This window comes from Kineothrix sp. MSJ-39 (assembly GCF_018917935.1).
Classification (GTDB): Bacteria; Bacillota; Clostridia; order Lachnospirales; family Lachnospiraceae; genus CAG-194.
This window is the reverse complement of record NZ_JAHLPN010000007.1, coordinates 1-115,343: the sequence shown is the minus strand read 5'-3', so window position 1 is coordinate 115,343 and position 115,343 is coordinate 1. Positions and strand designations below refer to the sequence as shown.

Sequence of the window (115,343 nt, the reverse complement as noted above, 5' to 3'; positions counted from 1 at the left end):
TCACGTAAATATCCAGTCCCATCATGACGATCAGCATAGAAACAAACATACCGAAGATCACAGCAAATGCGGAACGCATCTCACGCAGCATCTGACGGATACGGAATCTTGCTATAAATCCCATATTACCGAGGTTCAGATCCCGGATCCTGCTTGCTTTCTGCTCTTTGCGCAGCATGGAAAGCACCGGTCTGGAAAGTTTCTTGCGGATCACCAGACAGTTGACGATCGCTGCGGTAAGTGCAGGCATAACAAAGGTGTAAACGATCAGGTATGGTGTATACTCAAACGCAGGCACCTGCAGGGAAAAGTAGCCGAAGCAATCCTGCATCTGCAGCCCAATCCCCCATTTACTGAAACCAATCAGCCCGCCGATCACGGAAGATACGGCTGAAACAACAACCGGAAGTGTAATATAATGCAGCATCAGATCACCCGCCGTTACACCAAGCGCATACAACGCACCGATGACGCTGCTTTCCTGCTCAATGCCATGCACCACGAAAACAGAGATAACGTAAGTAAACAGCACCATTAAGATCACACCTGCAATCAGTCCGCCGATCTTATTGATCTCCTGATCACCTGCTGCACCAAGCACTCTCGGGTTATCCCCTGCTACCAGGAAATACGTCATATTGCTGACATCCACATCGAAAATATCATCGATGATATCATCTGTATGATCTTTTAACTCCCGTACACCGTCCGCCAGTTCTTCACTTCCGTCTGCGGCTTCTCCTACGCCATCCGTGTATTCCTTTGTACCGTCCACGTAGCTTTTCAGCTCCTGAAGCTGCATTCTGGCGCCTCTTGCCACCATTCTTGCGCCCGGGTTGTTTGACTGGTTTACATAATTATTCAAAACTGTTTCAAAGTTGTCTGCCGTTACCTCCTGAATGCCATATGCCTTCAATGCTTTGTTTGCCTCATCCAGATAGGCATCGAAAATTTCATCTGCGCCGTCATTCAGGTCGTCACTATAATCCCGCAGCTCACTAAGTCCGTCGCGCAGCTCATTTGCACCGTCCACCAGATCATTTATGCCATTCTCCAGATCATCCTTTTTCCCCATTGTCTGATCCCAATATTCCCGGAAATATGTATCTTTGACATCCTCTGCCGTAAATTCCAGTTTTTTCAGTTCTTCTTTTAACTGTGCATTGGTCAGATTTCCGGTCAGTCTGTAAGCATAGACATACTCTTCCGTTTTTTCACTCTTTCCGCTCTTTCGAAGCATATCATAAGTATCTGCCGTTACAAAAGCAGTTCCGAAAATACTGCTGTCCGCATTGGTATCACTTGTCTGCTTCAGCGGTGCATCATAATCGGGCGTAGACCCGATACCGACAATTTTGTAGGTCGCATCTGCCAGCGTAATGCTGTCTCCGACGTGCAGATCCTTTTCTTCACAGTACCGCTTTTCCAGCACGATCTCATCTTCCGCTTGTGCCAGCTTTCCTTCTTCGAGTGCGATCAGATCGATCTCTTCACGATTCTGATACACACGGAGTGTACTGTGATCTTCCATGCCAAAGTCCAGATAAAACTGTTTCTCCAGCTTGACACCCTTTTTTTCCAGCTTTTCCGTTTCTGTATCTGTCAGCGGGACAAATACACCGAATTGTCCGTCTTCCAACTGATTTTTTCTTGCCTGCTTTTTAGATCCGATGATGATCGTATCCGCTGCACCCACGATACTGACGACCAGATACATAACAAAGATGATCAGTGCAGAAAGTGCCAGATAACGAAACAGATTTTCTTTCAGATCCCGCAGGATTCTTTTCCGTAATACTTTCTGCATCTTATAAGTCCTCCAATTCTCTTGCCGGTACTCTTACTTCGTTTTCATAACTCTTATGGATCAGCCCGTCTTTGATGATCAGCACCTTATGTACCATATTTTTGATGGAATTATTATGCGTAACAATCAGCATTGTCGTTCCGTATTTTGCATTGATCTCTTCCAGCAGGATCAAAATGTCACGGCTTGTTTTGGAATCCAGCGCACCGGTCGGCTCATCACAGAGTAACAGTTTAGGATTTTTGATCAGTGCTCTTGCTATGGCACAACGCTGCTGCTGTCCACCGGAAAGCTGTGACGGAAATTTATTCTGGTGCTCCGTCAGTCCCAGTGTCTGCATCAGATCATTGATATCCAGCGGATGCTCTGTCAGATATTCACAAACCTGGATATTTTCCTTTACGGTCAGATTCGGAACCAGATTGTAAAACTGGAAGATAAAGCCAAGCTGATCTCTTCTGTATTCGGACAACATATCCTGCTTCATTCCCACGATCTCTGTTCCGTCTACCACGATGGAGCCTGATTCTGCAGTATCCAGTCCACCGATACAGTTTAATAGTGTGGATTTACCGGAGCCGCTCGTTCCCTGGATGACACACATCTGTCCTTTTTCCACTTCTGTATTGATTCCCTTCAATACCTGTACATAGCTTCCGTTTTCCCCATAGCTCTTTTTTAAGTCCCTGACCTCTAAATACATTTTTTCTCCTCCTGCCTGAAAATTGGTTATTTGCTTATTGAGAATTTTTTCTCATTACATAACAGTGTTATGTTGTATTGCAAAAAAAAATACATGCGCTGCGGCGTACCATATCGATATCGCAAGCGGCCGTCGCAGGCACAAGAATGTGCCCAGGCGCATTCTTTGTTCTTTATTTTCTTCCTCACTTCACAAAGAGTGACATCCAGCCCGCGACCAGGTAGTTTACAATCTTTGCGATATACTGCTGTGCTCTTTCCTCCGAAGGCTCATGCTGCAGCATATGTACAAAAACATCAATCTGCATATGAGCGATCCAGTGGATCGTATAATCATCGATCCGTTCCATCCCGGCCCTTGCCGCCATTCCGTCTGCCAGAAAACGGTAATGCTGTTCAGCGATTGCTACAAACTCATCCACACAGTACTCATATTTCGATCCCTGTGATCTTGTAATGGCAAGCAGCAGAATATCATAATTCTGATACATGGCATGCAGGATCTGACGGGTCATCTTGATGTCATCCGCATCCTCGGTTTCATCCGGGACGCCGCTTTTGATCTCCTCCTGCTCTGCCTGAAAATGCTGCTGGATATACTCACGCAGTTTCTGCAGGGTCGGTTCCACAAGCTGCGTGAACAGATCTTCTTTATCCTGAAAGAAGAAGTAAAGTGCTCCCGTGGTCACGCCTGCATTTTTACAAATGCTGCGGAGGCTCGCCTGCATATATCCTTTTTCTAAGAACTCCTGTCTGGCACTGGCAAGGAGCTTTTCCCTGGTTTCTTTTTCGTCTTTCATATTTAAGCTCCTTCGCTCCACTCGGAGGCTGCACGGTGCAATAAAATGCAGATAACACTGTTATGTTATTGTAATTTACGAGAATTGTCAAGCAGGAATTATTATTTTCTATACTGTGGGATCAGGATATTTGATCAGTTCGTATAATTTACTGCCGTTTTTGCAGGTGCGGACACCTGCCAGCTCCATGCCAAGATGTCTGTATTTATCGCTTTTCAGTTTTGCATCAGTATCCAGTACAACCGGGAGTCCCAGTCTGTTGCCCTCGGCAAATGCAAGCTCCAGTGCTTTCCGCATGTAGCCCTGTCCCTGATATTCTTCCCGCACACATACCAGCCCGACAAACAGATATTTTTGTTTTTTCTTTTTTAATGCCTTTTCAACAGAAGAAGAGCCGCCGCTTCCGAGAATGCTGAGCATCCGTACCACTTCTCCAAAAGTAGAACCGGCAAATGTTCCTTTTATCAGTTTTTTGGCTGCCTTCATGCTTATTTTTTCATCACTCCGCTTATAGGCGATAAACGCTTCCTGCTTCGGGCCTGTTGTATAGAGCATCCCTGCCTGCAGTACCATTTCCACATAGCCGTTGATATAACTGACGACCGCGTCTTTGCTGCTGTATGCGGAAACAAGCCCCTTCTCGTTCTCCGCATATTCATAATAACCGAATGCATGCCCGATCGCATTGATATCTTTTTCCGTTAATGTTTCAACCTTCATGATTTCCCTCACATATATAATTTTCTATGGTACACAGCACAATGGAGATTGTATCATCCAGTGCCGATTCCACCATTGTTGCCCTCGACTCACGCATAGCGTAAATACTTTTGATCAGATTGGCCATAACACCGCGATCCACGTCTTTTCGGGCATCTGACATCAAAGACAGCCATCTTTCCAGCTCTGCCATCTGATTTTTTGCCTTGAAATAATCAGGATCGACCAGATGCTTCTGCACCCAGAGAAAATCTTCTATCGTAACAAACCGAAGCAGATCATAATCACTGTACAGATAGGCATGAAAAAACTGAAAAAACTCGTGGGTTGTCATCTGCTTCCTGCCAGCCAGCGCAGCCTGCAGCATTTCTTCTACCTTCTGTCCCGCATAAGCCATAAGTGCCCGCAGGTAACTTTCCTTGGAATCGTAGAAGTGATAAAAACTGCCTTTTGCGATCTGACACCGCTTCGTCAACTTATCCACAGTCATGCGCTGCACGCCATATTCCTTCAAAAGCTGCAGCCCTTCCGTAAACATGTTTTCTCTGATTTTTTCCTGTTCCTGTACTGAAAAATGCATTATTTCTCCTCTTTTTTACGCAGGAGCGTTTCATCCCTTCTCTGCAATCCTTCCAGCCAGAGCAATATCGTATCCATTGCCACCTGCTGGTTTCCTACATTGCAGTGATCCGCGCCCTGTTCCTTCTCTGTGATTTCGCGTGCTGCGATCGATCTGGCGTTTTTCAGTAATAACATCTGTCTGCCAATGGACGCTCTTGCATTCATGGTATCCTTACTTCCGCCGATGATCAGATAGTCTTTTGTCAGTTTATCTGCCAGCGGTCTGAGATCGATCCTGTGCAGATAACGAAGCAGTGCATAAACGCCCTTTGCTCCTGTTCTGTGGTAATAGGTATCAAAAAACTGCATCCCATTGCCCTTTTTCAGCTTATAGATCAGATCGATCAACCAGCCAAATAAGAACAGGATCAGATTCAGGATTCCCCATGCGAGTGCTCCCACAACTCTGGAATCATGGAAGTTCAGCGCAAGTGCCGGGAACTGTGCTACACTGACACAACGTGTGATACGCTCGTCAAATGCCGATGCGCGCGGTGCATAAAAACCACCATAGGACTGCCCGACCAATGTCACATCAGAAAGCTTCATATAGTCAAGCACTGCCTTTACCGGCTTCTCCCATTCGATCGGAAGCGTTGCTCCATGCAAACGGATCGTTGCCCCCTGCCCCGGTCCTTCAAACAGATACACCGTATAACCATGCTGCCTTACATACATACACTGCGGGAAAAATTCCTCATAGTTGGAATCAAAACCACCATGTACCACGATATCACCTTTGGATACACCGTCCGGATTCATTTTCAGAAGTGGCAGCGTATATGTTTCATACGGTACTTCTACCTTTTCTACGATCGGATGCTCTCCCACAAAGAAATCTTCAAAATAAGCAAAGAACAACTCCCTTGCCTTTTTCCAGCATTTCAGTGCATCCGGATCCTTCCAGTCCATATAAAACTCCGCCATCCGGTAAAATCCCATTGCGCTTCTGAGGTTACCCTTCGCATACTCCTCATCCGCCACACGCATCAGAACTGTTTTCCAGCTTTTGATATCCTTGATCTGACTACCAACCGTCCGTACCTCGTCGAGGTCTCCCATATCCATATTGACTAACCGGTTCAACTGAAAATTGATGCTGGCATTGTCATTCAGATGATACATGCCTACCGGCAGTACAATCGGCTTCGTGATATCGTATTTTTCCCTTTCGTTCATGATCTCTCTCCTTATATGACTGCATATGTTTGTTTTGGTCACTTGTATGTTAGTCTCTTCTAACTTACTTGTCAACCGCAAACTTTCAGTCTAAGATCATGCACGCATCACAAACTTCTTTTACCCAGCGATCCGCATCCAGCAAAAGCTCCTCATGCTGCAGATCAAATTCACGGATATCAGGATCTGCAAAATGCAATTTATAGCGATCCAGATATTTTTCTCCCATCTTTTTGGCATAGAAAACATGGATCACTGTGCCCGGCACATTGATATGTTCTCCAACCTTTGTATACAGATCGGTGCAGAACTGGTTTTTCATGGACGCTTTGGAAATAAAGGACATATCCAGACTGCCATCGCCTTTCATGATCTCCGTAAAACGTTTCATGTAGTCGGAGCTGTCATTTCCATCATTCATTTTCTTTTCAAACATCTTTTGAAACAGAGAACTGCCTTTTCCTGTAATAAGTGGATAAAACATTGGCATCATGATCGCCGTTTCCAGCTTTGCCAGCCACTTCGGTGCCTGATCCATATCACTTGAGCCGATGATCGCATGCTCAATATGGATCTTGCGGCGGCTGACCAGAAGTGATACAAAAGAACCGCCAAGCGAACAACCATAAGCCGCATAAAGTTTGCCATCCAGCTTTTCCCTGATGTACTGCTCGATCTTTTCTGTTTCATCCAGCTCTGAAATAAACGTGGAATGCTCTGTTTCATCAAATCCGCTATAGCTGACAACCAGCGTGCGGAAATGCTCCGAAAGCCCGGGGATCACATGCCCGAAATTCGATTTCCAATAGCAGCAGGTTCCGGGGAACAGCATGATAACCGGTTTATCTGACTCTCCAAATTCATATACTTTCATATGTATCCACCTCGTATTAGTTAGTCTTTTCTAATCACGGTTATTCTAGCATACCTCTGCATTTTTTTCTACTGTCTGTATTCTTTTCTGTGTATTATTTTCGATTTCCGACTCGCAGTGTGAATTATGTAAACTAATCAACTGCTTCTTTGCACACATCAACCCAGGAAGCCCCTGTGATCTGTGCAAGCTCTGAAACAGAAAGTCTGACTGCACTGTGGTCATCTCCCGCTGCCGGATACACGGTTTCAAACTGCTTCAGGCTTTCATCCAGATAAACAGTGATGCCTTCCTTGATCCCAAACGGACAGACCCCTCCCGGTGCATGTCCGACCGCAGCCTCCACTTCTTCAAAGGGGATCATCTTTGCCTTTATATGAAAGGTGTCTTTGTATTTCCGATTATCAATCCTTGCAGTCCCTTCCGTCAGGATCAGTACTACCTGCTCTCCCTGATAAAAGGACATGGTCTTTGCGATCATCCCCGGCTCTACTCCAAGTGCCGCCGCTGCCAGATCAACCGTTGCCGTTGACTGCTCCAGTTTTATGATCCTGTCCGCAAATCCTGCCTGCTTCAAATATGCTTCTGCTTTTTCAAGTGCCATCTGTCTTTCTCCTTCCTGTTGCCTGTTCTTTCTCTACTTTATATCTATGATCTTGTCATCCGGCAGATATTTCCTGATCATATCTCCGATTATTTTTTCGTCGATCGGCTTTACAATATAATCATTCATTCCTGTTTCAAGCAGTTTTTCTCTTACGCCGGCGATCGCATCTGCGGTAATTGCAATGATCGGCGTTGTCCTGTTTTTTCCATCCTGTCCGCTACGGATCTGTATGGTCGCTTCTTCTCCGTTCATAACCGGCATATGACTGTCCATAAAGATCAGATCATATGTCACCCGCCATGCACTGTCTACCGCTTCTTTTCCATCCTTTGCTTCATCGATCGTGGCTGCCAGCGGCTCCAGCAGATCCTTAACTACTTCTCTGTTGATCCTATTATCATCCACCAGAAGGATTCTTGTGTTTCTTGTACGATATCCGAAAATTTCCTCTGTTTCTGTCCGGATATTTTCCTTTGCCTGCGGTTTCTCCGTTACTACAGCCGGATCCGCAATTTTCTGGGGAATCTGAAAAGAAAATGTACTTCCTTCTCCGTAAACACTGTCAACACCGACAGTACCACCCATGCAGTCTACAAAAGATTTACTGATTGCAAGCCCGATACCGGTTCCTTCTTTTCCGTGATTTTCTTCCTGATTAAACTGGCTGTACATCGTAAAAAGTTTCCCGATATCTTCCTGTCTGACGCCCTGTCCGGTATCCTTTACCCGGTAACCTAAAAGGACTGTATCTGCATCCTGCTTCCGGCAATCTACATAAATATCAATTCTGCCCTGTTCTGTATATTTGATGGCATTAGATGCATAATTGAGCATTACCTGTCTGATCCTGACCGCATCACCGGTCAGATAGGCCGGCATTTTCTGTACATGGTAATAAATCGGTACTTTCTTTTCCATATTTCGTGCATCTATAACAGCCTTCATCTCATCCAACAATCCATCCGTCGAATATATATCCTCTATGATATTAAATTTACCTGCTTCTATCTTAGAAAGATCCAGTATGTCATTAATAATCTCCAACAGACCGGCCGAGGATGAGCGGATGATCGTCAGGCATTTCCTGATATCTTCCGTCATATCCTTACGCAGTGCCACATCAGCCATCCCAATGATCGCATTCATGGGCGTTCTGATCTCATGTGACATACTGGACAGAAAACGGCTCTTTTTCCGGTTTTCTTCTTCTGCACTGAATCTCTCTTCCATCATCCTTTTAGCCCGCTTTACAATATCATATAAAACTACGCTGACTATCAGGTATTCAATCGTATAACCAAGTGCGTATGCAACGAAAATAGACAACCGGTCCATATGCTCATAAACAACCTCATATTTGGTTGCCGTACTGACATAAATCGATAAAAGCATGATCACATAAGAGATCAATTCCATTCTGATCACAACTTTTGGTTCAAAATACAGGCAGCTGAATATCGGAACCAGAATATATGTAATGTATACCCCTACATGGTTACTTGTACCGATAATACCGATAAAAACTGCCATGATTGTCAACATATAATATTTCATCACATGATCCGGCAGAATACGGATCAACAGACCCGGACTTATTGTAATAAAGAGTCCCGCAATCAATGTAATCTTTGTATAAGTCTGTCCAAATTCAAAAACACCGAGAGCTGATCCGATCACCATAGCCAGGATCGCAACCGTACAGATTCCCAGTATTCTTGCAATCATGTAATTGACTTGTTTTGTATTTTTTTCAAACATATTTTCCCTTTTCTCTTTCCCCGCATCCCACGGCCGCCATTTAATGTGTAAATTATAGCATGTTTTATTCCTGTTTGATATAATTACCCAAAAAGAAACATCAAAGATCCAGTCTGAAAACTGATCTGTCAGGGAGCTGTTATGTATCCATATCCACTTGAAAACGAAGTAAACGATGTTACATTACAATATAAAAATCCACTACGGGAAGAGTCGCATCCGGAGCTTGCGCCGGATTTTCCCTACAAGCAGATTGACCGTGATTTTTCCGAGAAGCAGATGGGAGCTCCGTGGCACTGGCACACACAGCTTGAAATCTTTTATATGGAGAAAGGAGATCTGCTCTACCGTACCCCGGGGAAAAGTGTGCTTTTCTCGCAAGGCACAGGCGGTCTGATCAATGCAAACGTACTGCACCGCACCAGGATCCATACCGGCTGCTCTGCCGTTTCGCAGAAGATCCATATTTTCAGTCCTTCCTTTCTTGGTGAAAAAGAAAGCCGGATCTATCAGCGTTATATGTTACCCGTGCTGCAATCCACACAGACTATTTTCCCGTTTTCCGATACCGGAAATGCTCTTGTCCGCAGTTCCTTTCTGCTGACAGAAGATGTCCCCGGCTATGAACTAAAGCTCCGGGAAGTCTTAAGTCAGCTTGTGCTTACCTGCTGTGAATCACTCTCGCAGCAGCAGAATGTTCCGGTCAGACAGACGGATCATAAGCTGCTTGGTATGATCGCTTTTATAGAGGAGCATCTGAATGAAAAACTGTCCGTTCAGGATATCGCCGGTTCTGTTTATATCAGTGAACGTGACTGCTATCGCAGATTCCGCAGTATGCTTGACGAAACACCGCAGCACTTTTTACAGAGTATGCGTCTGGAAAAAGCCTGTCAGCTTTTAACAGAAACCGATCTGCCCGTCCATGAGATTGCAGCACGCTGTGGTATGGACAGCAGCTATTTCACCGCAGTATTTTCCCGTTCGTTCGGGCAAAGTCCCAGTACCTATCGTTTGGCAGGATTTTTATAGTATTTTGGCAGTTTTTCCTCTATAAAGTCCGTTTTATTGGCAGTATTATGATAAATAAGAAATGATTGATAAGCGGATACGGAGGCAGATTATGAAGCGAAAACAGAAACAATTCTTATTTATGATACTCGGAAATGTCCTTTGTGGTTTCAGCGTTGGTATGTTCCAGTTTGCTGACTTTGGAATTGACCCTTTTAATCTGGGTGTGATGGGACTCTGGCATATGCTGCGCCTGTTAGATTATGGTACTTTTTATCTGCTTTTATGCCTGCTTCTTCTTGCGATCGACTTTTTCTTTCTCGACAGGAAAAAGCTCGGACTTGGCACTGTTGCCAATATGTTTCTGGTCGGCTATGTCATCGAATTTTCTTACCGGATGTGGCAGGAGATTTTTCCGTCTCCGGCTCTTTTGTTCCGTTTTGTCTTTTTAGGGATCGCCCTTGTGCTGTTATGTTTCAGCTCCGCACTGTATTACATTTCTGCACTTGGAGTATCTCCTTACGATGCGATTCCGCTGACGATCTCGGAGCGTAGCAGACTTTCTTTTAAATTTGTCAGAGTTACCGCAGACTTCCTATGGGTCATCATCGGTCTTTTAGGCAGTCAAAAACCGGGCATTGCAACGCTGCTCATCGCTTTCTGCCTCGGTCCTTTTATCGAAGCCTTTCATCCACTTTGTCAGTATCTGTTAGAGGGCGGTAACAGACATACCGAGGAAACATTTTAGGCAGAGACGAGATACGCTCTGCGAATCTCGCTCTGATTAGCGGTCGTCAAATGCACCGCATAAATGCGTGCATTTTCCTCGTCGCCATAACAAAAAAGAGAAAGACTGGATGATCCAGTCTTTCTCACTCTTACTCTTAGTTTCCGTATTTCTCCATCTGTTCCTTGATCAACGCTTTGTCTTCAAAGTAATTGATCTTCATGGAACGTCTTACCTCGGCAAGTGTCTCGGCAGCAACCTTTTCTGCCTTTTCACTGCCTGCTTTTAAGATATCAAATACAGTCGGGATATCCTTTTCCCACTGTGCACGTCTTTCACGGATCGGTGCCAGCTCAGCCTGCATTACATTGTTCAGGAATTTCTTTACCTTCACATCGCCAAGTCCGCCTCTAGTATAATGTGCTTTCAGTTCATCCAGATTTGCATAATCCGGTAAAAATTCAGCAAAGTACTCGTCCTTACAGAATGCATCCAGATAAATGAATACCGGATTGCCCTCTACCTTACCCGGATCCTCTACACGCAAATGGTTCGGATCGGTAAACATGGACATAACCTTTTTCTTGACATCTGCCTCTGTATCGGAAAGATAGATGCAGTTGCCAAGCGACTTACTCATCTTTGCCTTACCGTCAATACCCGGCAGTCTCATACATGCCTGATTGTCCGGCAGCATGATCTTCGGCTCTACCAGTGTTTCCCCGTACACCGTATTAAACTTATGTACGATCTCTTTTGTCTGCTCCAGCATCGGCATCTGATCTTCTCCGACCGGAACAACCGTTGCTTTAAATGCTGTAATATCTGCTGCCTGACTGATTGGATACGTAAAGAATCCGACCGGAATGCTGGCTTCAAAATTACGCATCTGGATCTCTGCCTTTACAGTAGGATTTCTCTGCAGTCTGGAAACGGTAACCAGATTCATATAGTAGAAGGATAACTCCGTCAGCTCCGGAACCATAGACTGGATAAATAAAGTGGAAACCTTCGGATCCAGCCCACACGCAAGATAATCAAGCGCAACTTCTACGATATTCTGTCTGACCTTCTCCGGGTTGTCCGCATTATCGGTCAGCGCCTGGGCATCCGCGATCATAATATAAATATCATCATAGTTTCCTGTATTCTGCAGCTCAACACGTCTGCGCAGTGAGCCGACATAATGTCCGACATGCAGCTTTCCTGTTGGTCTGTCACCTGTTAAAATTACATTTCTCATTGTTTTTTACTGTCCCTTTCAAGCTTTTCTTCAATATCTTTATTATAACAGAGCATATTGATAAATCAACAACTATCTCTCTGTATAAAAAAGCTGGTCAAAAGCAACGATCCTGCTCTTTCCGTTTATCACTTCCACCGTTGTCACCGCACAATTTTTCGGAACACCTCCACGCCAGATATCCGTTTTGTCTGCAAAGAAGTTGCATAAAAAGCAGCGTCCCGCTGCTCCGTGTGTGGAGATCAGAATATGCTTGTCCTGATACGCCGGATCAGTCAGAAGCGCCTGATAAAAGTCTGCCGTCCTTTCGATTACCTGCGGAACAGACTCCCCATGCGGCGGCACCTCGCAGTATAACGGATTCTCATAAAACTGCTTCTTGTAATCCCCCGGCAGAATGGTACTGTCGATCAGCGACTCCCCCTCCCAGTCCCCAAATGAGATTTCCTGGATCCTTTCATCTGTCAGCAGCGGAATATTTCTGCCTTCTGTAATACAGTCAGCCGTCTGCACCGCTCTTTTCAGAGGGCTTGAGATCACCAGATCGATCGGCAGGTTTTTCATACCGATCCCTGTTTCCTTTGCCAGCCGGATCCCCTCCTCTGCCAGCGGGATATCCGTCTGTCCCTGCAGCCGTCTTACTTTATTCCATGCGGTTTCTCCATGCCTTATCACATATAAGATCATTTTTCTGCTTCCTCGTATGCTTTATATTTTTTCAGCTCTGCAATATACTTTTCGCCGAGCACGGTCAGTGGCATATTTTTCTTTTTAATATACCCGATTTCCATTTTTTCATCGGTATCAAACGGAACTGCCACATACTCATCCCCGTTTAATTCATTACAGATAATACCGGAGCATAGGGTATATCCATTCAGTCCGATCATCAGATTCAGCATCGTTGCACGGTCATCCGCTTTAATACTCTGTCTGTACTCATGCGTGGAAAATACTTCTTCCGCCAGATAAAAGGAATTGTTATCTCCCTGCCCGAATGCCAGATTCGGATAGGGGCGCAGATCCTCAAATGTGATCTTCTCCTTTCCTGCCAGCGGATGCGAACTTGCCATAAATACATAAATGTCACAGGAAAACAGCGGCTTAAACTCCAGTGCATTTTCCCGGAAGATCTTGGAAAGTGCTTCACGATTAAATTCATTCCGGTACAGGACACCGATCTCACTGTGCTGCTTTTTGACGTTTTCAATCACTTCATAGGTCTTTGTTTCATGCACGGAAAATTCATAGTCATCCATTTCCAGTTCCTTTGCCACCTTGATAAAAGCCTGCACTGCAAAGGTATAATGCTGCATGGAAACGCTGAATTTCTGTTTCTGCATTTTCTTTTCGATAAATTTTTCTTCCATCAGACGATACTGTTCGATCATCTGCCTGGCATATCCTAAGAAATCCTCTCCTTCTGCAGTGATCACAATACCGCGGCTGGAACGCTGGAACAGCGGAAAACCAATCTCCTCTTCCAGATCACGGATTGTTACGGACAGACTCGGCTGTGAAATAAAAAGCTCTGCTGCCGCCTTATTCATGGATTTATTTTTTGCAATGCAAACTGCATAGCGAAGCTGTTGAAGTGTCATATGCTTGCTTCCTTTGTATGATATAAACTATTATAAATTACCCAAGTGCAACATCCAATGCCATCATCAGCGTAAAACCGACTGCAAATACAACGGTTCCGATGTTAGAATGGTTACCTTCGGACATTTCCGGGATCAGTTCCTCTACGACAACATACATCATCGCGCCTGCCGCAAAGCTGAGCAGGTAAGGAAGCACCGGTAAAATAAAGGATGCTGCCAGGATCGTAAGCAGCGCACCGATCGGTTCTACCAGACCGGATAATGAGCCGTAAATAAATGCTTTTGTTTTGCTCATGCCCTGTCCACGCAGTGGCATGGAAATGATCGCGCCCTCCGGGAAGTTCTGGATCGCAATACCGATTGCAAGTGCCAGTGCACCTGCTGCGGTGATCGTGCTGTTGCCTGCCATATAACCTGCAAATACAACACCGACCGCCATACCTTCCGGGATGTTGTGCAGCGTTACCGCCAGAAGCAGCATGGTCGATTTCTGCCATGACTTCTTCGGGCCCTCTGCCTCCTCACTCTTCATGTGCAGATGCGGGATCACATGATCGAGCAGAAGCAGGAATAAAATGCCGATCCAGAAACCGGCTACTGCCGGGACAAAAGACCATCTTCCCATTGCCGCCGACTGTTCCATGGCGGGGATCAGCAGACTCCAGATGCTTGCTGCCACCATGACTCCTGCTGCAAAGCCCGTCAGGGCTCTCTGCACAAGATCTCCGATATTTTTTCGTAAAAAGAAAACACAGGCAGAACCAAGTACCGTTCCAAGAAACGGTATCAGGATGCCTCTTATGATCTCAATATTCATCTTTCCTCCTGCTAACTGCCAATCTCCATTGCAATCTCACCACCAATAGAAACCGCACCATCTATGGAAGCTGCTGTGATCTTTCCCTGAGAGAAAGTAACGGATGCTGTAATACAGCCGCCGGGCTGCTGTATGTCATAGGTGCACGTTTCCTGTTCTGCCCCGGTCTGTTCACACTGCTTTAGTGCCAGATAGGAAGCTGCTGCCACACTGCCCGAACCGCAGCTGTTTTCATAAACAAGACTGTCTGTAGCACGGACGTGTACCGCAGGTGTCATCCTGTATTCTTCTGCAGTCTTTTCCAGATGCATGATGCCCGCTGCTTCCGCATCATATTTCTGATACAAAAGAGAAAGCAGCTTTTTCAGATCGTCCGGCTCCGGCATTTTCTTTTCCGTGATCAGATGCACAATTCCTTCAAATACAACGACCGGATAACTGCCAAGTCCGACAGAAAGTTCATCGATCTTAAGCGGACATGGCATCTGTGCCTTTGCACTGCCCCTTGCCGGATCCGTTTCGATCCGCATCGGTGTGCTGTTTCCGCTGATCTCGATCACAGCCTCCTGTTTCCGCGTTTTTTGTGCTATATACTTTCCAAAGCTGCGTGCTGCGTTTCCGCAGAACTCGCCGCCCATCATCTGAAGACGTGCCTCGCCGCCCAGTTTTGGCTTCGTTATAAAGCCTACCTGTTCTACCTTCCACTGCTGATCCTGCATGATCGCTGCAGCCACCGATCGATAGTCATCATCTGCCACACCATCTTTTACGATCGCTGTGATATTTCCAGCCGGATCCGCAATCACAAAATGAATTTCCATTTTTTCTCCTAACCTTCAAACATCATGACGAAAAAGAGAGAGCAGACTTCTGCTCTCTCCGGGTTTTATTACTTATTTACCAAGGCAAACCATTGCCGGCAGATTGTAGTCTTCGTAATTTGCTACGATCTTGTCAAATGTACCGTCAGAAACCATTTCATTCAGTGTATTCTGTACCTGATCGCGAAGCTCTGTATTACCCTTCTTAAAGCCGATCGCATACTGCTCTGTAGAAATTGGTGTATCAAGCTGGCGGAACATATCGCCTCTTGAGCTGATCTGATACTGTGCTACACCGATATCAACAGCGATGGCATCGATAGAACCTGCTTCCAGATTCATGAATGCGCTGTTGTAGTCAGCTACCTGCTGCAGATCTGCAAAAGTTGCTGCCAGTGCAATGTTGTCTTTGTTATCTTCACTGTCATCTGTCAGTGCTGTCAGTGCGGAAGAATCAGCCTGTGTTGCCACTACCTTACCAGCCAGATCTTCTAAAGACTGGATATCGGAATCTGCTGCAACAACTACAACGATACTGTTGTCTACATATGGCTCACTGAATGTATAATCATCCTCTCTGCCTGTCATGGTAAAACCATTCCAGATACAGTCGATAGAACCTGAATTCAGTTCCATATCCTTTGCATCCCAGTCGATTGGCTGCTTTACAAGCTCCCAACCGTTACGGTCGCAGACTTCCTGTGCCAGATCAAGGTCAAATCCGACATATTCACCGTTTTCATCCATATAACCATATGGCGGGTATTCTGCATCAAATCCGACAATAAGCTGTGTTCTGTCGCCTGCTGCCTGTGCATCTGCTGTCTCGTCTGCTGCATCTGTTGCTTCATCGCTTGCTGCTGCATCTGTAACGGCGTCTGTTGCTGCTGCATCATTTGTTGTGTCCTCTGCGCTGCTGCCACATCCGATCATGCTCATGGCAAGAACGGCTGACAGGATCACTGCTGTCACCTTACTGTTTTTTTTCATTTTTTCTCCTCCTCCGGTATGTTCCATACCTGTTAGCTATCTACAGATTTTACTCCGTAACATCGTATAACAAGCCACATTATACCATTGAGGCGTCGTTTTTTCAACTCTTATGGAACAGAGAAAAGCCCTTTTTCTCTTCTGCTTCTCCGGTTGTGATGCCAAGCACCTTGTATCCGGTTGCTTCAATGGCTGCTTTTACCTTCTCTTCATCAACCGGCTGCTCTGTCAAAATCTCCGTTGTTCCTTTCTTATGAGAGGAAGATACTTTCTTTACCTCGATCGCATTTCTGACTGCGTCATTGACATGGCTTTCACACATGCCACACATCATACCATCTACTTTTACTGTTGTTTTGATCATATTCTCGTCTCCTTCTAATGTTTCATCCTGCACAGATTCCATGTCTGTCTGTGCTTCTTTTCCCTGCGCTCCGGTCTTTTGGACAGACGCTGATTTATGAGTTACTTTTTTATCTTTAGACGCATCATACATCCGAAACAGGTTCAGACGAAGTGCGTTAGATACAACACAAAAACTTGACAGGCTCATCGCAAGCGCGCCAAACATCGGATTTAATTTCCAGCCAAACAATGGAATCCAGACACCTGCTGCCAGCGGAATACCGATCACATTGTAGAAAAATGCCCAGAACAGATTTTCATGGATATTTTTCAGGGTTGCACGGCTTAAACGGATCGCTGCCGGAATATCGGACAGCCGGCTCTTCATCAGCACGATATCCGCTGCATCCATCGCGATATCCGTGCCTGCGCCAATGGCAATACCGATATCCGCGCTGGTCAGCGCCGGTGCATCATTGATACCGTCACCTACCATGATCGTCTTGCCCTGCTGCTTCAAGGAGCTGATCACCTGCTCTTTTCCATCCGGCAGAACACCGGCGATCACTTCATCCACACCTGCCTGCTTACCGATCGCACGGGCTGTCTGCTCGTTATCTCCGGTTAACATAACAACTTTTATACCCATATTCTGCAGTTCAGCGATCGCCTGCGGACTGTCTTCTTTGATAACGTCTGCCACTGCGATCGTTCCGAGAAGTTTTTCATCTCTGGCAAATAAAAGTGGTGTCTTTCCCTGCTTTGCAAGCTGCTCTGCCTGCTTTTGCTGATTTTCTCCGTTCTCAGTGATCTTTTCTTTGATAAATGTATAACTGCCGCCCAGCAGACTGCCGGCTTCTGTCTTACCACTCAGCCCGTTACCCGGAAGTGCGGTAAAATCTGTGATCGTCTGCGGCTTAAGCTGTCTGTTTTGTGCTTCCTCCAGCACAGCTTTGGCAAGCGGATGCTCACTTTTCTGCTCCAATGTATATGCCATGGTAAGCAGTTCTTCTTCTGTAATACCTTCTGCCGGAAGCACATCTGTTACCTTTGGCTCACCGCGTGTGATCGTACCTGTTTTATCCAGTGCGACGATCTGCGTTTTTCCTGTTTCTTCCAGTGATACGGCTGTTTTAAATAAAATACCGTTTTTCGCTCCCATACCATTGCCGACCATGATTGCAACCGGCGTTGCCAGTCCGAGTGCACATGGGCAACTGATTACCAGAACGGAAATACCTCTTGCCAGTGCATAGGCAAAATTCTGTCCTGCCAGAAGCCATACCAGCGTGGTGATCACTGCGATCGCGATAACAACCGGTACAAAAACACCGGATACTTTATCAGCCACCTTCGCGATCGGTGCTTTGGTTGCGGATGCATCCTCTACCAGCTTAATAATCTGAGAAAGTGTGGTATCCTCACCGACTCTCGTTGCTTTGCAGCGCAGAAAGCCTGACTGGTTGATCGTAGCAGACCGTACCATATCTCCTTCTGCCTTATCGACCGGAATACTTTCGCCTGTAATGGCAGCTTCGTTGACTGCACTGTTTCCTTCTATGACCTGTCCGTCCACCGGAATGTTTTCCCCCGGTCTGACAACAAAAATATCACCTTTTTGTACTTCATCGATGGATACGGTAACTTCTTTTCCGTCTCTTTCCAGCACTGCTGTTTTTGGGGCAAGTGAGATCAGCGATTTTAAGGCATCTGTTGTCCTGCCCTTCGATCTTGCCTCCAGCATTTTCCCGACCGTGATCAGCGTCAGGATCATCGCAGCCGATTCAAAGTAAAACTCCATCATATATTCCATAACAAGCTCTGCATTACCGTCTGTCTGTGCCCTTGTCATGGCAAGCAGTGCATAGACACTCCAGACAAACGATGCCATGGAACCCATGGCTACCAGTGTATCCATATTCGGAGATCTGTGCCACAGTGCTTTAAACCCGCTGATAAAAAATTGCTGGTTGATCACCATGATAATGGCTGCCAGAATCATTTGTACCAGACCCATTCCCACGTGGTTATCCGTAAACCAGGCAGGCAACGGCCAGCCCCACATCATATGTCCCATGGAAAAATACATCAGCACGATCAAAAATACAATTGATGCGATCAGACGCTTTTTTAACAGTGGTGTCTGTGTATCTTCCAGTCCTGTTTCTGCTTCCTTTTTGTCTTCCTTTGCATTCTTTAACGATGCACCATAGCCTGCTGCTTTGACTGCCTCTATGACCGCACTGCTTGCAGCCGTTCCTTCCACGCCCATGGAATTGGTGAGCAGACTGACTGAGCAGGATGTTACACCCGGCACTTTGGAAACTGCTTTTTCCACCCTGGCACTGCAGGCTGCGCAGTTCATACCGGTTACATGATATTGTTCCATCTTTCTTTCACCCTTTCTGTATCTTTTTACTTCATAAGCTTTTGCAGCGTATTCATCAGTTCGTCTACGACCTCTGTCTTTCCTTCCTGAATATCCCTTATCACACAGGAATGGATATGGCTCGATAAAAGTTCTTTATTAAAAGCATTCATGGCTGCACTGACTGCTGAGGACTGCACCAGAATATCGTTGCAGTACGCATCGTTTTCCAGCATTTTCTGAATTCCCCTGATCTGTCCTTCAATGCGGTTTAAACGGTTCATCAGTTTTTTCTTTTCTTCTGCTTCCCGTTCGGTCTTCCGCTGGCAGCAGCATGGCATTTCTTTACATTCCGGTTCTTTTTTAGTATCTTTCATCTGCTTTTTTCTATTCCCTTTCTTTGTCAGGTGTTCCTGTTTCCTTCCCATATATACTCAGAAATCATGCTGCTGTCGCAGCATCCGCATCGCTATCGCGCTGCTTTCCGATTTCTTCGTTATACGTTCGGGTGAAACCAAATGCCAGCTTCGCTGTCGCTTGGTTTCCTTCCCTCACTTTATATACCCCCATAGGGTATTTTGTCAAGAGAATTTTTTCTCAATAAAATAAGAGCCTTTTCCCGGCTCTTATCCATACCTGCTGATACAGCATACTTTTTTATCTCTTTTTATACAAAACCAGCTCAGGATTTTCTCCCTCTGCTTCATACGTGCTGATCATGATAAAATCCATATTTGCAAGGACACCAAAGCATCGTTCTCCGCCAAATTCAGATTCCAGCTGGTTTCCTAAATAAGTTGTCTGATCATCTAAAAATTTCACTTTTCTGCCATTGGGCAATCTATACTCCAGATTGACATATTTCCCGACAAGTGCATGTAATTTTTTTACTTCAGGTAATCCCTCTATATGAAGATCATTGATCTCCTGTATCACCTGTTTCTTAAATGCCTCAAACTGTCCGTTATCACCCAGCTCCTCATATCGTTTCCAGTAATCCAGCGTTGGGAGTAATTCCTGCATATAAGAACGTGCCTGTTCTTCCGTAAATTGATCATTTACCATATTTTTAACACAGACATCGATCAGATCGTCCATATCATTATACGTATATATACCATCCGCATAGCACCACTTGCAATATGCCTCATTCAGACTGCCGTCTTTGTTATGGCTGATCAGTTCGTCATCTTCCAGAGGCATCCCACAGCACTGACAGATCAGCTTTCTGGGTTCACCCAGCAGAGTATTGATCGATATGTCAAATTCTTTTGATAGCAGTTTTAAAGTTTCTGTGTTCGGAACTGTTTCACCATTTTCCCACCGGGATACTGCCTGCCTTGTCACCATAACCTTCTCAGCCAGCTCATCTTGTGATAACCCTCTTTTGGTACGAAGTTCTAAAATAACATCCTTAGTTTCCATCGCATTTACCTCCCTGAACCATATCATAACAGAAATGGTTGTTACAGGAAAGCAACCTGCTGTTTCCTTATCTGCAATTGCTTTCTTATGGCAGGCTTTCCGATGTACAAAGTGCCCCCCATCCCACCTGATCATTGGGCCATAAGTCATAACCGGGCAGTTGTCTGGCACCCGCAAGCAGATAGGCTTTGACTTTTTCCCCATATAAAAAAGGGTCATTGCCCTGCACAATCCCATATTCCATCAAAAGTGCCGCCGCGGCTGTCACGAAAGGCGTTGCATAGGAAGTACCGCTCACAAGCGCGCCACTTTCTCCTTCTCCGATCCTGATATTGACGCCGGGGGCTGCCAGATCAGGCTTGTTGTTCTCCGCACGCCTGCTGCCTGCTTCTCCCCTCCCGGAAAATGCCGCATAGGATCTGACATAGGCATTGTAGGCACCTACCGTGATCACCTTTTGCGCTGTCGAGGGGATCGTCAGCGTCAGCACCGGAGACGGCAGAAGAAACCGTGTGTTTTCCGAACGCACCACTGCTGATGGCATATACAGGCGCAGTTCGCCGTTCACAACACGCCGCGGCGTGATCTCAATCGTCCAGATCCCGGTATTCAGATATGTTTCTACCGGGATAAAGTCTATATAAACTTCTTCGCGCATCCGGTAAGGCTGTGGTCTTCCACTGAAGATCAACAGCCTAGTCTGTTCCATGACAGTCTGCTGCGCTTCCCCTTCCGCTGCCTGATTCCGGATCAGATAACACTCTCCTGCCGGCGATACGATGGAAATATCCATCTGATCCGCATACCATTTCCATACCTGCAGAGAAAAACTTCGTTCGTATGCACCCATGGCAAATGAGATCCGCTGTATTTCATTTTCGGTAAGCAGTCCGGCAAAATGTCCGGCGGAAGCACCTTCATTCCCGGCGCCGATGCAGATCACATTTCTGCCGACCTCTGTGATGTTGTCGATAAACCGTTCCAGCAGGGAGGATCCGTCATGTGCCCCATAGGTGTTACCGTAGCTTAAATTGATCGCCACAGGCATGTTTTCCGCCTGCGATTTCTTTGCCGTATAAGTAAAGGCGCGGAGCAGCGACGCCGTAGACGGATATGTGCCACGCGCCGTATCCAGCTTCACAACAATCAGTTCACTTCCCGGCGCTCCCTGCACGGCGATCTTTGCCACATTCGTTCCATGTCCTGTCACATCCAGTGTCAGCCGCTCCCCGTCTTCCTGCATATTTGCGTTGATCATCTCCCTGCTGTATTCCACTCCGGTAAAAAATCCCTGCGGCGGTCTTTCTCCTTTTTCTGCATCCGCCTGCTTTCCCTGATCCCACAGCCATGCGATCTTTGTCGTTCCGTCCGCATAACGGAACAAAGGATCCGTATAATCAATACCGGAATCCAAAATCGCAATATATACCCCCCTGCCCGATAGCGCAGTCCCCGAAACAGGCTGTAAAAGAGAATAAAAACAAGAAGCTCTGAGTCCTGCAGTTACCTGCGGAAAGAGCTTCTTTGGTTTTTCGATAAATTCAATTTCTTCCATCCTGGAAAACGCACCTATCAGATTTTCAGGGATCGTCACGATCGCATACCCTGCGATCAACGGTTCCACCCGGATATTGCCTGTCAGCCTGTCAAGATTGCCGTTATATTTCACGATCAGTTCCCATGTGTTTTCCTCCGGTACATAACCGGTATCCAGATTGCCTGACCTTTCCCGCATCTGCACCGGTGTATCCAGCGCAAGGGAAAGCTGATCCTCCAGTTTCTGATTTGCCATGTTTTCCTCAGCTTTTTATCATTACTATATGCATTTTTCTATGAAATTCTACTCTATATCCCCTGCATAGATTCCGGTCCGTTTGCTATCCAGTTTTGCTTTGGCGCCGCTTACAAAGGCACCACCCGCAGGCTGAAAATATATTTCAATCCGGTCAATCCTGCCCGCATACTGCCAGTCGGATACTTTGACTGCCAGATTAACGTATTCCTCTGCCGGTATCACCTTCTCTGCCTCCAGTACATTTTCGCCGCTGTGAAACCGCAGCTTGACCGTTACCTGTCTGTTGGTACTGCCTGATACCTGCAATCTTGTCACAAAGTATGGCTGCATTGTAAAACTGACCGGCACATCGTAATTTTTTGAAAATCCCCAGGAAACATTTTTATTCAGCCCCGATCCTCTACAGGAAAGTGTCTGGCTCTCAGAACCCTGCAGACTGATCGGCTGCACATACTTCGCCGTTATTTTTTCCTGCTGCAATACCTCTGCCGAAGCCATATTTCGCATTGCCAGAAAACGACTTTGTGAAAATCCCGGAATCAGACTCTCCCAACTTGCCGCCCTGATATAATTCAGTGCAAAATCCGTCCACTCACTGCTTTTTGTCGTATCCATATACTTAAAAATGTACCATGCATACTTTTTCCGGTCTGCCCATTCGTTCGGATGCAGACTGTCCCCGTAGGTTGTCCACAGACCGGTCCGGATATTCTGCCTGATCTCCACTTCGTTATCCACATGACGTGAAATGATCAGTGCATCTACCATATCATTGCTTTCCGCAATGTAATACGCATAAGCAATTGCCGCCGCCTGGATCTGCTCTGACTGACCGGAAGAAAAGCCTGTCTCTGACAGCAGGATACGCGTATTTTTTCCGTAAGTTCTTTTCACATAATTTGTCATAACGGAGAGATTTGCCATCGTAATGACCTTAGCTTTCGAACCCTTTCCTGCCAGTCCGCTCGTATCATTCCAGAAATCCGCCGTTGTCAGCGGATAAGAATAAGGATGGTAAGCAATATGAAATCCGATCTTTCCTTCCTTTTCCAGTTCCTGTGCAAACTGATTCAGGAATTTTTTGCCCGCATATACCCCTGATGTCGTCCTTGTCCAGTTATTATCCAATGAAATATATACTCTTGCATTCTGGTACATGCTCTTCATGCAGGTTGCTACCAGTCTGTATTCATCAGCGTAAGCCGACGCATACTCCTGTATATTTTTCAGTCCCGCATAGTTCCAGTCCTGATAAGCATTCACTTCGTTTCCCACAACCCAGTTTGTCACATAGGCATTTCCGCTGTAACGCTCTGCCAGAAAGCTGCAGGCTGCTTCCAGCTGCAGCCTTGCTTTCTTTGACTTTGTGTTGAACATATAATATTGATGTCCCTGACTTCTGCCTTTGGGTGCGATCAGATACGTCAGATCGCTTCTGTAACCTAAGAGCAGAATACCCGTCACAACCATATTTTCCGCTCTTGTTTTTAAAAACAGAGAATCATATCCCTGTACCGCAGCCTTGGAAAACCAGTAGGTCTTTCCATTATAAACATAGGAAATTCCTTCCTGTGCATTGTGCTGCCCGGCTGTTGCGATGATATCCGACAGAATGATATTGTAAGCCGTATTTTTGACTCCCAATTCCTCCACATCGGGCATCATATCCGCATTGATCTGCAGTCCCTTCTTAGATGGTGCTGTCGGAAACGGATAAGAAAAATAAGCCGTCTTTTCCGGATTGGTAATATACATGGCATCACTGAGCATTATATATTTTCTGCCCTTTTTAACCGCTACCACAAACTTCTTCTGTAAAACGGAATTCTTTGTCTCCTTCTGCAACGGTAAGATAAAGGTAACACTTTTTTTCTTTGCCGCTTTTGCAACAGGTTTCAGTCCGCTTACCTTACTCTGGTAAGAGTCCAGCGCAAACAGATAATAAAACTCATCACTGCTCTTTACCCTTTTCTTTACCTTTGCAACCGCTTTTACCGTAGAAACATCTGCCAGCTTTACACTGCTCAGCTTTGCCGCTCCCATTTTCGCTTCAATCTCTGCTAAACCCTTTTTGATGGTGAGTTTCTTCTTGCTACTGTATTTTCCGTAAATCTTTTTCCCGTTTTCATCGGTTTTATAAGCACGGACCTTCACATAATACGTTTTTCCCTGTGGCAGATCTGTGATATCCGTCTTTGTCTTTTTTACATCCAATACGATCTTTGACGCTGTCAACGAACGGTTTGTCGCATAAACGATCTCATAGCCTTTTGCCCCCGTTACCTTCTGATAACGGATCCGCAGTTTTCCCTTTGCAGGATTTGTCAGTGTCAGCTTTTTAACCTGTGCAGGCTTTTTAACACTTTTCGTAAAAACCGCCGCTACCGTTTGTCCGATATCTTTTATCACGGTTGTTGCAGTCTGCAGGGGAAAAACAGCCGCCTGTTCTGCCGCCAGATCATCGCCCGGTGCCTCCGTATTCTGGTCGACTGTATTATCACTGACAGAATCACCGCTGACCGTATTATCACTCATTGTATTATCGCTGATGGAATCGCCGCTGACCGTGTTATCGCTGATTGTATTATCACTAACTGAATCGCCACTGATTGTATTATCAGTTAATGAATCATCACTGACTGAAACTGCTTCTGTATCAACCTCGTATGTATCATACACAGCACTATATAACGAATTCCGGGCATATCCTTCTTTTACCGGAATTGCTGCCACCGATTCTGTCATCAACATTATAGTTAACATAAAACATATTATGGAAATCATTCTTTTATGCATACAAAAGACTCCTTCTTTGGTAAAGAATTTCAACATCATTTTGACCCTGACATTTTTTTATGATACCATAGTAAGAAGTGGAATGAAAGTGTATTAGGGAGCAAACAAATGGAAAAAGATAACAAAGGAACAATACAGGTTCGCGAAGATCTGTATGAAATGAAACAGCATGGCAGTCTTGACTACCCTGTTGCAGTATACCGTATTGATCTGAGCATGATGTATCTGAATCTGATCCACTGGCACTGGCACAGTGAGATTGAGTTGATTGTAATAAAGGAAGGAACTGCCGAATTTTCGGTTGGTGATAATATGTATGTATTATCACCGGGAGATACACTTTTTATCAACCGTAATGTAATGCATTCCGTGCATCCGTATAATGAACAGAATTGTATCTTCCATTCGATCGTATTCAGTCCTGATTATATATTTGGCTATGGACATTCTGTTTTTTCATCTGCCTATCTTCTGCCAGTTGTCAACACACCCGGTCTGCGTTCTTATGTCATGAACGATAAGAAAGAGGATGACCACTCTATATCCATGCTGACCAGCGAGATCATCAAGATCAATCTGCAGAAATCTTTTGGATATGAGCTCCTGACCAAAAGCTATCTGATTCAGATCTGGCTGCTTCTTTTGAATCATATTCAGGATCTGCCGCATGATCATATCCCGACTTATGATCCGCAGGTTGCACTGGACGAATCCAGAACAAAAGCGGCTATCACTTATATTATGGAACATTATGAAGAGCCGATCACCCTGCAGGATATCGCAGACAGTATCCATATCAGTAAAAGCGAATGTTGTCGCTGCTTTAAACGTTGCCTGCAGCTGACTCCGTTTGACTATCTGCTGAAATACAGGATTTATTCCGCTGTCGATCTGCTCGCTCAGGATAACAGCACTCTTTCCATCTCGGATATTGCACTGAAGGTCGGCTTTAATTCCAGCAGCTATTTCAACAAGCTTTTCAAGAAATATATCGGCTATACGCCTTCTGCCTACAAAAAAATACTGGCACAAAACACCGAACATATTGCAGTCGAAGCAAAGGACTCGCTCTATTATTCCGGTCTTCTGTCCCAGTAAACAGGCTACAGCTTATCTATTTTACATTTCGGCAATACAGACTGTGTTGCGTCCGGCTTCTTTTGCCCGCTGTAATGCAGTCTCTACATGTGCCAGATTCTCATCGGATGATTTTTCATAATCCAGTTCACAGACACCAAACGACATTGTCACATGGATCTCATGCCCTCTGTGTGTAAAGACGGTTTCTTCGATCGTTTTTCTCAGATCGTCCATTTCCTGCTTTGCCTGCTGCGCATTCTTCCCTGACAGCAGCAATACAAACCGGTCGTTTTCCCACCGGATCACTTCATCATCGATCTCCACATGATACAGCATCAGATCCGCAATACTTCGAAGCACTTCATCGCCGCCTGCGGAACCGTAGATCTGGTTGGTAATGTCAAAGAAATCAATATCCCCCATTGCAACCGATACCGGATGTGCGATCAGATAAGGCAGCACTCTTTTATTGTAGTATTCATAAAATCCCTTACGGTTGCGCAGCTTTGTTGTGAGGTCCGTCTGATTCTCGGAAAGAAGCAGATATGATTCCAGCGTCTTGCCGCAATACACCGCTGCCAGTGCCAGTCTCTTTTCATCTTCTTTTGTAAACACACCGACAGAACCGTCCTCGTTCAGCTTATTGATCGCCTGATAGGCTCCGATCACCTGTCCGCGCGAATCCGTCACAGGCATACACAGCACCGATCTCGTATCGTAGCCGCTGCTTCTGTCAACAGAGCTGTCAAAACGAGGATCTGCACCCGCATCTGCGATCAGGATCGTTTCTCCCGTAGTGATGCTGGCACCTACGATGCCCCGCCCTTCGGGAACAGTGATCCGTGCATGATCGAGTGCTACGATCGTCCAGTGTTCTCCCTTTCTCTTATCCCAGAACCAGAAAGAAGCACGATCTGCATTGACAAGCGTTTTCCCCATCTCGGTCAGTGTCTGAATGGTGGCTGAAAATTCTTTTTCCTCCACAAGACAGTTCATATAGTAAAATATTTTTTCCAGCAGCAGTTCCGCGCCATGTTCATTTTCAGCCATATCCATTATCCTATCTGATGAAATTCGTTTTGTTCGTATACTCATTTACCGGAACAGCAACACCGGTATTTTTTCCTGCCTCAATGCACTTCAGAAGCCATGCCATATTTCTGCCCAGATTACGCATGACCTGTAGTCCTTCCGCATCCTGCAGCACTTCTTCCGGCTTGTTGCCATGCACCATATTCCAATAAGAGGATGATACGACCGGCATTTCCGCGATCGTAAAATATTTATTCAGTGCATCGATAGAAGCCGTTGTACCGGCTCTTCTTGCAGAAGCGATCGCTGCGCCCGGCTTATGCATAAAATACTTTTTGCCAGCATAGAACATCCGGTCCAGTGCAGATAACACTCTGCCGCTCGGATGGGCGTAATAAACCGGCGTGCCAAAAATAAAGCCGTCACAGGTCTTTGCCTTTTCCAGGATCTCATTGATGCAATCATCGTTAAATACACACTGTCCGTCGAGCTTTGTGCAGCCCAGACAACCGATGCAGTCACGCAGCGGGTCACCGCCCAAGCACACGATCTCACTATCGATCCCTTCTTCTTTCAATACCTTTGCGATCTCCTGCAAAGCTGTTGCCGTACAGCCGTTTGGCTTCGGGCTTCCGTTTACCATTAAAACCTTCATTGTGATTCCTTCTTTTCTTCTTTTTCTATCATTTGCCGTATCCTTTTATCCTGCGATCCGGCAGAACCTGTCATGCAACCGGTACAACTGCATAAAATGTCAGATCTGCATCACTGTCGTTGATCAGGGAATGTGCATGTCCCTTTGGGCAGTAATGGCAGTCACCGGCTTTTAAACGGATCTCCTCTTCGTCATATAATACCTTGCCTTCTCCTGCTGTGATAAAGATCACTTCATAATCTTCAGTATGCTTATGATAACCAATGGATGCGCCCGGGATCAGTCTGCCGCTCATGATCTTGCAGGCTTCGTCTCCAAAGCGTTTGGCTCTGTATTCCTTCTCGCCGTCTTTAAATGCCGGCAGTACTTCTTCTTCCATATCTGTAAATGCAATTTTCATTTTCGTGCCTCCTGCTTGTTATTTACAACCTTTTTCTTCAGTGTTGCATCTATTTATCATTATATCTGCTTTCCCTTTATATTTCAATGCCGGGCGCACTTTTCCCGGCTCTTTTCACCGATTATTTTCATTGCTTTCTTACTTCTTTTTCGCTATAATAGAAGTGTTGCGCTAATGAAGCATTTTCCTTACGGATATGCCCGCGCAGCTTTATTTCACTAGGAGGATTTATATTCATGGAAAGAGAAAAATTTGGATCCCGGCTGGGATTCATCCTTGTATCCGCAGGCTGTGCGGTCGGACTTGGAAATGTGTGGAAGTTTCCTTATATGTGCGGACAGTATGGCGGTGCTGCATTTATTGCAATTTATCTGGTATTTTTAGCGATTCTGGGCTATCCGATCATCGTCTGCGAGTTTGCAGTCGGCAGAGGCAGCCAGAAAAGCTGCGCCACTTCCTTCCGTAAGTTAGAGCCAAAGGGCAGACGCTGGCACTATAATGGCTATATCGGAATGGCAGGCTGCTACTTACTGATGATGTATTACACAATGGTAACCGGTTGGATGCTGTATTATTTTGTTCGCTATCTGACAGGCTCCCTGACAAGTCAGTCTATGACAACCGAGCAGGTTTCTGCTTACTTCGGCAATATGCTGGCTTCTCCGGGCACAATGATCCTTTTTATGATCATTGCAGTTGTCTTATCGTTTGCGATCTGTTCCCTTGGTCTGAAAAACGGTGTGGAACGTATCACAAAGGTGATGATGATCTGTCTGCTTGGACTGATCCTCGTCCTTGCAGTTCACTCCTGCTTACTGCCGGGCTCCGGTGCAGGTATCAGATTCTACCTTGTACCTGATTTTGCCACCATGCAGGCAAAAGGCATCGGTAATGTCATCTTTGCTGCCATGTCACAGGCATTCTTCACCCTCAGCATCGGTATTGGTGCCATGGCGATCTTTGGCAGTTATCTGGATAAGAAACGTTCGTTATCCGGTGAAGCACTCAGCATCACACTGCTTGATACTTTTGTAGCACTGATGGCAGGTCTTATCATCATTCCCGCCTGCTTCTCCTTTGGTATCGAACCGGATGCAGGCCCATCCCTGATCTTCATCACCCTTCCGAACATCTTTAACCAGATGGCAGGCGGACGGATCTGGGGTACGCTGTTCTTCCTGTTCCTTTCCTTTGCCGCACTTTCTACAGTGATCGCGGTATTTGAAAATATTATTTCCTTTGCCATTGATCTGTGGGGTGTTTCCAGAAAGAAGGCTGTCATTTGTAATATAGTAGCTGTTATCCTGCTTTCCATCCCGTGTATTCTCGGCTTTAATGTCCTTTCCGGGCTGCAGCCGCTCGGACCGGGCTCGAACATCATGGATCTGGAGGATTTCCTTGTTTCCAGCAATCTTCTGCCGCTTGGTTCTCTGTGCTATGTCCTGTTCTGTACATCAAAGCATGGCTGGGGCTGGGATAATTTCATCCACGAAGCAAATGCAGGAAACGGACTTCCATTCCCTGCAAAGATGCGTTACTACATAACATGGGGACTTCCCCTTATTATTGTTATTATCTATTTAAAAGGCTATTATGATCTATTTGCACCAAAAGGACTTCGTTATCTGATCCCATGGATGTGTATTGCAGTTGCATTCCTCGCTTTTATCTTCTGGATCACAGCAAGCCACAGCAAAAAGCAGCATACAGATCATTAATGTACCGTATTGCATACCAGTTCATCCCCGCTCAGGATTTTCGTATCTCCGTTCGGTATGATCGTCTGGTCGCCTCTCCGGACTAAAATGATCAGACTGTTTTTCGGCAGTCGGATCTCGCAGAGGCATTTATCCCGCCATGCATGGGTATCATCGATATGGATCTGGGTCAGATGGATATCATCTTTTCCCGCATAGGCGGTTGCACCCAGAACAAGAACATCACCTTCCCGAAGCACTGTATCACCGTTTGGTACAGTGCTTTTTTCACCCGGATGGTTCAAAAAGACAAGCAGTGTTCCCGGCGGCAGATTCAGATCCTTTACCGTCAGCCCGATCCACGGGTGTCCTTCGCTAACCGGAATATCAATAAAATGCACGTCCGTTTCTTCACTGTAATCCGTGAAGGTTGTCAGAATATCCCTGCTTTCATCGATCATATGCAGCTTTTTCGCGCAGAAAGGCAACAGACTGCCCTGGAACAGTATAGATACCAGTACCACACAAAATACAATATGGAACAGATCATGGGAAAGCAATGCGCCGCTTCTTGTTGCCATGATCGCAAATACAATGGACGCTGCACCGCGCAGTCCCGCCCATGCAGTCAGAAGCTGTTGCTGCGGTTTTGCACGAAGCGGTGTCAGAATGACAGCAACAGCTAACGGTCTGGCAACAAAGGTCAGGAAAAGTGCGATCAGAATGCCCGGAATACAGACCGCCAGTATCTTGGAGGGAAAAGACAAAAGTCCCAGCATAAAGAAGATAAACATCTGCATAAGGCTCGTCAGTCCGTCAAAGAAATTGACAAGTACTTTTTTATGGCTGACATTGCGATTTCCGAGTATAATACCCATCAGATACGCACTCAGATACCCGTTTCCGCCGATCGCAGACGGCAGTGCATAAGATAAAAGTGCTGCTGCCAGTACAAATGCCGTATCGAATCCGCTCACGCCAAAATCGATCCGTTCCAGCATAAAACCGGTCAGAAGTGCCAGTACGATACCGATCACTGCACCAAACAGCACCTGTGCAAATACCATGCCCAGAATATCAAACGCCATGCCCTCCGCATTGCCCTGCATCATAGTCAAAATGATGATGGTCAGCATATAGGCAAAGGGATCGTTGGAACCGCTTTCCACCTCCAGTAAGGAGTCTGTATTGTTTTTCAGGGATAATTTTTTACTACGCAGCACGGAAAATACACTTGCCGCATCTGTGGAGCCGAGAACCGCTCCTACAAGAAGACCTTCCAGAAAGTCAAAGCCCAATGCGAAGTGGCAGAACAGTCCGGTCAGAACCGCTGTCAGAACCGTACCCACACTGGATAAAAGAAGTGCCTTGCCGGCAACCGGCTTTGCCGCCTTCCATCTGGTACCGAAGCCACCGTAAAACATAATGAAGATCAGGGCTATGGTACACATATTTTCGGCAAAAGCAAAGTTGTCGAACGGAATATGTAAAATACCCTCCGAACCAAACAGCATACCTAGCAGAATAAATGCAAACAGCATCGGAACACCGATCCTGCTTGTCAGACGGTTACAGAGAATACATGTTAAGATCACGCAGGAACCAAGTAATAATAGTTTGATCATAATTCGCCTTTCTTTTTCCTTTTTCCACCATTATAACACAGGCAGACTTCTACCCCAAGTTAAAATTCCCTAAACATTTGGCACTACTGTCTGTTCCGGCAAAAAACCGATACATGCCCGGATAGTAAGCCATGAGCAGCGCCCCTGTCTGTCCGATCCAGTCTTCCATCGTAAAGGAGCTGCCACCAACAAGCACCACTATTGCATCCTGTCTGATCTGTGCCACAGCGGACAGGATTTCCCTGTCATGCGCCGGAAGTGTGATTCCCTGTGTCCTGTCACCGCCCATGCTTTTAACATACAGCTCTTCCATATCCGCATAGACATATTCGCCTTCCTCCGCTGCACTGTTTCCCGCTACAACGATCACTGCATCCGCTTCTTTTGCCAGTCTTTTACAGTGGGAAAGACTTTCTCCCCTGTAATAGATCACTTCCTGCCCTGCCTGTTCTAAGATGCCCTGCAGGATCGTCACCTGATAAGGCGGATACACCTGACTGGAGCCGCGATCCCCCGTTACATCCTCATCCGCCAGTCTGCCGATCACAACGATCTTGTGACATCTGCCGGAAAGCGGCAGAATTCCATTCTGATTCCGCAGAAGCGTGATACCGGCCAGCGCACTTTTTTTCGCAAGCTGTCTGTCATCCCAAAGCTGCCTTTCCGCATCGATCTTTCCGTACTGCCTTATCTTCTCTTCTGAAACTTGATACAGTAGTATAAGTAGTATCTGCCATCCGGTCCTTTTACAACATCCGGTGCATACAGTGGCAGGGCATCTTGATTGTACGGATCCTGTTCTTTTTTATAGATCACACCGTCACAGCGCCAGTCCGACAGATCCGTTACCGGAGCCGACCAGCAGACGTAATCCTGTTCGCAGAACTCATTGCCGTTTTCCAGATCATGGCTGCCAAAGACATACAATCTGTCTCCGAATACATGGGGTTCGCCGTCCGGTACATGTTCCCAAAGCGGCATGTAAGGGTTATGACATTGCTTTCTCATCTTCCTCCTCCTTTCCTTCTCAATTAACTGCTCGCAATTTATGTTCTGATTATAACAAGGAGGGAGGATTTGTTCTGTCAAAGTGCTCTTGGTTTACTGTCAAAATTGGACATTTTTGTGCAGTATTGTGATTTTGTACAATGTAACAGGACACGTTTTGTGCAGAATTGCCATAGTTGATATTTGTTTATAGTAATCCATATTTTATTTAGAGAGAGAAAGACAGCATCTTTCCATGCTCAAATAACAGACATAAAGAAGCTCTAAGTGTTTTGATCTCATTATATGAATGCCCCGCAACCGGCACATATTCGCCATCCAGGCTCAGATGTGCCTTTCCCGTACATCCATGTACGGGAATTGCTGGGTATCTTCAAAACACTAAGAGCTTCTAATATGTCTGTTACATTCGCATGGTCAGATACGGTCTTTCTCTCCATTTTTCTTATAGTCTGCCTATGCTGCAGCATTGGCATTAATTGTATCAATTACTTTTTTAATACCCATCCACAGTGACATATCAGAAAAGATTTCTGCTACACTTCCCTGATCTGTAAATGGAGACTCTTGAAGCACTGAAAAATCCGTCAGCATTCCATTATGAATAATATATTCCACAATCTGATTCACAAAGTAAATCTGCCTGCTGTCAAGACTTGTATCAGTCAGATATTCGGAAAAAGCCTCCTTAGCAGCATTCATATCAAGTCCCACAATTTCTCGGACAAATTCACCCAATGGTTTTGTACCGATTTCATTTTCGTAGTCTTGTTTTGTACCAACTTCTTTCCAAAGAATTTCTTCCAGACTGGCAACATCACTGCTCGTTAAAGGTTTATTTGTTTTTAATTTTGCAATTACAATATTATCCTGATGTTGTCTGATATAATATTCAGCTTTTGCTTTGTAATTTTTCAGTTCATCATTCTCAAGCTCTGACTCTTTCCATTCTATTGATAAAAGCTCATCTGTAAAATTTGTCACATACTTGATCGTTCCTGTCTGAATATATTTCATCAAATTTCGCAGTTTTTCTCTGATTTCTTCAAATTCATCAATTCCGGCTTGATCCACATAATCTGTATGCAATATTTTATTGATCATCTCTGATTGTGCCTGAATCTCCGGAATATTGGCTACTCCAGCTACTCCTTTTACTTTTTTATAGAGATCGCTTCTGGCTCTTGTATCTTTCTTTCCTATCAGATAGGCAAGTTCGATCCGATACATAAGTGCATCAAATCTTGCAGCACTTGCATCTTCTCCTCCCGGTAATATAAGAGGTGCTACTTCCTCACGTACCAGCAATGTGTCCTCATAAGTTAATGATTGATAATTTGACTCTGCAGAATATAATTCCACATATTTCAAATGCTGTTTTACCGAGAAGTTATCTCTAGGCAGCTCCCGTACCTGTTCGCTTACCTGCGAAACTAATGCTTTTCGATATGCGATCAATCTGTCTTCTTGATATGCAATATCCTGTAACTTATAAATTATCTCAAACTTATAATTAAAAATTGCCCCCTGTAATGCAATTTCACTTGCTGATGCCTTTCCTTTATTTAATCTGAAAAACTCAAAGTTTCCGCAAAAATCGAAAATATAGAACTTTTGCTTGTCCTCTCCATCCAAAAGCCTCGGACACAATCTTGTTCCACGACCGATCATCTGCCAAAACTTTGCCTTACTCATAACCTTTTTAAAAAATACAAGATTCAAAACCTGCGGAACATCTATACCGGTATCTAACATATCTACAGAAATTGCTATCTGTGGCATTTTCTTTGGATCAGAGAATTCATCAATTGCGCTTTGTGCATAAGTCATGTAATTATCAATTACTTTCGCATAGTCTGGAAGATGTGGATATTCTTTACAGAACACTTCCCATATTTTTTCTGCATGATCGTGATTCTTTGCAAAAATAATGGTCTTTCCGATTTTCTGACCGTATTCAATTTTAAGTCCCTCTGTCATCAAAACATTTAAAACCTGCTTGATCGTATCCTCGTTAAAAATCCATGTATTTAGTCTTGATGATTCAATCGCTTCAGGAATGTTTCCATTCTCATCCTCAAATGTGTCTTCATATATTTCTTTATCTTCCTCTGATAATTCATCGTATACGATCCCTTCCTCAATAAATTTCAGCTTTGATTCCACTGAAACATAGTCTACAAGATATCCATCTTTGACTGCTTGCGCCAAATCATATCCATACGTGGGAACACCATTTTCCAATTCAAAAATTTCATAGGTATTCTTATCAATTTCATCTTTCGGTGTTGCTGTAAGCCCTACCAATGGTGCATCAAAATATGTGAATATATCTCTGTACTTATTATAAATTGATCTATGCGCTTCATCACATATTACAAGATCAAAATGCCCACAGGTGAATAGCTTTCCATCATCGTCATTTACTGTATCGATACAATGCATCATTGTCTGATAAGTGGAAAATACGCAATGTGCATTATAGTTTTCCTTCTCTTCTACTAAATTTGTACAGGAAAGATTTGGCAATAAATTTACAAAACTTCGTTTCGCCTGTGTAACCAATGAGTTACGATCTGCCAAAAATAAAATATTTTTTATCCATCCGGCTTTTAACAGTACATCACACAGTGCTATTACTGTTCGCGTTTTTCCCGATCCTGTCGCCATGACCAAAAGTGCTTTTCTTCTGTTCTTTTCATCCATATTTGAACAGACTGCCTTAATTGCTGCTTCCTGATAGTAACGTCCTGCTATATTTTTGTCTACAACAACATGTCGCAGACTTGTTCGCATGGATAACAGATTAAACCACTTTTCCAGATCACGCTTTGAATAAATGGCTGCACATTTTCTTTCCGGATATCTTCCATCGATAATATGTGTTTCAAACCCATTGGTCAGGAAAATAACAGGTCTTCTTCCACATTGCTTTTCCAATAAATCCGCATATAATTTTGCCTGCTGTCGCCCTTTGGATACATCTACACACGTTCTTTTCGCTTCAATCAGTGCCAGCGGTCGGTGCATATCATCATAGAGCACATAATCTGCATATCCTACCTTTGATTTATTAGGCATTCCCTGGAGCTCTACTTCATTCATCCAGTCTTTTCCCTGTATCCACCCCGCATCCATAAGCATTACATCAATGTAAAGCTTCCGCGTTTTATATTCAGATAAATCAAGTGGTTTGGGGACATAGGTCTGCTGTTGTTCCTGTCTGCGGGCAGAAAGTTCTTCTTTTAAGGATGCATTTTCCTTTATCAGTTTTTTCAGATCCAGCTCCTGCTGTGCTGTTCTTTCCTGCGCTCTGACAAGCTGCTCCTTTGTAGCATCCGCTAACTTTTTAGATTCCTTTGCTTTTTCAATACGCTCTGTCAAAACTGATCTGTCAAAAGTTCGTTCTTCATAATTACCAGAATAACAGCATGCCACAAAATCCAGATAAATAAAAAGATTTTCGAGACACAGCATCGCAATATCTTTTCCCAGTTTCTTATTGCTGTGTGCAGCATTGTTTCCACATCGACGGATATAATCCATACGCTTCCAGATATCCGGTCCTACAATGTCTCTGAAGTCTTCATTATTCATCAGGCTCTGTAAATTATCCTGATATGGCATTTCCAGCTCTTCATCTACGGAATACATCCATTTGACAGCAAATTCCATTGCCCTGCGGCAATTAATAATACTTGCCTGCGGATCAATTAAAATAATCTTTTCAGCAGAAATTGCAACCTCTGCAAAATCAGAGAATCTCGATTCATTTTTCAGGTAATCAAAATTAGTAACCATACTTTATCCCCTTTTATAATGCAGGAACCATACTTGCAATGATATTAGTAGTATTTTTTATACTACTAATATCATCAATGTCCCCTTGCTGTGTTTTTTCTTCCATCAATTTTTTTTCAATATTGAATATATTTCGTCCACATGGAATATGTATTTGATCCAACAATTCTTCATTTGTTACTCCCCACTCTGCAAGAAGTTTTTCCTTCTCATCATCTTCTTTATCCATTTTTTCATCTGCAGTTCTAAATATTATACTTGATAATTTATATTGATACAAAAACAGATGATGATCAATGTTCTCATTCAGCCAATTTATAATCTCATTTCTCCATGTCAGATCCGACTCTCCCATTGACAATCCAAAGCAACATATAGTGCTACTATTCGCTATTTGAAACTTTGCTCTTCTTACCCTTTCACTATCGTAATTCTCATTAAAAACAGGTTTTAAAAAACTTCTTTTTCCTCTTTTAGAAAGCGGAAAAGTTGTATTCAATTGATTCTCATTATCAATACCTAAAACAGGATCATCAGATAATACTCCATGCAAATGAATAATTTCATTTGCATTCATTTCTATATTTTTGTATATATCAGAAAAAAAGAGATCAAATGCCCTCGTATAGTTGAATGAAATCGCACTCGTTCGAAGCACATTAGCAATTTCTCGTTCTTTCATGATATTATCTACATTATGTGATACACCCTTATAAAATCCAGTTAATGACCTCAAAAATTCTGTTCTTAGCTTGTCTTTATTTAAATTATAAATATTCTGAAATTTTTCCATTTCACCATTTAAATATTTACTCATGTACACATTAAAATCTCTACAACACTCTAACAGTTCGTTTTCATCCCTGAATTTTCCTGCATATTTTGCAAGTGCCATTTCAAAATCACTCCAATTATCAATATCAGCACTAATATCCTTTTTAAACTGATTAATCAAATTGGAATCAGACTTTTCTTTAACATAGCCCCTATATACATCTTTATAGCTTGTCTTCATTCCACAATTAAGATCAAATCCATTTCCTATCATAAACAATGTGCTCATATACTTTCCCCTTTTTTCTATTGTTTTTTATATATTTTTCTCTACAACTTTTGATTTGTCGACCTGATGGACGAAGTCGGCAAATCGGTTCTGTATCTCTATTGGTGGTAAAGGCAATGTAAATCCTTCCACCTGACTCTTATTAACCTTTGGTAAATTAGTACGATTGCTAAAAGTCAATATGTAGTCTAAGAAATACTGGCTTCTCAATATATATCCAAAGTATTCTCTATTGCAAATACCTTCTTTAACTAATATTGGATAAGCATCTGCTGAACACAAACCATCAAAATCTGGCATAGCCACTTTATTAAGATTAGGACGTATCTTGCTATAAATAATGTGTGCCGGCGTAAATAAGTACTTACCACTTATAACTCCGTCCTCAGCAATTGTTCTATACCCAACCAATCTTCCTGTTTCTTTTTCTATACTGTCTATGCCAATATGCGGATAGTCTTCATATCCTTTAAAATCATGAATCATATTAGTATCAATATCTGCACACTCATTAAATCCTACAATTTTCCAACTTTTACTATTTGATTTCAAATCACCAAACATCTCGACAAATCGGGCTTTGATGAGGTCGTCTAAATCTCTTAATTCTTTTTTTCTTAGCGCAATGATTTCACTTATTTTTTCTAATGTAGAAACTACTTCCTCTTGCTTTTCAATGTTAGGAACATTTATTTCAATCTCAGATACAATTCTCTTTGAAATCTCCTTAAATGTAGCTCCTCTGCCCAAAGAATTAAGATATGCTGTGTTTCCTTTTAAGAACCAATACAAATATTTGCTATTAATCTTATCTGAACAAATAAGATTCTTAAATCCCTGATTGCAATACATCTCACAACCAGCAATAGCTACTTTTCCAATAGGTGCTCTCGAAGATAAAATTACTGTACCTTTAGGAAATGATGATAATCCTGTTTTCATTACCGCTAATTCTGTAATCTTTCGCACACTATCATTAATAATATACGTGTCATCATTAAGTTCAGCAGGAGTAATCCACTTTATATTTCCATCCCAGTATTCGTCTATTCCTGTTTTAGGCGTACTACCTGATACTATTTCACAAATATCGCCAAGTTTATATTTTGCCATCTACATCATCCCTACAAATCCGAATTGAGGAATTACATATTTTAAGACCTAGTCCTAATTTTTCAATGATTGGGGAAAGATTTCTCCTTCTTTGTCATAGTTTCCACCATCTACGGCAATCATGCTATATACTTTCTATGCGCTGATTTCACATTATTTTGATTTACAATAGCATACTGCATCGTTGTATCAATTTGTGAATGTCCAAGGATTTTTTGCACCTGTTCTATGGGCATCCCTTTGTCTATCGCTCTGGTTGCCATCGTTCTTCTAAATTTGTGAGGATGTATCTTATCCATATTTAATTTTCTTCCCAACTCACGAACACGAATTTCAACCCCACTGATTTTTAATCGTTCATATGGTGCATCCAATGTTACAAAAAGTGCCGGGTTGTCGTCTACACGTTCTTTTAAGTAATCTTGCAAATGCAGCTTAGATTTTGCATCAAAGTACACACGCCGTTCTTTATCTCCTTTACCATAAACGACACATTCTCTTTCTTCAAAATTGATATCTGCACGATTTAATCCAACCAGTTCACCCACTCTTATTCCCGTAGAATATAGTAAATCTATCATTGCCAAATCTCTTTTACATTTACAATGATCTCTTAATTGCTCTATCATTTCATCCGATATGACCTCTTTCACAGCCTGTTTCGTTTTTATCTTATGAATTCGCCTCATAGGGCTCTTTAAAATATAGTCCTCCTCTTCCAACCATGAAAAAAAACTGGATAAATTGCGTCGAACATTGTCTACTGTAACTTTTCCACAAGAATTCATTTTCTGATATTCTGCTAGATATTCCCGGATATCATCTGTAGTTATTTTTCTAATCTCTAACGGAATCCTTCTGATCATATGTTCAACTGTAACCTTATAATACTGAATTGTCCGAGCTGAACATCCCTCAATTTGCTTTGCCGCAAGAAACATCGAAAGATACTCTTCATTAGAAATATTTTTTTTGACAACCTCATTTTCAGCAAACGCTTTTACAATGACTTCTTGCAATTTCTTCATTTGCGCAATGGATAAGTATGCCGCCATTTCATTTAATACGATAACAATTTTTTCTTCCATGTTGATACATTCCTCCTATATACCAACATCCTGCAACCATTCATTTTAATTTTTCAATTTATAACCTTCGTTATATACTTCTAAATTTACGCTTATAAACATCTTCCGATCATTATTCTTGTATTCTTCTTCCGTATACAACCTTTCCGCAGTATCTATTAATTTTAACTTCTTTGCACCTGCCTCTGTGAGAGCATAATTTGCTATAAACTCACCTGCAAGTGTAACAACCGAACTCCCTCCAGATACTTCAATTGGTTCATAACACGAACAGTACCTAAATCCATTAGGATTTTTCTGAAAAAGCAAATCAGCTATTTTATTTGTAATATCATATAAATCTCTATGTAAAAACTTATAAATGTAAAATACTGAATTTAGATCACCAATAAAATTTGAAATACTACCATCTTCACATTTACATTTTTGTAGTTCCATTTTTTCATCTTCTGTCATCTTTTCCACACTTTCTACAGCCATTGCAATTTTATGTAATAGGCATGTAATCCTGTTATGTGATTCTAAAAGTGATCCAACCCGAATATCCTCTTTACATTCATACTTTGCAAGATAGTATTTTTCATTTACATTTAATTCAATTTCTCTCGGTAAAATGAAATCCGTTATACTAACATATAATACCGGTTTTTTAGGATAATTAAATCTTCCCTTTTTTACTTTATCGGCTGGAGGCAACCACCAATCATTTTCGTGTGTTAATGGTATGCCTTCATATTTTCTGGCTCTATACAACCTAGTCCCTTTAGGGATTCGAATTTCATCACCTAAAACTGACATTTGCTGTTGTTTACTCAATCCAAAGAACATCGTTACAAATTCATCTAAAGATTTACATTGCAGTAATTGTTTTTCAAGTCGTCTTTCCATTTATCCCTTCCTTAGCTGCGCTTACCCAAAATATTGCTGCATTAAACTATCAAATAATAGCTGAGTCTCATCCAATGCTTTTTGCACTGCAACTTTTGATTTGTCGACTTGGTTACAGAACCTCATAAACTCATTCTGCAACTCAACTGGAGGCATAATTATCTGTAAGCTTTCTACCTGCTGTTTTGTTATAGCCTCTCTTGTTGCACCTGCTCCCGCAACGCTCCATAGTAAGTCTTGATAATTATCATCTATCAAAAGCTTATTTAAAAATACCGGATTAATATATTCCTTGCATCTTATAATACAAACATGCTGATTTACTCTTGCCGGCAAAATTTTGTTTGGAACTACACATGAACGAGCCACCGAGGCTCCAGTAATATTTAATAATACATCATTTTCTTCTATAGCTACATTATCAAGTTTTGCTGCCTGCTCATCTGATATATGTGCCAATTCTCTATATTCAAACAAGCCATTATGTACATTCATGCTTCGAATAAGTGTAATACCTTCTTCTTGATACGCACCTTTACCGCCTTTAGGGGTTGCTCCCGAACCAATTTTAGTAGTAATCTCACCTAGTGATTTCTGTCTCCATCTTTTTTCATTAATTACTGGATTTCCAAACATCTCGACAAATCGGGCCTTGATGAGTTCATCTAAAGCTATAAGTTCTTGATTTCTTCTATTTATAATATTTGTTATTTTATCTAGAATATCAACAACAATCCTCTGTTCTTTAATCAATAAAAGTTCCATTTCAACTTTTTTCAAATATCCAGCTGAAATATTGGGTTGTGCTCCACCAACTCCATCTTTAACAAACTTCTCCTTCTGACTTTTCAGAAAATAATATAGGTATTCCGGAATAACCTTATCGTTTCTTCTGAAAGCAGCACATGCCTGATTAGTGCAAGCTGAAATTTTCAAAATAGATGTTGCGCCTATTGTTGCTCCATACATTGCCATCAAAACAGTATCTTCTTCATACATTTTTGCTGAAGAATTCCTCAATCCATCTTCTGTAATAAAATCTGCAACCCCATAAATGTATTCTGATTTCAAATCGCCTGTTTTTACCCAAGGTACATCTCCTCCATAATATTCAGGACAAGATTTTGATGGTGTTCCACCAGAACTAATTTCAAATATATCTCCAAGTTTTACTTTCATCTACATCATCCCTACAAATCTTTCTTTATTTCTATTGAAGGCTTGAAACCAGAACATATGTTTGCTATAATATGTTTAGTGCTACCCTATTCGGTAGGCGGTTAGCCTTCTCCACAGGAGATATAGCCTGTGTTTACATAGAAATCCACTTCTGGAAATCTTTTGAGGAGGTTTGTGCTTATGCTTACAACGGAGCTATTTATAGCCATTATCAGCTTATGTATTACTTGCTTTGCTCTTGGTTATACCGTTGGGTCTAAGAGCAATGATAAGACACAAAAATAACCGCCCTGGTCTGGTAAACTTTGGCGGTTATTTTTATAACTAACAATATATCAGGGCTAACCGTCTATCGGTAGCACTTTCTTTACTAGTATACTAGCATTTAACCGCATCTATGTCAAACATATATTCTATTTTTCAAGTACGCCTACAAATCTTTCTTTAACGGCTTACTCGGTACATTCGCAGTGCCACATTCGCTACGACTTCGTCTTCGCTCATGCGTGCTATCGCACTATTGTCTGTTCGCAATATGTGCCGATCAGTGAGCAAGCTCACATCGTCCCAATTGCTCCATCCAGCACTGCTCATTACCTCGACAAATCCGAATTTGTTTCTCCCTTTCCAAAATATTTTTAAATATATTATAATTTTAACAATTTCTCCAATTCATCCATCTCATTTCCAATTTCAATCTCTATTTCACGGATATTTGCCATAATCTCAGATGTGGGTGGATATTCGACTGCAACATATTCAACCTCTTTATATTTATTAATACTGAGATCATAATCGTTGTCTACAATCTCCTGTTTTGGAACCATGAATGATTTTTCTGTACGTTTTCGATCTGTCTCTTTGTCCAGATTTTTAAAACGCTCTATGATATCTGGAATGTCATTGTCTGTTACCGGCGTTCTCTTATCATCTAAACTGAATCCATCTGCAGTCATATCATAAAACCATACCTGATCTGTTCCACCATGCTCCGTCTTTGTGAAAATCAAAATTGCTGTTGAGACACCTGCATATGGTTTAAACACACCGGAAGGCATAGAAATAACTGCTTCCAATCTCTGATTCTCCACAATTTCCTTTCGAATTGATTTGTGTGCTGTAGAGGATCCAAACAAAACACCATCCGGTACGATACAAGCACACCGTCCACCTATTTTCAAAATACGAAGAAAGAGTGTCAAAAACAGAAGTTCTGTTTTCTTTGTTTTACATACTTTCAGTAGATCAGGCGATACAGATTCTGCGTCAAGGCTTCCCTTAAAAGGTGGATTTGCTAAAACAAGTGAATACATGTCCTTGTCTGTATTTTGATCAGATAAACTATCTCTATACTCAATAAATGGATTATCTATTCCATGTGTCATCATATTCATGGCACCTATACGAAGCATTGTTCGATCCATATCGTATCCATGAAACATATGATTCATATAATGATCTTTTTTTTGCTTATCAAAGAAAATCTCTTCTTTTTTGTTTTCCTTCAAATATTCTCCTGCTGCAACCAAAAATCCTGATGTACCACAGGCAGGATCACAAATTACTTCATCACTTGAAGGATCCATCAGCTCTACCATCATACGAATGATATGTCTGGGAGTTCTAAACTGTCCGTTTCTGCCAGATTGTGCTATTTTTGAAAGCAAATATTCATATACATCTCCTCTTACATCTGATGTCTGTTGTTCATTCATCAATTCGTAAATTTCATCTAATGAATCCACAACCTTTGACAATACAAGCGGTGTAGGTAATTTGAAAATGGCATCATCCATATATTTGGAATATGCACTGTTTTTATCACTATGCAACGTCTTGATAAATGGGAATACCCACTCCTGCATAACAGAATACATTTTGTCTGCAGGGAAATCATGAAACACAGACCATTTAAGTTGTAAGCCATCAATAGCCCTATCCCCTATTTTTACCTCCTCCGCAAAAATGCTTTGATATGGTAATCCAAGCATAGCACTTTCTTTTGCTCTTCTATTATCTGAATCATCCAGATCATGAATAAACATTAAATATGTGATCTGTTCAATTACTTCCAGTGGATTTACTAATCCTCCAGCCGCAAAAATATCCCCTAATCCATCTATTTTATTTTTTAACTCTCCTGTAATCATTTACCTGTCTCCCATCTTTTCGCGATTCCACGTATATTTTGTATATCTGCCGCCGCCAATTTTTATTACCTGTCCATTTTCCACTAATTCTGCCAGTGTTCTTTGCACCGTTATCTGACTGATATCCGGACATCTTTCCAAAATCTCACTCTTCGTTATGGAGCCCCATGTTCCTTTAATCAATTCCCGTATTCGATCCGGCTTTGACCTGCCTTCTACTGTAAGCAATGCCACTCTTGCCGAAAAATCTCTATATGCAGCTACCACAACGCTGAGCATATATTTTACAAATGGCTCATAATCATTTTCATCTTCATGCCACCTTAATGAACTCTGTTGTAATGCTTCATAATAGGACTCCTTAGTCTTTTCAATTAGTTTTTCTATACTGATATATTTTCCGACAATATACCCCGCTCTATATAGCAGTAATAATGTAAGCAACCTGCTCATTCGTCCATTTCCATCATTAAATGGATGTATACACAAAAAATCAAGTACAAACATCGGAATCAAAATAAGCGGATCAATTTGTTTCTCTTCAAGAGCTTCTTCAAATGCCTCGCATAAACAATCCACAGCTTCTGGCGTCTGCCATGCAGCTACAGGTTTAAATCTTACAAATTTATTTCCAAGAGAATCCTCTTCTTCTATAATGTTATCCGAGCTTTTATAATTTCCGCCAATATCAGATCCCTCAAATTTATACAAATCTCTATGCAACTGCAAAATAATGGATGGCTTCGGCGGAATGTAATCATGATTCTCGTGAATTGTATTGAGCACATCCCTATATCCTGCTATCTCACGCTCATTTCTTGTTTTAGGTCTTGTTGTATCCTTCACTAAAGCTTTTAGCCGTTCATCAGACGTATATATTCCCTCTATTTTGTTGGATGCCTCAGTGCTTTGAATTCTTGCAATTTCTACAAGTTGTGTCAGCATATCTGCCTTTGCTTCTATAAATAGAGTCTGTTCCCCTTTAAATTCATGAATCAAAGATAAATAAGAAACTATTTCCGGCGTCAATAACTTTTTCCATTTTTCACGATAATCATATTGTCGCATCTTTTTCTCCATAATAAGCTTTTTTATCAAAATTTCATGTTTAAATTATATTCTTCAATTTTATCATTGTCAATTCAATTTTATCATTTTTTCAAAAATGATAAAATTGAAGTTATAATGATTAAATTAAAAAAGCCTGAAAACCTTCAAGACATTTTCTTGATAGATTTATTCAGACTTTTTAAATCTCTATATGATCACATGCTTCGCAAATCGTTCTGCTGACAACACGGATCTGTAATGCTGCTCATACAGTTTTCGCATTTCATCCTCTGTATGGATATTCTTTCCCATCTCGATCAGGATGAAGGGAACGCCGAAGCAGGTCACGCGGACACCACTGTCACGAAATCCGTTCCGCATATAAAAGCCATATCGTCTTGTCTGCAGCTTCCGGTCTGCTTCCTCTTCTGCAAATTCCGGGTTTTCCACTTCGCCGATAATACTGTCTGCCTGCACCAGATATTCTCCCAAAAGCCGAAGCATTTCACTGCCAAGTCCCGCATTTCTGCGATCCGGGCAGACTGCCAGATAATCGATCAGATAGTCATCTCCCTTTCTGATCAGATAAGCATATCCCACGATATCCGTTCCGTCCATAAGTCCCAGACATTCATAAATTCCCTGCTCTATTGCGTCATAGATCATGGACAGCGGCTTTAATTCGTTTGGCGGAAAATCAATTTTCATCCGCTCCCGATAGATTGTTTCTATTTGCTTTTTGTTTAAACTACTTAATTTCATCAGATCATCCTTTTTTACATGATAATTTCTTTTGTCAAATGAATCTTCTCAGTTTTGATCCCTGCTGCATTTCTCCGCATCGATAGCAAGCACAAACATCAGGACATGCAAGGCATCTTCTATCCGTGCAATATCCAAAACGTAAGTATCTGTCATACGGAAAAGCTGCTTGGATATCGTTGCGATCCGCTCACCGTTTGCCCCTGTAATGGTATAATCCCATTCCATAAAGCTGCCTTCAATATGCCAGCCGTTAAAATCGATATCATAACGCGGACGGAAAGAAAATGCTTCCCGGCTGATGCAGCCAATATACTGCTCCTTTTCGTATATTTCATACTTGGGCATCCATGTCAGCAGCTTCTGTCTGACCGTACCAAGCTGGTCTCCTGCCGCATCAAAAATATTGAGGCAGTGTCCAATGGCAAGTTGTCCTTTCACAACATAAACTGTCTGTTCATTTTCATCATATATATCATAGCTGTCCAGCCATGAAAACAGGCGTTGTTTGAATAATAATTTCATACCGTTCCTTCTTCCATTCTTACACATTCTCATATACTTTTTGAACAACTGCTAAAGTTTATATTGCATAAAATTCTCATTGTGCACGAATCCAAAATCTGTATACAATTTAACACCCATATCGGATGCAGTGATCTGGATAGTGCCACATCCATACTCTCTTGCCTCGTTTACAACACGTGATAACAATTCCTTTGCAATGCCTTTTCTTCTGTAGTCCGGGTTTGTGAACATACTGGACAGTAGACCTATCTTTCCACTCGGGCATCCAAAATACGGCGGCTTCTCCACAAATGACATACCACTTGTCCCAATGATCTTGTTTCCGTCAAAAGCAAGCCATGATACAAATGTTCCATCCGCCATATGACGCATATAATATTGTTTTAACGCCGGAGCCAAATCAATTTCTTCTTTGGCACCTTCCTCCCTGAGCTGATCGATCCTCATTTCAATAAATGTATTCAGTTCTTTTTCTGTAAGTCTTTTATAGGTAATATTCATTTACTTGATCTCCTTTTTCCAGAACCAATCATTTTCATAATTTCTGTTTCATGATCTCTGGTAAATTCACTGAGTTCATAAGACCGGATTCTCTCTTTGACCAATATAGGAATAACAAATCCATTTTTTACCAGAACCGCCAGTCTGTTGATAATCGTCTTATTTGTTACCGACAATTCTCTGCTGACTTCGATTGGTGTAAACTCTCCCCGATAGTTTTTCATTAAAAATTGCAGGAGTTCCTTTTCCTTCCCCTTCAAAAACGAGAGACTTCCGGCAATATCTTCCTCTTCGGAAGCCAACTGCAAATCACAGACTTTACCGGAATATAGTTTTACCATCCGCAGGAAATAATGGATCCAGATCTCGGGATGTGGCGGATTCTCCCTCCCGGAATAATACAAGGCAGGGAGTCCCATCTGGATAGATTCATAATATTCGTCAATATCGTATGCAAAATATTCCTCCAACGATCCGACTCCATTAAATCCATACCCATTCAGATCCATAATATAACCGGATAACAATCTTGCTGTCCTGCCATTGCCATCTTCAAACGGATGTATCGTCACTAATTGATAATGCACAACTGCTGCTACAATCAACGGATGATCATCTGTGGTATTGACATACTCTATCAACTCATCCAGCAGCCCCGGGATATCACAATATTCCGGTGGAATATAATCGGGATTTCCTGTCTTAGAATCATATACAGCAAATAACACCCCCGGCGGCATAGGTCCCCTGAGTCCGATTTTTTCCTTAGAAGCACCCTTTTCCACCAATTTCTGAACATCCAAAATAAGTTTCTTGGAAAATTTTTCTTTTTTATTTACCTTTTCTTCCAGATAATTCAATGCCAGAAAATAATTTCACTATTTTTACACTATTTTCCACTATATAGTCCCTGTGTACGGATAATACAACGGTAATACGAAAATTGCAAAGGAGTTTTTGCAGGTACATGGGATAGAAGTGCTCTAGTACACCGTTTTTCCACTCACATATGTAACAAAGTTGTAGGCTGATACTACTTTGCGCAGTGCAAAGATTACCCCTTTGTCTATCCTTTATTTATATATGTCCGTCTGGATATTTCGGCAAACCTGAAACCGATCAATACCCCCAATTGATTATTTCCCAACTCTTTTTATCTGCCGTCTTCACTAAATGCCATTGCCAGTCGGCATATGTATCATTAGGATTGAACCCACCATCTCCACCTTTTTCGTCTGTATCAAAAGCTGATAATACTACAATAAGCTCCTGGTTGTTTTCTTTGTGATATTTCTCAATTTCTTCCGCAAATCTGTTTTCAACATCCTCATCATAGCGAAGCTCAGTAAGTGTGCAGCCTTCAAAGTCTTTCGCGAATTTTTTCTCTATGACATCACATGCTTCATTGATTGAAGTTTCATCATAGAGTGCAGAATAACCAACAATACGATTAACATTTGATACATTTCCTCTGTTTCCGGTCAATACAAAGACTGTTGCCACACCTAAAATTACGAATATGGCACATATCGCAATTCTGCTTTTCTTCGTCATACAATCACACTCCTTTGTCGTACTGTACCTATTTCCACATAACCTTTATCTACATAAGATAATATCGAATAGATCACTCCGAATACAACTGCAGATAACAGGTTTCTAAATATTTGATTTTCAAGTATTCTTTTCATAACTTCTCCCCAAATCAGCTCTTAATATTATCATTTTTTCATATGGTTTCCGGCTTTACATTCCACCGGTATTACATGACTGTCTTTTTGTATCAGGAAATCTACTTCCGCAGTATTCTCAGACTCCCAATAATGAAGAATTTGTTTTCTTTTTCTGCTATGAAAATCAATTGTTCTCCAGATAACAAATCATCAATTGATACAGAAAAATAACTGGATATTTCTTTTAATGAATCTATGCTTGAGTTTATGGTGTCAGGCACCAATGGCAGCCCAGGCACCAATGGTAATAAACTTGAATTTTTGCTTTATAGAAATCACTTATGCTGAAAAAAATTATAAACTCTTTGATTGAAATCCTTAGCTTCTTCGTAAGCAGCATGTCCTAAATCATCATACATAAAGATTTCACAACCAAGTTTTTTTGCAATTTCCAAAGAAGCCTCTCCACTTACCACTTTATCCTGCATACCTCCAATTACAAACACCGGACATTGTATTTTATCTAATTCGTCATATGCTTCACAACTAAGGCAAGCTTTTGCCAAGGTGATAAATCTTGATACATTCTTTGGTTTCTGCAAAACTGCTAATAAAGACATAAACGGTTTGTATCGTTTCACATAAATGTCAGAATACATCTTTTCAGCCATATCTGTAATCAGCCTTTTCATATTATTCTGTTCCGTAATATGAATCCAATCATTGACTGTCCTTTCGACGGTTTCATTATTTTTCGAAAGTGTTACTGCGAGAACTAACTGATTTACTAAATCTGGTCTGTCTATTGCAAGATATTGAGCAATCATACCGCCTTGTGATACACCAAAGATATCAGCATTTGTAATCTTTAATGTATCCATCGCCATTGCTATATCTGCTGCTAAGTCTCTTACTGTTATGCCATCACTAATATTTTCCCTGCGATCAAACAGATAAACTTTATAATCTCTTGCAAACATTCGATACATATAAGCCACTGAAAATGCTACACCTTTTATGCTACGGGTACTAAGACCTTGAATCAAAATCAAAGACTTCTCACCTTTTCCAAAAGTAATATAATTCATCTGTATGTCCTGTATTTCTAACAGTTTTTCTTTTGCATTATAAAACATAGAATATTTACCTCAAAATTCCAATCTATTTACTTTTTGTTCCACTGATAAAACTCTTTCAAATCAGCTTTCACTTCATCTGACAACATTGTTTTCTTTACACCTTCAATAGCACCCTCCAGTGCCATTAAACGATTGATACAAGCCGACTCATCAATTTCTTGTATTTTTAACCAAGCTGCTTTAGCACCCACTTTCTTTAACTCATCAACAGAATTTATGCCAACCTGAATAAGCTGTTCTTCAACTTTTTTCCTATATTCGGTAATTTTGATAATTCTCCCATAAAACACTTCCCCTTCTTTGTCAGTCTGTTTCGTCTTTTTTATAAATTTCGCCGCCCCATGCATGATATCCAGCAATATATTTATAATCAGGATATTCGTTTATTTCATATAATTTTATTCCTGTATCAGTTTTACAAATCAGAACATTAGAAATAGTATATTCATTCAAATCAGATGACGGTATCGGAGAATACTTTATTTCATTTAAATATATTGCATCTCCGCGTTCTATTGCCTGATTTTTATAACTTTTATTATGCAAAAATAAGTATCTACCACTGATTATTATAAGTAGTACAGCTATTGCAACTGAAACAATTATAAGTATTCCTCTTCGACTTCTGTTTTCCATCATATTATCCTACTCCTATGGTGTTAATCCCAACCTCTCTGTTTTCGTCCCTTTTTAATCAGAAATACTATAGCCGTTAAAATTTATATTTCTTTTATGATTTTTCCACCTCCGATCGTGATGATTCGGTTCGCTTGCAGTGCTATTTTTCGTCATGTGTGACAAGAAGAATCGTCTGCTTATATTTCTGATTGGTGAACTTCAAAATATCCAGGATCTCTCTGCTTGTCTTACTATCAAGATTTCCGGTCGGCTCATCTGCAAGAATAAATGCCGGCTCGTTTATAAGTGCCCTTCCTATGGATACTCTTTGCTGCTGACCTCCTGACATTTGTCCTGGCAGATGTTTTTCCCTTTTCTCAAGACTCAGCATCTTCACAATCTCACATAGATTTTGGGTTCACTGAGTCCAAAATCTTTAAGAAAATTTTTACTATGTATTATCCTTCAACCCATAACACTGGTATAGCATTTCTGTCATTTTCTTCTTATCTGTTCCCCTTATACCCAAGGACTTTAAATCCACTGTTTCATCAGCTATTTCAGATAAGAACTTTTTCATATCCTCTGCTATTTCCGGACTGAGAACTTGCCTTGTATTGGCTGTGATTAACTGTGCTAATCGGAACACATCGTTTTTATGTTTCTTTATGTTTTTGCTATCGACCTGCTCTCCATTCAACTTGCGTTCCTTTAAATCCAGCCATGCTTTCGCCTTAAATGGAATCAGGCAAGTCAGACTTAATACCGGAATGCCATCAACCATCATTTGTCCGGTTTTTAACAATTCATAATATGCTTCATTTAAAAGGATTGCCGACAAACTGGATATTTCATCATCTATCGGAAGTGGAGTGAGAACTGCATCATCTTCCAATATAATAAAATCCGGATTTCTGGAAAATATTTCTATCATATATGGATATTCTTTACTTTTCGGAGATGTGAAACGATAAAACTGTGCATTTCCAGTGCTTTTATTCAAAACCTTGAAATCTTTCCTTAAATTTTGTAAATCCACTGACCATTACTCATGCAACCTTCTTTCCTGCAATTCATCTACTGCTTCTTCAATTCTTTCATCATTTGTATCTGTAAAAGATAAAACAAGTGAAATATCATCAGCACTATTATCCTCTGAAAATTGTTTTGGGTTGTATGCCCATAATTCAAGTCTGACCTGTTTATCCGGGTCTATCAATTCATCAGTCAGCAAGGCTTTATCATAATCTTTCTCACTAATTGCATAGGTAACAACTCGGCTTGGATTTAGCATTGTTTTTTCAGAAAGTGCCGTTTCCCCTGCAAAGACCATATTTTCTGTAACTTGCGTCTTATCTATATATCCTGTTTTTCGAACAGGAGTCGTCAAATATACTTTTGCTTTTTCAAATAATTCATCTCGCTTATATTTTGACGCAATAAACTTATTGACACCGTCTTTTGCTACAAGAAACAAATCTGTCGTTTCCAACTGCTTCACTGCTCTGGTCAAGGTCATTGCTGTAAACGGAAGCACTTTTCCGGCTTCTGAAGCATACAATCGTTTTTTCTTACTGTACAGATAAAATAAAAACAACTGCTGCGTGGAGTAAACAAACTTACCCGTCAGCTTTTGGGGTTCTTTTTCATCAGAAAGCATTGTCCCAATGAAAGGAAGAAAGACCTGTTTATCAGTAATAAACGGTATATTATTTTCTATAAGGCTTTTTCTTCGATAATTTGATACCGTTGTAAGTTCAAATACGACTGGCACATTATCAATCTGCTGTATTTTTACAATTTGTTTTTTCAATGCCGGAAGTGTGGCAAGTTCTTCTGTTGGAGCAAGCATTATACAGCGTCTGTTTCCAATATATGCTGTATGAAAATCATAACTCCCTGCAATATAAACAGGCAAAGAATCCTGATGATTCCATGCTTCATTTTTTATAGAAACCCCGAATACGCTTGTAAGCATATTTCTTATTCTCCTTTTAACTTAATTTGTTTTATTTTAACTTAGTCAATGTTAAAATTCAAATTTTTGAGTTATTTTGAATTTATATTTCCTTTTTCCGTGACCTGCTAAAGTAGCTATCATCAGAAATAAAGTCTTAGTGAATGACTTATTCCATTTTCAAGCGAGTGGATTTATGGTGTCAGGCACCAATGGCTTGCCATCAATATATCGGGCATACTCTCTGCTACGTGACAGGGAGACGTCCCGCAACCACTCTTCCGCCCTCTCTGTACCATGCTGAATTCTGAAAACCATGCAAAAATAATTACATCATCCCTATAAACTTGAAATTACTTAACAATATGTGCTGTAATGATTGTATAGCTATATGAATTGATAGTAATTTTGATATTTTCAACCTCGCAATACCAATTTTTACCCTGTTTGTATATATTGCAATTTTTATCTAATACCTTATTTTTGCAATACTCAACAACATCTGCTGTATCTATTTTTAGGTTTCTTTTAATTCTATCAATTCCCATTTCGGTTGTATGAATTTTATCAATATTATCAAGCAATATCTTTTTATCTTCCATTCTTTCTTTTCCTCAACTTCCGATTTGTAAACCATAAACTCAAATTACAGATTCCTACAATTTGCAAATCATTATATACTCTTCGTCATTCTCATCGACAATTTCAAATCCTACTTTTAGATACATATGAACTGCATAATTCATCTTCTGAACAGATAATGACACTTGCTTATATCCTTGCATTTTCAGTTTTTTTAGCATCTGCTCCATTAGATTAGTTCCAATACCATAGTTTCTATACTGTTTTAAAAGTGAAATTGCAAATGATGGTGTTTCAGCATCAATATGTCCATAATCATTCATAATACGACACCATACTGCACCAACAATTTCATTATTGGCTTCAGCAACCAAACACAAGTCTCCTTTATTCTTACCAAAATCTTTAACATACACCTGTAATTCTGGTTGATTTATAATCTCTTTTGGTGGTATAGGAACCCCTTCTGGAATAAAAATTGCTTCGTATAAAAAAGTATTTAGCACCTTGGACTCGTTTTGTCTTAATTCTCTTATTGAATAATCCATATAAACCTCCGATTTATTTTTTATAAATCAGTTGCTATTCCACACATCCAAACACCTCCACAAACAACGATTTGTTAATTTGTTTTATTATAGCACATGTAACCCCCTTCACAATAAAAAAAGAGCAACCGCATTTTCTCGATTACTCTCTGTTCATTACTTCCATGATAATAATGATATTTCTTATTTCTCATCAACGACTTGAAAAACAAAAAATTTCAAATAATAACTCTCCGGTACATTCGCCGAATTTGCCCACAGGATCGGATGGTCCGGTGCCTGGGTGCGGAACTCTACCTGACGGAGCTGCTTGTGCGTTGCCTTTGCTGCTTCCTTGACCGTTTTTGCAAGAAGCTCCTGCGTCATGAAATGAGAGCAGGAACAGGTTGCAAGATAGCCACCGTCTTTGACAAGTTTTAACCCTTTCATATTGATTTCACGATAACCCTTAATGGCATTCTTGGTCGCCTCGCGTGACTTTGTGAAAGCCGGTGGATCCAGAATGACCACATCATACTTCTCCCCGACTGCTGCAAGGCGCGGCAGTTCATCCAGCACATTTGCGCAGCGAAAATGCACCGTATCCTCCAGACCATTCCGACGGGCATTTTCTGTTGCCTGCGAAACGGCGTACTCTGAAATATCCAGCCCGGTCACATCCAACGCCCCTGCGATTCCCGCGTTGAGTGCAAAGGTGCCCATATGGGTAAAGCAGTCCAGCACTCTCTTTCCCTTGCAGATACGCTGCATGGCAAGGCGGTTGTATTTCTGATCGAGGAAAAATCCCGTCTTCTGTCCGTTTACCACATCTACCATATAATGGACACCATTTTCCACAATCTCTACATTCGTATCAAACGGCTCACCGATAAAATCCTTTACCTTCGGCAAACCTTCTTTTTTCCGTTCACTGGCATCACTGCGTTCGTATACGCCGCGGACATGGATCCCATCCTCTGCCAGAACTTCCTTTAAAAGCTCCACGATAGTTTCCTTAAACTGTTCCATGCCAAGTGCCAGACATTCCACAACAAGCACATCTTCATATTTGTCCACAACAAGCCCCGGCAGAAAATCTGCCTCTCCGAAGATAACGCGACAGGAGGAGGTGTCTACAGTTGTCTTACGGTACTCCCATGCATTTTTCACACGCATCCGTAAAAAATCCCTGTCGATCTCCTGCTCTGTTTTTCTCGTCATAAGACGGATCCTGATCTTGGAATTCTGGTTGATGAATCCTCTGCCCATCGGATACCCGTCAAAATCATGTACCGTCACAACATCCCCGTTATGAAAACTGCCGGTGATCGTATCTATTTCGTTATCGAAGATCCACATACCACCTGCTTTGATGGTTCTGCCCTCTCCTTTTTTCAGCGTTACGATTGTATGGTTCTGCATCTGTCTTTCCTCTTTTCCGCAGATCTGTTTATACAGGATTTTTGTTTATTTGCACAGATCCTTTACGACCTCGCCTGCTATGATCAGCCCTGCTACCGATGGTACAAACGCTGTACTGCCCGGAATATCTCTTCTTTCCGTGCATTTGCGCGCAGCCCCTGGTGGGCAGATACAATGCGTTCTGCAGCTGATCGACATATCTTCAAGCGGTCTTACCGGCTGTTCCTCGGAATAGACCACCTTCAGCTTTTTCACGCCTCTTTTTTTGAGCTCCCGCCGCATGACCTTCGCCAGCGGACAGACCTTTGTTTTATAAATATCCGCCACACGGAATGCAGATGCATCCAGCTTATTGCCTGCTCCCATGCTGCTGATGATCGGTACACCCGCTTCCTGCGACTTCATGACAAGTGCGATCTTGGCAGTAACCGTATCTACCGCATCTACCACATAGTCATATTCTTCAAATGGGAATGTATCTGCATTTTCCGGCAGGAAAAAGCATTTGTGTACTGTCACCTCCGCATCCGGATTGATCTCCAGGATACGTTCCTTCATCACATCCGTTTTATATTTGCCGACTGTCTTTCTTGTGGCAATGATCTGTCTGTTTAAATTGGTCAGACAGACCTTGTCATCATCCACAAGATCAAAAGCACCGACGCCGCTTCTGACAAGTGCTTCACAGACATAACCACCGACACCGCCGATCCCAAATACGGCGACTCTCGCATTTTTTAATTTTTCCATTGCTTCCGGTCCCAGCAGAAGCTGCGTCCTTGAAAACTGATTCAGCATGATAGTTCCTTTCCGTCAGGCAGCTTATTGTGGATAGATCAGATGCGCATCATCGATCCCATACAATGTTTTTTCCAGATAACGGTCTGCCAGATAATTCGCCATGCCAAGATTCATATCCAGATAGTTGCCACAGTCCTTCGGACTTGCGCCCGGTACCTCTCCGCGGTAATCTCTGATAAATTCAAACATTTCCGTTACAAGTGCTACAATATCTTTAGAAGCATAGTCACCTGCCAGCAGCAGATAAAATCCTGTTCTGCAGCCCATCGGTCCGAAATAGATCACTTTATCCCTGATCTCTTCTTTATTTCTGAGATAAGTTGCGCCCAGATGTTCTATCGTGTGCACCTCAGCAGTATTCATGACAGGCTCCTCATTCGGTGAAGTCATACGCAGGTCAAATGTCGTAACGACCTCCTGCCCGATCTGATCCTTTCTGGATACATAAATACCCGGCTGTAATTTGATATGATCTATTGTAAAACTTGCTATTTTTTCCATCGTGATATCCTCCTTCACATGACATGCATTCGAGCATGACAGACTTCGCTTGACGTATGCATTATACGAAAAAAAAGGATGTTATGCAAGAGCGTATCCGACAGCAGATCACAGATTGACAAGTCTCCGCCGTTTCTTTATGATAAAAATACAGTTTACCATAACAACAAGCACGATACCCCCAAAAAACAATCATCATCGAATGGAGTTACTTATGTCTGATCAATGTTTTGCTGCAATTGTCCCGGATAACTATAAAAATGCAATCTTAATACAGGGTGCCATGGATTGTGAGATCTGTGATCTGCTCTCCCACATGGAAGATGTCCAAAAAACAGAGCTGATGCAGTTCCCTTTTTATATGGGCAGACTCTGCGGGCAGAAGGTGATCGTTTCCAAAACCTTTCAGGGAATGGTCAATGCCGGTGCTGCCACTGTCCTTGCCATTTCACACTTTATGCCCCGCTGTATCATTAATCAGGGTGTCTGTGGCGGACACGATCCCGCTCTGCACCGCGGAGACATGATCCTTGGCGAGACGATCTTCAATCATTCCAATCTGCGTTTTTCGGATTCCCCGGATGAAAATCCGCTGCATGGCTGTATACAGATCGGCTGTGAATCATTGCGCGTGGAAGATGCAGGCAAAAAATATACCTTCTATCACAGCGATAAAATGCTGCTCACAACCGCACAAAAACTTTCAGCCACACATCAGATTTCTGCGCTGTCCGGTATTTCCATAAAAACCGGAACGATCGCAAGCTGTGATGCATGGCTGAACCGTCTTGATTATATTCATTTTATGCATACGACATTTCACAGCTGTGGGGAGGACATGGAAACTGCTGCGGTTGCACAGCTCTGCCATTCTTATGATATCCCACTGCTGAGTCTGCGCAGCTTATCCAATACACTCGTTCATCAGGAAGATTATGATGAGTCTGCTGCCGCTAACTGCCAGCACTTCGTATGCGCACTTTTACCGTTGCTTTAAGCCTATGGCAGCAGTGCTGCGATCTCTTCTTCGGAGATCACACCGACAGATTTCCGGTATACCTCGCCTTTTTGGAATACGATCAGGGTCGGAATGCTCATAACTTTGTATTTTGCAGCCAGAGCTGCCTGCTCATCCACATTGATCTTGCCGACCTTTACCTCGTCATGCTTCTGCGCAAATGCATCCACAACCGGTGAAAGCATTCTGCACGGTGCACACCAGGATGCCCAGAAGTCTACCAGTACCGGCTTATCTGCCTGTAATACTTCTGTATCAAAATTTTCCGTTGTAATTTCTACTACGCTCATTTTTATACCACCTTTCTTTTCTTTAGGATTTCCTGCTATTTGTCTTTTATTCCCATGCAATATCTGTTTTACAAAGTCTCTCTGCAGAAATAGCAGTTATAACGCTTTGGATTATCACGCTCCGGAATCAGATTTTCTGCATTGCAATAGCCGCAGCAAACCAGTCGTCTGCCCTGCGGTATCATATCTCCCGGCAGATAACGTTCCGCATAACGCAGCTGCCCATGAATGCGGCGTTCCTCTGCAAGCTGCCTTCTTTTCTCTTCCTGATGCTCCATCGCATCCTGTCTTGCTTTTTCTTCCAACATCTCCGTTGTAGACTTTGCCTGCCGGCTGACTGTCGTCTTCTTTTCAACTGTTCTGCTGACTGAAGAGCCCTTTCCCGATGTCATACTTCCTGCTGCCCCGGCTGTTCTGACAGCGGCCTGTCTACCCTGTATATTACTTCTCTGCATACTGCTCTGTGTGCTATTTACCGGTCTGCTCTGTGTCTGCGGGCGATAGTCTGTCACCGGTCTGTTTTGCACCGGTGTCTCTTTTTTTCCCACCTTCTGGCTTTTCTTTTTCTGACTGGAAAATAAAAAGCATAACACGATCATAAATATAATCACTTCCATTTGGCTTATGCCTCCTTCCTCTGGCTCTTTTTACTGCTGAACTGTACGATCAAAAGCTCTACGCTCAGATTGTCCGCCATCTTGCCTGTTTTTACATTTTCTTCCGCTTCCACGCACTGTTCCAGACTTTTTCTGAGTGTTTCCTTTTCAAATCTGGATGCCTGTGTCACGTATTTACCCGCAATAAACGGGGATAACCCCAGCTTTGATGCGATCGACTTATTATCATAGCCTTTTCCCTTTAACAGCTTTGTCTGATACAGCAGGTTATACTGTCTGGCGATCAGAAAAAGGATACGCATCGGTGGTTCCTTCAGTGCCAGCAGATCATAATACAGCTCCAGTGCCGCCTCCTGCCGCTTTGAAGCCACTGCTTCGATCATATCAAAAATACGGTTGTTGATCTGCCTGGTACAGATTGCATCCACATCTGCCTCTGTGATATCCGGCTTTTCCAGCGTATAACAGAGCAGCTTTTCCAGCTCCGATGCGATATTTTCCATGTCGCTTCCCGTACGCTCCATAAATATGGCAAGTGCACGTTCCGTGATCAGCTTCTGCTCTTTATTCAGCCTGCCAAGTATCCATCTGCGTAGCGTCTGCTCATCCTGCACATTGAACTCTGCTATATACCCGACATCCTTACACGCTTTATACAGCTTACCGCGCTTATCGACCTGCGGCTCCACAAAGATGAAAAACGATGTCTCGGGAAGCTGCTTTAAATAATCCGCCAGCTTATCCTGGGCTGATTTGAAAAAGCCGCTGTTCTCCACCACGATCACACGGCGCTCTGCCAGAAAGGGCATCGTCTCCGCCAGATCTATAAGTTTCTCCGGTATGGTGTTTTTGCCTTCAAAATAATGATAGTTCATCGTGTCATGCACATCTGCCATGGCTCCTGCCAGTCTGTCCCGGTACTGCTTACGCAGATAATCCTCTTCGCCTGTCAGAAGATATACATTTTTAAAATCCCGTTCCTTAATGTCTCTTGCTAATTTCTGCATTCTTTCCTTTTACCGCCGTCTTTTAAAAGCCTTCTTTTCTGCGCACCATACGCATTTCTCTTCGTTTCTGACCGGCCTGCCATTCTGCCTTCTCTGCCTCTGTCTCTATGATCAGCCCCGGTACCTCACATGGTTTTCCGTTTTCATCCACCGCAACAATCGTCAGGTATGCCCTGTTGATCGGTCTCCGCATGCCATCCATTGATTCTACATACGTATCTACACGCACTTCCATGGAAGTATGCCCCACATATGTCATCTTTGCGATCATCACGATCAGTTCATTTACATAAGCACCACGGATAAACCGTAGGTTATCCACAGAAGCTGTGATCACATTCGCCTGTGAATGTCTGTTGCCGACCAGGCACGCCACCTCATCGATCCAGGACATGAGCTGTCCGCCAAACAACCGTCCCATACCGTTCATATGCGTCGGTCTTAACTTATGCACCTGTTCGATCATGGAATCCTCTACTCTTTTTTCTTTGACTGCTGCCATTCTATTCGCTTCCTTTTTTAATAAATTTATCCATTCCTATTATCCTGTTCTGCCTCTATACACCGATCGTTTTTTGTAAATACCGCAGAATAACCATACACGTATTTAGCATACCGCCCCTGCTGTTTTATGGTGCTGTGCAGTTATATTCAGTATAACAATATTCCGGGAAAATGGAAAGCTGTACTTTCTTTTTTCCGATATGTAGGACAATTTCGCCCGCTTCATCTGTTCGGACTATGTGACTGCCACAGTCAGCCAGTCTGTCCAGCGTTTCCCTGTGCGGATGTCCGTAAGAGTTATCTCTGCCGCAGGAGATCAGGGCAAGCTTGGGGCTGATGTAGGTCAGCAGACTGGCAGAGCTTGACGTCTTTGCACCGTGATGGGCAACCTTCAGACAATCCACCTCTCTCATTCCATTCTGCTTCATTGCCTGCACGACCGCTGCATCACAGGTTTCGGTACTGTCTCCGGTCAGCAGCATAGTATAGCCCCGGAGCGTGGCATATAAAACCATGGAAGCCTCATTTTCGTCCGTTACCGTCAGCTTACCGGATGGATACAGACAGAAAAGCGAAAGATCTCCTGCCCGGATTCTGTCTCTCTGCCGGATATAGGTAATCCTGCTGCCCGACCTGTAAGCAGCCTTCCGCAGCACATCATATGCTTCATTTTCCTCCGCCATTTCACTGAAAAATACCGTTCCGACCGAAATCCCACATGAGCTTTGCAGCAGCTCCAGACTTGCAGAATAATGATCCTCATGTGCGTGTGAGATAAAAATCCCGTCTATATACCGGATCCCATGATATTTCAGGTACGGGATCAGTCTGTACTTGCCCGCCTCCTTTACATCACTGCTGCCACCGTCTACCAGAAAAACGTGTCCGCCCTTCTCCTGCAGCAAGATACAGTCCCCCTGCCCGATCGACAGCATTGTGATCCTGTTTTCTGTATGCGGGGGCAATATTAGTAAGCATATGCTAACTATAATCAGAATGATTCCGGTTCTTTTACTATCTCTTTTGTTCTTTCTTATCCTGTTCTTTCCATTCTTTCCGGTCTTTCTTCTATCTTGTTCCGCATTCTCTCCTGTTATCTGACACTCTCTGTTTTCTTGCTGTTTTTCCCTTTGCTTCTCCTGCTTGTTTCTGTTTTTGCTATGATATAAAAGCACCAGCGAAAAAAACAGAAACAGATAATAAACAATCATCTGCCAGATACGTGGTCTTCCGAAAATCTGTATACTGCCTGGCAGACCTTCCGCCTTTATGCACAGCCATCTGTAAAATGTCAGAATGTATTCCGGAATCTGCAAAAGCAGGGGAAACCGCAGCAGATAGGCAAAAATTGCAACCGGCAGCAGAACAGACATCAGCGGGATCACGAGCAGATTCAGCAGCATGGCATAGACAGGAAGCTCATAAAAGAACCAGAGCTGCACCGGCAGTGTCACTAACAATATCCCGATACCGGGCAGCAGCTTTTCCTGCAGTATTTTCTGTATCCGGTATTCCGTTTCTGTCTGAAAGACCGGCAGAAAAAGCGTCAAGCCAAGCACTGCCCCATAAGAGAGAAGAAAACCTGCCTGCTGCACACTGTCAGGCTTTTGCAAGACCAGAAGGAGCGCCGTCACTGCCATGGCAGTCAACAGATCATAGCTTCTGCCAAGCAGCTGAGCGAAAAGCAATATCATACACATCCCGCAGGCACGGAACACAGAGCTGCCCACACCGACCATTTTACCATACAGAAGCAGCATTCCCACGCCTGCACCGCAACAGACCCAGATGGGCAGAAAGCATTTACGCAGCAGCCTGTAAAATCCCATACCAAGCAACGAGATATGCAGCCCGGAGATTGCCAGAATATGTGCGATCCCATTCCGCTGAAACAGCATACGGATATCACCATCCAGCGCACTTTTCTCTCCCAGCACCATGGCTGATAAGATCCCCGCATTTTCTTCCTGCATATATGCCTTAAAAAATGCCTTCGCATCCTCCCGCAACCGAAAAAATCCTTCCGCCAGCCTGTCCGCTTCCCGGGAAACTTTTAAAATTTCTGCATTTGTCAGCTGGATGTCATACCCGAGCGATGCATAATATGCTCTTGCATCAAACTGTCCTTCATTTTCCGCATGTGCAAAATACCTGACCTTACCACAAACGATCAGTCTGCTTCCCAGTGAAGGCATCTGCGCAAGGCTTCCCTCCTGCAGATAACAGACAGCTCCCATTTTTCTATTTGAATTTTTGTTGTTTGTATTGGAATCATCCGCTGCGACCGCACCGGATAAGATCCGCACCTGCTGCAGATATAACAGCAGGTGTCCGTTTTTTTCTTCTTTTTGCATCAGTCTGCCGCCAAGAGAAATCTGTTCTTTCTCCTTGGGAAGTGCTTCTGCCATTTTCTGCCCTGTCAGCTGCACCAGAAACAAGCCGGTACACAACAGCAGGACTGCCACACAAAGTGGTCTTTTCAGCTGCATGTCATTTTACTATACTCCAGACAGCATATACTACTGCTCTACCAACTCCAGATTCCGCTCAAACACTGTTGCAAGCGGAATACTTTCTTTGTAAGAAAGATCTGTCTCCCCATTGATAGAGATCTGTACTCTGTTGACATCCGACAGCTCTACAAGTGAATTAACGATCGAATAGATCGTCACACCGGCATCTACCTTATAGATCTGCGTCAGGAACTCTTTATCCAGATTGACATAGCATGTACCGTCACTGACAGTTACCGATACTACTTTTGTCGCCGGATTAATTGTCGGATACGCTTCTTCCCCATCCTGCACGCCTGTGATCAGCTGCTCCATGACAAGCTTATCGAGTGAAATGTTACTGCTATATACTACCTCACGCGTTACCGTTTTCAGCTTATCGCCATTTTCGTTGGCAAAATAAAGCACCAATGATACTTTTTCTTCCGTATTGATCTCATTACCGGAATTATCAATGAACTGATCTGCTGTCATAACACCGACCGGAGCCCCCTGATTGTTCAGCAGTGCAGAACCGTCTACCAGAAATGATACATAATTGACATCCGGTATCTGTGTCAGCGTTCTGACAATCGCTGCTCTGGTCAGAATCTCTCCCGTCAGAGACTGTGCATAGTAGCCCACGCCAAAATTCAGATTTGCACTTTCATCCGCCACTGTACTGCTCTGCAGCTGGATTGCTTCCGTGATCGCAGCCCTGTTTTCCGTATCTTCCGGTGTTTTTTCCAGTTCCTCTATCAAAACTCCGAGCAGTTTTTCGGTATCTGTCTCCGTAGTTGTGATCTCACGGCTTGCTACTTTTGTTTCTTCCTTATTCACTTCATATATCTGATATACTGTCTCATCTGTTGCTTTCTGCTCTTTTCCGCATGCGGTAAGCACCAACATAAACATGATGCACAGCCAGATCCCATATTTCTTCATATGCCTTTCCTGCCTCTTTGTGTCATCAGAAGTCATTGTTACTTGGATACATAAATGATCGGTATCTTGACGGTGAAAACAGTTCCCTGTCCTTCTTCACTGTCTATCTTAATAGAACCTCTGTGCAGAAGAATCGCATTTCTTGCAATCGCAAGTCCCAGACCGGTTCCGCCGATCTCTCTGGAATGAGATTTATCCACACGGTAAAAGCGCTCAAAAATGTGCTCCTGCGCCTCCTCCGGGATACCGATTCCATTATCCTCTACCATGATCGTTGCAAACTGATGATCCGCATCCAGCGAAACCTTGACATATCCATACTCTTTATTGTATTTGATCGCATTCTCCACCAGATTGGAGATTGCAAGCGTCAGCTTCACTTCATCGATCTCTGCAAAGACCTCCCGTGCGCTTTCATACAAAACATCGATATTACGCTGCTTTGCGATCGGACGCAGACGTTTTAAGATCAGCTCGATCAGTTCATTCAGATTCCGATTTTCAATATTCAGATTTGCAGATGTCTTATCCATTTTCACTAGAGAAAGCAGATCTGTAATGATCTTATTTTCTCTTTCAATCTCTTCTGCAATATCGGTCATAAATTCCTTATACAGTTCAATCGGAACATCCTCCTGTGAAATCAGTGAATCTGCAAGAACCTTCATTGATGTGATCGGTGTTTTCAGTTCATGGGACACATTAGATACAAATTCCTGTCTGGATTCGTCCAATGTACGCATTCTGCCAAGCAGTTCATTAAATGCATTCACGATATGTTCTGTTTCCACATAATCCGACACGCTGATCTGCTCCGTATTAAATCCGTCATTGATCTCCCGGATTGCCGAAGTGACACGATCAAACGGTCTGACCAGAATATGTGACAGAAGCCACGCAATACCAATCAGAAGAATCATCGCCGTAAACTGCAGGATCGTTGCCTGATTCCGCAATAGCTCCACATTCGTTGCAATATTGTCTGTGGAAACACTTGTCAGCATAACACCCTTTACCTGACTTTTCTGCTGCCCACCGTCCACTGTCTTCTGCTCGCCTGCTGTTTCCTGCGTGGTATTATCCACGATCGGTGTCGTTACTTCTATATATTTATTTTTTGCATCATAATTGGAAGATGTCTGCCCTTTCATGCAAAGCATGACCTCTTCTGAAACGATCGTCTTTCCTTCACTGATTCCATAGGTATCTTTTATGATATTACAGTTTTGATCGATAATAATGACACGCCCGTCATACAGATCGGACAGCATAGACAGCTCCGCATTTACAACCTCTGAGCTTGTATCACTCAGATAGTTATATGTGATCAGGTGATTTGCCAGGATCTTAAACTGATTCTGGACATCTGTAGTCCGGACACTGACTGCCCGCTTTTCGTAATTTTGTAAAATAGCGTTTCTCAGTACCATAGTCGGTATGATACCGACTGCCAGAATAATGATAAAGATCCGTACTTTCAGGCTCCGCAAGAACTGGAGCCTGTCCTTTACTTTAGAAAACAACAGTTTCAATGTTCATTCCTCATCCTTTAAAATAGTAGCCAACACCCCATTTGGTATGCACATATTTCGGTTCGCTGGAATTTGTCTCTACTTTCTCACGCAGACGACGGATATGTACATCCACCGTTCTTGCATCGCCCGGATAATCTGCCCCCCAGACCATTGTGAGCAGCTTCTCCCTGCTGTATACCTGATTTGGGTGAGTTGCCAGAAGCTCCAGTACGTCAAACTCCTTGGCTGTCAGATTGATTTCTCTTCCCTCTATATACACTCTTCTGTTGTCGCGCTCAATAGTCATATCGCCTGCCTGGATCCTGCCGGCTGTATCGGCTTTCTTTTCCTGTTTGGCAGTTCTGCGGATGATGGCTTTGATCCTTGCCTTGACCTCAAGAATATTGAACGGCTTTGTAATATAGTCATCTGCACCATATTCCAGTCCCAGAATCTTATCCATATCATCGCCCTTGGCAGTCAGCATGATGATCGGTACATTGGAAAATTCCCTGATCTGCTGACAGACCTCAAAGCCGGAAAGCTTCGGAAGCATGATATCCAGCAGAATTATATCAAACTGCTGCTCTCTGGCAAAGGTAAGTGCTTCTTCCCCATCATAAGCACAGGTCACTTCCATGCCATCCTGCTCTAAACTGAACCGGATTCCTTTTACGATCAGTTTTTCATCATCCACAACTAACACTCTGTTTGCCATCATATTCTCCCATTCACACACTATTGCGTTATTTTAATTTTATCTTTTATCTTCGTGTATAAGCCATCCTTGATCCCGGATACCTGCTTGATCTCCTCCACAGTCTGAAAGCTGCCATGCTCCTGTCTGTATGCAAGGATACTTTCCGCTCTTGCCTGTCCTACACCCGGCAGCGTACATAATTCCGCCACATCAGCCGTATTGATATCCACAAGTTCATCATCTGCCTGCTCAGCAGACGTCTCCGTTTCCTCTGCCTGGGCGAGTTCCCATTCCTCCTGCGTACAGATCCTGATCATCTGTCCGTCCTCTACGGGAAGTGCCTGATTGACTGCCTCCGGCTCTGCATCCTCTGTCATACCGCCTGCCAGCTCCACCACATCAAAAATACGGGCATCGTCCTGCACCTTGTAAACACCGGGATATTTTACCGCACCATTGATCTGGACATAAATCTCTTTTCCGGTATCAGCTGCTTTCTCCGTCCGGTCAGCTGTGGCATCCGCCGGTTCTTCTGCCTGCACCAGGGACTCCTTCGCGGATTGATCTGCTCCGCCCTGTCCATCACCTGACTCCTGCATGACCTTTGTCTGCTCCCCGCCTTCCAGTTCATATGTATACCGCCCATTGGAACAGGCAGAAAGAAAGAAGGCTGTAAACAGGCAGCCCAGCATGATCATGGTACATTTCATTCTTTTTGTATGCATAACATAGTCTCCTTTATCTGATAAAGAAGCCCCTCTATGTCAATCGCACTTTCATTGTATGCTAAAAAAACGCGGATAGCAAGCAGATTTTATATCACATTTTAAAAACAATAACGCCGATGACCGCCACTGCCATTCCCACCAGTTTTCTGACAGAAAACGGCTCCTTTTCGACACCGAACATCCCCAGAAGTTCGATCAGATAGGCACTGATCAGCTGCGCGATCACAATAAACATGACCGCCTTTGCAGGTCCCAGCTTTCCCATGCTGACAACGACCGTATAGGTGATAAACGCACCGATCACGCCGCCGAGCAGCAGGTAAGAAGGCTTTGCCGCAAGTACCTTCAGCGGATTGCTCCGATCCGTAAAAAGCCATGCCAGAACACAGACCAAGAGTGCTGTAAGCTGTACAAAAGCGGATGTTGTCCACAAAGAAGACTGTTTTGTCACCTGTGTGTTGAAAACACCCTGTACACTCATCAGAATTCCCGATAATACTGCAATAAAAAAACCAACCACCGTATAAGACCTCCTGTTTATCTATATCTTATCCCGTTGATCGGTTTTTATTCCTTCTTTTATTATTTCTGCAGCTGTACATCCATCTGTTCCTGCAAAGACTGCAATGCCTGATCCGCATCTTCACCTTCCCAGATACCTGTCAGTGTCCGTTCCAGCTGTACCCAGAAATTGCTCACCTGCATGATCTTTGGCAGGCTGACACTTTTTTCGTATGCCTGCATGGCAAGCGCCGGCTTATCGTTTTCATAGCTGACATTTTTATGGGCGGTCAGTTTTCCTGTTCTGTCATAAAAATCCGCACCGATCGTCCCGGTCAGATAAGATGCAAAAGCATTGGCATCTTCCTTGTAATGCCCGTAGCCGTTGACGATCACACCGTTTGTCACGGAAAGTCCACGGCTTTTCAAGTCTGTGGAAACATCAGGCAGCATTGCCATTCCGTATTCTCCCTGCAGACTGCCATCTGCCTTTGCCGCTTCCAGTCTTGCAATCGCATCTGTGGTCACAACCGTAAATAATGTCCTGCCGTCTATAAATTCCTGCAATACCGTATTATAATCTGCTTCCTTTGCCTCAATGGAAAAGAACTGGTTCAGACTCTGATACATCTGCAGGCAGGCTGTTGTATTCTCATTATGAATATTGCAGATGGATGCATCATCCCCATCTTCTCCGCCGATATCCATATAATTGCCGGCAAAAAAATAATTATAGAAAATATCCGATACATCCCATTTTAAAATAGATTCCACGCCATCCGGTGCATCGTAAGCATCCGCAAGGTTCAAAATGTCATCTACCGTTTTAGGAATCAGGTCGCTTCCGCCGGTAATCTCGATCCCAACCTCTTCTCCCGCTTCCTGCTGGGACTTAAGTGCTTCGATTTTATTTGCCGCCATCTCGTCCAGATAAGTCTGATTATACAACAAGAGAGAAGTTTCATAGTAAAAAGGATAAGCAAGCAGCTTGTCCTGATAAGTTACTGCATGCAGTGCTGCCTGCGGGAAGTTTTCCTCTGTCACGATCTGCTCCGGATCTGTGATCTCATCTGCCAGTCCTGCCAGATATACCTTTTCCAGACTGTCATTACTGATCAGACACAGATCGGGCATTGCCTGCTCCTGCATCGTTGCCTGATTGATGCTCTCCACATATTCGACTGCGGATACGAGCGTTGGCACGATCCTGATATTGTCATGCGCTTCCATGTAAGAAAGTGCCATACTGTTCATATAATCTGTCAGTGCTTCATCCGTATACCAGACATAAAGCGTCTCCTTCTGCATCCCTGTGCCAATCGACGGCTGATTGCTGCCCTGAGACGGCTGCAGATCCTGCACGCCCCTCAGCCAGACGAAAAACACCAGCAGAAGAACCAGTATCACAGAATAGATTCTACCTCTGATTTTCATGCGTTACTCCAATTCCTTCAGACATGTATCCAGTATCTGTATCATGTCATCTACATCTTTTTCCGAAATAACAAGAGGTGGTACAAAACGGATGATCTGTGTTCCTGCATTGATCAGGACAAGTCCCATTTCCAGTGCTTTGTTGATCACCGGTGCAACCGGCTTGTCAAATACAAGTCCCTGCATCAGTCCGACACCTCTGTGCGCTATAATACTATCATACTTTTCTGTCAGTTTGTCCAGTTCTTTCCATAAATAAGCACCGACCTTCCGGACATTATCAAGTACCTTTTCCTCTTCAAACAGATCGATCACCTTGCTGATCGCCGCACAGGCAAACGGATTACCGCCATAGGTTGTACCGTGATCGCCCGCTACAAGAGATGCGGCGCCGACCTTTTCCGTCATCAGAAAGGCGCCAACCGGAACACCGCAGCCCAGTGCTTTTGCTGTTGTCATGACATCCGGCTTCACACCGTATCTCTGCCATGCAAACATTTCACCTGTTCTGCCCATGCCACACTGGATCTCATCCAAAATAAGCAGGATATCTTTTTCATCGCAAAGTGCACGTACCTGCTTCATAAATTCTTCTGTAGCAGGGAAGATACCACCCTCGCCCTGTACGGTTTCAAACAGGATCGCACAGGTTTTGTCCGTTACCTGCGCAAGCACACTGTTAAAATCATTCAGCTCGGCAAACCTGATATTGCCAATCATCGGTTCAAATGCTTCTCTGTAATGCGGATTACCCGTCACGGAAAGTGCCCCCATCGTTCTGCCATGGAATGAATGATTCATGGCAATGATCTCATGATCTGTCTTCCCATCTTTCAGATACGCATATTTTCTGGCTGTCTTAATGGCACCTTCAATGGATTCCGCACCGCTGTTTGTAAAGAAAACACGATCCATACTGGAAATCTTTTTCAGCTTTCTGGCTGCTTCTATTGCCGGTACATTATAATAGTAGTTGGAAGTATGCAGGATCTTGTCGATCTGTGCCTTTAAAGCATCATTATATGCCTTATTATTATATCCAAGGGCAAACACGGCAATTCCTGCCACGAAATCCAGATATTCTTTTCCTTCGATATCATACAATTTTACGCCGTCTCCATGATCGAATACGACCTGATACCGGTTATAAGTATGCAGCAGATCCTTCTCTGCTTCTTCAATATATTCCTGCATATTCATATTATAATTCTCCTTCATCCTTTACGATCGCTGTACCAATACCTTCATTGGTGAAGATTTCCAGAAGCAGACAATGTGCGATTCTGCCGTCCAGGATATGGACACGGCCTACACCGTTCTTTACCGCATCTGTACAGTTGTGCAGCTTCGGTAACATACCGCCGCCGATACAGCCTTCCTCGATCAGCTCATCTGCCTGTGTTGCAGTCAGTCTGGAAATAAAGCTGCTCTTATCATTGATGTCTCTGTAAAGTCCCTCAATATCTGTTAAGAATGCCAGTTTTTCAGCACCGACCGCCTTTGCGATCGCGCAGGCTGCATCATCTGCATTGATATTGTAGGATTCAAATTCATCACCGAGACCGATCGGTGCGATGATCGGCAGAAAGTCATTATCCAGAAGATCGAACAGGATCTGTGGATCTACTTTCTTGACATCACCGACAAAACCGATATCTTCGCCGCCCGCATATTTTTTATCCACATGTAACAGACCTCCGTCTTTTCCACTGATACCGACAGCCTTGACACCAAGCTCCTCCACCATCGTAACAAGCTGCTTATTAACTTTGGATAACACCATTTCGGCAATTTCCATAGTCTCTGCATCCGTTACACGCAGTCCGTTGATAAATTTTGCTTCTTTACCAACCTTACCGACCCAGCGGCTGATCTCCTTACCTCCGCCATGTACAATGATCGGCTTAAATCCTACCAGCTTCAAAAGTGTCACATCTTTGATGACATTTCGCTGCAGCTCCGGATTTGCCATTGCACTTCCGCCGTATTTAACCACGATGATACGGCGGTTAAACTTTTGAATATAAGGAAGCGCTTCAATGAGCACTTCTGCTTTTTCCATTATCTGTTTCATGTCTTTGTTATCCATTGTTGTTCTCCATTCTCATATGCTTTTCAGATCTGTTTCTATGGCATATCTGTTCTATCGGTTGAAACGTATAATATTATTTTTATTGAGCACAAAATCATAATAGTTCAGATCCTCACGCTTTGTCCAGCCGATCTCTTTCCAGAAAGCGTTTCCGATATCATTTTGTGTAAAAGCGATCAATGATACCTTATTGATCCCTTCCTTATGTAAGGCGTTCATACAGTGAACAACCATGTCCTTACCGATTCCACGTCGTCTGTACGCCGGATCCACACAGACATGATACAGGCAGCCTCGTCTGCCGTCATGCCCGCAAAGGATCGCACCAACGATCTTGCCATCTTCTTCCGCTACCACGCTGATCCCCGGATTTCTCTGCAGAAACCTTGCCACGCCCTCTTTGGAATCATCCACGCTGCGGATCGCAAAGCCGCTGATCGTCAGCCAGAGTGCATATACCTGATCATAATCCTCTATTTTCATTGCACGTATCATTTTTATCTACCTTATGGGAACATTGGTACCAGTTCCAGTCCTTCCTTTTCATCCAGTCCAAACATCAGGTTCATATTCTGTATTGCCTGTCCGGCCGCGCCTTTTACGATATTATCCAGCGCACCCATCATGATGATCCTGCCTGTTCTCTCGTCAATCTTAAAGTTCACATCCACGAAGTTGCTGCCCTCTACCCATTTTGTCTCCGGGCATACATTCTTTTCCAGAACACGGACAAAATACTCATCTGCATAGTATTTATCATATACTGCCTTGATCTCTTCATAAGTTGGAAGAGAGCCATCTGCCTTTTTGGTCAGTGTTGCATATTCTGTCACTAAAATGCCTCTGTTCATCGGAACAAGATGCGGTGTAAAGTTTACAAGGATCTCTTTTCCTGCTGCATAGCCAAGCTGCTCCTCGATCTCCGGGGTATGTCTGTGTGTGGCAACACCGTAGGCTTTGATATTTTCATTGACTTCACAGTACAGGTTGTTTACCTTTGCACCTCTGCCCGCTCCGGATGTACCGCTCTTTGCATCGATGATCAGTGTCTGCGGATCGATCAGTCCTTCCTTGACCAGCGGATATGCTGTCAGGATCGAACAGGTTGTATAACAGCCCGGATTAGCGACCAGTCTTGCCCCCTTCGTCTTTTCCCTGTTGATCTCACAAAGTCCGTAAACAGCTTCCTTAATATACTGTGGTGCCTTATGGGTAATGCCATACCACTTTTCATATACGGAAACATCTTTGATACGGAAGTCCGCGCTCAGATCGATGATCTTTGTCTGGCTTAAGATCGAATCATTAATCACGGAAGCACAAAAGCCCTGCGGTGTAGCGGTAAAGATCACATCCACCTGCTTTGCCAGTTCTTCCATATTATCATCAAGGCATGTATCCTCCACAAGCTGGAACATATTGCCGTATACACTTGCATATTTCTGATCGATATAGCTGCGTGAGCCATACCATTTGATTTCTACCTCTTTATGCTGCAAAAGCAGTCTGACGAGCTCACCTCCCGCATAGCCGGTTGCGCCGATAATTCCTGCTTTGATCATATCTCATTTCTCCCTTCTAAATACATATCTTCTATATCTTACTTCAATTCTTTCATTCCTTCAATCCGTTTTTTGTCCTGACATCGTATAATTATACGTCTGCAATGTATAATATGCAATAGTTTTTTCATAATATGCACTATTTTACGCATTATTCATCGTTTTATGCATATTTTCATACTTGCATTATGCACTTTTATGTTGTATATTAGTTGCAGAACTTACAATACATACCTATGGAGGCATATTTATTATGAGAGAAAAAGTTGTTTTAGCGTACTCAGGCGGGCTTGATACAACAGCCATTATTCCCTGGTTAAAAGAAAATTACGATTACGATGTTGTCTGCTGCTGTATCGACTGCGGACAGGGCAATGAGCTGGATGGTCTTGACGAAAGAGCAAAACTTGCCGGTGCTGAGAAATTATACATTGAAGATCTGACAGATGAATTCTGTGATCACTATATCGTACCTTGCGTACAGGCACATGCTGTATATGAAAACAAATATTTACTTGGTACTTCCATGGCACGTCCTGCTATTGCAAAGAAGCTTGTAGAGATCGCCCGGAAAGAAAACGCCGTTGCGATCTGCCACGGTGCAACAGGAAAAGGAAATGACCAGATCCGTTTTGAGCTTGGTATCAAAGCACTGGCTCCTGATCTGAAGATCATTGCTCCTTGGAGAAATGACAAATGGAAATTACAGTCCCGTGAAGACGAGATCGAATACTGCAAGCAGCATGGCATTCATCTTCCGTTCTCAGAGGATAACTCTTACAGCCGTGACCGTAACATCTGGCATATCAGCCATGAAGGTCTGGAACTGGAAGATCCTGCAAATGAGCCAAATTACGAGCATCTGCTTGTACTTGGCACCACACCTGAAAAAGCACCTGATGAAGGCGAATATGTAACAATGACATTTGAAGCCGGTGTACCGAAGAGTGTCAACGGAAAGGAAATGAAGGTTTCCGATATCATCCGTACTCTGAACGCATTAGGCGGCAAGCATGGTATCGGTATCGTAGATATCGTTGAAAACCGTGTTGTTGGTATGAAGAGCCGTGGTGTATACGAGACTCCTGGCGGAACGATCCTGTACGAAGCACATCAGCAGCTTGAAGAGCTGATCCTTGACCGTGATGTTTACCGTGCAAAGAAAGATATGGGAGCTCTGTTCTCTCAGGTTGTTTACGAAGGGAAATGGTTCTCACCGCTTCGTGAAGCAGCACAGGCATTTATCGAGAGCACACAGAAGTATGTGACCGGCGAAGTAAAATTCAAACTTTACAAAGGCAACATCATCAAAGCAGGTACAACTTCTCCATATTCTTTATATAATGAAAGCATTGCAAGCTTTACAACCGGCGATATGTATGACCATCATGATGCAGAAGGCTTCATCAATCTGTTTGGTCTTTCTACAAAGGTTCGTGCTATGAAGATGCTGGAAGTACAGAACAAGAAGAACGATAAATAATTTTCTGAGGTCAGTATGAGTGTATACACAATCATCATTACCTATGTTATTATGATCAATCTGATCGCCTTTTTTCTGATGGGGCTCGACAAATGGAAAGCGCGGAAAAGGGCATGGCGGATTCCGGAAGTTACCCTGTTTCTGTTTGCCATCTTTGGTGGCAGCATCGGCAGTATCCTCGGTATGTTTCTCTTCCATCATAAGACCCGCCACTGGTACTTCTTATATGGATTGCCACTGATTTTATGTGTGCAGCTTCTGCTCATTTATCTGATCTGGCATTCCCCTATTGAGATTGGGATTTTATAATGACACGGAGTCATGCGATGCATGGCTCCGCCTGTTATTCGCCAATACGATGAGGCTGCATAATGCTTTGCTAGGCAAAGCATTACATTTAGGAGGGTTACATATGCATATTGCAGTTTTAGCGGACAATGTTGCAGACCGCAAGCAGACGGAACGTCTTTTAGACCGTGCCAACAGCGCGCTTGCGCCTGAGATCGGAACACTTTATGTGGATTCCTTCGGAGATGAATCATCCTTTCTGCCCGTCTGCATGAAATATGACCTTTTCCTTTTGGATATCGATCATGACATGGCACATTGCATGGAGATCGTTGCCAAACTGCAGGAGCTTTCTGCGCCCGGTATGATCGTAGTCTGCAAAGACACTGCAGAACCGTATCTCCGTGAAACTGCTATCCAGCATCTCTATACGCTCGATAAACCCATCCTGACCGCACCTCTTCACAAGCTGCTGCGTGATATGCAGCAGGAAATCGAATCAAAGAAACAAAATCTGACGCTGATCGAGATTCGTGATATCGAACATACCCATTTCGTATCCAAAGACGACATTATTTATGCCCAGTGCTTTGAAAAGGAGCACAGGGTTCATTATGTATTTGATCATCAGGACGCCATTGATATCATCGGCAATATGGATGATATTTACCGTTGTCTGGGCGATCACGCAGAGTTCCAGATGTTCGGCAAAGACTACGTCGTCAATCAGAATCATATCCGCAGCCATACAAAAAAGAGCATCCAGCTCTCAAACGGTGAGACGCTGACCTACTCTTCTCTTCAAAATCTTCCTTTGCTCGGAAAACTGTTATTCTCTTAGTTTATTTTAGGATCTGCTTCCCTGTGTACTGTTATGTCCTTTAAACAGTCACAATGATCCCTCCGTCATTGGCATACATACTGCTGACGCCTGCTGTATCCATGATCAGGATCTTTCGGAAATTTGCCTTTTTACAGATGATCTCCTTAAACTTTTCTGCTCTGTCCGGGCAGTTGCAATGTGTGATCATCAGTGTCTTTTTCTGAAGCTCTGTTTTATCTCCCAGAACAATATCCGCCATCTTGGCAAGTGCTTTTTTCATACCGATCGCCTGACCGCGCTGCACAATATTTCCATCATCCGTGGAGCCCATGACTGGTTTTACCGCAAGCGTAGATGCTACAAAAGCCTTTACCTTGGAAAGTCTGCCGTTCTTTCTGAGTGTATCCAGATTGTCCAGTACAAAATATGTGGTCAGCTCATCTCTGAACTGCTCGGCAAGCGGTACGATCTCCTCAAAGGATTTTCCTTCTTCTGCCAGAGAAGCGATATAAAAGGCGATCTGTGTTTCCCCACAGGAAGCGGAGCAGGAATCAAATACATGGATCTTTTTATCCGGCTCTTTTTCCAGATACATGCTTCTTGCCAGATAAGCACTGTTATAGCTGCCACTCAGATTCCCGGACAGTGTTATGACATAGATCTCTTCCGCTTCACAGTCAAATGCCTGCATATAACGCTCCGGTGACGGACAGGCAGACTTCGGACAGGTCGGACAGGCTGCTACCTTCTGCAGAAATGTCTTCTGGTCAAAAGTCTCATCATCCCACATTCTTTCTTCCCCCACCTGTAATTCCAGTGGTACGATCTCATATCTGTTATCCGTTTTTAATTGCTCCGGTAATTCTCCGCAACTATCCAGCACGATTTTGTAGCTCATCATTTTCCTCCGATTGCCATGTAGTTTTCATTACTACATAATATAGCACATATTACGTTATTTGCAAAGACCTAATATCACATTTGCCCGTTTTCTTAACGCAATAAAATTTTTGACCATCACAATATTTTATATTACAATACTAATGAAATATTCGTTTTGGAGTCAAATCAGAAAGGATTTTTTATGATCGCATTACAGATTCAAGATAAAAAAAAGATGCTGCAGGTGCTTTTGGAAAGCACATCCTTTGATACGTTTCCGATGCAGGAAGTATCCGTGATCCGGGATAGTTCTCTCTTTTTAGAAGGCAGGATCCATCCGGAATACCAAGCGCAGCAGGATCCTGTGCAGACGGAGGGTGCGGACTTTGTTCCGTGGCACAGTGTCAGAATGCTTCTGGCATCCTACATCGGCAAAGACTTTCCGCTTTCCTTTAAGTTTGTTCTGCAAGCACCTGCTGCCTATACACAGAACCTGCTTAAAAATGCAGCCTTTACCGGTGATCCGTCTACTGTCAAGGGACTGATTCTGACCTTCCGCTACGAGCAGGAGCACCTGACATGCCTTACCGGTATTTCCCTGACTACCTTTTCCATGGACAAGTCCATTGAAACGCTCTGGGATCAGGGCATCAAAAAAGCGCTCGCCAATATGCAGATCGGTTTTGAAGAATGATGCAGCAACTGCATCATTTTTTGATCTTGGAATGAAATACAAGGCTTGCCAGATAACTTAAGATCAGTGCTGCGCTGCAGCCGACCGCGCCTGCTTTAAAGCCGCCCATGAAAATACCGAGAAATCCATATTCATCAACCGCTTCTTTCACGCCTTTCATCAGCACATTGCCGAAGCCCAGAAGTGGCACACTCGCTCCTGCGCCCGCGTATTCCGCAAATGGCTCATAAATACCGAAAAAGCTCAGTATAGCACCGAGACAGACGATCAGCACCATGATCCTGCCCGGCATCAGCTTTGTTTTTTCCAACAGGATCTGCGCAAGTGCACAGATCAGTCCCCCTACCCAGAATGCATTGATATATGACATAAGATACCTCCTTTTTCATGCATCATAGATGCAAGACATTAATAAAGAATGTGTCTCGACACATTCTTGCGCCGAGCGCGGTCGCTTGCGACATATTTCTTCTTCGCGCGAGTGCGCATCCTTGCGGAGCATTTTCATGTGATAGGAACTCCTATCACATGAAAAAAGATGAGACATTTCTGTCTCATCTTTAGGATTTCCATAAATGCATGGATTATTCGCCAAGGTATGCGATCACTTCTACCTCACATAACACATTCTTTGGCAATGTCTTGACTGCTACACAGCTTCTTGCCGGTTTTGAAGTAAAGTATTTTGCATAAATTTCATTAAATGCACCAAAATCTCCCATATCAGCGAGGAAGCAGCTTGTCTTTACGACTTTGCTGTAATCAACGCCTGCTGCTGCGAGGAGGTTTCCGATATTTTTCATAACCTGCTCTGTCTGTGCTTCGATCGTTGCTTCTGCGATCTCACCTGTCTCCGGAATGATCGCGATCTGTCCGGATGCAAAGAAGAAATCTCCTGCGACGATGCCCTGTGAATATGGTCCGATTGCTGCCGGTGCTTTTTCTGTACTGATAACTTTCATGTCACTCTTCCTTTCCTACTGCAAAATTTATGTGTGATAAGCACTGTGGTGCTTATACGTGCTGCGTCTGTTACGGCTCTATAAAACTGACAACTACATAGAAACCGCGTTCATTTTCCTCTATGGATACGACAGTTCCTTCTTTTGTTTTCAGCCGTTCCCTGAATGGGATATTGGCTGACATTGCCAGCGAAGGATCGATCGTGTAATAGTAACTGCTCGGCAGAACGCCTTCTGTCACAGTCACCTTCTGTCCGGTTTCAAGCAGTCCCGGACGCTCCATTTTAAACTCCAGTTCTCTCATCTGTATCTGCCTCCGTATAAGATGCTGCCAGTGCTTCCATTTCCTGCTGCGGCAGATCTTCACGCTCCAGCATCTTTGTAAATACTTCCACGACATGTGGATCAAACTGCGTACCGGAACATCTGCGCAGTTCGGCGATCGCGTCTTTTTCCGGCATTGCTTTGTGATACGGTCTGTCATTGACCATAACATCGTGGGAATCCACCGCTGAGATCACGCGCGCGATCAGTGGGATCTCTTCTCCCTTCAGACCGTTTGGATAACCGGTTCCGTCCCACTTTTCATGATGGCACAAAATACCGTCCGCAATATCGCCAAGCTCCGGTGAGCTTTTCGCAATACGATAACCTTTTACCGTATGCTGTTCTATGATCGCACGCTCTTCCGGCGTCAGTTTTCCTTTTTTCTTAATAATATCCTGCGGGATCGCTACCTTACCGATATCATGCAGTGCTGCCAAAAGCTCCAGCTTACCGATCTCTGCATCAGGCAGTCCCATTTCTTTGCCGAGGCGTGCTGCCATCTTTCTTGTACGCTCTACATGTTCCTCTGTCTGGTAATCACTTTCACAAAGCGTCTGTTTCAGTGAATTGACGATCGAACTGCTGGCGGATTTTTCTTTCAGCATCTTCTTATTCATCATATTCGATCTGGCATCCTGCATCAGCTTCTCCACAGAAGTATCTGCATCTTCCTTTGTTGCAATACCATATTCGATCGTAACAGGCATCTTATCATAGAAATCCATGATCTCTGCCTTGATTGCCTCCATGATATCCCCTGCGTCCAGATTGTTTGTCTGCTCCAGAACCACAACCAGATCACCATTATCGAGCTTTGCACAGAACGTATCTTTTCCGACTCTTCTGCGGATATAACGGGCGATCTGGCGCATAACGCCATCTCCGTAAACCGTTCCATACGCCTCATTCATGGCACGCAGGCCGTCTACATTACAAACAGCAAAGGAAACCGGGAAAAATTCCGGATTTCTCCACTGTGGGATCTGTGTATAAAAGCTCTCTTTATTGTAAAATCCCGTCACGGCATCAAACAGCATGGAATTTTCCAATTCAAAATACGTCTGTCTGCTTGCCGTCACATCATGGAACACAAACAGCTTACCGATCAGCTTGCCCTTGCTGTCCTTCATACAGCAGAACTGACACTGGTATGTCTTTGGCTTGCCGTTTTCAACCGTCTGCCAGTCAAATTCCTGATTGATGTCTGTTCCGTTCATTCCCATGAATTTCTGCTTCTGCATAAATTCTTCTATCGTCAGGGAACCATTTTTAAATTCCATGCCCGGCATCAGCTCGTCCAGTCCCGCACTATGGTCTGCCAGTCTGCCTTCGTAGTCAAATAAAATGATCGGATCCTTCAGATATTCCAGGATCATGTTACGTGTGATCGTCAGCGTAACGGACGGCAGATAATTGAACGTGTAGAAATAAAGCAGAAAACCGACAAATACATACAGCAGGATCGTCGGATCCATATCAAACGGAATAATGCCTGCCAGATATACGAAATTGATCACAACCGCCAGCAGCATACCAATGATCGGACCATAATACCGCTTTCTGTACACGCGCGGCGTTTCCCCGCATTTCAGGGATAACAGAATGATCGTTGCTGCGATCATCATCATATCAAATGCCGTATGGATGTGAAATGGGATCTGCGGTACATAGGTCAGGATATAACCGTCGCCAAATGATTCATGCATATAGGAAACTGCCACCTGATCAAACGGATTGATCATCATAAAGATACCGTCAATAAAAATATACGCACCAAACGCGATCTTGATCCATTTCGGCGTACGGTTTTCCCAGCCTACAAATGCCATGGCATAATCATAGTAGAAAAACAGCATCAGATCCATGAGCGTAAAGGTCAGAGAACAACCGATCGATTTGATGATCAGATAGCCCGATGTCAGATTGAGCGTGTAAGTACCGATCATCAGGAAATTCATCAGCATGGCAATGCCAAGCTTTTTGGCACTCTCTGTTCCTTTTCGATATGATTTTAATACAAGTATTGCTACAACCAGCGCAAATATGTAATAAATGGCAACAATGATCTCTTCCACCTGAACTCCCCACCTCTTTTATCCACTCTTTACTGTTTCAACGCACTTGCTCTGTCCTGTAAGAATGCTGCGATCTTTCCGGTCTCTTCCACAATCTGTGCATTCTTTTCACTGCTCTCATAAGTTTCATTGGAATGTGCGGAAACTTCTTCCGTAATTGCTGAAATATTCTGCACGCTTTCCACGATAGAATGATTTGCCTCTGTCAGGCTGCTGATCGCAGATGCCATCTGGCTGACCTGCTGCTCGATCTGCGTTGTGTCCTTCTCAATCTGTCCAAAGCTCTGCACCGTTTCCTGTGCTACGGTATATTGCTGCTTTGTACCATCTGCAAAGGATCTGACAGCTTCGCTGACATCCTGCAGTTTATCTGTGATGTCACTGATCAGTGCATCGATATTCTTGGTTGCTTCCTGTGTCTGGCTTGCCAGTGTGGAGATCTCGGAAGCCACAACCGCAAAGCCGCGTCCTGCTTCGCCTGCTCTTGCCGCCTCAATGCTGGCATTTAAAGATAACAGCCCTGTCTGATCCGCAACGGAATTGATCAGCTCTGTGATAGACTGCATCTGCTTTGTATACTCATCCAGTTCATCCAGTCTCTGCAGGGCACGTCCGCCTGCCTGTTCAAGCTGTTCTACCTGTTTTTCCAGATTTTCCATATTATCCGCACCTTTTCCGACTGCGGATTTTGTTTTGGCAACACTGTTTCCGATCATCGTACTTGTCTGGGAAACTTCTTCAATCCTGCTCTGGATCTTTTCTGTCATGATAAGCTGGGACTGAATGGACTCTGCTGTTTCATTACTGCCCTGTCTGACCTCATCCATGGCTCCACAGGTCTGTACAACAGATTCCCCAAGCTGCTGCATCTTTTCATTCAGGCTGCCAATGCCTTCTGTCATTTCTGTGGAAACGGAAAGCACCTGTGCAAGCAGATCTGTTGCATGCTGCTTTTCCTGATCCAGAAGGGACATCTTCTCTTTGGAAATGATCATGCCTGTCTTGGATACTACGATATTGAAGTAACCGCAGATCATCATTAACAGGATCTGGATCTCTGTTGTCACGATATAGTCGTTTGTTGTTCCTGCTGTCGCAATATGGTAAATAACTGTCAGGATATTTACAATGTTATAAGAAATTGCCATCGTCAGGGCAAATTTCCGGTCTTCAAAAATATTACATACAACCAGCACAAGGATCGCATAAGTAAATACCAGTGCATTGTTGGCTGTCAGCATCAGAAAAGCCTGTGGGATCAGAAAACCGAAGCCATACAGATAACGGACTGCTTTTGTATTTTTATTTTTCAGATAAACAAGTATCGTTGCGATCGCCGGGAGCCACAAGAGCAGACATACCAGCACAATATAGCCGGCTGACCGATTTCCTTTCACTACCTCGATCAGGTAGGCGATCGTGATGACCGCGATCTCTATCAAATAGCACCGGAGTGCACCGGCATTTTTCTTTTTATTTTCTGTTTGGTTTTCCATGTTTGGCTCCTTTATAGGCTGTTTGTGTTTTTCGGGATGGCATACTCGCAAACCCGCAACTACGTTGCTCTATCGCCTGCTTCGCAGGCAGTTTGCTCGTTAACGACCACTGAAAAACAAATAGTTGCTTCGCAACTGCTTGTTTTTCTATGTGCTCATTATATTATATCATAAATCCACCCGTATAGAAAGCGCGTTTTGGGAAAGACTATAGAAAAAGGAGGTGCTATCCATGAAAGCTTTAGACTATATTGCTTTAACGCTTGTCATTATCGGTGCAGTCAACTGGGGACTGATCGGCTTTTTCGACTGGAACCTTGTTGCAGCACTCTTTGGCAGCATGAGCTGGTTATCCCGTATCATCTATGCAATCGTTGGTCTTTGCGGTCTCTACTTAATTTCCATGTATATGAAGATCGGAACCGTAGACGATGCAGCATAATATATTGCTGGATGAAAACGGACTTTTTGTATCTGCAAAAAAGAAGAGCTTGCGCTCTTCTTTTTTCATGCGGTTCTATATCTTTCAGCCTTTTATGCACGATCTTATACGTGTTCCAGCACCAGACCGTGCGAAATGCCCGGAACGGAATTGCCTTCGTTAAAGCTCGTCTTGCTCAAAAGTGCTCCCGTCGGTGCAAACAATACCCGTTTCCACTCCCCGCTCTGCAGCTTTGGCAGAATATAAGAAGCCAGTGTTACCGCACTGCAGCCACAGCCGGAGCCGCCGGATCCCACATCCTGCTCATTTGTGTCAAACAACGTCGTTCCGCAGTCCATATGATTGCCCGCAATGTCAACATCCTTCTCCCGCAAAAGATCGATCAGCGCCTGACTTCCCACTTCGCCCAGATCTCCTGTGATGATCCGGTCGTAATCTTCCGGCTTCCGGTCAAAATCCTGCAGATGCTGCCAGATCAGATCCGCCGCCGCAGGTGCCATGGCACATCCCATGTTCATGCTGTCTTTGACACCCATGTCCACGACTTTTCCGGTCGTGATCCCTGTGATCTGTGCCATTGGATCACTTACATCGGTTGCCAGCAGAAAAGCGCCGCTTCCCGTTACTGTCCAGGTAGAAGATTTTGGTCTTTGTCCGCCATATTCCAAGGGGAAACGGAACTCTTTTTCTGCACTTGCAAAATGACTGGACGTCACACAGACAACCTGCGTGGCAAACCCACCCCCAATCGTCATTGCACCAAGGCTCAGGCTTTCCCCACAGGTCGAGCAGGCACCGTACACACCGAAATACGGAATCTCATAGGAAGCCAGTCCAAAGGAGCTTGCCATGGACTGTCCGAGCAGATCTCCCGCAAACAGATAACGGATCTCCTTCTCTGAAACTTCTGTCTTTTTCAGCAGGATCGCTACCGCTTCTTTCTGCAGCTTACATTCCGCTGCTTCCCAGCTATCCGTTCCAAACTGGTCGTCTGTCAGCACATGATCGATGCAGTTCCCCAGCGGTCCCTGACCTTCTTTTGTTCCGGCGATCGACGCCCCATTCACAATATAAACAGGCATTGGCAGCTTCACACTGCTCTCGCCCATTTCAAAAATCGCTTTTTTCATCCTACACCTTCCTTTTTCTCTGTCTTTCCTCTATGCCATTTCTGCAACGCATTTTTTATACCCAGCCAAGCAGCTTCCCAATCCAGTAGAAGAAGCCCAGAACCCCACTTGTAAAGACACCGTATAAAATGACTGGTCCTGCAATGGAAAAGATCTTAACCCCAATTCCGTAAACCTGACCTTCTGCCTTATATTCAATGGCAGGTGCTGCCACGGAATTGGCAAATCCTGTGATCGGAACAAGTGCTCCTGCACCGCCCCACGCAGCAATTACCTGATACACACTAAAGCCCGTCAGCAAAACGCTGAGCAGGATCAACAAAAGGGAACACCAGCTACCTGCGATGTCCTTCTCCATACCAAGTGACTGACAATAATTTAAGATCACCTGCCCGATGATGCAGATCACGCCGCCTGTCAGAAAGGCTTTCAGCATCTGCAAAGCCAGATTTTTCTCCGGCGTGATCTCCTTCATATACTCCTGATATGCCTGCTTTTCCTGTTCCTTTTTTTCATCTGCCGTTTTTTCCGGATAAGCACTGCCTTCCGCTTCCTCCGCTGTTGTGCCGTTCGTATCTGCTTCCAGCTTCCGGTTTTCCTGCATGCCCGCAGCCGTATACACATTTCTGATCTGTGAATTATGATCCATTGTTTTCTCTCCTTTCCTGCTCTTCTGCTTATTTTTACATCTGTTTTCCATCTGTATTTTCCTGTTTTGTGATCTTGTTCCTTTGTAGTATGTGCGCTTCTAGGCAGTTTCAAACAATGCGTGAAAATAATAATACAAAGAACCTGCCAGCTTGCCTGCTGCCAGAGCCAAAAGTGCGATCCCGATTCCTCTTTTCATGGAAAACCGTCTCGCCATAATAGGCAGTGCATCCGCTATCTCAGCAATGGATAGCGCCAGACAACCAACATAATTTCCCGTGAAGAATCCGTATAAGATCAAAATGCAGTATTGCAAAATTGTCAAAAATAAGCCAAGGCTAACTTTTCCATATGCGATACTGTTCTGTACCGGTGCAGCTATAGCATCATAATACACGGTTGTAATTAGTCCTGCCAAAGTGCCCAGAATCAGCATATTTTCATACAGCAGAATATGATTTGCACTGTCAGTCCGCTCCGCAAACCGCGGGATCAGCCCGACTGCCGTAAATACCGTAAAAACACCGCCTGCCACAACACCGCCGCCTGCCAGTCCAAACAGAACGAGCAAAACTTCCTTAATCCACGTCAATCGTTTTCTCCTCCCGTCCCCAGGCAGAAGTCATCGCTTCTGTCAGATCCTTTTCGTAACTGCGCATAGATACTTCAATCGGTGTCGGATCCTGTGTGATCCGCCGTTTTCCGATATGATTGTAAAAAAGGATAATGCCAACCATTAGCCCGATGGAATAAGCCAGCTCCAGCATCGTACAGCCGGAGGATTTCTCCCCCATGACAAGCTCATATAGCTGCCTGAACAGATCTGTAATGGAAATATCATTGTGAAATGCCATGATGGAAAACGCACCGCCCGCAAAACATAAAAGTGCCACAAAGACAATTTTAAGTGCCTGCCAGATCCTGTGCCACTTCGGTGCTTTTTCTTCCTGCACCCATTCCACCAGACAATCCGTTTCTCCCAGCAGATGTACACAACAGTCCGGGCAAGCCTTTTCGATGCATTCCAGTACATAAAGTGCTCCGATCACTTCCCGCTGCTTTCCCCGGCTCTTTTTCTTTTGCCGTAACTGATAGACAAACACTTCTTTCAGTCTTGCTTTTAATGCATCTTTCCGGGTATAAATTTGTGCCACATCGTCCACGCGGACAATCTCTGCTTTCACCTGCACACTTTCCTTCAGTACCACATAGACATCTGTCACCTTTTCTGCCTTCTTTCCATTCCATAGATACTTTAGTTTGTGCAGATAGCTGTGACTGTATACTTGAAATCACAGATGTATGACAGCAAAAAGCGCGATGCAAAAATGCATCGCGCTATCTTTTTCTTTATTTTCTTTCTTAAAAACTAATACCAAGTGCTTTTACAAGACATCCTACCAAAAATCCGATCGCCCACAAAAGTCCGATCACCTTCACATTTTCTAACGGACGCTTATTGACACGCAGCAGGATCAAAATACCAACACCTGCACCGACCAGAAGCCCTGCCAGAAGTGCTCCTTCCCCCAGCATTCCGCCAAGATAAAGCTGTGTCAGTGCGACAGAAACCGCACAGTTTGGGATCAGTCCCAGCAGTGATGCAAGCAGGATCACGCCATAGGATTCCCCGATCGTCACATATTCAATACCTGCCTGCCCGATATATGCCATAAAATAATTGATCACAAATGTGATAATGATGATAAATAACAGGATCTGCAGACTGTGACGGAGCGCTGACCGAAGCACGCCCTCTTCACAGTGACAATGCTCATGTTCACAAAGCTCATGAATGTGATAGTCTTTATCTTTGTCTTTCTTGAGCCAGTGTGCGATCGTATCAATCAAAATACCTGCCACAATACCTGTAATGAGCTTTGCTCCCAAAATGGACAGAATCACATGCACCGGTACTTTTTCTGAAATCAGGATCGGAAGCATTTCATCCGATGTTGATAAATAAACCGCGATCAGCGTACCCATCGAAATGACCCGGCCTGCAAACAAATTGGAAGCTGCCGCTGAAAATCCACATTGTGGGAACAGTCCCGTTACCGCGCCGATCACCGGTCCCAGCTTTCCTGACTTTTTCAGCCATGCCACTGACTTATCGCCTGCATGATGCTCCAAAAGCTCCATCGCAATATAAGTCAGCAGTAAAAACGGAAATAACTTTGCTGCATCGAGCAAAGTATCCAAAATCACATCTATTAACATTTCCATACAATATTACTCCATTCAATACCCGGCACAATCGCCATACGAAGCAATAATAGCATAAAGTATTCCTTTTGAACAGATGGTATATTGGCAGATTTTAAGCCAATTTTGCCCTGTTTTATGTCAGATTTTACCATTAGACATCCCACAGCTTCTGCTGCAGCTCTCCGATCAGATAGGAAACGCCTTTGTCGATCTGGTCATAGGTCAGCCCAAATTTCCCGCTGTACCATGGATCCGCAATATCGCCCGGCTCATCCGTAAAATCCAGCAGCCGGTATACTTTATGATCCGGGTCGGAGCCCAGAATCCGCATCATATTACGGATATTCATCTGTTCCATACCGATCAGATAGTCGTATTTCTCATAATCTTCCTTCACAAGCTGCACTGCCCGCTTTTGCCCACAGCTAATGCCATGCTTCGCAAGCTCAGCCCGCGCCGGTGGATACACCGGATTGCCTACGCCATCCCAGATCTCCTCCGAACTCGTTGCGGCAGAAGCCACATAAAACTCTTCTTCCAGCCCCAACTTGCGGAGCTGCTCCTTCATAATAAATTCTGCCATTGGTGAACGGCAGATGTTGCCGTGGCAAATAAATAAAATCTTGATTTTTCTCATATTTCCAGTATTTTCGGGCTTTTCAAGCCTTTTTACCTTTCTTCATTTTTCACTTATTCTGGCATATTTTGGCATATCTTTGCATATTTTTGTCATCAATTTTGGTAAAAACTTTGGTAAATTTCAAGTCTGTACCAAAGGCAAATCTGCCATTGGGTATCGACAGGTAAGAAATTGGGGATTAAGATAAATACTGGCATTCAGCCATTTTTCTCTCATTTTCATCAGGTCATTATGAATTGATTGCTTTTTGAAAATCTTCCTGTGCATCCTGAAATTTAACATGAGTATAGGTATTCATCGTAACACTGATATCCGAGTGTCCCATAATATATTGAAGCATCTTCGGATTCATTCCCGACTTAGCCATATTAGAACAAAATGTATGACGACACACATGCGGTGTGATTGGCGGCATCTGAACCTTATATATGCTATTGTACTTTTCCCGAATATGCTGGAAATACTTTTCCCAATGTAATGCCACCATAGGCATATCATTCTTATCAAGGAATAAAAATCCTGTCATTCCATCAACCATCGGTTCAACTTTGGGATTGACCCTGTCCTTAAGTATTCTCTTGAAACAAGCCACCACCTCATCAGACATTGGAACATATCTCTCGCCACTTTCTGTCTTAGGCTTTTCAATGATATACTGCATCTGACTTGTTCTCTGTAATTGATGATTTACCCGTATTCTTTTGTTTTTAAAATCCAAATCTGATTTTGTAAGTCCACAGAACTCTGATATACGAAGTCCTGTGTTAAAGAGGATAAATATTGCATCATAGTACTTGCAAAAATGCGCATCCTCTTTTATGAATCTTAGAAATTCCCGCTCCTGCTTTCTTGTGACAGCTTCTCTTCTCACACTATCATTCACAATCACATTGACTAATTCAAATCCAAATGGATTTTTGCGAATCAAGTCATCTTCTTCCGCCATCTGAAATGCCGGTCTTAATACACCACGGATAGTATGAATTGAACTATAACCTTTTCCATCTACCCTCTGAAGCTTGATCAACCAGGCTTTCGCATCCGATAATTTCACTTTGTCGATTCTTTTTTTGCCAAAATCATCTTTTTTCAGCAGATTAATTACCGTCTTATAACCAGCATAAGTACTCTGTCTGACCCCTATTTTAAGGCTCACATATTTCTCCACTAATTCAAGAACTGTAAGCCCTCCACCTCCTGGAACAAGTCCATTAAACATATCCTGTTCCAGCTGTTTTTCCTTTTCTCTTAAAGAAAGCTCCATTTTCTTTCCTTTAGGTATTGGATCATTATGGTCCAAACGCCAACTATATAAATTTCCTTCATTTCCATGAATATCTACATATCTAAAACGATAACGTCCATCTGCTCTCTGGTACTCTCCTTCGTGAAGAATTCTATTGCGATTATCTCGTCTTTTCTCACTCATAGCTTTGTCTCCTTTCAAAAAAGAGAGCCCTAGCATGGTTATTGTACCACATTTGTGCCCCCTTTTCTACTACTTTACATATTAAATTGCAGTTGACTCTGCCAGAAATTGCTCAAATTGCTCTTTCTTAAATAAAACTTTGTTTCCTACTAACAGATAAAACTCCCCATTTGGATGGATATCTACAATTTGTCTAAGCCTCTTTTCACCAATGTGATAAAACTGTGCCGCTTCAGTTACAGAAAGCAAATATCGCTTCCATATAGGAATATCTATACTCTGATTCTCTAATTCATTTTCATCATCCATCATATTCTCCAATCTGCAGCTGCCTGATCAACATCGCATCAACCCTCTTTATTGCATCTGTGCTGACAATCATCCCGGCAGTCTGTATTATCTGTTCCTCATTAATTGTGACCAGCTGCTCCGGTAAAAACATTGTTGTATGTCTTAAAAATCCTCTAATTTCTGAAGGCTCAATATTGAAATGTACTGGAATATAATCCTTTTTCAACTTAGTTGTCCCCGGAACAACTGTGTATACAGGTGATTTTCCGTTTGCTTTGTCGCAGCTTATTACAATACATGGTCTCCTTCCAGCTTGTATATGCCTGAGTCCACTTTTTAATTCAGCCCACACAATCATATTTCTCTTTATCTTCACTGCAGATCACCTCTCTTTGGTGGAATATACAAGTCAACCTTGCTTCGTATGAGCAGATAGATAACTGCCCGAAAAAAGGACATAAAAAAATCCCTCCAAATTTAAAAACAAATTCAGAGGGTAATTTAGGGTATAACAAAATAACCCACCCGAATATCGTTTTTTTTATTTGGTGAGTTTGTTCTTTCAAATACGAAACAAAAAGAGCCGATGATTCGTGAATTGTTCCACAATTTCATCGGCTCTGCGTCTTAAGCGTCTGGCTCTTTGATGACAGTTATCTTCAAGTTGTCAACTTTAATCAATCTTTCTTGTCTGCATTTTGGACAATAAAGGGGATAATTCTCCAAAACAGTGTCCTTCCTAATTTTATTACGGGTTTTGCTCCCACAAACAGGACACAATATCCATTCGCATTTCATCATAATTAGTCTCTAATCCTTTCAAATCTCATTTTATATGACTTTTGCAAGCTGTTAAGCTAACTTGTGGAACATATGCCGAACCTTATCTATACGGCTATTCGGGCGGCGGGGTTGGCAAATAAATTTACCAATAGCTGGCTGGTATCCTTTTAACTCTGTCAAGCAGACTCCCTGCCCATTTGTGAAATAAGTTAAATCGTTCCTGTATTCTTGAATACATCTAGCAGGGATTTCTCCTTTCAGAATGACCTCGTCATTCTTTATCTGAGTACTTACAATATCTGCACAATACCTTGGAGCATCATGATACGCCCGTGAGAGATATTCCTGCGGTGCATAAATTTCAAAGTGGAGATATGGCTCTAATAGTTCTGTCCCTGCTTTTTTTAAAGCCTGCTCCAATACGATAGGGGAAAGCAGCCGAAAGTCTGCGGGGGTACTTACAGGACTATAATACAATCCATATTCAAAACAGATTTTACAGTCTGTCACTTTCCATCCATACAGCCCCTGCTCGCAGCCATAAAGAACCCCCTCCATAACCGCATTTTGGAACGATTGATTTAAATATCCAAGTGAAACTCTGCTTTCATACTGCACTCCGCTTCCAATAGGGAGCGGCTCTATGGACAACCCGACAGAAGCCCAGAAAGGATTTGGCGGGACTTCTATGTGGATGGTATATTCTGCTTTTCTAAGCGGTCTTTCCATATATATAACAGTAGGCTCTTTTATTTCTGCCTCCACATGATATTTTTCCTCAAGGATGGCACAAATGACTTCCATCTGCACATTCCCCAAAAAAGAAAGTATAATCTCATGCGTTGTAGTATCCACATAATATTTTAAAAGAGGGTCGCCATCTGAAATTTCTGTAAGTGCCCCAAGCAATATTTCCCGCTGTTCAGGTTTCTTTACTGCAATCGTTGTTTGGAGCATAGGGAGAGGATTTTCAATAAATTTTCTCTGCGGCAACAGCATTTCGTTCCCCAAAATACTGTTTAGCTGCAAAACATCATTTGGTAAAATTACAATATCACCAGAGCAGGCTGTATCGGATGGATATAATTCACCGTTTGTCGGAACACACATCTCTGTGATTTTTATTTTCTCTTTTTCAGATATTCTAATAACATCCCTCAAATGCAATGTTCCGCTATATATACGCACATAAACAAAACGCCGCCTTTTCTCTGAATATTCAATCTTAAAAACCTGCCCGCATAATTCAGATTGACCTTCAGGCGTTGATGAATAAAATTTACTGGCAATCACTTCTATAAGCTGCCGAATCCCCAGATTGTTTTTAGCGCTTCCGTGATAAACGGGAAATAACGTTCCGTTTTGGAATCTCCTGTTTTCTTCCTGTTCCAGTTCTGACATTTTAAACGGTTTCCCTGACATATATTTCTCTAATAGTTCATCGTTTCCCATAATTACCGCATCCCACTGTTCCATATCGTCATTGTCCGTTACATTTATATGGGGATGCTGCCCAACCTTTTGCTTCACTATAATTTCCGAAGAAAGCTTTGCTTTCATTTCCCGATATACCATTGGCAAATCAATCCCCTCTTGGTCAATTTTATTGATGAAAAAGATTGTCGGAATCTTCATTGTCTGTAGTGCATGAAACAGTATACGGGTCTGTGCCTGTATGCCATCCTTTGCAGAAACTAATAATACTGCTCCGTCTAATACGGATAAAGAACGGTATACTTCCGCCAAAAAATCCATATGGCCTGGCGTATCTATAATGTTGACTTTTACATCCTCCCACTGAAAAGATGTCACTGCTGTCTGGATAGTGATTCCCCTTTGACGCTCCAAATTCATTGTATCTGTCCTTGTTGTGCCTTCATCTACGCTCCCTAGTTCTGCAATTGCACCACTGGTATACAATAAACTTTCCGTTAATGTTGTCTTTCCTGCGTCAACGTGAGCCAGAATGCCTAAGTTAATTATTTTCATGTGATTTTCCTCCTATCAACACCCAAAAAAGGGCATAAAAATACCCAGTGATAAATACTCCTATCACTGGGTAAATAACTCCAATAGCCCCAAAACACTTATATGTTTTCGGGCATATAAAATTACATGATAAAAGTATTCTTAAACTGGGTACAAAAAACTAAGCCCCATATTAAAAGTGAAACGGGACTGCTACTTTTTGTTCCCACTATCAAATTGACAGTTTATTTAAGAATACCTTGCCGCATATTTATTAACTCCTTGTATAATACTGAATCTAATTATATTCCTTAACCCTTTATTTGTCAAGCTGACAAACTAAAGCAGAAAAAGCGGCAGGATTTCCCCCTGCCACTAATCATCTGTTTATGCAAAAATAATTTCCTTTTCCACAATCTCCCTCGCACAAGCCCTTATGTTATTGAGGCATCCTGTCCATTCTAAGGCGTTTTCTGCCTTTAGCTGTTCCGTTATGCCCTGTGCCTGTTTCATACCCTCTATGAGCCTTTCAAAGCGTTCCTGTGCCTGTCTGTTGATGTCGGCAAGGTAGGCGTTTAGCCTGCCGCTTGTAAGAAGATTGGTGTATGTAACTTTACGGTACTGTTTTAGATAATCTAAATGCCGTTGCCCCCAGATGCCTATTGCCTGTTCTTCTTCGGCGGGTACAGTTAAGCACGGTATCAAATAATCCCCTTGCCTTTCGTATTTGCCGCCCAGTTCCTCAAATAATGATTTTGCCATTGTCTGTTACCTCCACATTCTTTTTTATTTTGAATGTCCGCAAAATCCGTCCTACATCGGTCCTACAGTATGTATCACATAATCACATGGCAGATTATAGGCTTTTGTTATCTTTGCTTCTCCAGTCTCACATCCGTGAAGTGTCCTGCACTCCGCCAGAAGCTCCGGTCCTGCTGCTCTGTGAATTGCACCATCTACACCACCTCCGCCAAGAAGAGAGTTGTTTGCTGCATTCACAATTGCCTGCACATCTGTTACTTTTGTTATATCTCCCATTAAAGTCTTAATTAAGTACATTTAGTTCCATCCTTTCCAAATATCCGGCTGATAACCAAGTGTTGATTGCTTTCCGTTTCTTACTACTGGTATTTTAATTACTTGTGGATTCTCAAGTACCTTTTCGAGCTTATCTTCATCTGCGATATACTTAATAAGAGCAAGTAAATCCTTGTCCTTGCCATCCCAGTTAACCATATTTTCTAATCCACCATTTGCCTGAGCTACCGAATTAAATTCTCCTTTGCTCATACCTTTTTCTTTCATATCAATGAACTGATACTTTATGCCCCGCTCCTTGAAAAAACGCTCCGCCTTCTTAGTATCATTGCATTTCTTCGTTCCAAATATCTGTATATTCATATCAGTATTCCTTCTCTATCTCTCCATCTATTCCATACATTTTCTTGAATACATCAAGATCTGCTTGATTCTTAATCAACATAACCTCTTCTATCTTCCCTGTATGAAGGTCCTTAAAGCCTGCAACCTGCTCACCATTACAAATGCTCGCCTTGATTACTGGTTTCTTATTTCCCTTATCATATGTCTTTGTAACTGTCTTTTTCTTAAATATTCCCACTCTGAGCACCTTCTTTTGATCTTGCCATCAGTATAAGTTTTTCAAAGGACTGTGCAAAGCGTACGTCATCTTCTTCTGTACGCTTTCTCGGTCCTTTCATATGATTCTTGTGAGAGCTGCGTCTTGCCTTCTTGTTAAGATGCCGCTCCATAAGCATCTGATCTATGTTCTCATTCGTATACCACTTGCCGGATTGGTGAATAGCATATGCACCCTTCCCAAGTGCCATAGCAGCGACGCCATAATCCTGCGATACTACCACATCCCCTTTATGGCAAATGCTGATCAGTTTATAATCTACTGCATCTGCTCCTGCACCTACTACAATCACCTCGCTGTAATCAGAATACAAAATATGATTCGTATCACATAACAAGGTGGCTGAAATGTTGTATTTCTCTGCTATTGTCTCTACAATGTCCACTACTGGACACGCATCTGCATCTACAAATATCTGCATTTTCCTCAAATCCACTTTCTTCAGTTGTAATTAACTGGTGTGCGTACTTCTATAAGATTTCCTGACGGATCATAGAATCTTACAAGTTTCTGTCCACCTTCAAGTTCCGTTAATTCCGTAACATAACTTACAACATACTTGCCAGACTCCAGTTTTTCAATAATACCTTCTATATCATTATCTTCAAAATAAAGTTCCGTCATATTGTTATGTGGAGTTGTATGTATTTTTGTACTATCATACCATACATCTACATCCTGCAACACAAGCCCCTCAGACATTATCACATTACCTTCCATCCTTGTAATCACACGCAATCCAAACAATTCTTCATAAAAATCAATTGATTCGTCAATGTTATCAACAATAATCAATACATTTTTTAAACTCATGATTTATGTTCCTGCCTCCCCATTTCTTTTTGAATCCATGTCATAATTACATCTACAAGATAATCCTGCTGCACCTGACTCAATTCCTTGCCGGGTTGCATTTTATGCCACTTTCGGATGCACTCCCTGCAGCATGTTGCTGTTGCGTGCTGAGCAATAAATACTGGATGTCCACGCATAGGTGTCTGCTTGCCATCATTTGCTATATATGCCGGAGCTTCTCTCTTTGCTATAAAATCCTTTGCATGTTGTCTTATTGTATCAAGACCTTTTTCATTTATGTAATCAATATCTTTCTGCTTCAGATGGAAACTGCTTCTGAACTTGGAATTATCCAGTCGCTCAAATAACTGCCTGTACCATTCATCCTTAGTCATATCATCACCACAAATCGTATAGTTTCATAGTTTCTACATTTCGATATTCATGTTTCTCATAATATCCTATCAGCTTACCCTCATCTCTGAGTGCCACCATGTAAACATCTTTATTCTGTTTCTCATTATGAAAAGTATAGACGATATTATGGCTTTCATTTGCTGCAAACCATTCCACTACCTGCTGTATTTTATCTCTGGATTCCGGATTATGACAATCTAACAGACTTCTTCCAATAAGTTTATCGCCACCTCGCTTTGCATAGCTGATAACAGCTGCCGGATTCATGTAGATAATCTCATGCTTGAGATTGCATATAACAACGGATGCCCTGTCCTGATCAACAATGCTCTTATAAAAACTGACATAGGATTTAAACTTAATCACCTTTTCATTATCTAGCCTCTTTTGAAGTTGTGGCTTCTTTCTTCGATAATAATCGTATATCTCTCCATCAGGTATCCAGATTTGTGCCTCATTTATCTTATCAAGTACAGCTTCAACAATCTGTTCATCTGCCAGTAAATCAGGTGCTTTATCATGCTCTGTAACATATCTTTTGTATTCATCAAACACCCAGCCTGTAATCTTATCCTTCTGTTTCATCTTGAGATTACTAAATGTTTTATTCATCTGAAAAAGCTGACCATCTACCTTTTTATGTATTTTTGTCTTTTTACTTTTTGTCAAATTTCTCCCACCTTTATGTAATTAACAACTTTTGCTAGTATAGCACATGTTTCGCACTTATCTTTTCACATTATAACATCTATCATATTTATCCGCATTAAAAAAGGACGCAGAATCTCTCCCACGTCCTCACATCTATCTGGCTTTATCTTCTCTTACCTTCGATACTTCCTTATGTGCCGCTTCCTGCTTCACCTCATCCACACCTCTAGCCTCAAATGCATCTGCATTATACTGATACTCTTGCGGTTCAGCGACCATTGGTGAATATACAATCTCTGCTTCCACTCGCTCAGTTTCTGCCCTCTCCGGCTCTGTCTGTTCCTGCTCCTTCACATTCTCCATATGCTCTTCCTTATCAAGCTGCACATTCATAGCCAGATTGCTGTGTAATTCTGCAACAGATCGACTACATTCTGCGTGATACCGGTACAAAGACCTCCCTGCTTTCTTACCTTCTTCCAGAGCTGCTGCAAGTATTTTGCAGAATACTCGGAATTAAGCAGGACATGGAACTCATCAATATAGAGCCATGTTGCCTTGCCTCTCTTGCCATTCTCAACAATCCTGTTCTGAATGGATTCCATCATAACAAGCATTGTGATAGGACTAAGTTCTGTACCCAAGTCCCTGATGCCATATACTGTAAATCTGTTATCCACATCCACATTTGTCTGGTGATTGAAGATGTTAAGTGAACCATTTACGAAAAGCTCTAGTGACAATGCAATGTCCTTTGCCTCGTCCTCCGGCTGCGCCATAAGGATATCGTAGAAATCACTCATTACAGGGATATACTTCTCTTTACTCCTTGCAATGTCGATATAGAGCTTTCTCACACAGCGGTCGATGATTGACTTCTGTCTTGAATTTAAACTGTCACCGATGCACTGCTCACAAAGTCCAAGCATAAACTCGCCCTTTTCTCTTACCATTCCCTTTGAATCATTCGGATCAAGGCTCCATACATCCATCTCCAGCGGATTCACATAGTTATCCGTGTAGGTAGACATATTTACTACAGTTCCGCCATAAGTCTCGGCAATATCAAAGTATTCGTTCATTGGATCTATGACGATTATCTCATCATCGGATAATACTACCTGTCCGTCAGTTCCTGTTGTAAGGCTTTCTGCCACAACATCGCCTGCACTATATACCTTTGTACCATCTGCCTTATAGATATCTGCTCCGGCAGTCACTTTGAATGTTGCTCCCTGAAGCTTCTTTTTCTCATAAGTGAAATTGCTTCCGTTCCAAGAGCTTAACACTTCACCCTCTTTATAGATTGTGATTGCTCCAAGCTGTTCCTTATCAGTTGCAGAGATTCCCGTTGTCTGTCCTGCTTTTACATTAAGTGTATGAACCTTACCGGAAAGGACATATCCCTTTGGTGCGGTAATCTCTTTTACATAATAAGTGCCTGCAACAAGTGCAGCTGCTTTCTCATTTCTGGCTACAATCTTTCGGTAACGCTTTTTCAAATAAGAAACATCATATAAATCCTGCTTGATTTCATTCATGGCATTTTGCTTCATTATCGCTGTATTCAGTGAATTAATGTAGCTGACGAACTTTTCCTCAGTGCTTATATCCACACCTTTAAAAGTTAATTCCATTCACTACTTACCTGCTTTCTACACGGCTCATGCCATGTAGGTGTGCTTTTTTCCCATTTGCCTGCACACATAGGAATTACAGATAAGCCGCATCTGCGTTTACGACGCATTAAGTTAAATTAAATAATGCTATCCTCTCTACCGCCTTTTCGAGAGCCAGGAAGTTCCCTTTGAACACCTTCATAGTTTATTATCCTTCCGCAACAGTATTGACTACCCTTACTCGCTCCACTTTCATTTCTCAATCCTTCAGCACTCTTCGCAAGTATATTTGATTTCCATCAGGTATCTGAACCGGAATTATCACTATATCTGTAATTGTTATTCAATTGTATGAGCTGCTTTGCAACTCGCAGGATTATGATATAGCAAAATTTTGAATCCTTGAACTTCGCCAAAAGAAGTATTTTCAACATATCTATTCTTTTTATGTTAGTCCTCATTTGTGGTCTGTTCGTATTTTTATTATATAGTCCACATTTGTGGTTGTCAATATATTTTCAAAATAATGTACCACTTTTGTGAACTCTGTGTTAAAATATTCATATCAATTTGTTTGAGGTGATTATTAATGGATAATAGACATTCAATTGGAAGTAAAATTCAAAAATATAGAAAATTAAAAGATATGACACAGGACGAATTATCAAAACAGTCCGGTATTTATTTATCTACCATAAAGAAATATGAAAGCGGTGAACGAAATCCAAAACCAGATCAGCTTCAAAAAATAGCAGAAGCTCTTGGCATTAGCGTAACTGTATTTCTTGATTACGATATTAATACTGTTAGTGATGTTCTTTCTTTAGTTATGAAGCTTAACGAACAATCCCCATTGAAAATATCTGCTGATAAGGATAAAGATGGCAACTACATCCCCAGCAGCATACACATGATATTTGAAGATTCACAAATAAATGAAGCTATTTGTTCTTATCTAAATTGTAAACAACAGATGGATTTAATTGCCTATGAGGATAATGATAAAGCTGTGATTGAACAGCAAAAAGAATTTTATGATGATAAGATTAACAGATTGCTTTTATTTAACGAATGTATTAAAAAAATCCGCTAAATTGCGGATTTTTCTTTGCTAGGACTCTATTATAATACTTCTCTTTACATATCCTGAGTAGTTTATCCTCTACTCAAATAGCTTTGGTAAATCGTTGGTAAAAATCTACTGTAACATCCCTAAAACACTGTAAAATCAAGTATTTTTAATCAAGGTTAGTATGTTGCCGTGGCAGATGAATAGGATTTTTATCATAGTTTTGTTTCTCCTTAATTTGTCCAGAAATACCCTGTCTTGCAAGGGTTTCTGGAAATTTTGTGAAATGCTCTGAAATTACAGATTGTGGTGAATTAGAGTAGAACCTTGCAAGTTGTTACTACCTGTTAGTAGTAAAATTGGTAGTAAAATGGAAAGGGTTACTACTAAGCCATTTTTAACACACCACAAGTTACTTCAGAAATTTGCTTTGAAGAAATCTCATACGAAATAGTATCTGGATCATTCCTAAATACTAACACTGAAGGAAGTGCCATTTTAGTATTATGTTTCAAATAGTCCATATGAATCACCAGAATATCTTCATCGTCTTACATGATAGCTTCTTATAAGTCGAACTTATCGGAAGTTGTATCTAAAAAATATTACTCTGATATAAAGCCAACAAGCTTCCGGTATCCTGATTTTAAATTTTGATGCTAAATTTATTTAATTCGTTTTTGAATATCCTCAACAGATGGCAGTTGCTTTTCCAGATCATCTGGCAGACTGCTGGTTATTTTGTATTCGCTTACACCAATCGGCTTTGAAATATCCTTGAGCGAATATTCTGCAACCACATTATTCTTGCTTTTGCACAGAAGCAAACCAATGGACGGATTGTCCTGCTCTTTTTTCAAAATACCGTCCACAGCTGACAGATAAAAGTTTAACTGACCTGCATATTCAGGCTTGAAGTCACCGGTTTTCAATTCAACAACCACATAACAGCGAAGATTCAGGTTATAAAATAGCAAATCAATATAAAAATCATCACCACCTACATTCAGGTGATATTGATTACCCAAAAATGCAAATCCCGTTCCAAGCTCCAGAAGAAGCTTTGTAACATCCCGAACCAGAGCCTGCTCAATATCCCGTTCAAGCATATCTTCCCTGAAAGGAATAAAATCAAAGACATACGGATCTTTCATGGTCTGCACCGCAAGCTCGCTTTGAGGAGACGGTAGACGGTTCTCAAAATTTGTAACCTTATCTGCCAGAACCTGCCGCTGATACAAGTTGCTTTCTATCTGATGGACAAGAACATTTCGAGACCATCCGTTCTTTACAGTTGCATTTGCATACCAGATATGTTCTTCCGCAGTTTTAACCTTATCCATCAAAGCAATATTATGATACCATGTAATTTGTGCAAGCACCTCTTGCACAATTTTTCTATCAGAAAAACGAGCGGCAAACTTTGCCATATACTTCAGGTTTCGGACGGAATACCCCTTTCTCTCTGGAAAAGCTATCTGAATATCATAAGAAAGATTATCAATAAATTTATTTCCCCAAGTTTTGTATTCGTTAATAACCATTCCAATATCATAATAGAGAAGTAGCAAATCCGTATTTGCATGAATCGTTGCACGGTATTGTGCATCTTTGATTTCTTGCTTGATGTTTTCAATAACAGAAAGATACTCCTGTGTATTCATCAGCACATTCATCGCCTCGCTTTCACATAATTCTTATCGTTGATTTTTTCCCTTATTAGTCATTTTAATATTCTTCACTCACTTTTGTCACGTATATTTCATCCATCAACTCTACCACCACATCACAAGCATCTTCAAATGCAATGTCTGTTGCATACTCAAAATCTTTCTGATAGTTCTTCCACTGCTTCCGCATTACTTCACTATTCTTAACTATATCCATAGTGCTACGATACTCCTTAATAACTGTTGCGGATCCTCTCTTCTCTGTAGTGGCGTTTAGTGCAGCTTTCAGCGCATCCGGCTCTATATTTGCATATTGCAGTTTTGCAAGTATGTAGATATCATAGTAATCTCTTGGTCTAGTATTCTGGTCACCTCTGGATATAACCGTTTCCAATTTTTCTGCCATAATTGTTTCCAGATTATACGCAAACACCGAAATACTTCTATCCTCCAAGAGAAGTTTAAATTGATACTCTATCTCTTTGGGTGTAATCTTGTCTCCTGTCGTAATATCCAATTTCAACGGAACAGCCATTGGCGGATAATTTGCCGACAAAGAAACCCGATATCCAGTATATACATCACCCTCTCGAATCTCTCCGATGCTACGGAAACTAAAGGTCACATCATCCTCCAATTCTATTTTGCAAATTTCTTCAAACATTTTCCAAACAGTCTGTTCATTGACAGGCAATCCTTTTATGGTTGCATCCATATCCATCGTTGCTCTGGTATCAAGTCCCACCATTGCTGCTATTAGGAAGCCACCTTTCAAAATAAAATTATGCCGATATTTTGAAATGGATATTCGTTCCAGCAATCTCTCCAACATAAAATTCTGCATCACTAATTGTGCAGATATATATTTTTCCTTTGCAAGATTTTTAATAATCGCTTTTAGCTGCATCGCATTTTTCATAACAGCACCTCCAGATATGCTCTGAGCCTCTGCTCTACCTTCAACTTTTTTGCATACTCTGACAAGGCAGGAATATTTTTTCCCATTTTAGTTGTATACCTCTTATAAGCCTCCGTCACTACCTGAATATCTACATGACTACATGAGCGCAAAATATCACAAAGCGTACGCTCCACACTATATGCCCTTACAGTATTTTTTCCCGGCGTAAGCACTTCTACCACACCCAAATCATACCATTCTTCCTTGCATTGCACGCATCGGATGTTTTCTTCCTTAGGCTTTGTCAAATTATAATTCGCCGGAAACGTCATGTGATATCTGTTCGGAGTTCTATCCGTTAAATCCCAAAGGAATAACGCTGTTTCATGAGAATAGATTCCTCGTTTAAAACGACTCTGCAAATTAAAAATTTCATCATCCCACATCCCCGGCAAAATATAAACACCTCTTGCCGACTTTTCAATCATGCCTTTGTCAACAAGGTATTTGATATTTCCACGAGAAATCCCTGCTGCAACCACCATTGCAGTAGTAACTGTGCCATTATTCTCTTTTGCCATCTTGATAATTTCTTCAGTTGCTCCCACAAGAGTTTCCTTTCTTTTTATTGACTTTTATGCTTATAATTATATTTTTACATAGCGTAAAAGTCAATAACAACCTCTTTCTTTTTCTCCGTCTTTATTACTTTTCTTGCATTCGAGCCTCATTCTCACCTAATTTTTTGCTACTAAAAAATGATTTTTATCTACTAAAAATCCTGCTGCATTATTAACCCCATTTACATTGTTGTATCCCGTTCCAACCTTAAGGGTTATTTTATATGCATAAACGCACAAAAAAACAATCGTAAATTTTTACGATTGTTTTTTTTATTTATTTACCTTTCTGTATTATGATTTTAAAACAAATAAGCCGAACATTTTACATTAAAATCAATGTTTGCAATGGTTCTCCGGATTAATATTTACTTATAACAGGCTTAATATCTCCATATACCTCGCGATAATTCGAATACTTACTACGCAAAGCATTATGTACATCGCACATAAATTTTTCACTACCATATAGGGAAGTTACAACCTTTGCAACTTCATTTATAACCCTCGATTCATATTTTTTTCTGCTTAATGCCTGTTGTACCTGTCGATTCAACTCTGTTTTCTTGACTGGATTTACTTTAGCTACTGTTGTTTTCTTTTCTGTATTTTGTTTCACTTCTTTATTCTGTGTAATCTTTTTCACCGCAATAGTGCTTCTTCTTGAAACAGATATGCCTTTTTCACATTCTTGCAGAAGCCTGTTCACATTATCATATCCCTTATCTGAAGATATGATCACATATTCTACTTTTTTATTGGAGTTTTTCCCAACCAAATAGCCCAAGTATGCAATTAAATGTTTATCTAAAGACTGATCTCCGGCTGGGACCTTTTTTGTCTCCAAAGACGCTTTACCATAATTTTCAAATATATCAAGTGTTACTTTTTTCGAATTATCCGTATAAAATATATGAATATGGTCTGTACTAGATAAATTTTCACATCCCTTAAGACTATTTCCCCCACCATTTTCATAATCTACCAAATAATGCGTTTCCACCATAATCACCCTCTCCTAAAATAATTATTTACAATCATACTACCATATACACTTGTTTATTTCCACAAAGGACTTCCCACCTAAACCAAACACAAAAAATCAACACATTCCCTCACGAAATCCTCCCATTCTCCATTTCATATACCACATCTGCCACGTTCATCGTGGATACTCTGTGGGATACCAGAACAATAGTTTTCTTCCGGGCGGATTCCTTTAATGACTTCAGGATGATGCCCTCATTCAAGGAGTCTAAATTTGAGGTTGGCTCGTCCATCAGGATCATTGGTGCGTCATGCAAAAATGCCCTCGCGATTCCGATTCTCTGTTTTTCGCCGCCGGACAGGGTATCACCCAGTTCGCCGACCTCCGTATCATATCCTTTTGGGAGCGTCATAATGAAATCGTGGATAGAGGCTTTCTTTGCTGCTTCCATAATTTCTTCTCGGGAAGCTCCCGGTTTTGCAAGGGCAATATTGTTTGCAATCGAATCATGGAATAAATGTGTTTCCTGCGTGACATAGCTTTCCATATCCCGCAAATGTCTGGTTGGTATTTCTCTGACATCTGCGCCATCCACAGCTACACTTCCATCCTGTACATCCCAGAACCGCATCAACAACTTCAAAAGGGTAGACTTTCCCGAGCCGCTTGCGCCGTGAATACCTGTAATTTTTCCCGGCTGCAGTTTTAATGAATAATGATCTAAAATGGTTTCATTTTCATAAGCAAACGTTACGTTCTTCGCCTCTGCTCCGGTAAACGACCAGTTGACGCTCTCTTCTTCTGCAGTTTCCACATCGCCCGGAATTTCTTCCACAAGTGGTTTTTCCTCCAAAAGAGTAAGCACACGCTCACCGCTTGCCAGTGTCTGGTTCAAATTATTTGACAGGCTGGAAAGGGCAACCACTGGACCAAAAGAGCCCATCATGGCAATTGTGCAGGTCAATATGCCCTCGAACCCCATCTCACTCTTTCCATATAAAGAAATCGTCAGTGCCAGCATGCCAAACGATGCCAGCAGGATCACCATATTAGTAAGAGAACGCTGCGCACCTTCCATTTTGCTCAATAACTCCTGCATTTTAGCAAGATTTCGCGAACGCTCTGACATCTGTTCCTTCCGCTGCTCTCCCTGCCCATACTGGATCGTTTCATCCAGTCCGCGAAGCGAGTCAAGTACAAAACTGTTTAACTCTCCAAAATTGGTACGGAATTCCATTCCTTTCTGACTGCCGCGCTTTCCGTTCCACATCGGGATCACAACTCCCACGATCAGATAAGCTGCCAGTGCAAACAAGCCTGCTGCCCAGTGATAACTTCCAATAAAGAAGACCATGATCAGTGACGTCAGCGTTGCGATCGCGATCGGAGAAATCGTATGCGCATAAAACACTTCCAATAACTCAATATCTGTTGTAATAATGGAGATCAGATTTCCCTTATCCCGTCCTTCCAGCTTAGCAGGGCAGAGCTTTCTGAGGGCTGCAAATACTTTATGGCGAATGATCGCCAGCAGCTTAAATGCAATAAAATGGTTGCAATACTGCTCCACATAATGCAGGATTCCGCGAAGCACTGCGATAACGATCATCACTGTGATGATTGTTTTTACCGGTGTTTCTATCAGCCACATATTTTGGATCGGGACACCCAGTTTGACGGCTCCTGTCAAAATACCATGCATGATGACCTGTCCGGCAAGAATTGTCAGAAAAATTGCACATAAGTAACCCAGCGTGCCAAGGAGGATCGCTGCCAGCATAATGTGAAGCAGCGGTTTTACCAGACCGATCAGGCTCCCCATGATCTTAAGGGCACTTCTGCGTTTTGTAACCTTTGTTTCTTCTTTCATGATGCATTGCCCTCCTTTCCATAATTCTCCAACGCCATCTGGCTGTCATATAAATGTCTGTATGCCCCGTTTTGCTGCATCAAGTCTTCGTGTTTTCCACTTTCTGTGATCTCGCCGTCTTTCAGGAAATAAATCTGATCGGAGTCCACAACATTGGCAAGTCTGTGTGAGATCAGCAGCACGGTCTTTGTCTTTGCGATCTCATGGATCACCTGCATGATCAGTTCTTCGCTTTCTACATCAATATTCGAAGTCGCCTCGTCAAAAATATAGACTTCTGCATCCTTGAGTAGTGCCCTTGCGATCACCAGTCTCTGACACTGCCCGCCAGAAAGGTTACTTGCTCTTTCCTGCAGTTTCGTCTGTAATCCATCCTGTGTCTGTAAAAATCCCAGCAGATTGACCTTTTCCAAAACAGCTTCCATCTCCGCCTTTGTGGCATCCGGTTTTGCCATCTTTAGGTTTTCTTCTACTGTTCCTTTGAAAACATAGCTGTTATGTCGTACCAGTACGACATGCTTCATCAGATCTGCCTCATTCACTTCTGCAAGCGGGCATCCACCGATCGTAATCTCACCGGTAAAGCCATGATTTTTTGCCGATAAGATTCCTGCGATCGTACTCTTGCCACAACCTGATTCACCGACCAGGGATACAAAACTTCCTGCCGGTAGTTCCAGATCGATCCCTTTTAAGATTTCTCTGTCTTTCTCATACGAAAAATGCACATGTTTCAAAGAGATATCTAACGCACCATCCGGTAATGTTTTCTCCCCAGTCTGTGGCTCCGGCAAGTCTAAGATCTTAAAAATCTTATCACTTGCAGCCATTCCGTTCATTGCAATATGGAAAAAAGATCCAAGCAGACGAAGCGGCAGGAAAAACTCGCTGGCAAGCAGCACGATACATAAGGTTCCTGCCACATCGATATTGCCTTTCAAAAATTCCGATACAGCCACAGCCATTCCGATCGCAGCACCACCATATGCCACAATATCCATTACACTGGTAGAATTTAGCTGCATTGTCAGGACTTTCATTGTGATCCTGCGGAAGTTCTGTGACTCTACATCCATCTCATCTGCTTTCTGCTGATCTGCCTGATAAATCTTCAATGTGGTCAGTCCCTGCAGATTTTCAAGGAAAGAATCTCCCAGTCCTGTATAGATGCTCCAATATTTATTTAACAGCTTCTTGGCGATCTTCTGTACCCCAACAATAGAAATGGGAATTAACGGTACACAGATCAGAAGAATGATACTTGCCTTCAGACTGACCCTGCATAGAATGACAAATAACGTCAGTGGTGCGATCAGGCTGTAAAATAGCTGTGGCAGATATTTTCCAAAATACGTTTCAAGCTGCTCCACACCTTCTGTCGAAACCTGTACGACCTCCGAAGAGGATACCTGTTCACTGTAGGAAGTGCCAAGCCTCAACATTTTCTCGTATATCTTTTCACGCAGGATCCGTTTCACGTCCACACATGCCAGATAAGAGGATCTTGTTCCCATCCGCTCACAGATAAACCGCATGACTACAACCAGAAGCAGGATAACGATTGTCCGTTCCAGAACCGGTACTGTCACAGTCCCGTATACTACCCGCTCCAGCAATGCTGCAATCGAAAAAACTGCCAACACCTGCGACAGAAGTGCTGCCCATTGCCACAGTATCGTATATACAATGTACTTTTTTGCGTGGGATAAAAGCCCCACAAGTCTAGTCTTGATCATAAGTAGCTCCTATTTTTTGTTCTTCTCTTTCCTGCTGCACACCAGATGCCATATAGCAAGCAGTGGATGATACAGCAGCATTCTCGGCCCCGAAAACCGCATGACTTGTCTGATCTTCTCCCGCATTTCCGGCTTATAACAGTGCACCTTACAGTTTGCACAAAATGTCTTCTCCTTCATAAAAGGGCATTTTTCACTGCGAAGCTTCGCATACTCTGCCAGTTCCCGACAGGATGGACACATCTGTCCTGCCTGCCAGCCTTCCCCGGAATGATTTTTCCGGCAGTATAATTTTATCATTTCTTCCACGACATACTGTTCTTTCTGCCGTTTCTTTTCTATTTTGTCCATCTGGTTCACGCTTTCTGTTTTGGCACAAACTCAATTTTCAAAGTCATTCCCAGTCCATCAGCTAACCTTTTCAGTAAATTGACAGAAGGATTTCTGGTTCCATTTTCCAGCTTACTAATATCAGCCTGATTGATTCCGGTACGTTCAGCCAGTTCTTTCTGTGTCATATGCTGAGAAGTACGAGCATCCACAATAGCCCTTATCACATCCATTTCTGGTTGAATGGCTTCATATTCTTTCTTGAATTCCTCGTCCTGTAACTGCTTAGAAAGCATATCATCAAATGTTCTCATCCTTCATCATCCTCTCTATAAAATCTTTTCTTCTATCCTTTGCAATCTGAATCTCGTCCTTAGGCGTTTTCTGTGTTTTCTTTACAAATCCATTTGTGAGTATAATTTTTCCCTCATAATAGAAAAAATATAAAACTCTGGTAATATCACTTCCGAATTTACACCGTAGTTCAAAGATTCCATCATCTAAATGCTTACTATATGGTTCTCTGAGCAGATTCCCTTTCTCCTGCAAAATCCCCAGCAATCCAAATATCTTAGCTCGCATTTTGGGATTCACCGAATCAAGAAATTTTTCTACCGGAACTTCTCCATTTTCTTTTTCATATGCTATCAATTCAAATTCTGCCATGCATCCTCCTTTGTTTTATAATATGGCATATATGCCATATTGTCAATTCCATGGCTAAAATAACTGTCCATGATTATGAAAATATCCTCTTATCTTAGTTCATTGATGAACTATAAATAAGAGGATATCACTTGGCGATAATTATTGCATTTTATGGTTCATATCATATATCTCTTATTCTCACACCCCAAACATCGTATTCAGCAGATAAATCCCTGTCTCTGTTTCAAATACATTACTCCTGCATTTTCTGATTGCTTCCTTGGACAGATTATCTTCCAGCGCATTCACGAGGAAATCCGCCTCCAGAAGAATTCTGTAATCCAAACCGTCCACATTCTCATATGTATGGTGATGTGCGATCAGATAACAGATTCTGGCAGTCTCAGCCACAGTCACTTCCGGGAACTGTGCAAGCATTTCCTTTGCGTAGGCAGGCCCTTCCTGCTCCTGCAGCTTTCCGTCACATCTACCGTATTTTTCTTCCGAAGGACGGATTCCGATATCGTGCAGGATAGCTGCCATTTCCAGAATATGTAATGTCTTCGGATCCAGTCCTTCCCTCACACCTATCACATGTGCAAATTCATATACTTTCAGAAAATGCTGGATCCGCTTTGGATCACCAGCATTAAACGCTGTCATTTTAACGATCAGATCTTCGTTTATCATATCTCATCATCCTTTCCATTATAAATGTGTATGCGTCCGGATCCCTGCGGAAATTGTCTGTGCAATTTCCGCAGCGGTTTCTTTCTTGCCGCCTTCTTCCCACTGGATAAACACATTTAAGAGTGCACCGCCATAAAAAAACAATTCATAATCCGGAATATGGTAGACCGGTTTGATCTTTTCGATCAGATAAGTATTCATCGCATCTATCACAATGGAATACAGCCCCGCATGCACAATTTTCAAAATGAAATCAGCGTATTGATCAAAAAAACTAAGCGCATACATAATGCTGCTTCTGTCATGAAAATGTCCCAGCTTCCCTTTACTTCTCTCCACTTCCCAGACATATTCTTTTACAATTTCATGGAAATAATCCTGAATGGCCTCCTCTTTTGTATCGTAATAATGATAAAATGTCATCCTGGAAACGCCCGCACGCTTTACAATATCTGAAATACGGATCTGTCCGTATTCCTTCTGATCCAGCAACACAAACAAGGCTTCCCCGATACACATGCGGGTAAACCTTGTACGCGTATTATATTCTTTTGTAAACAGATCTGCCATGCATTATTCTTCCTTTAAAGTATTTTCTCCTGCACCTATTATATCTCGCTTCCTCATACATTTACAGCTGTAATTTTCCCATTTTCCGGAACCGTTCATACCGCATTTCTTTTACCTGTTCAGGCTTTATTCTTTCATACTTTTGCAAAAAGGAACCTATTTCTTTGGAAATCTCTGCCGTCAATTTTGGCAGCCCAGCAGGCAGTTTTTCTTCTTCCGCAAATACTTTTTCAATGACACCCAGCTTCAGCAGATCCTCTGCCGTCAGTTTCATGCATGCAGCCGCTTCTTTTGCTCTGTGACTGTCTTTCCATAAAATACTGGCAAACCCTTCCGGTGAAAGAATGGAATACATTGCATTTTCCAACATCCAGACCTCATTGGCTGTCGCAAGCGCAAGCGCGCCGCCGCTTCCTCCTTCTCCGATGATAATGGATAAAACCGGGACTGAAAGTGCTGACATATCCGAAATGGATGTGGCAATTGCCTCCCCTTGTCCCTGTTCTTCCGCTTCAATACCACAGTAAGCACCCGGTGTATCCACAAAACAGACCACCGGTCTCTTAAATTTTTCTGCCTCTGCCAGTAATCTTTTTACCTTACGATAACCACCCGGCTGACACATACCGAAATTATGGGCAATCTGTTCTTTTGTATTTTTTCCCTTTTCCTGTGCGATGATCGTCACAGGTTCATTTTGAAACATGGCAATTCCCGCAATGACCGCCGGATCATCCGTTCCGGCCCTGTCCCCATGTAATTCATAAAAAAGCGGAAATAACTCTTTGATATAGTCTGAGCTGATACTACGCCCCTGCTCCCTTGCGAGCTGGACACGTTCCCATGCAGACTTTGTATGGAACAACTTTTGGGCTTTACATGCTGTTTCTTTTTTCTGATCTGCCCGTGTTTCACCCTGCTGAATCAGCTCTTTCCGACTATCATTTAAGTTACTATTGGCTAACTCATTGGATTTAGCCTTAAATCCCAGGCAATTCTCCTGTATGTTTTCTTCTCCCGCATGGTGCAGCAGCAAAAGGTCTGTGAGTACCTGCTTCATTTCTTCTCTTTTTACGATCCGGTCTACAAAGCCATGCTCCTGCAGAAATTCTGCTCTTTGGAATCCTTTTGGCAGCTTCTGATGGATCGTCTGCTCGATCACACGTTGTCCGGCAAATCCGGCAAGTGCTCCGGGTTCGGCCAGTATGATATCCCCTAGCATTGCAAAGCTTGCCATTACGCCGCCTGTTGTCGGATCCGTCAGCACACTGATATAGAGAAGCCCCGCCTCACTGTGTCTTTTTATGGCGGCACTTGTTTTTGCCATCTGCATCAAGGACAGCATCCCCTCCTGCATTCTTGCACCGCCTGAGCACACAAAGATAATAACGGGTAATTTCAATTTCGTGGCACGTTCTACCGCTCTTGTTATTTTTTCTCCGACAGCTTCTCCCATACTCGCCATAAAGAATCTACCATCCATAACGCAAAGAACAGTCTGTCTGCCACCGATCCTGCAGCGGCCTGTGATAACTGCCTCTTTCATATGCGTGCGCAGCCTTGTCGCTGCAAGCTTTGCCTCATAGCCCTCAAACTGCAGCGGATCCGTTCCGACAAGATTTCTGTCCCATTCCAGAAACGTACCTTCATCCGCAACTCTTTTAATGCGTTCATAAGCACTCATTCGAAAATAGCCGCCGCATTTCGGGCAGATATATCCACTGCTTCTGACATCATCTATCAGCACAATACCGCCGCATTTTTTACATTTGCATAATAGATCGTCCGGAACAGACGGATTGATACCGGTATGATACATTTCCTTTGCTGTTTTTTTGAATACATGATCTAAATTCATCGGTCAACGTTTCTCCCAAATTCAAAAATGGTTTTCTATATAGTTGATATCCACATTCCCGTTCTGATAGTCCGGTTCTTCCAAAATACCATATTGATAATCCACATTGGTATCGACACCCTCAATAATGACCTCTCCCAAAGCACTACGTGCCTTTCGGATCGCTTCTTCCCTTGTCTTTGCCCAGACACTGATCTTTGCGATCATAGAATCATAGAATGGTGGTACCCTGTAGCCGCTGTATATTGCGGAATCGATCCTGATTCCTTTTCCGCCCGGCAAATGCAGCCCTGTGATCGTCCCGGGACACGGTCTGAATTCTTCTTCCGGTTTTTCCGCATTGATCCGCATCTCGATCGCATGTCCGCTGATCCGGATGTCATTCTGGGAAAAAGTCAGTTTTTCTCCTGCTGCAATCCTGATCTGCTCTTTGATCAGATCAATTCCGGTGATCCATTCCGTGATTGGATGCTCTACCTGGATCCGGGTATTCATTTCCATAAAATAAAAAGCACCGGAAGGTTCTAACAGGAACTCTATTGTGCCTGCATTGATATACCCTGCTGCCTTCGCTGCACGGACCGCTGTCTGTCCCATCTTCATTCGCTGTTTGGGTGATAGTGCGCAGCATGGTGCTTCCTCGATCAGCTTCTGGTGTTTTCTCTGGATAGAACAATCCCGTTCCCCAAGGTGTACCACATTACCATAGGAATCTGCCAGGATCTGAAATTCCACATGACGCGGTCCCTTTATGTAATGTTCCAGATACATGGCATCATCACCGAAGCACTGTTTTGCCTCTGCCTGTGCAATCCGGAAATTCTTTTCAAAATCCTCTTTTGATCCGGAAAGACGCATTCCTTTTCCACCGCCTCCGAGAGCTGCCTTGATCATAATGGGATAACCGATTTTTTCCGCTTCATGCAGTCCGTCCCGGTAATCAAAAACCGCTCTGTCGCTGCCCGGTATAACAGGGACTCCCGCTTTCTGCATCGTTTCCCGTGCAAGCTGTTTATTGCCCAGCCTTTCAATTATTTCTGCCTTAGGACCGATAAAAATAATATTGCATTTTTCACACAACGATGCGAACTTTGCATTTTCCGATAAAAACCCAAATCCCGGATGAATGGCCTGTGCACCGGTTACGATAGTTGCACTGATGATCCTCTCCATCGATAAATAGCTGTCAGAAAGTGAAGCAGGGCCGATACAGACAGCCTCATCTGCCAGCTTTGCATGTAATGCTTCCCTGTCTGCCTCCGAATAGACTGCCACCGTCTCAATTCCCATTTCGCGACAGGCTCTGATGATCCGCACGGCAATCTCTCCGCGATTTGCCACAAGTAACTTTCTTATCATTTTTATTTACCCTATCATAAATGTCAGTTGTCCGCTGGCAACTACTTTCCCATCAACGCTTGCTGTCGCTTCTCCGATACCAACCGGTCCCTTTTGTTTTATAATCTTTGTTTCCAGCCTGAGCATATCTCCCGGTACTACTTTTCCACGGAATCTGCATTTATCAATTCCGCCGAAAAAGGCGATCTTTCCTTTGTTTTCAGGCTGTGATAAAATAGCGACAGCTCCTGTCTGCGCCAGAGCTTCTATAATGAGTACCCCCGGCATAACCGGTTCCTGCGGAAAATGTCCTGCGAAAAAATCTTCTCTGTAAGTCACGCATTTATACCCGATCGCATATTGTCCCGGTTCATAATCTTCAATCCTATCCACCAGAAGAAACGGATGTCTGTGCGGTAAAATTTCTTTTATTTCATTGATCTGTAATGATTTCATGATGCTGCCTCTTCTACATTTGCATTTTCGATCACGAACAATGTCTGTCCGTATTCCACAGTGTCCGTATTATGCACCCTGATCTCCCGGACAATGCCGTCAATATCACTTTCAATTTCATTCATCAGCTTCATTGCTTCAATAATGCCAAGCACCTGTCCCTTTTTTACATGATCTCCGACCTGTATAAATGGTTCCTCTCCTTCAGCCGGTGCTTCATAAAACACGCCAACCAGTGGTGAGGAAATGTCTGTACAATTCTTGCTCCGAACAGCTTTTCCTGCATTCAGTTCACCTTGATACCCTTTGTTTTCTGCAGGTTCCCGTACCATAACCGTCTTTTCCGGTTTCTTACTGCATTTTATCCTGATACCGTTTTCTTCATAACAGAAACTGTCCAGTTCCGACGCCGACACCGTCTGGATCAGCTTTATCATATTTTCAAATTCCATAGCTTTACCCTTCACCTTTTCTGATCTGTGATCACTCTGTACCATCCTGCCCTAATCGTCAGGCATCAAATGTTTTAAAAACAAGCACCGCATTATGTCCGCCAAAGCCCAGGGAATCACTCATGGCATAAGTGATCTTTTTCTCCACCGGTGCATCAATGGCATAATGCAGATCGCATTCTGGATCTGTTTCTTTTGTACCGGCTGTCCGGTGCACAAAGCCATCCTGAATAGACTTCACACAGACAATGGCTTCCACGCCGCCTGCTGCCCCGAGCAGATGCCCGATCATGGATTTTGTTGAATTGATCAGCACATTCTTAGCATGCGCACCAAAAGCAAGCCTGATCGCTCTTGTTTCAAACAGATCATTATGATGTGTACTTGTACCGTGTGCATTGATATAGTCAATCTGCGCCGGTTCTATGTCTGCTTCCTGCATGGCAAGCTCCATTGCCTTTGCCGCACCGCTTCCATCCTCACATGGTGATGTAATATGATACGCATCCGCCGTTGCTCCATATCCCACAAGTTCTGCATAAATATGCGCACCACGCTTCTGCGCATGAGAAAGTTCTTCCAGTACCAAAATACCTGCCCCTTCTCCCATGACAAAACCGTTTCTGTCCTTGTCAAAAGGAATGGAAGCCCGCAGCCTGTCCGTTTCCGTTGAAAGTGCTGTCAACTGCTGAAACCCTGCGATACCCGTAGGACAGATACAGCTTTCAGCGCCGCCTGCCAGCATGATATCCGCTTCCCCATACTGGATCGTACGCATGGCATCACCGATACAGTTTGTGCCTGTTGCACAGGCTGTTACAACATTTTCACACTTTCCTTTAAGACCGAATAAAATAGAAACATTGCCTGCTGCCATATTCGAGATCATTTTCGGAATTGTCAGCGGATTTACCCGGTTTACCTTATGTTCCAGAACTTTTCCATAAGTAACCTCTACGGTCTCAAGACTTCCGATGCCGGAGCCGATGATCACACCGGCGCGGTAAGGATCTTCCTTTTGCATATCAATACCTGCGTCTTCCATTGCTTCCTTTGCCGCAGCAACGGCATACTGTGCAAAAGGCTCCATGCGCCTTGCTGCCTTCGGATCCATATAGTCAGCAGCCCTGAAATCCTTTACCTCTGCTGCCAGACTTACTTTAAAATCAGCTGTATCAAACTTTGTAATCCTGTCTATACCGACTTTCCCTTCCTTACAGCTGTTCCAAAATACATCGACACAGTTTCCGGTCGGAGTCACTGCTCCCATTCCTGTAATTACAACTCTTCTTTTCATTCTCTGTCTCCATTCTACATCACCATGCCACCATCAACAGCAAGTACCTGTCCTGTCAGATATGCGCCTTCCGCAGCCAGAAATGCAACCGCATCTGCCACATCCTCCGGCTGTCCGAAACGCCCAAGCGGGATCTGTCCGCATGCCTTTTTCCTGATCTCTTCCGGAAGTTTCCTTGTCATGTCTGTTTCAATAAAGCCCGGAGCAACTGCATTTACCGTAATTCCACGGCTTGCAAGTTCTCTCGCGGCAGTTTTTGTCATTCCGATCAGTCCCGCTTTTGCTGCTGCATAGTTAGCCTGCCCGGCATTTCCTGTCATTCCCGTAACGGATGCAATGTTAATGATCCTGCCATAACGCTTTTTCAGCATTGTCTTTGCTGCAGCACGCATTGTATGAAATGCCCCTTTCAGGTTAGTTGCAAGCACCGCATCAAATTCCGCATCTGTCATACGGAGCATCAGGTTATCTCTTGTGATCCCGGCATTATTGACCAGAATATCTATTCCCCCGTAATCCTTTGTGATTGCGGCGATCATAGCCGTTGTGGCAGCTTCATCCGCCACATCACATCCATACGTTACAGCACTTCCGCCGACTTTGCAGATTTCCCCGGCAACTGCCTCCGCCGCCTCCTTTGAACCGTTATAATTTACGATCACAAGTGCTCCCATTTTTGCAAGTTTTCTGGCAATGGCACATCCGATTCCTCTTGATGCACCTGTTACCAGTGCTACTTTTCCAGTCAACATAATTCATTTACCACTTTCTTCACATCTTCCCAGATGGCAACATTTTTCACAGTTACTGTCGGGTCTATTTTCTTCATAAACCCGGCCAGTGTTCTTCCTGGACCGATTTCCACAAAAGTATCGATTCCCTGCCTTATCATATATCTGACACTCTGCTCCCAGTGCACGGAAGAATGGATTCCCTCACAAAGCAGTGCAGCAATCTCCTGCTTGTCTGTTACCTTTTGTGCTGTCACATTGGAAATGTAAGGGATCTGCAGATCGGATATCGTTACTTTGGAGAGTTCCTGCTTCAGTTTTGAAGCTGCCGGCTCCATCAGTAAAGAATGGAACGGACCACTTACCTTCAAAGGCAGTACACGCTTTGCACCTGCTTCCTTCAATGCAGTGCCCGCCTTTTCAAGTGCTGTAAGCTCTCCCGTGATAACGATCTGCCCCGGGCAGTTATAATTTGCGATCATAACACCCGGAATGTTCTTCAGCACATTTTCTATCTTTGCAGCCTCCATACCCAGCACTGCACTCATACCGCCAATGCCCGCCGGTACAGTGTACTGCATCAGTTTTCCACGCTCTCTGACAAGAAGTACTGCATCTTCCATGGAAAATGCCCCGGCTGTTGCGATTGCCGCATATTCTCCAAGGCTGAGTCCCGCAGTCATTTCCGGTCTGATTCCCTGTGCAAACAGCTCCTGCGCCATCATCAGACAGACTGCGACCATTGCCGGCTGTGTATACTCCGTCTGATTGATCTCTTCATTTTCTGTAAAACAGATTTTTTTCAGATCAAAATCAAGCCGTCTGCAAACAGCGTCAAAGTATTTTTCTGCCTGCTCACTGTTTTCATAAAAATCCCGTCCCATGCCACATTTCTGCGCCCCCTGTCCGGGATAGATAAATGCAATCTTACTCATACATCCTGCTCCTGTTTAATGCTTCTTTTGTCTGTCTTATCAGCATATCAATTAGTTGTTTGCAGCTAACTTCTTCTTTAATAAGACCTGCGATCTGTCCGGACATCAGACTGCCGTTATGAATATCTCCTTCCTGCACGGCTCTTCTGAGTGCACCGGATGCCAGAAGTTCCAGTTCCTCAACAGATGCTCCTTCCTGCTCTTTTTGCAGGTAAACTTTTGTCATGTCATTCCGCAGTGCCCGGATCGGATGTCCTGTACTTCTCCCCGTGACCTTGGTATCAATATCTTTTGCCCGGATGATGCGTTCCTTATAAGCCGGATGCACCTGACATTCTTTTGTGACCACAAACCGCGTACCCATCTGTACACCTTTCGCCCCCAGCATCAGTGCTGATGCGATTCCTCTGCCATCGCCGATTCCTCCTGCAGCGATCACCGGGATATCAACTGCGTCCACAACCTGCGGTACAAGTGTCATCGTTGTGCTTTCTCCGATATGACCGCCGGATTCACATCCTTCTGCCACGACCGCATCTGCTCCGCAACGCTGCATACGCTTTGCCAGTGCAACCGATGCCACAACCGGAATGACTTTGATATTCCGTGCTTTCCACAGTTCCATATATTTTTCCGGATTACCGGCTCCTGTTGTAACAGCCTTTACGCCTTCCTCTGCGATCACCCGGGAAACTTCGTCCGCGTAGGGGCTCATTAACATGACATTTACACCGAATGGACGATCCGTTAATTCCTTTGTTTTCCGGATCTGCTCCCTGACCCAGTCAGCCGGTGCATTCGCTGCACCGATCAGCCCAAATCCACCGGCTTCCGATACTGCTGCAGCCAGATGATATTCTGCGACCCATGCCATACCGCCCTGTATGATCGGATATTCCGTTCCCAGTATTTCATTTATTTCTGTATGCATCATATTCTCCTTTTCCCATTTCCATCTTCCTACCGCCATGTCACAACACTGGCAGCCCAGGTCAGTCCGCCTCCGAACCCTGCGATCACCAGTCTGTCTCCGGTTCTTACTTTTCCGCCCCGGCAAAGCTCATCCAATAAAATCGGAACAGAAGCAGAGGATGTATTTCCATATTCCTGTACGTTCATCGGAAATTTCCCGATGGGCTGCCCGGTTCTTTTGGCAACAGCTTCCACAATCCGTGTATTTGCCTGATGCAAAATATAATATTTGATCTCTTCCTTCTGTAAGTTGTTTTTCTGCAACAGCTCCTCGATGATCTGTGGTACCTTCCGGACGGCGAACCGGAAAATTGCCTGCCCGTCCATCCGTACAAACGCATTTTTCCTTCCGTCAGCCACGGCTTCTTCCTGCACCGGTGTTCCAAACGGATTTGATAAATATCCGCTGTATAATGTCAGTGCATCCCCCATGCTGCCATCTGCACCGCAGACAGATTCCTGTTTTTTTCCCTTTTCCGCCGCCAGTACCACTGCACCTGCTCCGTCTCCAAACAAAATACAGGTACCGCGGTCCGACCAGTCCGTAATACAGGAAAGCGCTTCACTGCCGATCACAAGGATCTTCTGATACAATCCGCTTTCTATATAAGCACAGGCCGTCTGGTAAGCTGTGACAAATCCGCTACAGGCTGCATTCAGGTCAAAACATGATGCATTCACCGCTCCAAGCTCCTTTTGCACCAGACAGGCATTGCATGGGATCATCTGCGTTGGGCTTGTTGTGGATACGATGATCAGCTCCAGCGATTCCGCCTGTATTCCGGCATTTTCCAATGCCGCTCTACCTGCTTTTGCAGCCATGGAGGCGACTGTATCATCCGTCACGACGTGGCGCCTTTCTATTCCTGTCCGTTCCCTGATCCATGTATCGCTTGTTTCTATATAATTTTTTAGCTCCTCATTTTCCACCACCCGCGGTGGAATATACGAGCCGGTTCCTCTGATCACTGCAATCATAGCTTTTCCTCATCCTGTTTTGTCATAACTTACTCATATGGTTCATCTGCACTGTATTTCCGCTTCATTTATCCTGCTCATAATAGTATATAGCACGCCCCATACACAAAACAATTTACATTTCGCGATATTTTGTAACGAATCTATAAAAGGGGCTGTAAAAAAACTCCCCTGACAGAAAAATCGCCCGGACCGTGAGGTCTGAGCGATTTTTTGGTATAATTAATTATGCTACTAAATAACAATACCAATAGTAATTATACTATGCG

Annotated in this window: 121 protein-coding genes and 3 pseudogenes (1 of these 124 running past the window's edge); 11 read left to right on the top strand and 113 right to left on the bottom strand. The window is 43.0% G+C overall.

Annotation, left to right across the window (positions count from 1 at the left end; genetic code table 11):
* From KQI22_RS06610 to KQI22_RS06570, 9 genes are all read right to left on the bottom strand, one after another.
* Window positions 1–1,807: the 5' portion of an FtsX-like permease family protein gene (locus tag KQI22_RS06610; RefSeq protein WP_216551311.1), read on the bottom strand. Its footprint begins 920 nt before the window's first position; 1,807 of the gene's 2,727 nt are visible here — the first part of the coding sequence; its start codon is at window positions 1,805–1,807; its stop codon lies off the left edge, out of view.
* A 1-nt stretch (window position 1,808) separates the two neighbouring features.
* On the bottom strand, window positions 1,809–2,510 hold the full coding sequence (locus KQI22_RS06605) for an ABC transporter ATP-binding protein (RefSeq protein WP_216551310.1): 702 nt from the start codon (window positions 2,508–2,510) through the stop codon (window positions 1,809–1,811).
* A gap of 184 nt (window positions 2,511–2,694) precedes the next feature.
* A complete protein-coding gene (locus KQI22_RS06600; RefSeq protein ID WP_216551309.1) occupies window positions 2,695–3,309 on the bottom strand; it encodes a TetR/AcrR family transcriptional regulator in 615 nt (204 codons plus the stop codon).
* 108 nt (window positions 3,310–3,417) lie between these two features.
* Window positions 3,418–4,029 carry a GNAT family N-acetyltransferase gene (locus KQI22_RS06595; protein WP_216551308.1) on the bottom strand — a complete coding sequence of 204 codons (612 nt, stop codon included), beginning with the start codon at window positions 4,027–4,029 and terminating at the stop codon, window positions 3,418–3,420.
* Entirely contained in the window at window positions 4,019–4,609 is a 591-nt protein-coding gene (locus tag KQI22_RS06590) for a TetR/AcrR family transcriptional regulator (RefSeq protein ID WP_216551307.1), read from the bottom strand. The genes KQI22_RS06595 and KQI22_RS06590 overlap by 11 nt, the downstream gene beginning before the upstream one ends.
* Window positions 4,609–5,829, bottom strand: coding sequence for an alpha/beta fold hydrolase (locus KQI22_RS06585; protein WP_216551306.1), 1,221 nt, complete (start codon window positions 5,827–5,829; stop codon window positions 4,609–4,611). The genes KQI22_RS06590 and KQI22_RS06585 overlap by 1 nt, the downstream gene beginning before the upstream one ends.
* A gap of 85 nt (window positions 5,830–5,914) precedes the next feature.
* A complete protein-coding gene (locus tag KQI22_RS06580) occupies window positions 5,915–6,703 on the bottom strand; it encodes an alpha/beta fold hydrolase (protein WP_216551305.1) in 789 nt (262 codons plus the stop codon).
* A gap of 133 nt (window positions 6,704–6,836) precedes the next feature.
* Window positions 6,837–7,307 (bottom strand): YbaK/EbsC family protein, encoded by a 471-nt coding sequence (locus KQI22_RS06575; protein ID WP_216551304.1) that lies wholly within the window; start codon window positions 7,305–7,307, stop codon window positions 6,837–6,839.
* Between the two features lie 33 nt (window positions 7,308–7,340).
* Window positions 7,341–9,068: an ATP-binding protein gene (locus tag KQI22_RS06570; RefSeq protein ID WP_216551303.1), complete on the bottom strand. Its 1,728-nt coding sequence runs from the start codon at window positions 9,066–9,068 to the stop codon at window positions 7,341–7,343.
* 141 nt (window positions 9,069–9,209) lie between these two features.
* Here KQI22_RS06570 and KQI22_RS06565 point away from each other — a divergent pair, with 141 nt between their 5' ends.
* Window positions 9,210–10,100: an AraC family transcriptional regulator gene (locus tag KQI22_RS06565; protein ID WP_216551302.1), complete on the top strand. Its 891-nt coding sequence runs from the start codon at window positions 9,210–9,212 to the stop codon at window positions 10,098–10,100.
* A gap of 91 nt (window positions 10,101–10,191) precedes the next feature.
* The gene (locus KQI22_RS06560) at window positions 10,192–10,827 is read left to right on the top strand and encodes a YczE/YyaS/YitT family protein (protein WP_216551301.1); all 636 of its coding nucleotides are present in this window, start codon (window positions 10,192–10,194) and stop codon (window positions 10,825–10,827) included.
* Between the two features lie 136 nt (window positions 10,828–10,963).
* On the opposite strand, the gene trpS is transcribed toward KQI22_RS06560, so the two are convergent.
* From trpS to KQI22_RS06505, 11 genes are all read right to left on the bottom strand, one after another.
* Entirely contained in the window at window positions 10,964–12,049 is a 1,086-nt protein-coding gene (trpS, locus tag KQI22_RS06555; protein WP_216551300.1) for a tryptophan--tRNA ligase, read from the bottom strand.
* A 72-nt stretch (window positions 12,050–12,121) separates the two neighbouring features.
* Window positions 12,122–12,736, bottom strand: a complete 615-nt coding sequence (locus tag KQI22_RS06550; RefSeq protein WP_216551299.1) for a histidine phosphatase family protein — start codon at window positions 12,734–12,736, stop codon at window positions 12,122–12,124.
* Window positions 12,733–13,650, bottom strand: coding sequence for a LysR family transcriptional regulator (locus tag KQI22_RS06545; protein WP_216551298.1), 918 nt, complete (start codon window positions 13,648–13,650; stop codon window positions 12,733–12,735). The genes KQI22_RS06550 and KQI22_RS06545 overlap by 4 nt, the downstream gene beginning before the upstream one ends.
* Before the next feature lie 37 nt (window positions 13,651–13,687).
* A complete protein-coding gene (locus KQI22_RS06540; RefSeq protein ID WP_216551297.1) occupies window positions 13,688–14,470 on the bottom strand; it encodes a ZIP family metal transporter in 783 nt (260 codons plus the stop codon).
* An 11-nt stretch (window positions 14,471–14,481) separates the two neighbouring features.
* The gene (locus KQI22_RS06535) at window positions 14,482–15,291 is read right to left on the bottom strand and encodes a hypothetical protein (protein ID WP_216551296.1); all 810 of its coding nucleotides are present in this window, start codon (window positions 15,289–15,291) and stop codon (window positions 14,482–14,484) included.
* Between the two features lie 72 nt (window positions 15,292–15,363).
* A complete protein-coding gene (locus tag KQI22_RS06530) occupies window positions 15,364–16,281 on the bottom strand; it encodes an amino acid ABC transporter substrate-binding protein (RefSeq protein WP_216551295.1) in 918 nt (305 codons plus the stop codon).
* A gap of 103 nt (window positions 16,282–16,384) precedes the next feature.
* Window positions 16,385–19,015, bottom strand: a complete 2,631-nt coding sequence (locus KQI22_RS06525; RefSeq protein WP_216551294.1) for a heavy metal translocating P-type ATPase — start codon at window positions 19,013–19,015, stop codon at window positions 16,385–16,387.
* A gap of 26 nt (window positions 19,016–19,041) precedes the next feature.
* On the bottom strand, window positions 19,042–19,371 hold the full coding sequence (locus tag KQI22_RS06520) for a metal-sensing transcriptional repressor (RefSeq protein WP_216551293.1): 330 nt from the start codon (window positions 19,369–19,371) through the stop codon (window positions 19,042–19,044).
* A gap of 280 nt (window positions 19,372–19,651) precedes the next feature.
* Window positions 19,652–20,419: a zinc ribbon domain-containing protein gene (locus KQI22_RS06515; protein ID WP_216551292.1), complete on the bottom strand. Its 768-nt coding sequence runs from the start codon at window positions 20,417–20,419 to the stop codon at window positions 19,652–19,654.
* Window positions 20,420–20,504: 85 nt separating this feature from the next.
* Window positions 20,505–22,211, bottom strand: coding sequence for a S8 family peptidase (locus tag KQI22_RS06510; RefSeq protein ID WP_216551291.1), 1,707 nt, complete (start codon window positions 22,209–22,211; stop codon window positions 20,505–20,507).
* Window positions 22,212–22,259: 48 nt separating this feature from the next.
* Window positions 22,260–24,977 carry a DUF5722 domain-containing protein gene (locus tag KQI22_RS06505; protein ID WP_216551290.1) on the bottom strand — a complete coding sequence of 906 codons (2,718 nt, stop codon included), beginning with the start codon at window positions 24,975–24,977 and terminating at the stop codon, window positions 22,260–22,262.
* A 141-nt stretch (window positions 24,978–25,118) separates the two neighbouring features.
* Between KQI22_RS06505 and KQI22_RS06500 the strand changes: the two genes are divergently transcribed.
* On the top strand, window positions 25,119–26,108 hold the full coding sequence (locus KQI22_RS06500; protein ID WP_216551289.1) for an AraC family transcriptional regulator: 990 nt from the start codon (window positions 25,119–25,121) through the stop codon (window positions 26,106–26,108).
* Between the two features lie 21 nt (window positions 26,109–26,129).
* Here the strand turns inward: KQI22_RS06500 and KQI22_RS06495 are convergent, their stop codons facing one another.
* From KQI22_RS06495 to KQI22_RS06485, 3 genes are all read right to left on the bottom strand, one after another.
* Window positions 26,130–27,140 carry a sensor domain-containing diguanylate cyclase gene (locus tag KQI22_RS06495; protein ID WP_216551288.1) on the bottom strand — a complete coding sequence of 337 codons (1,011 nt, stop codon included), beginning with the start codon at window positions 27,138–27,140 and terminating at the stop codon, window positions 26,130–26,132.
* Window positions 27,141–27,150: 10 nt separating this feature from the next.
* Window positions 27,151–27,777 carry a flavodoxin family protein gene (locus tag KQI22_RS06490; RefSeq protein ID WP_216551287.1) on the bottom strand — a complete coding sequence of 209 codons (627 nt, stop codon included), beginning with the start codon at window positions 27,775–27,777 and terminating at the stop codon, window positions 27,151–27,153.
* Window positions 27,778–27,847: 70 nt separating this feature from the next.
* Window positions 27,848–28,177: a cupin domain-containing protein gene (locus tag KQI22_RS06485; protein WP_216551286.1), complete on the bottom strand. Its 330-nt coding sequence runs from the start codon at window positions 28,175–28,177 to the stop codon at window positions 27,848–27,850.
* Between the two features lie 236 nt (window positions 28,178–28,413).
* On the opposite strand from KQI22_RS06485, the gene KQI22_RS06480 reads away from it, so the two are divergent.
* A complete protein-coding gene (locus tag KQI22_RS06480; protein WP_216551285.1) occupies window positions 28,414–29,895 on the top strand; it encodes a sodium-dependent transporter in 1,482 nt (493 codons plus the stop codon).
* On the opposite strand, the gene KQI22_RS06475 is transcribed toward KQI22_RS06480, so the two are convergent.
* From KQI22_RS06475 to KQI22_RS06340, 28 genes and pseudogenes are all read right to left on the bottom strand, one after another.
* On the bottom strand, window positions 29,892–31,499 hold the full coding sequence (locus KQI22_RS06475) for a potassium/proton antiporter (RefSeq protein WP_216551284.1): 1,608 nt from the start codon (window positions 31,497–31,499) through the stop codon (window positions 29,892–29,894). The genes KQI22_RS06480 and KQI22_RS06475 overlap by 4 nt on opposite strands.
* A gap of 49 nt (window positions 31,500–31,548) precedes the next feature.
* Window positions 31,549–32,100 (bottom strand): glycoside hydrolase family 3 protein, encoded by a 552-nt coding sequence (locus KQI22_RS06470; protein WP_256447416.1) that lies wholly within the window; start codon window positions 32,098–32,100, stop codon window positions 31,549–31,551.
* A gap of 86 nt (window positions 32,101–32,186) precedes the next feature.
* On the bottom strand, window positions 32,187–32,507 hold the full coding sequence (locus tag KQI22_RS06465) for a hypothetical protein (RefSeq protein ID WP_216551283.1): 321 nt from the start codon (window positions 32,505–32,507) through the stop codon (window positions 32,187–32,189).
* Window positions 32,508–32,963: 456 nt separating this feature from the next.
* Window positions 32,964–36,308: a DEAD/DEAH box helicase family protein gene (locus KQI22_RS06460; RefSeq protein ID WP_216551282.1), complete on the bottom strand. Its 3,345-nt coding sequence runs from the start codon at window positions 36,306–36,308 to the stop codon at window positions 32,964–32,966.
* A gap of 13 nt (window positions 36,309–36,321) precedes the next feature.
* The gene (locus tag KQI22_RS06455) at window positions 36,322–37,356 is read right to left on the bottom strand and encodes an AbiH family protein (protein WP_216551281.1); all 1,035 of its coding nucleotides are present in this window, start codon (window positions 37,354–37,356) and stop codon (window positions 36,322–36,324) included.
* Between the two features lie 42 nt (window positions 37,357–37,398).
* Window positions 37,399–38,484 (bottom strand): restriction endonuclease subunit S, encoded by a 1,086-nt coding sequence (locus KQI22_RS06450; protein WP_216551280.1) that lies wholly within the window; start codon window positions 38,482–38,484, stop codon window positions 37,399–37,401.
* A 119-nt stretch (window positions 38,485–38,603) separates the two neighbouring features.
* Window positions 38,604–39,572, bottom strand: a complete 969-nt coding sequence (gene xerA / locus KQI22_RS06445; RefSeq protein ID WP_216551279.1) for a site-specific tyrosine recombinase/integron integrase — start codon at window positions 39,570–39,572, stop codon at window positions 38,604–38,606.
* A 45-nt stretch (window positions 39,573–39,617) separates the two neighbouring features.
* The gene (locus tag KQI22_RS06440) at window positions 39,618–40,460 is read right to left on the bottom strand and encodes a hypothetical protein (protein ID WP_216551278.1); all 843 of its coding nucleotides are present in this window, start codon (window positions 40,458–40,460) and stop codon (window positions 39,618–39,620) included.
* 21 nt (window positions 40,461–40,481) lie between these two features.
* Complete coding sequence (locus KQI22_RS06435; RefSeq protein ID WP_216551277.1) at window positions 40,482–41,639, bottom strand: restriction endonuclease subunit S; 1,158 nt, start codon at window positions 41,637–41,639, stop codon at window positions 40,482–40,484.
* A gap of 647 nt (window positions 41,640–42,286) precedes the next feature.
* Window positions 42,287–43,789, bottom strand: a complete 1,503-nt coding sequence (locus KQI22_RS06430; RefSeq protein WP_216551276.1) for a class I SAM-dependent DNA methyltransferase — start codon at window positions 43,787–43,789, stop codon at window positions 42,287–42,289.
* Window positions 43,790–44,857 carry a Fic family protein gene (locus KQI22_RS06425; RefSeq protein ID WP_216551335.1) on the bottom strand — a complete coding sequence of 356 codons (1,068 nt, stop codon included), beginning with the start codon at window positions 44,855–44,857 and terminating at the stop codon, window positions 43,790–43,792.
* A gap of 189 nt (window positions 44,858–45,046) precedes the next feature.
* Window positions 45,047–45,601: a GNAT family N-acetyltransferase gene (locus KQI22_RS06420; RefSeq protein ID WP_216551275.1), complete on the bottom strand. Its 555-nt coding sequence runs from the start codon at window positions 45,599–45,601 to the stop codon at window positions 45,047–45,049.
* A gap of 48 nt (window positions 45,602–45,649) precedes the next feature.
* Window positions 45,650–46,126, bottom strand: coding sequence for an LURP-one-related/scramblase family protein (locus KQI22_RS06415; protein WP_216551274.1), 477 nt, complete (start codon window positions 46,124–46,126; stop codon window positions 45,650–45,652).
* 51 nt (window positions 46,127–46,177) lie between these two features.
* Entirely contained in the window at window positions 46,178–46,630 is a 453-nt protein-coding gene (locus tag KQI22_RS06410) for a GNAT family N-acetyltransferase (RefSeq protein ID WP_216551273.1), read from the bottom strand.
* Window positions 46,627–47,433: a Fic family protein gene (locus tag KQI22_RS06405; RefSeq protein ID WP_253293537.1), complete on the bottom strand. Its 807-nt coding sequence runs from the start codon at window positions 47,431–47,433 to the stop codon at window positions 46,627–46,629. The genes KQI22_RS06410 and KQI22_RS06405 overlap by 4 nt, the downstream gene beginning before the upstream one ends.
* Window positions 47,434–47,749: 316 nt before the next feature.
* The gene (locus tag KQI22_RS06400) at window positions 47,750–48,184 is read right to left on the bottom strand and encodes a DUF4829 domain-containing protein (RefSeq protein WP_216551272.1); all 435 of its coding nucleotides are present in this window, start codon (window positions 48,182–48,184) and stop codon (window positions 47,750–47,752) included.
* A 167-nt stretch (window positions 48,185–48,351) separates the two neighbouring features.
* Window positions 48,352–48,462, bottom strand: a complete 111-nt coding sequence (locus tag KQI22_RS14155) for a DUF4143 domain-containing protein (protein ID WP_442905252.1) — start codon at window positions 48,460–48,462, stop codon at window positions 48,352–48,354.
* 176 nt (window positions 48,463–48,638) lie between these two features.
* Window positions 48,639–49,391 (bottom strand): alpha/beta fold hydrolase, encoded by a 753-nt coding sequence (locus KQI22_RS06390; protein WP_253293536.1) that lies wholly within the window; start codon window positions 49,389–49,391, stop codon window positions 48,639–48,641.
* A gap of 77 nt (window positions 49,392–49,468) precedes the next feature.
* On the bottom strand, window positions 49,469–49,732 hold the full coding sequence (locus KQI22_RS06385) for a TfoX/Sxy family protein (protein WP_330623285.1): 264 nt from the start codon (window positions 49,730–49,732) through the stop codon (window positions 49,469–49,471).
* 13 nt (window positions 49,733–49,745) lie between these two features.
* Complete coding sequence (locus KQI22_RS06380; protein WP_216551270.1) at window positions 49,746–50,081, bottom strand: hypothetical protein; 336 nt, start codon at window positions 50,079–50,081, stop codon at window positions 49,746–49,748.
* An 80-nt stretch (window positions 50,082–50,161) separates the two neighbouring features.
* Window positions 50,162–50,475, bottom strand: a pseudogene (locus KQI22_RS06375) (ATP-binding cassette domain-containing protein); the annotation flags it as partial.
* Between the two features lie 36 nt (window positions 50,476–50,511).
* Complete coding sequence (locus KQI22_RS06370) at window positions 50,512–51,099, bottom strand: hypothetical protein (protein WP_253293535.1); 588 nt, start codon at window positions 51,097–51,099, stop codon at window positions 50,512–50,514.
* Window positions 51,100–51,105: 6 nt separating this feature from the next.
* Window positions 51,106–52,038, bottom strand: coding sequence for a MarR family transcriptional regulator (locus KQI22_RS06365; protein ID WP_216551269.1), 933 nt, complete (start codon window positions 52,036–52,038; stop codon window positions 51,106–51,108).
* 332 nt (window positions 52,039–52,370) lie between these two features.
* Complete coding sequence (locus KQI22_RS06360; protein WP_005921256.1) at window positions 52,371–52,619, bottom strand: DUF3781 domain-containing protein; 249 nt, start codon at window positions 52,617–52,619, stop codon at window positions 52,371–52,373.
* A 54-nt stretch (window positions 52,620–52,673) separates the two neighbouring features.
* A complete protein-coding gene (locus tag KQI22_RS06355) occupies window positions 52,674–53,147 on the bottom strand; it encodes a GNAT family N-acetyltransferase (protein WP_015564444.1) in 474 nt (157 codons plus the stop codon).
* A 183-nt stretch (window positions 53,148–53,330) separates the two neighbouring features.
* Window positions 53,331–54,548: a class I SAM-dependent rRNA methyltransferase gene (locus KQI22_RS06350; RefSeq protein WP_216551268.1), complete on the bottom strand. Its 1,218-nt coding sequence runs from the start codon at window positions 54,546–54,548 to the stop codon at window positions 53,331–53,333.
* 45 nt (window positions 54,549–54,593) lie between these two features.
* Window positions 54,594–55,346, bottom strand: a complete 753-nt coding sequence (locus KQI22_RS06345) for a tRNA threonylcarbamoyladenosine dehydratase (RefSeq protein ID WP_216551267.1) — start codon at window positions 55,344–55,346, stop codon at window positions 54,594–54,596.
* A gap of 24 nt (window positions 55,347–55,370) precedes the next feature.
* Complete coding sequence (locus KQI22_RS06340; protein ID WP_022003729.1) at window positions 55,371–55,850, bottom strand: S-ribosylhomocysteine lyase; 480 nt, start codon at window positions 55,848–55,850, stop codon at window positions 55,371–55,373.
* A 214-nt stretch (window positions 55,851–56,064) separates the two neighbouring features.
* Between KQI22_RS06340 and KQI22_RS06335 the strand changes: the two genes are divergently transcribed.
* Window positions 56,065–56,847: a 5'-methylthioadenosine/S-adenosylhomocysteine nucleosidase gene (locus KQI22_RS06335; RefSeq protein ID WP_216551266.1), complete on the top strand. Its 783-nt coding sequence runs from the start codon at window positions 56,065–56,067 to the stop codon at window positions 56,845–56,847.
* 2 nt (window positions 56,848–56,849) lie between these two features.
* Here the strand turns inward: KQI22_RS06335 and trxA are convergent, their stop codons facing one another.
* The 15 genes from trxA to argC form a co-directional block, all read right to left on the bottom strand.
* Entirely contained in the window at window positions 56,850–57,158 is a 309-nt protein-coding gene (trxA, locus tag KQI22_RS06330; protein ID WP_022003727.1) for a thioredoxin, read from the bottom strand.
* A gap of 68 nt (window positions 57,159–57,226) precedes the next feature.
* On the bottom strand, window positions 57,227–57,775 hold the full coding sequence (locus KQI22_RS06325; protein WP_216551265.1) for a hypothetical protein: 549 nt from the start codon (window positions 57,773–57,775) through the stop codon (window positions 57,227–57,229).
* Between the two features lie 5 nt (window positions 57,776–57,780).
* Window positions 57,781–58,782: a DNA polymerase III subunit delta gene (holA, locus tag KQI22_RS06320; protein ID WP_216551264.1), complete on the bottom strand. Its 1,002-nt coding sequence runs from the start codon at window positions 58,780–58,782 to the stop codon at window positions 57,781–57,783.
* 22 nt (window positions 58,783–58,804) lie between these two features.
* Window positions 58,805–59,284, bottom strand: a complete 480-nt coding sequence (locus KQI22_RS06315; protein WP_022003724.1) for an acyl-CoA thioesterase — start codon at window positions 59,282–59,284, stop codon at window positions 58,805–58,807.
* A 127-nt stretch (window positions 59,285–59,411) separates the two neighbouring features.
* Window positions 59,412–61,775, bottom strand: a complete 2,364-nt coding sequence (locus KQI22_RS06310) for a ComEC/Rec2 family competence protein (RefSeq protein ID WP_216551263.1) — start codon at window positions 61,773–61,775, stop codon at window positions 59,412–59,414.
* A 30-nt stretch (window positions 61,776–61,805) separates the two neighbouring features.
* Entirely contained in the window at window positions 61,806–62,723 is a 918-nt protein-coding gene (locus KQI22_RS06305) for a GerMN domain-containing protein (protein ID WP_216551262.1), read from the bottom strand.
* A 38-nt stretch (window positions 62,724–62,761) separates the two neighbouring features.
* Window positions 62,762–64,255 (bottom strand): sensor histidine kinase, encoded by a 1,494-nt coding sequence (locus KQI22_RS06300; protein ID WP_253293534.1) that lies wholly within the window; start codon window positions 64,253–64,255, stop codon window positions 62,762–62,764.
* Between the two features lie 10 nt (window positions 64,256–64,265).
* Window positions 64,266–64,955 carry a response regulator transcription factor gene (locus tag KQI22_RS06295; protein ID WP_305854760.1) on the bottom strand — a complete coding sequence of 230 codons (690 nt, stop codon included), beginning with the start codon at window positions 64,953–64,955 and terminating at the stop codon, window positions 64,266–64,268.
* Window positions 64,956–64,975: 20 nt separating this feature from the next.
* Complete coding sequence (locus KQI22_RS06290; RefSeq protein ID WP_216551260.1) at window positions 64,976–65,662, bottom strand: ComEA family DNA-binding protein; 687 nt, start codon at window positions 65,660–65,662, stop codon at window positions 64,976–64,978.
* A 94-nt stretch (window positions 65,663–65,756) separates the two neighbouring features.
* A complete protein-coding gene (locus tag KQI22_RS06285; RefSeq protein ID WP_022003586.1) occupies window positions 65,757–66,185 on the bottom strand; it encodes a DMT family transporter in 429 nt (142 codons plus the stop codon).
* A gap of 62 nt (window positions 66,186–66,247) precedes the next feature.
* Window positions 66,248–67,600, bottom strand: a complete 1,353-nt coding sequence (locus KQI22_RS06280) for a sugar ABC transporter substrate-binding protein (RefSeq protein WP_216551259.1) — start codon at window positions 67,598–67,600, stop codon at window positions 66,248–66,250.
* Window positions 67,601–67,603: 3 nt separating this feature from the next.
* Window positions 67,604–68,800, bottom strand: coding sequence for an aspartate aminotransferase family protein (locus tag KQI22_RS06275; RefSeq protein WP_216551258.1), 1,197 nt, complete (start codon window positions 68,798–68,800; stop codon window positions 67,604–67,606).
* Window position 68,801: 1 nt separating this feature from the next.
* A complete protein-coding gene (gene argB, locus KQI22_RS06270; protein WP_216551257.1) occupies window positions 68,802–69,689 on the bottom strand; it encodes an acetylglutamate kinase in 888 nt (295 codons plus the stop codon).
* Window positions 69,690–69,743: 54 nt separating this feature from the next.
* The gene (locus KQI22_RS06265; protein ID WP_216551256.1) at window positions 69,744–70,187 is read right to left on the bottom strand and encodes a GNAT family N-acetyltransferase; all 444 of its coding nucleotides are present in this window, start codon (window positions 70,185–70,187) and stop codon (window positions 69,744–69,746) included.
* A gap of 11 nt (window positions 70,188–70,198) precedes the next feature.
* Window positions 70,199–71,254: an N-acetyl-gamma-glutamyl-phosphate reductase gene (gene argC, locus KQI22_RS06260; RefSeq protein WP_216551255.1), complete on the bottom strand. Its 1,056-nt coding sequence runs from the start codon at window positions 71,252–71,254 to the stop codon at window positions 70,199–70,201.
* A gap of 253 nt (window positions 71,255–71,507) precedes the next feature.
* On the opposite strand from argC, the gene KQI22_RS06255 reads away from it, so the two are divergent.
* The 3 genes from KQI22_RS06255 to KQI22_RS06245 all read left to right on the top strand — a co-directional run bounded on the left by KQI22_RS06255 (window position 71,508) and on the right by KQI22_RS06245 (window position 73,866).
* On the top strand, window positions 71,508–72,737 hold the full coding sequence (locus tag KQI22_RS06255; RefSeq protein WP_216551254.1) for an argininosuccinate synthase: 1,230 nt from the start codon (window positions 71,508–71,510) through the stop codon (window positions 72,735–72,737).
* Window positions 72,738–72,752: 15 nt separating this feature from the next.
* The gene (locus KQI22_RS06250) at window positions 72,753–73,046 is read left to right on the top strand and encodes a DUF1294 domain-containing protein (RefSeq protein ID WP_216551253.1); all 294 of its coding nucleotides are present in this window, start codon (window positions 72,753–72,755) and stop codon (window positions 73,044–73,046) included.
* A gap of 103 nt (window positions 73,047–73,149) precedes the next feature.
* Window positions 73,150–73,866 (top strand): hypothetical protein, encoded by a 717-nt coding sequence (locus KQI22_RS06245; protein WP_216551252.1) that lies wholly within the window; start codon window positions 73,150–73,152, stop codon window positions 73,864–73,866.
* 40 nt (window positions 73,867–73,906) lie between these two features.
* On the opposite strand, the gene KQI22_RS06240 is transcribed toward KQI22_RS06245, so the two are convergent.
* Complete coding sequence (locus tag KQI22_RS06240) at window positions 73,907–74,746, bottom strand: DegV family protein (protein ID WP_216551251.1); 840 nt, start codon at window positions 74,744–74,746, stop codon at window positions 73,907–73,909.
* Between the two features lie 186 nt (window positions 74,747–74,932).
* Here KQI22_RS06240 and KQI22_RS06235 point away from each other — a divergent pair, with 186 nt between their 5' ends.
* Window positions 74,933–75,424 (top strand): DUF5721 family protein, encoded by a 492-nt coding sequence (locus KQI22_RS06235; protein WP_216551250.1) that lies wholly within the window; start codon window positions 74,933–74,935, stop codon window positions 75,422–75,424.
* A gap of 13 nt (window positions 75,425–75,437) precedes the next feature.
* Here KQI22_RS06235 and KQI22_RS06230 read toward each other — a convergent pair whose 3' ends face one another.
* The 5 genes from KQI22_RS06230 to KQI22_RS06210 form a co-directional block, all read right to left on the bottom strand.
* Entirely contained in the window at window positions 75,438–75,794 is a 357-nt protein-coding gene (locus tag KQI22_RS06230; protein ID WP_216551249.1) for a SpoVA/SpoVAEb family sporulation membrane protein, read from the bottom strand.
* Window positions 75,795–76,008: 214 nt separating this feature from the next.
* On the bottom strand, window positions 76,009–76,386 hold the full coding sequence (locus tag KQI22_RS06225; RefSeq protein ID WP_216551248.1) for a RidA family protein: 378 nt from the start codon (window positions 76,384–76,386) through the stop codon (window positions 76,009–76,011).
* A gap of 70 nt (window positions 76,387–76,456) precedes the next feature.
* On the bottom strand, window positions 76,457–76,690 hold the full coding sequence (locus KQI22_RS06220) for a hypothetical protein (protein WP_022003599.1): 234 nt from the start codon (window positions 76,688–76,690) through the stop codon (window positions 76,457–76,459).
* The gene (locus KQI22_RS06215) at window positions 76,671–78,788 is read right to left on the bottom strand and encodes an HD domain-containing phosphohydrolase (RefSeq protein ID WP_216551247.1); all 2,118 of its coding nucleotides are present in this window, start codon (window positions 78,786–78,788) and stop codon (window positions 76,671–76,673) included. The genes KQI22_RS06220 and KQI22_RS06215 overlap by 20 nt, the downstream gene beginning before the upstream one ends.
* A gap of 29 nt (window positions 78,789–78,817) precedes the next feature.
* Window positions 78,818–80,284: a methyl-accepting chemotaxis protein gene (locus KQI22_RS06210; RefSeq protein ID WP_216551246.1), complete on the bottom strand. Its 1,467-nt coding sequence runs from the start codon at window positions 80,282–80,284 to the stop codon at window positions 78,818–78,820.
* Between the two features lie 232 nt (window positions 80,285–80,516).
* Between KQI22_RS06210 and KQI22_RS06205 the strand changes: the two genes are divergently transcribed.
* Complete coding sequence (locus tag KQI22_RS06205; RefSeq protein ID WP_216551245.1) at window positions 80,517–80,726, top strand: DUF378 domain-containing protein; 210 nt, start codon at window positions 80,517–80,519, stop codon at window positions 80,724–80,726.
* A gap of 104 nt (window positions 80,727–80,830) precedes the next feature.
* Here the strand turns inward: KQI22_RS06205 and KQI22_RS06200 are convergent, their stop codons facing one another.
* From KQI22_RS06200 to KQI22_RS14030, 21 genes and pseudogenes are all read right to left on the bottom strand, one after another.
* Window positions 80,831–81,856 (bottom strand): stage V sporulation protein AD, encoded by a 1,026-nt coding sequence (locus KQI22_RS06200; RefSeq protein ID WP_216551244.1) that lies wholly within the window; start codon window positions 81,854–81,856, stop codon window positions 80,831–80,833.
* Between the two features lie 55 nt (window positions 81,857–81,911).
* Window positions 81,912–82,331 carry a SpoVA/SpoVAEb family sporulation membrane protein gene (locus KQI22_RS06195; protein ID WP_253293544.1) on the bottom strand — a complete coding sequence of 140 codons (420 nt, stop codon included), beginning with the start codon at window positions 82,329–82,331 and terminating at the stop codon, window positions 81,912–81,914.
* A 273-nt stretch (window positions 82,332–82,604) separates the two neighbouring features.
* Entirely contained in the window at window positions 82,605–83,096 is a 492-nt protein-coding gene (locus tag KQI22_RS06190) for a stage V sporulation protein AB (protein ID WP_216551243.1), read from the bottom strand.
* Entirely contained in the window at window positions 83,083–83,727 is a 645-nt protein-coding gene (locus KQI22_RS06185; RefSeq protein ID WP_216551242.1) for a stage V sporulation protein AA, read from the bottom strand. The genes KQI22_RS06190 and KQI22_RS06185 overlap by 14 nt, the downstream gene beginning before the upstream one ends.
* A 139-nt stretch (window positions 83,728–83,866) precedes the next feature.
* Window positions 83,867–84,730 carry a putative manganese transporter gene (locus tag KQI22_RS06180; protein ID WP_305854759.1) on the bottom strand — a complete coding sequence of 288 codons (864 nt, stop codon included), beginning with the start codon at window positions 84,728–84,730 and terminating at the stop codon, window positions 83,867–83,869.
* 133 nt (window positions 84,731–84,863) lie between these two features.
* A complete protein-coding gene (locus tag KQI22_RS06175; protein ID WP_216551241.1) occupies window positions 84,864–85,349 on the bottom strand; it encodes a low molecular weight protein-tyrosine-phosphatase in 486 nt (161 codons plus the stop codon).
* Window positions 85,350–85,581: 232 nt separating this feature from the next.
* Window positions 85,582–86,781, bottom strand: a complete 1,200-nt coding sequence (locus KQI22_RS06170) for a site-specific integrase (protein WP_117918736.1) — start codon at window positions 86,779–86,781, stop codon at window positions 85,582–85,584.
* 81 nt (window positions 86,782–86,862) lie between these two features.
* Complete coding sequence (locus KQI22_RS06165; protein WP_015517010.1) at window positions 86,863–87,090, bottom strand: excisionase; 228 nt, start codon at window positions 87,088–87,090, stop codon at window positions 86,863–86,865.
* A complete protein-coding gene (locus KQI22_RS06160) occupies window positions 87,083–87,448 on the bottom strand; it encodes a type II toxin-antitoxin system PemK/MazF family toxin (RefSeq protein ID WP_118488595.1) in 366 nt (121 codons plus the stop codon). Before KQI22_RS06160 ends, KQI22_RS06165 begins: the two co-directional genes overlap by 8 nt.
* A gap of 251 nt (window positions 87,449–87,699) precedes the next feature.
* Window positions 87,700–87,870 (bottom strand): cysteine-rich KTR domain-containing protein, encoded by a 171-nt coding sequence (locus tag KQI22_RS06155; protein WP_004614788.1) that lies wholly within the window; start codon window positions 87,868–87,870, stop codon window positions 87,700–87,702.
* A 54-nt stretch (window positions 87,871–87,924) separates the two neighbouring features.
* The gene (gene tet(O) / locus KQI22_RS06150) at window positions 87,925–89,844 is read right to left on the bottom strand and encodes a tetracycline resistance ribosomal protection protein Tet(O) (protein ID WP_117477955.1); all 1,920 of its coding nucleotides are present in this window, start codon (window positions 89,842–89,844) and stop codon (window positions 87,925–87,927) included.
* A gap of 366 nt (window positions 89,845–90,210) precedes the next feature.
* The gene (locus KQI22_RS06145) at window positions 90,211–90,585 is read right to left on the bottom strand and encodes a TnpV protein (protein WP_001129922.1); all 375 of its coding nucleotides are present in this window, start codon (window positions 90,583–90,585) and stop codon (window positions 90,211–90,213) included.
* A gap of 54 nt (window positions 90,586–90,639) precedes the next feature.
* Window positions 90,640–90,882 (bottom strand): annotated as a pseudogene (locus KQI22_RS06140) (macro domain-containing protein); the annotation flags it as partial.
* Window positions 90,883–91,224, bottom strand: coding sequence for an arsenate reductase family protein (locus tag KQI22_RS06135; RefSeq protein WP_118489340.1), 342 nt, complete (start codon window positions 91,222–91,224; stop codon window positions 90,883–90,885). It lies immediately after the preceding pseudogene.
* Between the two features lies 1 nt (window position 91,225).
* The gene (locus tag KQI22_RS06130) at window positions 91,226–91,444 is read right to left on the bottom strand and encodes an aspartate dehydrogenase (RefSeq protein WP_118489339.1); all 219 of its coding nucleotides are present in this window, start codon (window positions 91,442–91,444) and stop codon (window positions 91,226–91,228) included.
* On the bottom strand, window positions 91,431–91,904 hold the full coding sequence (locus KQI22_RS06125) for a YaiI/YqxD family protein (RefSeq protein WP_118489338.1): 474 nt from the start codon (window positions 91,902–91,904) through the stop codon (window positions 91,431–91,433). Before KQI22_RS06125 ends, KQI22_RS06130 begins: the two co-directional genes overlap by 14 nt.
* A 20-nt stretch (window positions 91,905–91,924) precedes the next feature.
* On the bottom strand, window positions 91,925–92,296 hold the full coding sequence (locus KQI22_RS06120; protein WP_118489337.1) for a VOC family protein: 372 nt from the start codon (window positions 92,294–92,296) through the stop codon (window positions 91,925–91,927).
* On the bottom strand, window positions 92,293–92,673 hold the full coding sequence (locus tag KQI22_RS06115) for a DUF4186 domain-containing protein (RefSeq protein ID WP_118489336.1): 381 nt from the start codon (window positions 92,671–92,673) through the stop codon (window positions 92,293–92,295). The genes KQI22_RS06120 and KQI22_RS06115 overlap by 4 nt, the downstream gene beginning before the upstream one ends.
* A 4-nt stretch (window positions 92,674–92,677) precedes the next feature.
* A complete protein-coding gene (locus KQI22_RS06110; protein ID WP_118489335.1) occupies window positions 92,678–93,364 on the bottom strand; it encodes a PAS domain-containing protein in 687 nt (228 codons plus the stop codon).
* 135 nt (window positions 93,365–93,499) lie between these two features.
* A complete protein-coding gene (locus tag KQI22_RS06105; protein WP_330623280.1) occupies window positions 93,500–93,709 on the bottom strand; it encodes a hypothetical protein in 210 nt (69 codons plus the stop codon).
* 38 nt (window positions 93,710–93,747) lie between these two features.
* Window positions 93,748–94,809, bottom strand: a pseudogene (locus KQI22_RS14030) (SpaA isopeptide-forming pilin-related protein); the annotation flags it as partial.
* A 745-nt stretch (window positions 94,810–95,554) separates the two neighbouring features.
* On the opposite strand from KQI22_RS14030, the gene KQI22_RS06090 reads away from it, so the two are divergent.
* A complete protein-coding gene (locus KQI22_RS06090; protein ID WP_118489406.1) occupies window positions 95,555–96,058 on the top strand; it encodes a helix-turn-helix domain-containing protein in 504 nt (167 codons plus the stop codon).
* Window positions 96,059–96,699: 641 nt separating this feature from the next.
* Here the strand turns inward: KQI22_RS06090 and KQI22_RS06085 are convergent.
* From KQI22_RS06085 to KQI22_RS05990, 20 genes are all read right to left on the bottom strand, one after another.
* A complete protein-coding gene (locus KQI22_RS06085; RefSeq protein ID WP_216551239.1) occupies window positions 96,700–97,698 on the bottom strand; it encodes a PDDEXK nuclease domain-containing protein in 999 nt (332 codons plus the stop codon).
* 64 nt (window positions 97,699–97,762) lie between these two features.
* Window positions 97,763–98,623 carry a nucleotidyl transferase AbiEii/AbiGii toxin family protein gene (locus tag KQI22_RS06080; RefSeq protein ID WP_216551238.1) on the bottom strand — a complete coding sequence of 287 codons (861 nt, stop codon included), beginning with the start codon at window positions 98,621–98,623 and terminating at the stop codon, window positions 97,763–97,765.
* Window positions 98,620–99,213 carry a type IV toxin-antitoxin system AbiEi family antitoxin domain-containing protein gene (locus KQI22_RS06075; RefSeq protein WP_216551237.1) on the bottom strand — a complete coding sequence of 198 codons (594 nt, stop codon included), beginning with the start codon at window positions 99,211–99,213 and terminating at the stop codon, window positions 98,620–98,622. Before KQI22_RS06075 ends, KQI22_RS06080 begins: the two co-directional genes overlap by 4 nt.
* A gap of 373 nt (window positions 99,214–99,586) precedes the next feature.
* Window positions 99,587–100,231, bottom strand: coding sequence for a PIN domain-containing protein (locus KQI22_RS06070; protein WP_216551236.1), 645 nt, complete (start codon window positions 100,229–100,231; stop codon window positions 99,587–99,589).
* 109 nt (window positions 100,232–100,340) lie between these two features.
* Window positions 100,341–102,083, bottom strand: coding sequence for an amino acid ABC transporter ATP-binding/permease protein (locus KQI22_RS06065; RefSeq protein WP_216551235.1), 1,743 nt, complete (start codon window positions 102,081–102,083; stop codon window positions 100,341–100,343).
* Window positions 102,080–103,819, bottom strand: a complete 1,740-nt coding sequence (locus tag KQI22_RS06060) for an ABC transporter ATP-binding protein/permease (protein ID WP_216551234.1) — start codon at window positions 103,817–103,819, stop codon at window positions 102,080–102,082. Before KQI22_RS06060 ends, KQI22_RS06065 begins: the two co-directional genes overlap by 4 nt.
* A gap of 9 nt (window positions 103,820–103,828) precedes the next feature.
* Window positions 103,829–104,170 (bottom strand): nitrous oxide-stimulated promoter family protein, encoded by a 342-nt coding sequence (locus tag KQI22_RS06055; protein ID WP_216551233.1) that lies wholly within the window; start codon window positions 104,168–104,170, stop codon window positions 103,829–103,831.
* A gap of 5 nt (window positions 104,171–104,175) precedes the next feature.
* Window positions 104,176–104,463: a helix-turn-helix domain-containing protein gene (locus tag KQI22_RS06050; protein ID WP_216551232.1), complete on the bottom strand. Its 288-nt coding sequence runs from the start codon at window positions 104,461–104,463 to the stop codon at window positions 104,176–104,178.
* On the bottom strand, window positions 104,450–104,815 hold the full coding sequence (locus KQI22_RS06045; protein WP_216551231.1) for a type II toxin-antitoxin system RelE/ParE family toxin: 366 nt from the start codon (window positions 104,813–104,815) through the stop codon (window positions 104,450–104,452). The genes KQI22_RS06050 and KQI22_RS06045 overlap by 14 nt, the downstream gene beginning before the upstream one ends.
* 180 nt (window positions 104,816–104,995) lie before the next feature.
* Window positions 104,996–105,487, bottom strand: coding sequence for an HD domain-containing protein (locus tag KQI22_RS06040; RefSeq protein WP_216551230.1), 492 nt, complete (start codon window positions 105,485–105,487; stop codon window positions 104,996–104,998).
* Between the two features lie 18 nt (window positions 105,488–105,505).
* Complete coding sequence (locus KQI22_RS06035; protein WP_216551229.1) at window positions 105,506–106,057, bottom strand: TetR/AcrR family transcriptional regulator; 552 nt, start codon at window positions 106,055–106,057, stop codon at window positions 105,506–105,508.
* A 61-nt stretch (window positions 106,058–106,118) separates the two neighbouring features.
* On the bottom strand, window positions 106,119–107,915 hold the full coding sequence (accD, locus tag KQI22_RS06030) for an acetyl-CoA carboxylase, carboxyltransferase subunit beta (protein ID WP_216551228.1): 1,797 nt from the start codon (window positions 107,913–107,915) through the stop codon (window positions 106,119–106,121).
* Window positions 107,916–107,936: 21 nt separating this feature from the next.
* Window positions 107,937–109,274, bottom strand: coding sequence for an acetyl-CoA carboxylase biotin carboxylase subunit (locus KQI22_RS06025; protein WP_216551227.1), 1,338 nt, complete (start codon window positions 109,272–109,274; stop codon window positions 107,937–107,939).
* Between the two features lie 6 nt (window positions 109,275–109,280).
* Window positions 109,281–109,709 carry a 3-hydroxyacyl-ACP dehydratase FabZ gene (gene fabZ, locus KQI22_RS06020; RefSeq protein ID WP_216551226.1) on the bottom strand — a complete coding sequence of 143 codons (429 nt, stop codon included), beginning with the start codon at window positions 109,707–109,709 and terminating at the stop codon, window positions 109,281–109,283.
* Window positions 109,706–110,161, bottom strand: a complete 456-nt coding sequence (accB, locus tag KQI22_RS06015) for an acetyl-CoA carboxylase biotin carboxyl carrier protein (RefSeq protein WP_216551225.1) — start codon at window positions 110,159–110,161, stop codon at window positions 109,706–109,708. The genes fabZ and accB overlap by 4 nt, the downstream gene beginning before the upstream one ends.
* Window positions 110,162–110,219: 58 nt before the next feature.
* Complete coding sequence (fabF, locus tag KQI22_RS06010) at window positions 110,220–111,458, bottom strand: beta-ketoacyl-ACP synthase II (RefSeq protein ID WP_216551224.1); 1,239 nt, start codon at window positions 111,456–111,458, stop codon at window positions 110,220–110,222.
* Window positions 111,459–111,472: 14 nt separating this feature from the next.
* Window positions 111,473–112,210, bottom strand: coding sequence for a 3-oxoacyl-[acyl-carrier-protein] reductase (fabG, locus tag KQI22_RS06005; RefSeq protein ID WP_216551223.1), 738 nt, complete (start codon window positions 112,208–112,210; stop codon window positions 111,473–111,475).
* A complete protein-coding gene (fabD, locus tag KQI22_RS06000) occupies window positions 112,204–113,124 on the bottom strand; it encodes an ACP S-malonyltransferase (RefSeq protein ID WP_216551222.1) in 921 nt (306 codons plus the stop codon). The genes fabG and fabD overlap by 7 nt, the downstream gene beginning before the upstream one ends.
* Window positions 113,117–114,055 carry an enoyl-[acyl-carrier-protein] reductase FabK gene (gene fabK / locus KQI22_RS05995; RefSeq protein ID WP_216551221.1) on the bottom strand — a complete coding sequence of 313 codons (939 nt, stop codon included), beginning with the start codon at window positions 114,053–114,055 and terminating at the stop codon, window positions 113,117–113,119. Before fabK ends, fabD begins: the two co-directional genes overlap by 8 nt.
* A 29-nt stretch (window positions 114,056–114,084) precedes the next feature.
* The gene (locus KQI22_RS05990) at window positions 114,085–115,074 is read right to left on the bottom strand and encodes a beta-ketoacyl-ACP synthase III (protein WP_216551220.1); all 990 of its coding nucleotides are present in this window, start codon (window positions 115,072–115,074) and stop codon (window positions 114,085–114,087) included.
* Window positions 115,075–115,343: the final 269 nt, after the last annotated feature.

Excerpts from the sequence above, each read along its gene's own strand:
- KQI22_RS06410 (WP_216551273.1), bottom strand. The coding sequence starts at position 46,630 with ATGAATATTACCTATAAAAGACTTACAGAAAAAGAACTGAATACATTT.
- KQI22_RS06585 (WP_216551306.1), bottom strand. The coding sequence starts at position 5,829 with ATGAACGAAAGGGAAAAATACGATATCACGAAGCCGATTGTACTGCCG.
- KQI22_RS06605 (WP_216551310.1), bottom strand. The coding sequence starts at position 2,510 with ATGTATTTAGAGGTCAGGGACTTAAAAAAGAGCTATGGGGAAAACGGA.
- KQI22_RS06205 (WP_216551245.1), top strand. The coding sequence starts at position 80,517 with ATGAAAGCTTTAGACTATATTGCTTTAACGCTTGTCATTATCGGTGCA.
- KQI22_RS06480 (WP_216551285.1), top strand. The coding sequence starts at position 28,414 with ATGGAAAGAGAAAAATTTGGATCCCGGCTGGGATTCATCCTTGTATCC.
- KQI22_RS06220 (WP_022003599.1), bottom strand. The coding sequence starts at position 76,690 with ATGAGAGAACTGGAGTTTAAAATGGAGCGTCCGGGACTGCTTGAAACC.
- KQI22_RS06050 (WP_216551232.1), bottom strand. The coding sequence starts at position 104,463 with ATGAGAACATTTGATGATATGCTTTCTAAGCAGTTACAGGACGAGGAA.
- KQI22_RS06325 (WP_216551265.1), bottom strand. The coding sequence starts at position 57,775 with ATGGAAGTGATTATATTTATGATCGTGTTATGCTTTTTATTTTCCAGT.
- KQI22_RS06025 (WP_216551227.1), bottom strand. The coding sequence starts at position 109,274 with ATGATAAGAAAGTTACTTGTGGCAAATCGCGGAGAGATTGCCGTGCGG.
- KQI22_RS06460 (WP_216551282.1), bottom strand. The coding sequence starts at position 36,308 with ATGGTTACTAATTTTGATTACCTGAAAAATGAATCGAGATTCTCTGAT.
- KQI22_RS06355 (WP_015564444.1), bottom strand. The coding sequence starts at position 53,147 with ATGGATTATTCAATAAGAGAATTAAGACAAAACGAGTCCAAGGTGCTA.
- KQI22_RS06580 (WP_216551305.1), bottom strand. The coding sequence starts at position 6,703 with ATGAAAGTATATGAATTTGGAGAGTCAGATAAACCGGTTATCATGCTG.
- KQI22_RS06105 (WP_330623280.1), bottom strand. The coding sequence starts at position 93,709 with ATGGAGAATGTGAAGGAGCAGGAACAGACAGAGCCGGAGAGGGCAGAA.
- accB (WP_216551225.1), bottom strand. The coding sequence starts at position 110,161 with ATGGAATTTGAAAATATGATAAAGCTGATCCAGACGGTGTCGGCGTCG.
- KQI22_RS06340 (WP_022003729.1), bottom strand. The coding sequence starts at position 55,850 with ATGGAAAAAATAGCAAGTTTTACAATAGATCATATCAAATTACAGCCG.
- KQI22_RS06240 (WP_216551251.1), bottom strand. The coding sequence starts at position 74,746 with ATGAGCTACAAAATCGTGCTGGATAGTTGCGGAGAATTACCGGAGCAA.
- xerA (WP_216551279.1), bottom strand. The coding sequence starts at position 39,572 with ATGGAAGAAAAAATTGTTATCGTATTAAATGAAATGGCGGCATACTTA.
- fabF (WP_216551224.1), bottom strand. The coding sequence starts at position 111,458 with ATGAAAAGAAGAGTTGTAATTACAGGAATGGGAGCAGTGACTCCGACC.
- KQI22_RS06475 (WP_216551284.1), bottom strand. The coding sequence starts at position 31,499 with ATGATCAAACTATTATTACTTGGTTCCTGCGTGATCTTAACATGTATT.
- KQI22_RS06505 (WP_216551290.1), bottom strand. The coding sequence starts at position 24,977 with ATGTTAACTATAATGTTGATGACAGAATCGGTGGCAGCAATTCCGGTA.
- fabG (WP_216551223.1), bottom strand. The coding sequence starts at position 112,210 with ATGTTGACTGGAAAAGTAGCACTGGTAACAGGTGCATCAAGAGGAATC.
- KQI22_RS06055 (WP_216551233.1), bottom strand. The coding sequence starts at position 104,170 with ATGGACAAAATAGAAAAGAAACGGCAGAAAGAACAGTATGTCGTGGAA.
- KQI22_RS06500 (WP_216551289.1), top strand. The coding sequence starts at position 25,119 with ATGGAAAAAGATAACAAAGGAACAATACAGGTTCGCGAAGATCTGTAT.
- trpS (WP_216551300.1), bottom strand. The coding sequence starts at position 12,049 with ATGAGAAATGTAATTTTAACAGGTGACAGACCAACAGGAAAGCTGCAT.
- KQI22_RS06255 (WP_216551254.1), top strand. The coding sequence starts at position 71,508 with ATGAGAGAAAAAGTTGTTTTAGCGTACTCAGGCGGGCTTGATACAACA.
- trxA (WP_022003727.1), bottom strand. The coding sequence starts at position 57,158 with ATGAGCGTAGTAGAAATTACAACGGAAAATTTTGATACAGAAGTATTA.
- KQI22_RS06550 (WP_216551299.1), bottom strand. The coding sequence starts at position 12,736 with ATGATCTTATATGTGATAAGGCATGGAGAAACCGCATGGAATAAAGTA.
- KQI22_RS06565 (WP_216551302.1), top strand. The coding sequence starts at position 9,210 with ATGTATCCATATCCACTTGAAAACGAAGTAAACGATGTTACATTACAA.
- KQI22_RS06080 (WP_216551238.1), bottom strand. The coding sequence starts at position 98,623 with ATGAAAAATGCGATGCAGCTAAAAGCGATTATTAAAAATCTTGCAAAG.
- KQI22_RS06440 (WP_216551278.1), bottom strand. The coding sequence starts at position 40,460 with ATGGAAAGACGACTTGAAAAACAATTACTGCAATGTAAATCTTTAGAT.
- KQI22_RS06045 (WP_216551231.1), bottom strand. The coding sequence starts at position 104,815 with ATGGCAGAATTTGAATTGATAGCATATGAAAAAGAAAATGGAGAAGTT.
- KQI22_RS06180 (WP_305854759.1), bottom strand. The coding sequence starts at position 84,730 with ATGGAAATGTTAATAGATGTGATTTTGGATACTTTGCTCGATGCAGCA.
- KQI22_RS06225 (WP_216551248.1), bottom strand. The coding sequence starts at position 76,386 with ATGAAAGTTATCAGTACAGAAAAAGCACCGGCAGCAATCGGACCATAT.
- KQI22_RS06425 (WP_216551335.1), bottom strand. The coding sequence starts at position 44,857 with ATGCGACAATATGATTATCGTGAAAAATGGAAAAAGTTATTGACGCCG.
- KQI22_RS06305 (WP_216551262.1), bottom strand. The coding sequence starts at position 62,723 with ATGAAGAAATATGGGATCTGGCTGTGCATCATGTTTATGTTGGTGCTT.
- KQI22_RS06590 (WP_216551307.1), bottom strand. The coding sequence starts at position 4,609 with ATGCATTTTTCAGTACAGGAACAGGAAAAAATCAGAGAAAACATGTTT.
- KQI22_RS06135 (WP_118489340.1), bottom strand. The coding sequence starts at position 91,224 with ATGAATATACAGATATTTGGAACGAAGAAATGCAATGATACTAAGAAG.
- KQI22_RS06595 (WP_216551308.1), bottom strand. The coding sequence starts at position 4,029 with ATGAAGGTTGAAACATTAACGGAAAAAGATATCAATGCGATCGGGCAT.
- KQI22_RS06490 (WP_216551287.1), bottom strand. The coding sequence starts at position 27,777 with ATGAAGGTTTTAATGGTAAACGGAAGCCCGAAGCCAAACGGCTGTACG.
- KQI22_RS06365 (WP_216551269.1), bottom strand. The coding sequence starts at position 52,038 with ATGCTTACAAGCGTATTCGGGGTTTCTATAAAAAATGAAGCATGGAAT.
- KQI22_RS06070 (WP_216551236.1), bottom strand. The coding sequence starts at position 100,231 with ATGGTGGAAACGCATTATTTGGTAGATTATGAAAATGGTGGGGGAAAT.
- KQI22_RS06060 (WP_216551234.1), bottom strand. The coding sequence starts at position 103,819 with ATGATCAAGACTAGACTTGTGGGGCTTTTATCCCACGCAAAAAAGTAC.
- KQI22_RS06120 (WP_118489337.1), bottom strand. The coding sequence starts at position 92,296 with ATGAGTTTAAAAAATGTATTGATTATTGTTGATAACATTGACGAATCA.
- KQI22_RS06360 (WP_005921256.1), bottom strand. The coding sequence starts at position 52,619 with ATGGAAGATAAAAAGATATTGCTTGATAATATTGATAAAATTCATACA.
- KQI22_RS06085 (WP_216551239.1), bottom strand. The coding sequence starts at position 97,698 with ATGAATACACAGGAGTATCTTTCTGTTATTGAAAACATCAAGCAAGAA.
- KQI22_RS06065 (WP_216551235.1), bottom strand. The coding sequence starts at position 102,083 with ATGAAAGAAGAAACAAAGGTTACAAAACGCAGAAGTGCCCTTAAGATC.
- KQI22_RS06520 (WP_216551293.1), bottom strand. The coding sequence starts at position 19,371 with ATGAAAGATACTAAAAAAGAACCGGAATGTAAAGAAATGCCATGCTGC.
- KQI22_RS06350 (WP_216551268.1), bottom strand. The coding sequence starts at position 54,548 with ATGCAGAACCATACAATCGTAACGCTGAAAAAAGGAGAGGGCAGAACC.
- KQI22_RS06250 (WP_216551253.1), top strand. The coding sequence starts at position 72,753 with ATGAGTGTATACACAATCATCATTACCTATGTTATTATGATCAATCTG.
- KQI22_RS06430 (WP_216551276.1), bottom strand. The coding sequence starts at position 43,789 with ATGATTACAGGAGAGTTAAAAAATAAAATAGATGGATTAGGGGATATT.
- KQI22_RS06435 (WP_216551277.1), bottom strand. The coding sequence starts at position 41,639 with ATGAAAGTAAAACTTGGAGATATATTTGAAATTAGTTCTGGTGGAACA.
- KQI22_RS06515 (WP_216551292.1), bottom strand. The coding sequence starts at position 20,419 with ATGGAAACTAAGGATGTTATTTTAGAACTTCGTACCAAAAGAGGGTTA.
- KQI22_RS06310 (WP_216551263.1), bottom strand. The coding sequence starts at position 61,775 with ATGCAGCTGAAAAGACCACTTTGTGTGGCAGTCCTGCTGTTGTGTACC.
- KQI22_RS06145 (WP_001129922.1), bottom strand. The coding sequence starts at position 90,585 with ATGGCAAAATCATTATTTGAGGAACTGGGCGGCAAATACGAAAGGCAA.
- KQI22_RS06035 (WP_216551229.1), bottom strand. The coding sequence starts at position 106,057 with ATGGCAGATCTGTTTACAAAAGAATATAATACGCGTACAAGGTTTACC.
- KQI22_RS06560 (WP_216551301.1), top strand. The coding sequence starts at position 10,192 with ATGAAGCGAAAACAGAAACAATTCTTATTTATGATACTCGGAAATGTC.
- KQI22_RS06210 (WP_216551246.1), bottom strand. The coding sequence starts at position 80,284 with ATGGAAAACCAAACAGAAAATAAAAAGAAAAATGCCGGTGCACTCCGG.
- KQI22_RS06570 (WP_216551303.1), bottom strand. The coding sequence starts at position 9,068 with ATGTTTGAAAAAAATACAAAACAAGTCAATTACATGATTGCAAGAATA.
- holA (WP_216551264.1), bottom strand. The coding sequence starts at position 58,782 with ATGCAGAAATTAGCAAGAGACATTAAGGAACGGGATTTTAAAAATGTA.
- KQI22_RS06230 (WP_216551249.1), bottom strand. The coding sequence starts at position 75,794 with ATGTCATATATCAATGCATTCTGGGTAGGGGGACTGATCTGTGCACTT.
- KQI22_RS06600 (WP_216551309.1), bottom strand. The coding sequence starts at position 3,309 with ATGAAAGACGAAAAAGAAACCAGGGAAAAGCTCCTTGCCAGTGCCAGA.
- KQI22_RS06245 (WP_216551252.1), top strand. The coding sequence starts at position 73,150 with ATGCATATTGCAGTTTTAGCGGACAATGTTGCAGACCGCAAGCAGACG.
- KQI22_RS06195 (WP_253293544.1), bottom strand. The coding sequence starts at position 82,331 with ATGAAGGAGATCACGCCGGAGAAAAATCTGGCTTTGCAGATGCTGAAA.
- KQI22_RS06265 (WP_216551256.1), bottom strand. The coding sequence starts at position 70,187 with ATGATACGTGCAATGAAAATAGAGGATTATGATCAGGTATATGCACTC.
- KQI22_RS06535 (WP_216551296.1), bottom strand. The coding sequence starts at position 15,291 with ATGGAAATTCATTTTGTGATTGCGGATCCGGCTGGAAATATCACAGCG.
- KQI22_RS06280 (WP_216551259.1), bottom strand. The coding sequence starts at position 67,600 with ATGAAAATCAGAGGTAGAATCTATTCTGTGATACTGGTTCTTCTGCTG.
- KQI22_RS06235 (WP_216551250.1), top strand. The coding sequence starts at position 74,933 with ATGATCGCATTACAGATTCAAGATAAAAAAAAGATGCTGCAGGTGCTT.
- fabK (WP_216551221.1), bottom strand. The coding sequence starts at position 114,055 with ATGCATACAGAAATAAATGAAATACTGGGAACGGAATATCCGATCATA.
- KQI22_RS06540 (WP_216551297.1), bottom strand. The coding sequence starts at position 14,470 with ATGAATATTGAGATCATAAGAGGCATCCTGATACCGTTTCTTGGAACG.
- KQI22_RS06200 (WP_216551244.1), bottom strand. The coding sequence starts at position 81,856 with ATGAAAAAAGCGATTTTTGAAATGGGCGAGAGCAGTGTGAAGCTGCCA.
- KQI22_RS06400 (WP_216551272.1), bottom strand. The coding sequence starts at position 48,184 with ATGACGAAGAAAAGCAGAATTGCGATATGTGCCATATTCGTAATTTTA.
- KQI22_RS06485 (WP_216551286.1), bottom strand. The coding sequence starts at position 28,177 with ATGAAAATTGCATTTACAGATATGGAAGAAGAAGTACTGCCGGCATTT.
- KQI22_RS05990 (WP_216551220.1), bottom strand. The coding sequence starts at position 115,074 with ATGATTGCAGTGATCAGAGGAACCGGCTCGTATATTCCACCGCGGGTG.
- KQI22_RS06170 (WP_117918736.1), bottom strand. The coding sequence starts at position 86,781 with ATGAGTGAGAAAAGACGAGATAATCGCAATAGAATTCTTCACGAAGGA.
- KQI22_RS06420 (WP_216551275.1), bottom strand. The coding sequence starts at position 45,601 with ATGAAATTAAGTAGTTTAAACAAAAAGCAAATAGAAACAATCTATCGG.
- KQI22_RS06115 (WP_118489336.1), bottom strand. The coding sequence starts at position 92,673 with ATGACTAAGGATGAATGGTACAGGCAGTTATTTGAGCGACTGGATAAT.
- KQI22_RS06335 (WP_216551266.1), top strand. The coding sequence starts at position 56,065 with ATGTCTGATCAATGTTTTGCTGCAATTGTCCCGGATAACTATAAAAAT.
- KQI22_RS06415 (WP_216551274.1), bottom strand. The coding sequence starts at position 46,126 with ATGAAATTATTATTCAAACAACGCCTGTTTTCATGGCTGGACAGCTAT.
- KQI22_RS06290 (WP_216551260.1), bottom strand. The coding sequence starts at position 65,662 with ATGCATACAAAAAGAATGAAATGTACCATGATCATGCTGGGCTGCCTG.
- KQI22_RS06390 (WP_253293536.1), bottom strand. The coding sequence starts at position 49,391 with ATGAATTATATTACTTTTGGAAAAGGTGAGAAGTCTTTGATTTTGATT.
- argC (WP_216551255.1), bottom strand. The coding sequence starts at position 71,254 with ATGATCAAAGCAGGAATTATCGGCGCAACCGGCTATGCGGGAGGTGAG.
- fabZ (WP_216551226.1), bottom strand. The coding sequence starts at position 109,709 with ATGAAATCATTACAGATCAATGAAATAAAAGAAATTTTACCGCACAGA.
- KQI22_RS06455 (WP_216551281.1), bottom strand. The coding sequence starts at position 37,356 with ATGATAGGAAATGGATTTGATCTTAATTGTGGAATGAAGACAAGCTAT.
- KQI22_RS06090 (WP_118489406.1), top strand. The coding sequence starts at position 95,555 with ATGGATAATAGACATTCAATTGGAAGTAAAATTCAAAAATATAGAAAA.
- KQI22_RS06575 (WP_216551304.1), bottom strand. The coding sequence starts at position 7,307 with ATGGCACTTGAAAAAGCAGAAGCATATTTGAAGCAGGCAGGATTTGCG.
- accD (WP_216551228.1), bottom strand. The coding sequence starts at position 107,915 with ATGAATTTAGATCATGTATTCAAAAAAACAGCAAAGGAAATGTATCAT.
- KQI22_RS06040 (WP_216551230.1), bottom strand. The coding sequence starts at position 105,487 with ATGATAAACGAAGATCTGATCGTTAAAATGACAGCGTTTAATGCTGGT.
- KQI22_RS06165 (WP_015517010.1), bottom strand. The coding sequence starts at position 87,090 with ATGGATGATGAAAATGAATTAGAGAATCAGAGTATAGATATTCCTATA.
- fabD (WP_216551222.1), bottom strand. The coding sequence starts at position 113,124 with ATGAGTAAGATTGCATTTATCTATCCCGGACAGGGGGCGCAGAAATGT.
- KQI22_RS06125 (WP_118489338.1), bottom strand. The coding sequence starts at position 91,904 with ATGCAGATATTTGTAGATGCAGATGCGTGTCCAGTAGTGGACATTGTA.
- KQI22_RS06295 (WP_305854760.1), bottom strand. The coding sequence starts at position 64,955 with ATGGCAAACAGAGTGTTAGTTGTGGATGATGAAAAACTGATCGTAAAA.
- KQI22_RS06315 (WP_022003724.1), bottom strand. The coding sequence starts at position 59,284 with ATGGCAGCAGTCAAAGAAAAAAGAGTAGAGGATTCCATGATCGAACAG.
- KQI22_RS06175 (WP_216551241.1), bottom strand. The coding sequence starts at position 85,349 with ATGAGAAAAATCAAGATTTTATTTATTTGCCACGGCAACATCTGCCGT.
- KQI22_RS06525 (WP_216551294.1), bottom strand. The coding sequence starts at position 19,015 with ATGGAACAATATCATGTAACCGGTATGAACTGCGCAGCCTGCAGTGCC.
- KQI22_RS06510 (WP_216551291.1), bottom strand. The coding sequence starts at position 22,211 with ATGGCAAATCAGAAACTGGAGGATCAGCTTTCCCTTGCGCTGGATACA.
- KQI22_RS06465 (WP_216551283.1), bottom strand. The coding sequence starts at position 32,507 with ATGAGAAAGCAATGTCATAACCCTTACATGCCGCTTTGGGAACATGTA.
- KQI22_RS06495 (WP_216551288.1), bottom strand. The coding sequence starts at position 27,140 with ATGGCTGAAAATGAACATGGCGCGGAACTGCTGCTGGAAAAAATATTT.
- KQI22_RS06345 (WP_216551267.1), bottom strand. The coding sequence starts at position 55,346 with ATGCTGAATCAGTTTTCAAGGACGCAGCTTCTGCTGGGACCGGAAGCA.
- KQI22_RS06450 (WP_216551280.1), bottom strand. The coding sequence starts at position 38,484 with ATGGCAAAATATAAACTTGGCGATATTTGTGAAATAGTATCAGGTAGT.
- KQI22_RS06155 (WP_004614788.1), bottom strand. The coding sequence starts at position 87,870 with ATGAAATGCGAATGGATATTGTGTCCTGTTTGTGGGAGCAAAACCCGT.
- KQI22_RS06275 (WP_216551258.1), bottom strand. The coding sequence starts at position 68,800 with ATGAATATGCAGGAATATATTGAAGAAGCAGAGAAGGATCTGCTGCAT.
- KQI22_RS06530 (WP_216551295.1), bottom strand. The coding sequence starts at position 16,281 with ATGAAAAAAAACAGTAAGGTGACAGCAGTGATCCTGTCAGCCGTTCTT.
- argB (WP_216551257.1), bottom strand. The coding sequence starts at position 69,689 with ATGGATAACAAAGACATGAAACAGATAATGGAAAAAGCAGAAGTGCTC.
- KQI22_RS06545 (WP_216551298.1), bottom strand. The coding sequence starts at position 13,650 with ATGACACTTCAACAGCTTCGCTATGCAGTTTGCATTGCAAAAAATAAA.
- KQI22_RS06380 (WP_216551270.1), bottom strand. The coding sequence starts at position 50,081 with ATGATGGAAAACAGAAGTCGAAGAGGAATACTTATAATTGTTTCAGTT.